Annotated in this window: 105 protein-coding genes and 3 pseudogenes (1 of these 108 running past the window's edge); 40 read left to right on the top strand and 68 right to left on the bottom strand. The window is 71.7% G+C overall.

Annotation, left to right across the window (positions count from 1 at the left end):
* The 4 genes from BLS95_RS35540 to BLS95_RS35525 form a co-directional block, all read right to left on the bottom strand.
* On the bottom strand, window positions 1-1,638 hold the 5' portion of the coding sequence (locus BLS95_RS35540) for a glycoside hydrolase family 3 protein (RefSeq protein ID WP_245765485.1). 153 nt of this gene lie to the left of the window's left edge; the window shows 1,638 of its 1,791 coding nt (coding positions 1-1,638); it begins with the start codon at window positions 1,636-1,638; its stop codon lies beyond the left edge, outside the window.
* A 162-nt stretch (window positions 1,639-1,800) separates the two neighbouring features.
* Window positions 1,801-2,670, bottom strand: coding sequence for an LLM class F420-dependent oxidoreductase (locus BLS95_RS35535; RefSeq protein ID WP_090941791.1), 870 nt, complete (start codon window positions 2,668-2,670; stop codon window positions 1,801-1,803).
* 109 nt (window positions 2,671-2,779) lie between these two features.
* Window positions 2,780-3,931, bottom strand: coding sequence for an AI-2E family transporter (locus BLS95_RS35530; RefSeq protein ID WP_090941789.1), 1,152 nt, complete (start codon window positions 3,929-3,931; stop codon window positions 2,780-2,782).
* Between the two features lie 24 nt (window positions 3,932-3,955).
* On the bottom strand, window positions 3,956-4,846 hold the full coding sequence (locus BLS95_RS35525; RefSeq protein WP_090942026.1) for a diacylglycerol/lipid kinase family protein: 891 nt from the start codon (window positions 4,844-4,846) through the stop codon (window positions 3,956-3,958).
* Window positions 4,847-4,918: 72 nt separating this feature from the next.
* Here BLS95_RS35525 and BLS95_RS35520 point away from each other — a divergent pair, with 72 nt between their 5' ends.
* Complete coding sequence (locus BLS95_RS35520; RefSeq protein ID WP_176993560.1) at window positions 4,919-5,578, top strand: phosphatase PAP2 family protein; 660 nt, start codon at window positions 4,919-4,921, stop codon at window positions 5,576-5,578.
* A 56-nt stretch (window positions 5,579-5,634) separates the two neighbouring features.
* On the opposite strand, the gene BLS95_RS35515 is transcribed toward BLS95_RS35520, so the two are convergent.
* Together BLS95_RS35515 and BLS95_RS35510 are read right to left on the bottom strand one after the other, a co-directional pair.
* On the bottom strand, window positions 5,635-7,227 hold the full coding sequence (locus BLS95_RS35515) for a phospholipase D family protein (protein ID WP_090941784.1): 1,593 nt from the start codon (window positions 7,225-7,227) through the stop codon (window positions 5,635-5,637).
* Window positions 7,224-8,015, bottom strand: a complete 792-nt coding sequence (locus BLS95_RS35510; protein WP_090941781.1) for a DUF1206 domain-containing protein — start codon at window positions 8,013-8,015, stop codon at window positions 7,224-7,226. Before BLS95_RS35510 ends, BLS95_RS35515 begins: the two co-directional genes overlap by 4 nt.
* Before the next feature lie 157 nt (window positions 8,016-8,172).
* Between BLS95_RS35510 and BLS95_RS35505 the strand changes: the two genes are divergently transcribed.
* Window positions 8,173-8,493, top strand: a complete 321-nt coding sequence (locus tag BLS95_RS35505; protein WP_090941777.1) for a plasmid stabilization protein — start codon at window positions 8,173-8,175, stop codon at window positions 8,491-8,493.
* Window positions 8,494-8,693: 200 nt separating this feature from the next.
* Here the strand turns inward: BLS95_RS35505 and BLS95_RS56080 are convergent, their stop codons facing one another.
* Together BLS95_RS56080 and BLS95_RS35500 are read right to left on the bottom strand one after the other, a co-directional pair.
* Window positions 8,694-8,840: a hypothetical protein gene (locus tag BLS95_RS56080; RefSeq protein WP_176993559.1), complete on the bottom strand. Its 147-nt coding sequence runs from the start codon at window positions 8,838-8,840 to the stop codon at window positions 8,694-8,696.
* Between the two features lie 53 nt (window positions 8,841-8,893).
* Window positions 8,894-9,772, bottom strand: a complete 879-nt coding sequence (locus BLS95_RS35500) for a helix-turn-helix domain-containing protein (RefSeq protein WP_218136140.1) — start codon at window positions 9,770-9,772, stop codon at window positions 8,894-8,896.
* A 295-nt stretch (window positions 9,773-10,067) separates the two neighbouring features.
* Between BLS95_RS35500 and BLS95_RS35495 the strand changes: the two genes are divergently transcribed.
* The gene (locus BLS95_RS35495; protein WP_218136139.1) at window positions 10,068-10,892 is read left to right on the top strand and encodes an SAM-dependent methyltransferase; all 825 of its coding nucleotides are present in this window, start codon (window positions 10,068-10,070) and stop codon (window positions 10,890-10,892) included.
* Window positions 10,893-11,093: 201 nt separating this feature from the next.
* Window positions 11,094-11,537, top strand: coding sequence for an ester cyclase (locus tag BLS95_RS35490; protein ID WP_176993558.1), 444 nt, complete (start codon window positions 11,094-11,096; stop codon window positions 11,535-11,537).
* A 7-nt stretch (window positions 11,538-11,544) separates the two neighbouring features.
* On the opposite strand, the gene BLS95_RS35485 is transcribed toward BLS95_RS35490, so the two are convergent.
* From BLS95_RS35485 to BLS95_RS35470, 4 genes are all read right to left on the bottom strand, one after another.
* The gene (locus BLS95_RS35485; RefSeq protein ID WP_143043991.1) at window positions 11,545-12,414 is read right to left on the bottom strand and encodes a hypothetical protein; all 870 of its coding nucleotides are present in this window, start codon (window positions 12,412-12,414) and stop codon (window positions 11,545-11,547) included.
* 137 nt (window positions 12,415-12,551) lie between these two features.
* Window positions 12,552-13,343: a sulfotransferase family protein gene (locus tag BLS95_RS35480; protein WP_218136138.1), complete on the bottom strand. Its 792-nt coding sequence runs from the start codon at window positions 13,341-13,343 to the stop codon at window positions 12,552-12,554.
* 238 nt (window positions 13,344-13,581) lie between these two features.
* The gene (locus BLS95_RS35475) at window positions 13,582-14,709 is read right to left on the bottom strand and encodes a DUF2235 domain-containing protein (protein ID WP_218136137.1); all 1,128 of its coding nucleotides are present in this window, start codon (window positions 14,707-14,709) and stop codon (window positions 13,582-13,584) included.
* Window positions 14,710-14,795: 86 nt separating this feature from the next.
* Entirely contained in the window at window positions 14,796-15,806 is a 1,011-nt protein-coding gene (locus BLS95_RS35470; RefSeq protein ID WP_245765478.1) for an aldo/keto reductase, read from the bottom strand.
* A gap of 170 nt (window positions 15,807-15,976) precedes the next feature.
* Here BLS95_RS35470 and BLS95_RS35465 point away from each other — a divergent pair, with 170 nt between their 5' ends.
* Window positions 15,977-16,876, top strand: coding sequence for a helix-turn-helix transcriptional regulator (locus BLS95_RS35465; RefSeq protein WP_090941758.1), 900 nt, complete (start codon window positions 15,977-15,979; stop codon window positions 16,874-16,876).
* On the opposite strand, the gene BLS95_RS35460 is transcribed toward BLS95_RS35465, so the two are convergent.
* Window positions 16,873-17,550: a type 1 periplasmic-binding domain-containing protein gene (locus tag BLS95_RS35460; RefSeq protein ID WP_090941755.1), complete on the bottom strand. Its 678-nt coding sequence runs from the start codon at window positions 17,548-17,550 to the stop codon at window positions 16,873-16,875. The genes BLS95_RS35465 and BLS95_RS35460 overlap by 4 nt on opposite strands.
* A 168-nt stretch (window positions 17,551-17,718) precedes the next feature.
* Here BLS95_RS35460 and BLS95_RS35455 point away from each other — a divergent pair, with 168 nt between their 5' ends.
* From BLS95_RS35455 to BLS95_RS35420, 8 genes are all read left to right on the top strand, one after another.
* The gene (locus BLS95_RS35455) at window positions 17,719-18,927 is read left to right on the top strand and encodes a HupE/UreJ family protein (RefSeq protein ID WP_090941752.1); all 1,209 of its coding nucleotides are present in this window, start codon (window positions 17,719-17,721) and stop codon (window positions 18,925-18,927) included.
* 162 nt (window positions 18,928-19,089) lie between these two features.
* Entirely contained in the window at window positions 19,090-20,688 is a 1,599-nt protein-coding gene (locus tag BLS95_RS35450; RefSeq protein ID WP_090941749.1) for a purple acid phosphatase family protein, read from the top strand.
* 131 nt (window positions 20,689-20,819) lie between these two features.
* Complete coding sequence (locus tag BLS95_RS35445) at window positions 20,820-21,800, top strand: WxL protein peptidoglycan domain-containing protein (protein WP_090941747.1); 981 nt, start codon at window positions 20,820-20,822, stop codon at window positions 21,798-21,800.
* A gap of 105 nt (window positions 21,801-21,905) precedes the next feature.
* Entirely contained in the window at window positions 21,906-22,793 is an 888-nt protein-coding gene (locus tag BLS95_RS35440; RefSeq protein ID WP_090941745.1) for an ABC transporter ATP-binding protein, read from the top strand.
* Window positions 22,790-23,503, top strand: coding sequence for an ABC transporter permease (locus BLS95_RS35435; RefSeq protein ID WP_090941744.1), 714 nt, complete (start codon window positions 22,790-22,792; stop codon window positions 23,501-23,503). The genes BLS95_RS35440 and BLS95_RS35435 overlap by 4 nt, the downstream gene beginning before the upstream one ends.
* A gap of 18 nt (window positions 23,504-23,521) precedes the next feature.
* Window positions 23,522-24,604 (top strand): sensor histidine kinase, encoded by a 1,083-nt coding sequence (locus tag BLS95_RS59220; RefSeq protein ID WP_090941742.1) that lies wholly within the window; start codon window positions 23,522-23,524, stop codon window positions 24,602-24,604.
* The gene (locus BLS95_RS35425; RefSeq protein WP_090941740.1) at window positions 24,601-25,206 is read left to right on the top strand and encodes a response regulator transcription factor; all 606 of its coding nucleotides are present in this window, start codon (window positions 24,601-24,603) and stop codon (window positions 25,204-25,206) included. The genes BLS95_RS59220 and BLS95_RS35425 overlap by 4 nt, the downstream gene beginning before the upstream one ends.
* An 85-nt stretch (window positions 25,207-25,291) precedes the next feature.
* Window positions 25,292-26,089 (top strand): Fpg/Nei family DNA glycosylase, encoded by a 798-nt coding sequence (locus BLS95_RS35420; RefSeq protein ID WP_090942018.1) that lies wholly within the window; start codon window positions 25,292-25,294, stop codon window positions 26,087-26,089.
* Between the two features lie 145 nt (window positions 26,090-26,234).
* Here BLS95_RS35420 and BLS95_RS35415 read toward each other — a convergent pair whose 3' ends face one another.
* Both BLS95_RS35415 and BLS95_RS35410 read right to left on the bottom strand, forming a co-directional pair.
* Window positions 26,235-26,672 carry a VOC family protein gene (locus BLS95_RS35415; RefSeq protein WP_090941738.1) on the bottom strand — a complete coding sequence of 146 codons (438 nt, stop codon included), beginning with the start codon at window positions 26,670-26,672 and terminating at the stop codon, window positions 26,235-26,237.
* Between the two features lies 1 nt (window position 26,673).
* Window positions 26,674-27,258: a DinB family protein gene (locus BLS95_RS35410; protein ID WP_090941736.1), complete on the bottom strand. Its 585-nt coding sequence runs from the start codon at window positions 27,256-27,258 to the stop codon at window positions 26,674-26,676.
* 61 nt (window positions 27,259-27,319) lie between these two features.
* On the opposite strand from BLS95_RS35410, the gene BLS95_RS35405 reads away from it, so the two are divergent.
* Window positions 27,320-28,360 carry a helix-turn-helix transcriptional regulator gene (locus tag BLS95_RS35405; RefSeq protein WP_090941734.1) on the top strand — a complete coding sequence of 347 codons (1,041 nt, stop codon included), beginning with the start codon at window positions 27,320-27,322 and terminating at the stop codon, window positions 28,358-28,360.
* On the opposite strand, the gene BLS95_RS35400 is transcribed toward BLS95_RS35405, so the two are convergent.
* From BLS95_RS35400 to BLS95_RS35385, 4 genes are all read right to left on the bottom strand, one after another.
* Complete coding sequence (locus tag BLS95_RS35400; protein WP_176993557.1) at window positions 28,339-29,400, bottom strand: serine/threonine protein kinase; 1,062 nt, start codon at window positions 29,398-29,400, stop codon at window positions 28,339-28,341. The genes BLS95_RS35405 and BLS95_RS35400 overlap by 22 nt on opposite strands.
* Window positions 29,401-29,405: 5 nt before the next feature.
* Window positions 29,406-31,046 (bottom strand): hypothetical protein, encoded by a 1,641-nt coding sequence (locus BLS95_RS35395; protein ID WP_143043990.1) that lies wholly within the window; start codon window positions 31,044-31,046, stop codon window positions 29,406-29,408.
* 233 nt (window positions 31,047-31,279) lie between these two features.
* Complete coding sequence (locus tag BLS95_RS35390) at window positions 31,280-31,513, bottom strand: hypothetical protein (RefSeq protein WP_090941728.1); 234 nt, start codon at window positions 31,511-31,513, stop codon at window positions 31,280-31,282.
* A 158-nt stretch (window positions 31,514-31,671) separates the two neighbouring features.
* The gene (locus BLS95_RS35385) at window positions 31,672-33,792 is read right to left on the bottom strand and encodes a prolyl oligopeptidase family serine peptidase (RefSeq protein WP_090941726.1); all 2,121 of its coding nucleotides are present in this window, start codon (window positions 33,790-33,792) and stop codon (window positions 31,672-31,674) included.
* An 867-nt stretch (window positions 33,793-34,659) separates the two neighbouring features.
* On the opposite strand from BLS95_RS35385, the gene BLS95_RS35380 reads away from it, so the two are divergent.
* The gene (locus BLS95_RS35380) at window positions 34,660-35,232 is read left to right on the top strand and encodes a dienelactone hydrolase family protein (RefSeq protein WP_090941723.1); all 573 of its coding nucleotides are present in this window, start codon (window positions 34,660-34,662) and stop codon (window positions 35,230-35,232) included.
* A 22-nt stretch (window positions 35,233-35,254) separates the two neighbouring features.
* Here BLS95_RS35380 and BLS95_RS35375 read toward each other — a convergent pair whose 3' ends face one another.
* From BLS95_RS35375 to BLS95_RS35355, 5 genes are read right to left on the bottom strand one after another with little or no spacing between them, the layout of a single operon-like run.
* The gene (locus BLS95_RS35375) at window positions 35,255-36,409 is read right to left on the bottom strand and encodes an alpha/beta hydrolase family protein (RefSeq protein ID WP_090941720.1); all 1,155 of its coding nucleotides are present in this window, start codon (window positions 36,407-36,409) and stop codon (window positions 35,255-35,257) included.
* A gap of 12 nt (window positions 36,410-36,421) precedes the next feature.
* Window positions 36,422-37,840, bottom strand: a complete 1,419-nt coding sequence (locus tag BLS95_RS35370) for a S41 family peptidase (protein ID WP_090941718.1) — start codon at window positions 37,838-37,840, stop codon at window positions 36,422-36,424.
* Window positions 37,837-38,907 (bottom strand): ABC transporter permease, encoded by a 1,071-nt coding sequence (locus tag BLS95_RS35365; RefSeq protein ID WP_090941716.1) that lies wholly within the window; start codon window positions 38,905-38,907, stop codon window positions 37,837-37,839. The genes BLS95_RS35370 and BLS95_RS35365 overlap by 4 nt, the downstream gene beginning before the upstream one ends.
* Complete coding sequence (locus BLS95_RS35360) at window positions 38,904-39,794, bottom strand: ABC transporter ATP-binding protein (protein ID WP_090941714.1); 891 nt, start codon at window positions 39,792-39,794, stop codon at window positions 38,904-38,906. Before BLS95_RS35360 ends, BLS95_RS35365 begins: the two co-directional genes overlap by 4 nt.
* Entirely contained in the window at window positions 39,791-40,183 is a 393-nt protein-coding gene (locus BLS95_RS35355) for a GntR family transcriptional regulator (protein ID WP_090941712.1), read from the bottom strand. Before BLS95_RS35355 ends, BLS95_RS35360 begins: the two co-directional genes overlap by 4 nt.
* A 180-nt stretch (window positions 40,184-40,363) precedes the next feature.
* Here BLS95_RS35355 and BLS95_RS35350 point away from each other — a divergent pair, with 180 nt between their 5' ends.
* Together BLS95_RS35350 and BLS95_RS35345 are read left to right on the top strand one after the other, a co-directional pair.
* A complete protein-coding gene (locus BLS95_RS35350; RefSeq protein WP_090941710.1) occupies window positions 40,364-40,732 on the top strand; it encodes a carboxymuconolactone decarboxylase family protein in 369 nt (122 codons plus the stop codon).
* A 32-nt stretch (window positions 40,733-40,764) separates the two neighbouring features.
* Complete coding sequence (locus tag BLS95_RS35345; RefSeq protein WP_090941708.1) at window positions 40,765-41,295, top strand: hypothetical protein; 531 nt, start codon at window positions 40,765-40,767, stop codon at window positions 41,293-41,295.
* Window positions 41,296-41,332: 37 nt separating this feature from the next.
* Here BLS95_RS35345 and BLS95_RS35340 read toward each other — a convergent pair whose 3' ends face one another.
* Entirely contained in the window at window positions 41,333-42,322 is a 990-nt protein-coding gene (locus tag BLS95_RS35340; protein ID WP_090942015.1) for an EamA family transporter, read from the bottom strand.
* A 137-nt stretch (window positions 42,323-42,459) separates the two neighbouring features.
* On the opposite strand from BLS95_RS35340, the pseudogene BLS95_RS58295 reads away from it, so the two are divergent.
* A pseudogene (locus BLS95_RS58295) lies at window positions 42,460-42,885 on the top strand (ATP-binding protein); the annotation flags it as partial.
* Between the two features lie 302 nt (window positions 42,886-43,187).
* Here the strand turns inward: BLS95_RS58295 and BLS95_RS35330 are convergent.
* Window positions 43,188-44,630: a M81 family metallopeptidase gene (locus BLS95_RS35330; protein ID WP_218136136.1), complete on the bottom strand. Its 1,443-nt coding sequence runs from the start codon at window positions 44,628-44,630 to the stop codon at window positions 43,188-43,190.
* 11 nt (window positions 44,631-44,641) lie between these two features.
* Window positions 44,642-45,778, bottom strand: coding sequence for an ROK family transcriptional regulator (locus tag BLS95_RS35325; RefSeq protein ID WP_090941704.1), 1,137 nt, complete (start codon window positions 45,776-45,778; stop codon window positions 44,642-44,644).
* Between the two features lie 205 nt (window positions 45,779-45,983).
* Here BLS95_RS35325 and BLS95_RS35320 point away from each other — a divergent pair, with 205 nt between their 5' ends.
* The 4 genes and pseudogenes from BLS95_RS35320 to BLS95_RS35305 form a co-directional block, all read left to right on the top strand.
* A complete protein-coding gene (locus BLS95_RS35320) occupies window positions 45,984-47,717 on the top strand; it encodes a peptide ABC transporter substrate-binding protein (RefSeq protein ID WP_090941702.1) in 1,734 nt (577 codons plus the stop codon).
* Between the two features lie 3 nt (window positions 47,718-47,720).
* Window positions 47,721-48,680 carry an ABC transporter permease gene (locus BLS95_RS35315; RefSeq protein WP_090941699.1) on the top strand — a complete coding sequence of 320 codons (960 nt, stop codon included), beginning with the start codon at window positions 47,721-47,723 and terminating at the stop codon, window positions 48,678-48,680.
* On the top strand, window positions 48,677-49,561 hold the full coding sequence (locus BLS95_RS35310) for an ABC transporter permease (RefSeq protein WP_090941697.1): 885 nt from the start codon (window positions 48,677-48,679) through the stop codon (window positions 49,559-49,561). Before BLS95_RS35315 ends, BLS95_RS35310 begins: the two co-directional genes overlap by 4 nt.
* A 14-nt stretch (window positions 49,562-49,575) precedes the next feature.
* A pseudogene (locus BLS95_RS35305) lies at window positions 49,576-51,513 on the top strand (dipeptide ABC transporter ATP-binding protein); the annotation flags it as partial.
* A gap of 156 nt (window positions 51,514-51,669) precedes the next feature.
* Here the strand turns inward: BLS95_RS35305 and BLS95_RS35300 are convergent.
* From BLS95_RS35300 to BLS95_RS35175, 27 genes are all read right to left on the bottom strand, one after another.
* Window positions 51,670-53,091, bottom strand: coding sequence for an alkaline phosphatase PhoX (locus BLS95_RS35300; RefSeq protein WP_090941693.1), 1,422 nt, complete (start codon window positions 53,089-53,091; stop codon window positions 51,670-51,672).
* Between the two features lie 121 nt (window positions 53,092-53,212).
* Window positions 53,213-54,172, bottom strand: coding sequence for a hypothetical protein (locus BLS95_RS35295; protein WP_090941691.1), 960 nt, complete (start codon window positions 54,170-54,172; stop codon window positions 53,213-53,215).
* 11 nt (window positions 54,173-54,183) lie between these two features.
* The gene (locus tag BLS95_RS35290; RefSeq protein WP_090941689.1) at window positions 54,184-54,900 is read right to left on the bottom strand and encodes a hypothetical protein; all 717 of its coding nucleotides are present in this window, start codon (window positions 54,898-54,900) and stop codon (window positions 54,184-54,186) included.
* Complete coding sequence (locus BLS95_RS35285; protein WP_090941687.1) at window positions 54,900-56,741, bottom strand: hypothetical protein; 1,842 nt, start codon at window positions 56,739-56,741, stop codon at window positions 54,900-54,902. The genes BLS95_RS35290 and BLS95_RS35285 overlap by 1 nt, the downstream gene beginning before the upstream one ends.
* Window positions 56,741-57,685, bottom strand: a complete 945-nt coding sequence (locus BLS95_RS35280; protein WP_090941685.1) for a hypothetical protein — start codon at window positions 57,683-57,685, stop codon at window positions 56,741-56,743. Before BLS95_RS35280 ends, BLS95_RS35285 begins: the two co-directional genes overlap by 1 nt.
* A 2-nt stretch (window positions 57,686-57,687) precedes the next feature.
* Entirely contained in the window at window positions 57,688-58,167 is a 480-nt protein-coding gene (locus tag BLS95_RS35275) for a hypothetical protein (RefSeq protein ID WP_090941683.1), read from the bottom strand.
* Entirely contained in the window at window positions 58,158-60,059 is a 1,902-nt protein-coding gene (locus BLS95_RS35270) for a putative baseplate assembly protein (RefSeq protein ID WP_090941681.1), read from the bottom strand. The genes BLS95_RS35275 and BLS95_RS35270 overlap by 10 nt, the downstream gene beginning before the upstream one ends.
* A 3-nt stretch (window positions 60,060-60,062) precedes the next feature.
* Entirely contained in the window at window positions 60,063-63,293 is a 3,231-nt protein-coding gene (locus BLS95_RS35265; protein WP_090941679.1) for a baseplate J/gp47 family protein, read from the bottom strand.
* Entirely contained in the window at window positions 63,290-63,679 is a 390-nt protein-coding gene (locus BLS95_RS35260) for a GPW/gp25 family protein (RefSeq protein WP_090941677.1), read from the bottom strand. Before BLS95_RS35260 ends, BLS95_RS35265 begins: the two co-directional genes overlap by 4 nt.
* A gap of 4 nt (window positions 63,680-63,683) precedes the next feature.
* On the bottom strand, window positions 63,684-63,983 hold the full coding sequence (locus BLS95_RS35255) for a PAAR domain-containing protein (protein WP_090941676.1): 300 nt from the start codon (window positions 63,981-63,983) through the stop codon (window positions 63,684-63,686).
* A gap of 12 nt (window positions 63,984-63,995) precedes the next feature.
* Window positions 63,996-64,616: a phage baseplate assembly protein V gene (locus BLS95_RS35250; protein WP_090941673.1), complete on the bottom strand. Its 621-nt coding sequence runs from the start codon at window positions 64,614-64,616 to the stop codon at window positions 63,996-63,998.
* The gene (locus tag BLS95_RS35245; RefSeq protein ID WP_090941671.1) at window positions 64,613-65,746 is read right to left on the bottom strand and encodes a phage late control D family protein; all 1,134 of its coding nucleotides are present in this window, start codon (window positions 65,744-65,746) and stop codon (window positions 64,613-64,615) included. Before BLS95_RS35245 ends, BLS95_RS35250 begins: the two co-directional genes overlap by 4 nt.
* A complete protein-coding gene (locus BLS95_RS35240) occupies window positions 65,743-66,426 on the bottom strand; it encodes a CIS tube protein (protein ID WP_090941669.1) in 684 nt (227 codons plus the stop codon). The genes BLS95_RS35245 and BLS95_RS35240 overlap by 4 nt, the downstream gene beginning before the upstream one ends.
* A gap of 10 nt (window positions 66,427-66,436) precedes the next feature.
* A complete protein-coding gene (locus tag BLS95_RS35235; RefSeq protein ID WP_090941667.1) occupies window positions 66,437-67,126 on the bottom strand; it encodes a hypothetical protein in 690 nt (229 codons plus the stop codon).
* Window positions 67,123-67,287 carry a DUF6760 family protein gene (locus tag BLS95_RS59930; protein WP_425434770.1) on the bottom strand — a complete coding sequence of 55 codons (165 nt, stop codon included), beginning with the start codon at window positions 67,285-67,287 and terminating at the stop codon, window positions 67,123-67,125. The genes BLS95_RS35235 and BLS95_RS59930 overlap by 4 nt, the downstream gene beginning before the upstream one ends.
* Entirely contained in the window at window positions 67,281-67,640 is a 360-nt protein-coding gene (locus BLS95_RS35230) for a hypothetical protein (RefSeq protein ID WP_090941665.1), read from the bottom strand. Before BLS95_RS35230 ends, BLS95_RS59930 begins: the two co-directional genes overlap by 7 nt.
* Window positions 67,640-68,071 carry a phage tail protein gene (locus BLS95_RS35225; protein WP_090941664.1) on the bottom strand — a complete coding sequence of 144 codons (432 nt, stop codon included), beginning with the start codon at window positions 68,069-68,071 and terminating at the stop codon, window positions 67,640-67,642. Before BLS95_RS35225 ends, BLS95_RS35230 begins: the two co-directional genes overlap by 1 nt.
* Before the next feature lie 18 nt (window positions 68,072-68,089).
* Window positions 68,090-70,045 carry a phage tail sheath family protein gene (locus tag BLS95_RS35220; protein WP_176993556.1) on the bottom strand — a complete coding sequence of 652 codons (1,956 nt, stop codon included), beginning with the start codon at window positions 70,043-70,045 and terminating at the stop codon, window positions 68,090-68,092.
* Between the two features lie 19 nt (window positions 70,046-70,064).
* On the bottom strand, window positions 70,065-70,880 hold the full coding sequence (locus BLS95_RS35215) for a Pvc16 family protein (RefSeq protein WP_090941661.1): 816 nt from the start codon (window positions 70,878-70,880) through the stop codon (window positions 70,065-70,067).
* A 15-nt stretch (window positions 70,881-70,895) separates the two neighbouring features.
* Entirely contained in the window at window positions 70,896-73,067 is a 2,172-nt protein-coding gene (locus BLS95_RS35210) for an eCIS core domain-containing protein (RefSeq protein ID WP_090941659.1), read from the bottom strand.
* Entirely contained in the window at window positions 73,027-73,614 is a 588-nt protein-coding gene (locus BLS95_RS35205) for a hypothetical protein (RefSeq protein WP_090941657.1), read from the bottom strand. The genes BLS95_RS35210 and BLS95_RS35205 overlap by 41 nt, the downstream gene beginning before the upstream one ends.
* The gene (locus BLS95_RS35200) at window positions 73,611-75,362 is read right to left on the bottom strand and encodes an ATP-binding protein (protein ID WP_090941655.1); all 1,752 of its coding nucleotides are present in this window, start codon (window positions 75,360-75,362) and stop codon (window positions 73,611-73,613) included. The genes BLS95_RS35205 and BLS95_RS35200 overlap by 4 nt, the downstream gene beginning before the upstream one ends.
* A 47-nt stretch (window positions 75,363-75,409) precedes the next feature.
* Window positions 75,410-75,565, bottom strand: a complete 156-nt coding sequence (locus tag BLS95_RS35195; RefSeq protein ID WP_176993555.1) for a hypothetical protein — start codon at window positions 75,563-75,565, stop codon at window positions 75,410-75,412.
* 71 nt (window positions 75,566-75,636) lie between these two features.
* Entirely contained in the window at window positions 75,637-76,323 is a 687-nt protein-coding gene (locus BLS95_RS35190) for an AfsR/SARP family transcriptional regulator (protein ID WP_090941653.1), read from the bottom strand.
* 126 nt (window positions 76,324-76,449) lie between these two features.
* Window positions 76,450-77,400, bottom strand: a complete 951-nt coding sequence (locus BLS95_RS35185; protein WP_090941652.1) for an ankyrin repeat domain-containing protein — start codon at window positions 77,398-77,400, stop codon at window positions 76,450-76,452.
* Between the two features lie 98 nt (window positions 77,401-77,498).
* The gene (locus tag BLS95_RS35180) at window positions 77,499-77,969 is read right to left on the bottom strand and encodes a carboxymuconolactone decarboxylase family protein (RefSeq protein WP_218136135.1); all 471 of its coding nucleotides are present in this window, start codon (window positions 77,967-77,969) and stop codon (window positions 77,499-77,501) included.
* Between the two features lie 85 nt (window positions 77,970-78,054).
* Window positions 78,055-78,534 (bottom strand): RrF2 family transcriptional regulator, encoded by a 480-nt coding sequence (locus BLS95_RS35175; protein ID WP_090941651.1) that lies wholly within the window; start codon window positions 78,532-78,534, stop codon window positions 78,055-78,057.
* A 263-nt stretch (window positions 78,535-78,797) separates the two neighbouring features.
* Here BLS95_RS35175 and BLS95_RS35170 point away from each other — a divergent pair, with 263 nt between their 5' ends.
* On the top strand, window positions 78,798-79,838 hold the full coding sequence (locus BLS95_RS35170; protein WP_245765477.1) for a PP2C family protein-serine/threonine phosphatase: 1,041 nt from the start codon (window positions 78,798-78,800) through the stop codon (window positions 79,836-79,838).
* A 57-nt stretch (window positions 79,839-79,895) separates the two neighbouring features.
* Window positions 79,896-80,369 (top strand): carboxymuconolactone decarboxylase family protein, encoded by a 474-nt coding sequence (locus BLS95_RS35165; protein ID WP_090941650.1) that lies wholly within the window; start codon window positions 79,896-79,898, stop codon window positions 80,367-80,369.
* Window positions 80,370-80,421: 52 nt separating this feature from the next.
* Here the strand turns inward: BLS95_RS35165 and BLS95_RS35160 are convergent, their stop codons facing one another.
* Complete coding sequence (locus tag BLS95_RS35160; RefSeq protein WP_176993554.1) at window positions 80,422-81,321, bottom strand: alpha/beta fold hydrolase; 900 nt, start codon at window positions 81,319-81,321, stop codon at window positions 80,422-80,424.
* A 20-nt stretch (window positions 81,322-81,341) separates the two neighbouring features.
* Window positions 81,342-81,791 carry a hypothetical protein gene (locus tag BLS95_RS56075; RefSeq protein ID WP_176993553.1) on the bottom strand — a complete coding sequence of 150 codons (450 nt, stop codon included), beginning with the start codon at window positions 81,789-81,791 and terminating at the stop codon, window positions 81,342-81,344.
* 236 nt (window positions 81,792-82,027) lie between these two features.
* On the opposite strand from BLS95_RS56075, the gene BLS95_RS35155 reads away from it, so the two are divergent.
* Window positions 82,028-83,116 carry a helix-turn-helix domain-containing protein gene (locus BLS95_RS35155; protein ID WP_090941648.1) on the top strand — a complete coding sequence of 363 codons (1,089 nt, stop codon included), beginning with the start codon at window positions 82,028-82,030 and terminating at the stop codon, window positions 83,114-83,116.
* Between the two features lie 54 nt (window positions 83,117-83,170).
* On the opposite strand, the gene BLS95_RS35150 is transcribed toward BLS95_RS35155, so the two are convergent.
* Entirely contained in the window at window positions 83,171-83,833 is a 663-nt protein-coding gene (locus BLS95_RS35150; protein WP_245765476.1) for a TetR/AcrR family transcriptional regulator, read from the bottom strand.
* A 46-nt stretch (window positions 83,834-83,879) separates the two neighbouring features.
* Here BLS95_RS35150 and BLS95_RS35145 point away from each other — a divergent pair, with 46 nt between their 5' ends.
* The 5 genes from BLS95_RS35145 (at window position 83,880) to BLS95_RS35125 (ending at window position 87,697) form a co-directional block, all read left to right on the top strand.
* Window positions 83,880-84,797: an alpha/beta fold hydrolase gene (locus tag BLS95_RS35145; protein ID WP_218136133.1), complete on the top strand. Its 918-nt coding sequence runs from the start codon at window positions 83,880-83,882 to the stop codon at window positions 84,795-84,797.
* A gap of 68 nt (window positions 84,798-84,865) precedes the next feature.
* Window positions 84,866-85,567: a TetR/AcrR family transcriptional regulator gene (locus tag BLS95_RS35140; protein WP_090941646.1), complete on the top strand. Its 702-nt coding sequence runs from the start codon at window positions 84,866-84,868 to the stop codon at window positions 85,565-85,567.
* A 73-nt stretch (window positions 85,568-85,640) separates the two neighbouring features.
* A complete protein-coding gene (locus BLS95_RS35135) occupies window positions 85,641-86,387 on the top strand; it encodes an SDR family oxidoreductase (RefSeq protein ID WP_090941644.1) in 747 nt (248 codons plus the stop codon).
* 56 nt (window positions 86,388-86,443) lie between these two features.
* Window positions 86,444-87,334: an SDR family oxidoreductase gene (locus tag BLS95_RS35130; protein ID WP_090941641.1), complete on the top strand. Its 891-nt coding sequence runs from the start codon at window positions 86,444-86,446 to the stop codon at window positions 87,332-87,334.
* Window positions 87,335-87,367: 33 nt separating this feature from the next.
* Complete coding sequence (locus tag BLS95_RS35125) at window positions 87,368-87,697, top strand: nuclear transport factor 2 family protein (protein WP_090941639.1); 330 nt, start codon at window positions 87,368-87,370, stop codon at window positions 87,695-87,697.
* 21 nt (window positions 87,698-87,718) lie between these two features.
* On the opposite strand, the gene BLS95_RS35120 is transcribed toward BLS95_RS35125, so the two are convergent.
* Entirely contained in the window at window positions 87,719-88,129 is a 411-nt protein-coding gene (locus tag BLS95_RS35120; protein WP_176993552.1) for an ATP-binding protein, read from the bottom strand.
* Window positions 88,130-88,369: 240 nt separating this feature from the next.
* The gene (locus BLS95_RS35115) at window positions 88,370-89,776 is read right to left on the bottom strand and encodes an APC family permease (RefSeq protein WP_090941634.1); all 1,407 of its coding nucleotides are present in this window, start codon (window positions 89,774-89,776) and stop codon (window positions 88,370-88,372) included.
* 381 nt (window positions 89,777-90,157) lie between these two features.
* Here BLS95_RS35115 and BLS95_RS35110 point away from each other — a divergent pair, with 381 nt between their 5' ends.
* Window positions 90,158-90,751 (top strand): DUF1349 domain-containing protein, encoded by a 594-nt coding sequence (locus tag BLS95_RS35110; RefSeq protein WP_090941997.1) that lies wholly within the window; start codon window positions 90,158-90,160, stop codon window positions 90,749-90,751.
* 24 nt (window positions 90,752-90,775) lie between these two features.
* On the opposite strand, the gene BLS95_RS35105 is transcribed toward BLS95_RS35110, so the two are convergent.
* From BLS95_RS35105 to BLS95_RS35095, 3 genes are all read right to left on the bottom strand, one after another.
* On the bottom strand, window positions 90,776-93,259 hold the full coding sequence (locus tag BLS95_RS35105) for a DUF4132 domain-containing protein (RefSeq protein WP_218136132.1): 2,484 nt from the start codon (window positions 93,257-93,259) through the stop codon (window positions 90,776-90,778).
* A 70-nt stretch (window positions 93,260-93,329) separates the two neighbouring features.
* Window positions 93,330-94,010 (bottom strand): GntR family transcriptional regulator, encoded by a 681-nt coding sequence (locus BLS95_RS35100; protein ID WP_176993551.1) that lies wholly within the window; start codon window positions 94,008-94,010, stop codon window positions 93,330-93,332.
* An 81-nt stretch (window positions 94,011-94,091) separates the two neighbouring features.
* Window positions 94,092-95,255: an acyl-CoA dehydrogenase family protein gene (locus BLS95_RS35095; RefSeq protein ID WP_090941628.1), complete on the bottom strand. Its 1,164-nt coding sequence runs from the start codon at window positions 95,253-95,255 to the stop codon at window positions 94,092-94,094.
* 100 nt (window positions 95,256-95,355) lie between these two features.
* Here BLS95_RS35095 and BLS95_RS35090 point away from each other — a divergent pair, with 100 nt between their 5' ends.
* The 3 genes from BLS95_RS35090 (at window position 95,356) to BLS95_RS35080 (ending at window position 98,826) form a co-directional block, all read left to right on the top strand.
* Window positions 95,356-96,516: a CaiB/BaiF CoA transferase family protein gene (locus BLS95_RS35090; RefSeq protein ID WP_090941626.1), complete on the top strand. Its 1,161-nt coding sequence runs from the start codon at window positions 95,356-95,358 to the stop codon at window positions 96,514-96,516.
* Window positions 96,513-97,181, top strand: a complete 669-nt coding sequence (locus tag BLS95_RS35085; protein ID WP_090941624.1) for a GntR family transcriptional regulator — start codon at window positions 96,513-96,515, stop codon at window positions 97,179-97,181. Before BLS95_RS35090 ends, BLS95_RS35085 begins: the two co-directional genes overlap by 4 nt.
* A 148-nt stretch (window positions 97,182-97,329) precedes the next feature.
* Complete coding sequence (locus BLS95_RS35080) at window positions 97,330-98,826, top strand: SDR family oxidoreductase (RefSeq protein WP_090941622.1); 1,497 nt, start codon at window positions 97,330-97,332, stop codon at window positions 98,824-98,826.
* Here the strand turns inward: BLS95_RS35080 and BLS95_RS35075 are convergent.
* Window positions 98,796-100,073: a cryptochrome/photolyase family protein gene (locus BLS95_RS35075; protein WP_090941620.1), complete on the bottom strand. Its 1,278-nt coding sequence runs from the start codon at window positions 100,071-100,073 to the stop codon at window positions 98,796-98,798. The genes BLS95_RS35080 and BLS95_RS35075 overlap by 31 nt on opposite strands.
* A gap of 169 nt (window positions 100,074-100,242) precedes the next feature.
* On the opposite strand from BLS95_RS35075, the gene BLS95_RS35070 reads away from it, so the two are divergent.
* From BLS95_RS35070 to BLS95_RS35055, 5 genes are all read left to right on the top strand, one after another.
* Window positions 100,243-101,715, top strand: coding sequence for a gluzincin family metallopeptidase (locus BLS95_RS35070; protein ID WP_090941618.1), 1,473 nt, complete (start codon window positions 100,243-100,245; stop codon window positions 101,713-101,715).
* Between the two features lie 29 nt (window positions 101,716-101,744).
* Window positions 101,745-102,029: a protealysin inhibitor emfourin gene (locus tag BLS95_RS35065; protein ID WP_090941616.1), complete on the top strand. Its 285-nt coding sequence runs from the start codon at window positions 101,745-101,747 to the stop codon at window positions 102,027-102,029.
* Window positions 102,030-102,159: 130 nt separating this feature from the next.
* The gene (locus tag BLS95_RS59215; protein WP_281250065.1) at window positions 102,160-102,285 is read left to right on the top strand and encodes a hypothetical protein; all 126 of its coding nucleotides are present in this window, start codon (window positions 102,160-102,162) and stop codon (window positions 102,283-102,285) included.
* A 73-nt stretch (window positions 102,286-102,358) separates the two neighbouring features.
* Entirely contained in the window at window positions 102,359-103,606 is a 1,248-nt protein-coding gene (locus BLS95_RS35060; RefSeq protein WP_090941614.1) for a YcaO-like family protein, read from the top strand.
* 96 nt (window positions 103,607-103,702) lie between these two features.
* On the top strand, window positions 103,703-105,880 hold the full coding sequence (locus BLS95_RS35055) for an NACHT domain-containing protein (RefSeq protein ID WP_090941612.1): 2,178 nt from the start codon (window positions 103,703-103,705) through the stop codon (window positions 105,878-105,880).
* A 29-nt stretch (window positions 105,881-105,909) separates the two neighbouring features.
* Here BLS95_RS35055 and BLS95_RS35050 read toward each other — a convergent pair whose 3' ends face one another.
* The 5 genes from BLS95_RS35050 to BLS95_RS35030 form a co-directional block, all read right to left on the bottom strand.
* A complete protein-coding gene (locus tag BLS95_RS35050; protein WP_090941610.1) occupies window positions 105,910-106,521 on the bottom strand; it encodes a hypothetical protein in 612 nt (203 codons plus the stop codon).
* Between the two features lie 31 nt (window positions 106,522-106,552).
* Entirely contained in the window at window positions 106,553-107,476 is a 924-nt protein-coding gene (locus BLS95_RS35045; protein WP_218136131.1) for an aminoglycoside phosphotransferase family protein, read from the bottom strand.
* 55 nt (window positions 107,477-107,531) lie between these two features.
* Window positions 107,532-108,473 (bottom strand): DUF4429 domain-containing protein, encoded by a 942-nt coding sequence (locus tag BLS95_RS35040; RefSeq protein WP_090941603.1) that lies wholly within the window; start codon window positions 108,471-108,473, stop codon window positions 107,532-107,534.
* Window positions 108,474-108,549: 76 nt separating this feature from the next.
* Complete coding sequence (locus BLS95_RS35035; RefSeq protein ID WP_090941991.1) at window positions 108,550-109,272, bottom strand: TetR/AcrR family transcriptional regulator; 723 nt, start codon at window positions 109,270-109,272, stop codon at window positions 108,550-108,552.
* Window positions 109,273-109,313: 41 nt separating this feature from the next.
* Window positions 109,314-110,837, bottom strand: a complete 1,524-nt coding sequence (locus tag BLS95_RS35030; RefSeq protein WP_176993550.1) for an alpha/beta hydrolase — start codon at window positions 110,835-110,837, stop codon at window positions 109,314-109,316.
* 320 nt (window positions 110,838-111,157) lie between these two features.
* Here BLS95_RS35030 and BLS95_RS35025 point away from each other — a divergent pair.
* Window positions 111,158-112,079 (top strand): annotated as a pseudogene (locus BLS95_RS35025) (DNA-directed RNA polymerase subunit beta); the annotation flags it as partial.

The raw sequence follows: 112,079 nt of genomic DNA, 5'->3' as shown, positions 1-112,079 counted from the left end.
GGTCGGAGCGCCGGGGAGGCTCGCGATGTCGTACGGGTTCCGGGCGGCCACGACGACGACGGGCTTGCCGGTGGCGAGCAGGGCGTTGACGAGGTTGCGCTGGGCGGCCGAGCCGGCGGAGTTGACCGTGGTGACCACGACCACGTCGGCGGCGTTCGCCCTGGTCACGGCGGCCTCGATGGTGGCCGCGGCAGGGGCCGTGCCGGTCTCGAACAGCTCGGTGGTGACGCCGAGCTCGCCGATCGCCCGGGCCAGCCGCTCGGCCGGCGGGATCTTCACGGACGGCGGCGTGACGTTGCGGTAGCCGGTCACCAGCACCCGCTGCCTGGAGTTCCTTAGCGGCAGCACGCGGGCGTCGTTCCTGACCAGGGTGACGCTGTGGTCGGCGACCGTGCGGGCGACCGCCTGGTGCGCGCGGGTGCCGAGGCGGTCGGGTACCTTGCGCTCGTCGACCTGCTGGTCACCGTGGAAGAAGCCGCGCCGCTGCTTCAGGCGCAGGATCCGGTGGACGGACTCGTCGATGCGCTCCTCGGTCAGCTCACCCGAACGGACGGCGTCCAGCACGGCGTTGTAGGCGACGTCGAGGGAGATCGTGCTGGTCGTGTCGTCCACGATCATGAGCATGTCCACGCCGGCCTTGAGGGCGAGCACCGGGATGCGTTCGTCGCCGTACTTGTCGCGTACGCCCTGCATGGACAGCGAGTCGGTGACCACGACGCCGTCGTAGCCGAGCTCGTCGCGGAGCAACCCGGTCATGATCTCCGGGTCCAGCGTCGCGGGGTCGCAGCCCTCCTGGGTGGCCACGTCGCAGTCGCTCTGCAGGTACGGCATGACGACGTGCGCCGTCATGACCATGTCGGCGCCCGCGGCGATGCCGGCCCGGAACGGCGGCGCGTCGATCCGCTCCCACTCCTCCCTCGTGTGGAAGATCCACGGCACGCTGTTGTGGCTGTCGTTGACCGTGTCGCCGTGGCCGGGGAAGTGCTTGAGCGAGGCCGAGACGCCGCCCTGCTGCAAACCGCGGACCGCGGCCCGGGTCAGGTCCGACACGAGGCCGGTGTCCTCCCCGAACGAGCGGACGCCGATCACCGGGTTGCCCGGGTCGACGTTGACGTCGGCGACCGGGGCGTAGTTCTGGTTGATGCCGAGCGCCGCCAGCTCCTGGCCGGTGACCTTCCCCGCGGCGAGCGCGTCGCCCGCGCTACGGGTGGCACCGAGCGCCATCTGCCCGGGGAACGCGGTGAACGGCTCGTCGAGCCGGTAGACGGCGCCGTGCTCCTGGTCGGTGGCGATCAGCAGCGGGATCCTCGCCGGCTGGGCCAGTGCCGCCCGCTGTAGGTCGTTGGACAGGCCCGCCGTCCTGACGGGGTCGTTGAGGTTGTTCGACCAGCGGAAGTAGAGGATGGCGCCGAGCTTGTACCGGGCGATGAGGTCGTCGCCGTTCCGGATGTCCGGGCCGTACATCGTCTGGTTGGCCGCGACGTCCGCGGGGGCGGTCGTGTCGCCGCTCTCCCCGTAGACGTTCGCCGCGAACAGTTGCCCGACCTTCTCCTCCAGGCTCATGCCCGCGATCTTCTTGCGGATCCAGCGATCGGTCCCGCCCTCGGCCCGCACAGCCGGTGTCGCCACGAGAACCATGGCCGCTGTCAGCACCAATAACCTTGGATAACGCATCTGTCCTCCAAGTCCTCGCATGTCGGTAAATTTTCATGCAAGGTGGACTGCCACACGAAAGTTACTTTCATCCCTACGGATGGTCAACGCTTTCGCGGCGGAAACCTCTCGCCCTCCCGGTCGTGGCTACCCCTGGCGCAGCCCCAGCGCTTCGGCCGCGCTCTCCAGCGCGGCGAGGTGTTCGTCCACGGAGCCCAGACCCGCCTTCATGGTGTTGAGGGCGAGATGGGTGGCACCGGCCTCCCGCCACTGCCCTGCCAGCTCGCTCACTTCCTCGGCGCTGCCCCGCCAGGAGGCCCGGCCCTCCATACCGAGCGCGGCGGGGTCGCGTCCCGCCCGCGCGGCGGCCTCCTCGACCATCGCCTTGGCCTCGGCCAGCCGCGGGCCCGGGGACATCTGCGGGAACCACCCGTCGGCCAGCCGCCCGGCACGGCGGTAGGCCGCGGGCGACTGCGCGCCGAACCAGACGGGGATCGGCCGCTGCACCGGCAGAGGTGCCAGCCCCGCTCCCGTCACCTGGTCGAAGGCGCCGTCGAAGGTGACCGTCTGCTCGGTCCACAACCGGCGCATCAGCTCGACCTGCTCCTCGACGCGCTTGCCGCGGGTGCCGAAGTCCTGGCCGAGGGCCTCGTACTCGACCTGGTTCCAGCCCAGCCCGACGCCCAGCCGGAAACGGCCGGCGCTGAGCAGGTCCACCTCCGCCGCCTGCTTGGCCACCAGCGCCGTCTGCCGCTGGGGCAGGATGATGACGCTCGTGACGAGTTCCAGCGAGGTCAGCGCGGCGAGGTAGCCGAACAGGACCATCGGCTCGTGGAACGTGGTCCGCACGTCATAGGGGCCCTCCCAGCCCTCGTGGACCGCCGGATCCGCGCCGAGGACGTGGTCGAAGGCCATCACGTGGCGGTAGCCGAGCTCCTCGACCGCCTGTCCGTAGGCGCGTACCGCTCCCACGTCCGGGCCGATCTCGGTCTGCGGAAAGACGACACCGATCTGCATGCGTAGCTCCCGTCGATCATCAGGTGACCCGCACATCATCGCGGAACGGCGGCGGAAGCCCGAGGCGACCCACCCGTCATGGAGCAGACGTGTGCAGTGCCGTGGCGCGTCAGTGCCGCTCCTGGCGTGGCAGCAGCACCTCGCTCAGGATGAGCTGGATGGCGGCGGCCACGGGGATGGCCAGCAGGGCGCCCACCACGCCCAGCAGGGCGCCGCCGATGAGGGCGGCCACGATGGTGGCGGCGGCGGGCACGTCCACGGAGGACTTCATCACCTTGGGGGCGATCACATAGTTCTCGACCTGCTGGTAGACGACGAAGAACACCAGGCAGCCGATCGCGACCGGGAGCGAGACGAACAGCGCGGTGAGGGTGGCGACGGCGGCGCCGATCCCGGCTCCGACGAGCGGGATCAGGTCGGTGACGGCCACGATGATGGCCAGCGCCAGCGCGTACGGCACCCCCAGGATCGACAGCACGAAGAACGTCGTCACCCCGGCGATGAGCGAGATGATCAGGTTGCCGGCCACGTAGCCGCCCACCCGCCGGAGGATCTCGTCACCGAGACTCTGGACGCGCGGCCGGCGGCTGCGCGGCACGAGCAGATATCCGGTGCGGGTGATCGAGCGCAGCGAGGCCAGGAAATACAGGGTGAGGATGAGCACGGTCAGGGCGGAGAAGACGGCGTTGACCACGATGCCGGCCGCGCCGAGCAGCCCGCCGAAGACCTGGCGGCCGAGGTCCCCGCTGAGGAGGTAGGACTGCAGGCGTTCGAGCAGGCCGAAGCGCTGGTCCAGGTCGCGTACCTGGGGGTTGTTCTGCAGCTGGGCGATGTAGCCGGGCAGTCTCTGCACGAAGTCGCCGGCCTGCTGCGACAGCGCCGGGATCACCGCCACGCCGAACGCGGCGAAGAACGCGATCACCGCGACGAACACCAGGGTGATCGCCGCCCAGCGCGGCAGGCCGACCTGGTGCAGCCGGCGCACCGCCGGGTCCAGCCCGACCGCCAGGAACAGCGACACCACGATCAGGATGAGCATGGAGGCGGTGGTCGCCAGCGCCTGCACCAGCAGCCAGGCGGTCAGGACGCCGAGGGCCGCGGTGAAGCCGAAGGTGAACGGCCCGCTGCCGAAGGTGAACGTCGTGCCTTTGGAGGGCCGCCTGAGAGGCGGGTTCTGGGCGCGGTCCGGGCTCTGGGTGCGGTCGCCGTCCGTCGCGGGCGGATCGGGCGCCGGGCGGGGCGGGGGTGCGGTGTCGGGCATGGGGGCTCCTTCGCGTGGCCGGATTCAGGGCCGCTCGTCCGGCGGCAGGCAGATCGTGAGCGCGCCCGGCACGACCGCGGCCTCGATGCGGGTGGTGGCCTCGCGCTCCCCGCCGTCCAGCTCGTACGTCAGCGGCGCGCCGAACCGGGCGGACACCTGCCTCGCCCGGGTGATCCGTACGAAGGGGGAGTCGTCGGAGCGTCCGGTGGCCATCCTGCCGATCACCCGGGCCCACTGGATCGGCCCCTTGGCGGTGGAGACCCCGACCTCCAGCCAGCCGTCGTCCGGCCGGGCGTCGTCGAACGCCTCGACCCCGCCGGCGATCGTGCTGACGTTGCCCAGCAGCAGGCAGCTCGCCTGCCCGTCGAACCAGGGCGCCCCGTCGAGCTCCACCCGCATGGGCACCAGCGGCCCGTCCACGTGCCGAACGGCCGCCCTGACGTAGCTGAGCTTGCCTAACCGCCGCTTGGCCCGCCCGCCGACGTCGGCGATCATCTCGGCCTCGAACCCGGCCCCGGCCATCACCGCGAAATGCTCGCCGTTGAGCACCCCCAGGTCCAGCCGCTCGCGCCGCCCGTGGAAGCCGATCCGTACGGCCTCCTCCAGGTCGGCGGGGATGCCGAGGTTCGCGGCGAACAGGTTGGCGGTGCCCGCGGGGAGCACGGCCATCGGCACCCCGGAGCCGGCCAGCCCGTCGGCGCAGCGTTGCACCGTGCCGTCACCGCCCCACACGAAGACGAGGTCGGCGCCCTGGTCGAGGGCCTTGCGCAGCTTCTTGGGCGCCTTCTTGCTCTTGGCCACCTCGTACCAGAGCAGGTCGCCGACGTCATGCTCGGCGATGAGGGCGCGCAGCCTGTCCAGGCCGGCGCCGAGGGTCTTCTTGCGGTGCGCGACGACCGCCACGGTGGGGGACATGCATTCCGCGCTACCCGTGACGGGGGCATTCAGGCAGGAATCAATTCCGCCTGCCGGGGTAGCGCGGAGCCGGTGAGAGCGCACCTGAGGTACTACGCCTCCACGATCATATTGCCGATGGCCCTGATGGCCGGGGTGACGTACGGCGCGGGCCGGCTGGTCCTCGCCTGGCCGACCGGCGAGGCGGCCATGAGCCGGGCCCTGGCCGCGGACCGTACGTCCCTGTGGAACACGCTCACCGACTTCGGCAGCAGCCTGTCGGACACCCCGTACATCGTGGCGCTCACGGCGGTGGCGGCGATCGCCTTCCGGCTCGTGTTCCGGCGCTGGCGGGAATCGATCTTCCTCGTCGCGGCCGTCTGGAGCCAGTCGCTGGTCTTCCTGGCCACCACCGGGGCCGTCGGACGGCACCGGCCGCCGGTGGGCCACCTCGACCCGGCCCCGCCCACGTCGAGCTTCCCGTCCGGGCACGTCAGCGCCGCCGTCGCGTTCTACTGTGGGATGGCGCTCGTCCTGACCACGCACGTGCGCGGGCGGGCGCTCCAGGTGGCGATCTGGGTGCTCGGTGGCGCCGCGCCGCTCATGGTGGGCTTCTCCCGGCTGTACCGCGGCATGCACTTCCTCACCGACGTCGCCTGGGGCCTGCTGCTCGGCGCCGGCTGCGTCGTGATGGCCGCGCGGGCGATCCTGTACCGGCGGCGCCGGTCCTCAGAAGCCCTTGAACCGGCGTAGGCCGTGCCAGAACTCTTGGACCGGCGTAGGCCGTGTCAGAGCCCTTGGACCGGCGGTCAGAAGCCCTTGGACCGGCGTAGCCGGGGCGGGCGTCCGTCCGGGTCCACGACCGACCGGTACAGCGGCATGGCCAGCGCCCGCCGGACGCGCCCGAGCCGGGGCCGCGGATGCGGGCGCAGCCGGCCCGGCGGGCGGGGACCCCGGCAGCCGCCCTCATGCCAGGACTCCAGCCGGGCGGCCGACTCGGCGAACACGTCGAACGCCTCCGCCGGGTCGCACAGGTCGGCCACGTCGCCCGCGTCGCGGTCAAGGTGCTCGGCCGCCAGCGTGAGCCGGAGGTCCCTGGCGTACCTGCGGGCTCCGGCGGGCGGGCGCGGGTCGGGCTCCGCGTCGATGACGGCGCAGCTCAGTTCCGAGTCGTACGTCCAGGAGCGCAGGTTGACGTTGTCGGACCCGACGGCCGCCCACACGTCGTCGACCACGCAGACCTTGGCGTGCACGTACACCGGCGTGCCCCGGTGGTTCTCCAGGTCGTAGATCGCCACCCGGTCGCCGCCGGCGTCCAGCAGCCGGGAGAGCGCCTCCGCCCGGCCGATGAGGCTGGCCGGGCCCGCCAGCCAGCCGTCCTGGTCCGGATGGCGCGGCACCACGATGATCATGCGGAGGTCCCGCTCCCGCTCCAGCGCCCCGGCGAACGGCTCGATCACGTCCGTCGACCACAGGTACTGGTCCTCCAGGTAGACCAGCGAACGCGCCCGTCCCAGCACCTTGTGATACGCCCTGGCCACACTGCGCTCGCCCTCAGGCGCGAACGGGTAGGCCCGCCGCAGATGCGGATACGTACGCAGCAGTTGCACGGCATGGGTGCCGGCCGGGAGCGGCGGCGGGCCGGGATCGGGCAGCGGCGGCACGTCGGCCATCCGGGTCAGGCGGTCGCGCAGCCGGCGCAGCGGCTGGCGGGTCTCGGGGGCCGGGTCCTCCCAGCGCTCGCAGAAGACCTTCTCCACCTCGGCCACGGCGGGGCCGTGGATCGCCACCTGCACGTCGTGCCACGGCGGGCGCTCACCGTACGGGCCCGACATCGGAGCGGACTGCGGGTCTCCGAGGTGCTCGGCGTCGTCGCGGCGGCTGTGACACAGGTCGATGCCGCCGAGGAACGCCACGTCCCGGCCCGGGTCGCCGTCGTGGCGCAGGACCACGAACTTCTGGTGATGGGAGCCGCCGCGCCGTACCCGGGTGTCGAGCAGCGCCTGCCCGCCGGCCGCCTCGATCTCCTCGCCGAGGTGCCGGTTCTCGGCCGAGCTGAATCGCAGCGCGTCCAGGTGCGAACGCCAGATCAGCCCCCTGACCAGGGCACCCCGCTCGGCCGCCCGCGCCATCGCGGTCGCCACCCCGGGACCGTCCGGGGTGAGCCGCTCGTCGGGGTCGCCGCGCCAGTCGGCGAACAGCAGCAGGTCGTCCTGGCCCAGCCCGGCCAGGCCCGCGTGGAGTTCGGCGAAGTAGGCCGAACCGTGCACGAGCGGCCGGACCAGGTTGCCCTCCGACCAGGCCGCGAGTCGTGTCGCGGGGTTGCCGCGCTCCTCGCCGGTCAGGAACCACTCCACCAGAGCCGTGTCCTGGCGGTCGTCCGTGCGGCAGGTGAGCCTCATGTCCGCCGCCAGCGGGCCTCACCGAGGCAGTAACCGCCGAACAGCACCAGCCCGGCCGCCACCACCACCAGCAGCCAGGGTCCCACCGGGGTGTCGGCGAACGTCCTCAGCGTCGCGTCGATGCCCCCGGCCTTGCCGGGGTCGAAGGTGACGGCCGCCTGGACGACGAAGACCCCGGCCAGCGTCACGATCAGCCCGCGGGCGAGGTAACCGGCCGTCCCGAGCCGGTCCATCACCGTGCGGGCCCGCGGTGGCATCGGCCGGAGGTGCCTGCGGAACTTCTTCTTGACCCCCTCCCACATCCCGTACAGGCCGAACGCGGCGATGGCCACCCCGGCCACGCCCACGATGAGCTGCCCGGCGGGCAGCGCGAGCAGTTCGGCCGTCAGGTCGCGGGACTTCTCGTCATCGGACCCGGACTTGCCGGATAGGAGCAGGGTCAGCAGGGCGAAACATACGATCCCATACATCACGACGCGGCCCGCCGCCTCCACCCTGTCCATGGTCTTGAGATGCCCGAAGATCGCTTCGGACGCCTGCCAGAGGATCAGGGCGGCGAACCCCACCGTCATCACCCATAGGAGCACGGACCCGAAGGGCAGCGCCGAGACCGTACCGATAGCGCCGCTCTTGTCCGCCTCGTGCTCGTTGGTGCCGAACGCGATCTGGACCGCCAGCACTCCGATCAGCCCGTAGAGCACGCCCCGGCACACCAGCCCGACCCGGGCCAGCCGGTCCATGGCCGGGCTCTTCGCCGCCCGGCGAGCCGCAACCTCAACCTCGCTCATGGAGTCTCCCCAATCCAGCAAAGACTCCCGCACTGCCCCGGAAACCGGGCTCTAGGCATTCACCCGGTCTGACCAGCCCACCCCGCCGACGCTGTCCGTTTGGTGGTCACCGTCCGGGTAGTGGTCATCCAGAGTCACAGTTTCATGAGGGGGAAACATGCCTCGCGGATCTAGCTCAAAGCGGGAACGGCAGTACAAGCACATCAAGGACAGCGCCAAGAAGCGGGGACAGAGCACCAAACGCGCGACCGAGATGGCCGCCCGTACGGTGAACAAGGAACGGGCCAGAGCGGGCGAGTCGCGGACCGCGAGCCGGACGTCCACCAAGGACATGTCGTCGAGCCGGCGCGGCGGGCTGCGCTCGCACACCGGTGCGGGCGGCCGTACCAGGGATCAGCTGTACGCCGAGGCCAAGCGCCGCAACATCAAGGGCCGTTCGAGCATGAGCAAGGCGCAGCTGGAGAAGGCCCTCGGCTGACCCGGGCGCGCCCGAACGCTCCTTCGTTCGCGCTGGCGCCGCAGCTCGTAGGTGCCTGGTGCGATGCCGGCGAAGGCGTGTTCGGGGTGCGCCAGATAGGCGGTCGCGTCTACGCCGCCGACGACGTGACCGAAGCGCCGGAGATCGGTGAGCTGTTCAGCAAGGCGTGCTACCTGACCGGCGAGAGCGTGTTCGCGCTGTTACCACCCCAGGTTCGACTTCTTCCGCAACTCCTGGATGGTCGGCCACCGGCAGGCCATCCTACCCATCCCGAGGATCATCGAGCAGGACTGGGCCGACCCGGGGGCGAGCAGTGCCTGGCGGCGTTCGGTGGACGGCTCCCTCATCGACGCCGAGCATCCGCTGCCGGTCGGCCGTAGGGGCGGCGTTCCTGCCGTCTCTACAGCTCGGCGATGAGCTGCCGCAGCATCGCCGAGGTGGCGGGCGGGGAGCTGGCGTGGACTCCGAGGTTGTTCATGAGCCCCAGGTAGGGGCCGACGGCCTCGGCCTTGGACAGGTATTGGGCGCCTGTCAGGTGCTCAAGGTAGACCACGTCGGCCAGCTCGGCCTGCGGGAAGCGCAGCAGGGTGACGGGCCCGATGCCGGCGACGGCGGCATCGGAGCTGAAGGGAATCACCTGTACGGTGACGTGCGGCAGCTCGGCCATCAGGGCGAGGTGTTCGAGCTGGGCCCGCATGACCGCCTGGTTCCCGACCGGCCGGCGCAGCGCCGCTTCGTCCACGATCACCCACAACCGGCACGGCGCGGGCCCGGTCAGGATCTGCTGGCGGTGTATCCGCACCGCCACGCGGCGCTCGATCAGGGCCTCCGGCTCGTTTTCACGTCCGCGGGAGATGACCGCGCGAGCGTAGTCCTCGGTCTGCAGCAACCCGGGAACGAACTGAACCTCATATGTACGGATAAGTGAGGCGTCCTGTTCCAATCCGAGGTAGCCCTCGAACCATTCCGGGATGACATCCCGATAATGCTGCCACCAGCCGGGCGCGTTGGCCTGCTTGACCAATGCCAGGAGAGCCGCTCGTTCGGCCGTGTCCGTCACACCGTACAGGGTGAGCAGGTCTTCCACGTCGCGCGGTTTGAAGCTGGTCCGGCCGGCCTCCAACCGGCTGATCTTGGATTGCGATCCGCGGATGACGTATCCCGCCTGGTCGCGGCTGATTTCCGAGGCTTCGCGCAGCCGCCGTAGCTCCGCGCCCACCAGCATGCGTAACGCCGTCGGTCCGGACTGCCGGATGTCCCCACCGGGAAAATCCGGCATGTTACCCGTATCGTGAGCAGTGGACATCCGTGCTCCTATATCGGCGCCTCACCACGACTGGTTGAAAACTGGCAAGGAAGTCAGCGTACGCACCATGTCATAGAGGTGAAGGGCGGGCAAGCCCAATGCGCACCGCAAGGGGCACGTCACCTACCGCTGGGAAACGCTCAGGCGTGGCGGCGATAAACCCGTGATTGGCGCTCACGCGAAGAAACTGATCACTTTCGCGAAACAACACAGAAGGCTACGTTATGGGGCGAAGCTAATGACCTAGGCGATATCCAGGGAGGTACCCGTGACCGACGTCCCGGGTCAGGACACCCCGCCGGCGATCGACACCACGAAGCCGCACTCGGCCCGGGTGTGGAACTACTTCCTCGGCGGCAAGGACCACTACGACGTCGACCGCGCGATGGGCGAGCAGGCCAAGCAGGTCTTCCCGGGGATCATCGACATCGCCCGCGCGGACCGGGCGTTCCTCGGGCGTGCCGTCCGCTACCTGGCGGGCGAGGCGGGCATGCGCCAGTTCCTGGACATCGGGACCGGGCTGCCGACCATGGACAACACACACGAGGTGGCGCAGCGGGTCGCGCCTGACAGCCGCGTCGTCTACGTGGACAACGACCCGCTGGTGCTGGTCCACGCCCGCGCGCTCCTGGTGGGCACCCCTGAGGGGAAGACCGACTACCTCCAGGCGGACCTGCGCGACCCCGACGTGATCCTGAAGAAGGCGGCGGAGACGCTGGACTTCTCCCAGCCGGTCGCCATCATGCTGCTGGGCATCCTGCACTTCGTCCCGGATCTCGACCACGTGCACGGGATCGTGATGCGCCTGCTCGACGCCGTGCCGTCGGGCAGCCACCTGGCGCTGACGCACGCGACCTCCGACCTCGTGGACGCGGCGGCAGCGCAGGCCAACGAGCAGGCCCAGTCGGAATGGAACAGACGGGCCGCCGACACGATCACGTCCCGCACGCGCGAGGAGATCCTGCGCTTCTTCGACGGTCTGGAACTCGTGGAGCCGGGGCTGGTGTCGATGTCACGCTGGCGCGTCGAGGCCACCCCGTTCGGGGAGCCGGCCGACGTCGCCGGCTACTGCGGGGTCGGACGCAAGCCGTAACACTTGCCATGCTTTGCCCCGGTTTGCCGTGGGTCCGCGGGCGGGACGGCCCTCGGTGCGGCGGCCGGCCGCGGGCGCTGCAGGGCTTCTGTACCGGAGCTTGGCGGAAGCATTGCCAATCTTGCGATTAGCATGGCGAACCATCCAGCTTTGCCCGGTTTCCCCTCGGCTGGGTGTCGTATCTCGAGAAGGGTCATCTCGATGTCTGATCCCCGGCGTCCCTTGGAGCGGCTGCGGAAAACCTTCAACCGCCATGACCTGGACGGCCTCGCGGAGACCTTCAGCCCGGGTGCGGTCCTCGTCGCGCCGGACGGCGTGGGCCAGGACCGGGACGAGATCGCCTCCTACTACGGCGCGTTCCTGGAGGCGTTCCCGGACTCGCGATGCACCCCCCAGTCGGTGACGATCTCGGGTGACACCCTGGTGGCCGAGTACACCCTGAGCGGCACCCACAAAGGCGCCTACCTGATCCCGGGGGGAGGCGTGGCTGAGGCGACCGGCCGCCCGTTCCTCGTCCGCGCGTGCAGTGTCTCGACCGTCGAGAACGATCTCATCGTCAGCCACCGCATCTTCTACGACCAGCTGGAGCTGGGCGCCCAGCTCGGCGCCTCACTCCAGTTCGAGGAGCAGGAGCGGTGGGTCTGACCGGGCGTCAAGGACGTGACGTGCAGATCGGCCCGGTCGTCTCGCAGGTGCGGACACGGACCTGCGAGAGCGCGCCGCGCACGAAGCCGGGATCGCCGGAGGCGGCCAGGTAGAAGCCGTCGCGGCAGGTGCTCCCCGCGATGGTATGGCGCGGGTCGAGGACGACGGACGCCCTGCCCAGCCGCGCGCAGTCGGGGACCGGAGCCAGTACCAGCATGCGGCGGCTCAGCCCGCCGAACCACAGTTGCGGGCCGACGAGCACGCCGTCGCGGAGCTCGCCGGGACGCGAGAGCCGGACAGGACCGTCAGCCGACAGGGTGAGGAAGCCGTCCGGGGTCGGCCTGCCGCGCAGGTGCTTCGCCCAGGCCAGCCGCTGTTCGAAGGTCATCCCGGTGTGCTCGTCCTGCAGCGCGAGCCGCCAGTCGCCGAAGGCGAAGAGCAGGACCGAACCGGCGCCGTCCAGTCCGAGCGGTCCTGGCCACAGCGTGACGTCGTCCACGAGCCGGCGGATCATCGGGCGGCCGGCGGCGGTCTCGGCCTCGCCGTACAGCGGGGCGGTGAGGGAGCGGAACTCCTCCGCCTCGCCGCTGACGGTGACCGTGCCGCTGGTGTACGGGCGAGTGCCCAGCGCGGCCAGGCTCAGGTCGGTCGGGTAGTCGATCTGCGCCCGCGACCCGTCGGGGAAGGTGACCCACAGCGTCCTGGTGCCGCCGGCGCCGCTCTCCCGCGGATAGACGGCGTTGGCTTTCACGTTGATGGCCTCGCGGATCACGGGGGCGGCGGTGACGACCGGGTCGGGAGGGTTTGTCTCCCGGTCGGCGAGACTCGCGACGAGCGGCACGGCCACGAGCGCGACCAGGATCGTCAGGAGTCCCATCCGGCGAGGCCCGCGCGGGCCCTGTTCGACGATATCGACCTGGCCCGCGTCCATCGGCCTTCCCCTGTCGTGCGGCTATCCCCCCAAGTTCAGACGAACCGCCGCCACCGGCGCAAGCCCACGCGACTCCGCCGCGGTCACCTGTAGCCCCAGGCGGTGGCGTATCCGGCGAGCTCGGGGGAGAGCGTGCCGGTGTTCCGGGAGGCGCGGGCGGCCTGGATCCGGCCGGACTTGATGGTGTCGCTGCGGTCGCCCAGGTTGGGAACGAACCGGCCGTGGTCGTGCTCGCCGTACTCGATCATCCCCGGCTCCCACTCCACGCCCAGGTACGCGCAGATCTCCTGGGTGACCCGCTCGGGCTCGGCGGTCAGCTCCTCGTAGCGCAGCGTCAGGCCGTCGAGGGCGCGGCGGGCCGCCTCCAGGGGCTTGAAGTATTTGAGCGCGTTCGCCTCCAGGGCGCTCCGGGTGGCGGTGTTGGTCTCGCGGTTCTCCAGCGAGGAGACCACGCCCTCCGGGTGGCGCAGCAGGAAGAGGAACTTCGCCTTCGGCCAGGCGTAGTGCAGCCGCTCCCAGACGAAGACGTTGCCCGGGGTCTTGTCGACGACGATCTCCTTGCCGCTGCGCAGCAGCTCCAGGTGGAGGATGCGGTCCCACAGCACGTGCTCCAGCTCCACCTCGTCCAGCCCGGACTCCAGCATGGACTCCTCGGAGAAGCCGGCGGCCAGTTTCACGTTGACGGTGCGCAGGTGCAGCTCGTGCGGGGCGCGGATGCGGGAATGGCTGTTGAGCAGCATGCGCAGCAGCGTGGAGCCGGAGCGTACGGAGGCGATCACGAAGACCGGGGACTCCACCTGGCGCGGCATGATGGGGACGTTGTAGTCGACGGTCTGGGTCCGCTTGGGAGGCCGCGGGGCCTGCGCCGCCTCCATGATCTTGGACCTGTCCGGTGCCGACAGCCGCTGCGGGGGGCGTAATGCCTGCCTCAGAAGCCGAGCCCTTCGCCTGATGCCGTTGTTCACGACGCCCATCCGCGACCCTGGTGCCCTTCGTCCCACTCTTTTCGCTTCTCCGAAATGGCGGCCTGGAGCACTGCCGTAACGGCTGCCATGGCCCGACACGTTAACGCAAAATCTTCGGAGACATAGCCCCACGTTCGGGCTCCGGACCTCAGGGTGTGCTGGGAGTTTCCGCGGTTCCGCTCCTGAACGGCCAGCACTCCTCGTCCCACACCACGCCGTCCGGAAGCTCGCGGGCGTACTCCGGCTCGGTCGAGATCCTGGTACGGACGCTCGCGTGGACCCGGCCCCCGGGCGGGATCGGGCGGCGGCGGTGGCCGGTGACCGCCCAGATCCATCCCATCGGGTGGACGACGCCCGACGCGTCGGACTCCGCCAGGGGGTAGCGGTCGCCGATCCGCTGCTCGCGCACCAGCAAACCCTCGGCCACCGCACCCTCCAGCATCCACCGCAGGGATATCCTGCCGAGCTCCGGGTGCTCGTCGAAGCCGCCGCCCACGTCCGAATGCGCGCCGGCGAACCAGGTCTCGGAGACCCGCCGCCGCTCACCGGGCCCTGGCTGGGGGATCAGGTCCTCCCGGTAGGGCCGGCGCCGCTCGTCGATGGCCACCGCGTGCCGGGCGACCCGGACGTTGGGCAGCCGGTTGGTGTAGGGCCAGGTGATGTCCCGGCCCAGGAAGCCGGTGGCCTTGACGGTGTCGAAGAGGCCGAGGAAGTCGATCGGGAAGGCGAGGGACTTCGGCGCCGGCCGGACGGACAGCGCCTCGGCGAACCGGTCGATGCGGGCCCAGCCCTCCGGCAGGCTGAGGTCCGAATCCCGGCCGGGGCGCCTGGCGTAGACGCGCACCGCGTACGGGACCAGGTTCTCGCTGCCCGGGCGGAGCAGGCCCACCCGATAGAGCATCCCGCACAGCGCCCGTGCGGTGTACGCCCCCCGGCTGAAGCCGAAGACGAACACCCTGTCTCCAGGCCGCCAGGAGTTCATCAGGTAGGTGTAGGCCTCCCCGAGGTTCTGCCGGAGGCCATGCCCGAGCGCGAGCCCGCCGAGCCGGGAGAGCCGGCGTGTCACCGCGGTCCACGCGCTCGGCGCGGCGAACGTGCCGACGCCGGGATCGTAGTAGACGACCTGCCTGTCCGGATCCCGGAGGTCGAGCAGCTCGACGAGCTTGAAAATGTTCGACGCGCCCCGCGCCTTGACCTCGTTACCGGTGCCGTCGAGGCAGACGACGATGTTCTTGCCCATGCGCAGCCCGCCGACCGAAGACCACGGCGAGATCACCTGCTGATGTCGCCCCGTATATAACCTGCCACGATCCGCTGTCGTTGAATCAGCTCACCCGCCGGCGCGACCGCCGGGCGGATCCTTCACTGCTCGCTGTCCAGGTGGGCCAGCTGCGAGGCGGCGTAGCGGGTGCCGGCCGCGGCGTCCGCCGGCACCGCCGTCTCGATCTCGGCGAGCGTCTCCTGGTCGAGGACCAGGTCCACGGCGGCGAGGGACTCGGCCAGCCGGTCGCGGCGGCGGGCGCCGACGAGCGGGACGATGTCCTGGCCCTGGGCCGCGACCCAGGCGATGGCGACCTGGCTCGTGGTCGCTCCGACGCGCTCGGCGACCCGGGTGAGGGCGTCGACCAGGCGCAGGTTGGCCTCCAGGTTCCCGTCCTGGAAGCGCGGGCTGTGCGCCCGGAAGTCGCCGGCGGTGAGTTCCCTGTCCGGGGTCCAGTGGCCGCTGAGCAGACCGCGCGAGAGGACTCCGTACGCGGTCAGGCCGATGCCGAGCTCGCGCAGCGTCGGGATGATGGCCTGCTCGGGGCCTCGCGACAGCAGCGAGTACTCGATCTGCAGGTCGCTGATCGGGGCCACGGCGGCGGCGCGGCGGATCGTGTCCGCTCCGACCTCCGACAGGCCGATGTGCCGGAGGTATCCGGCCTGCCGCATCTCCAGCATCGCGCCCACGGTGTCCTCGATCGGGATCTGCGGGGAAAGCCGGGCGGGGCGGTAGATGTCGATGTAGTCGGTGCCCAGCCGGCGCAACGAGAACGCCAGCCGGTCCTTCACCGCGGCGGGCGAGATGTCGTACGGCGCGTTCTGGAAGGCGCCGTCGGGCGTACGCCGCGCGCCGAACTTCACGCTGATCACCACGTCCTCGCGGCGGCGCTCCCGCAGGGCCCGGCCGATCAGCATCTCGTTGTGGCCGGAACCGTAGAAGTCGCCGGTGTCGATGAGCGTGATCCCCGCGTCGATCGCCGCGTGCAGGGTCGCGATGCTCTCCTGCTCGTCGGCCGGTCCATACAGGTCGGACATGCCCATGGCGCCCAGGCCGATGGCCGAGACCCGCGGTCCGTGCGCGCCCAGCGGGCGGATGGCGATGGTAGACACTCTGATTCTCCTTGACCTATGGCTTCGACCGCCTGACCGGCGCGTACGGCACGAACGCCGGCCGGCAGGTCCTCAGCCTGCACCGATGCTCCCAGGACAACCACGGTTGTCCTTACCCTGGGGTCGCCGTCCCCTGGCTCGGCTCTTCCGGCATGCGTCACCATGGAAGGATGAACCACTCCGAACTCGCCGCTTACCTGCGGTCCCGGCGCGACCGGATCCGGCCGGCCGAGGTCGGCCTGCCCACCGGTCCGCGCCGCCGGGTGCCCGGGTTGCGGCGGGAGGAGGTCGCCCAGCTGGCCGGGCTGTCCGCGGACTACTACACCGAGCTGGAGCGCGGGCGTGGCGCCCAGCCCTCGGCCCAGGTGGTGGCCGCCCTCGCCCGGGCGCTGCGGCTGAACGGCGACGAACGCGACCATCTGTTCCACCTGGCCGACCGGCCGGTCCCCCCGTCGGCCCACGGGCCCGTCGCGCACGTCCGGCCGGCGCTGCTCAGCCTGCTGGACCGGCTCACCACCACTCCCGCGCAGGTGATCACCGACCTGCACGAGACCCTCGCGCAAAACCCGCTGGCCGCCGCGCTCGTCGGCCGCCAGCCCGCGACCAGCCTCGTCCACAGCTGGTTCACCGACCCCGGCACCCGCACGCTCTACCCGCCCGAGGACCACGACTACCACTCGCGCGTCTTCGTCGCCGACCTGCGGGCGGTCGCCGCCCGGCGCGGTCAGGACAGCGGGGTGAGCCGGATGGTCGCCGGGCTGCGCCGGCGCAGCCCGGAGTTCGCGAGCCTTTGGGAGACCGGTGACGTCGCCCTGCGGCGGACCGACCACAAACGCATCGTCCACCCCGCGCTGGGCGTCATCGAGGTGGACTGCCACAGCCTGTTCAGCGAGGACGGGGACCAGCGGCTGCTGTGGTTCACCGCGCCGCCCGGCAGCAAGGGCGCCGCCCAGCTGGAGCTGCTGTCCGTCATCGGCACCCAGGACATGACGGCCGGCGCAGGGGAGCTCCCGAGCGGGAGCGCCCGGCCTGACCGGCTGCCGGCCGACCGGCCCGGCTCCCGCCACTAGTCGATCCAGATCACGATTCCGGTCAGGCCCGTGAGCACGGCCGCGACGCCGGCCCGGACGGCGCGGCCGGCCCGGTCGGGGGTGAAACTGGCCGGATCGTACGCCGAGGACATGCCGAGCCCCTCCCCACGGAACGACGCGCCGGTCCAGTCGGCGGCGGTGACGTTCTCCGTGGGCTCGGCCAGCTCGGCGCCCACCACGAGAAAGCGCTGGTCGAGGTGGTTCGCGGTGACCAGGGCCAGCGGGTCCACCAGCTCGTTGCCGGCACTGATGACGAGGTCGGGCGCCAGCTCGATGGCCCTGCTGATGCTCCGCACGAACTCCTCCGGCTTCGCGGCCGTGACGGTCTTGAGGCTGACCTCGTTCTCCTCGGCCCACTTCGTCACGGCGGTCACCAGGATTCTGGTCTGCGGGTCCTGCCCCGTGGTGAGCAGCACCACGCGGTAGCCGGCCGGCGGGCGGACCTCGTCCCAGGAGCCGGGGCTGGGCGTGATCGTGGCCTCGGGGGAGGGCGGCGTGGTGGGGTCGGTGAACCCCGGGCCGAGGGTGCCGACGGCGGTGGGCCGCGCGTGCGGCCGGGACCAGTCGTCGCTCGTGCTGCATCCGCCGGCCACCAGTACGGCGGTCGCGACCGCGGCGGCCAGCGTGCCGGCAGGCAGGCGTCGGGAGCGCATAGGGATCGTCCTTCGAGGTGATGAGGGTGCGCCTATTTCCTACCGCATGGCCGGACACCTTCGTGACGTGGGCTTTTTCCGCCAGATGGGGTTTGCCGCTGATTCGCGTAGGTGCCGCCGTTCGTTCATCCGGGGCAAGCAGATTGCCTACGCAACTAAAGGAGTCACATGTTTCACGCCGCCCGGCGTCGTGCCTGTGCCGTCGTCGCCGCGGTGTTCGTGGTCGTACTGCTCAGCGCCGCGCCAGCTCTCGCCCACGGGTTCACCTCGACCGTGTACGTCGATCTCACCTCGCCCGGTTCCGGGCACGTCCTCTCCCGGCTCGGGCTGGAGTACGACCTGCTCGTGGTCTCGGCCGCCGACGCCGAGAAGGACGATCCGCTCTTCAAGGAGGGCACCGCGGCGTTCGAGTCCCACGACGCGGCGCAGCAGGCCGCGGCCCTGGACGCCCACGCCGCCTCGGTGATGTCGTACGTGACCAGGCGGTTCGCCGTCACCGCCGGGGGCAAGGCGTGCACCCCCGTCCAGGACGGGCACTTCACGATCGAGCAGCGCGACGGCGTCCCGTACGCGACGCTGGTGCTCGACCACCGCTGCCCGGCCGCCGAGGCGCACGAGGTGCGCAGCGGACTGTTCCCGGACTCCGAGACCTACGTGCGCGACACCAAGACCGTGGTGACCTACGACCTCGACCTGACGTCGGGAAGCGCCGCCCTCGACGCCGAGCATCCCTCGTTCTCCACCCAGCAGTCCTTCGCCGAGCGGTTCTGGGAGTTCTTCCGGCTCGGAGCCGAGCACCTGCTCACCGGGATTGACCACATCCTGTTCCTGCTGGCGCTCATCGCGGGGTCACGGCGGCTGCGTGAGATCGTGCTGGCGGCCACGTCCTTCACGCTGGCCCACTCGGTGACCTTCGTCCTGGCCGCCCTCGGCCTCGTGGAGGTGCCCGCGTCCTTCGTCGAGCCCGTCATCGCCCTGTCGATCGCGGTCGTCGCGGGCTGGCACCTGTGGCGGCTGTGGCGACGCCGCTCGCACGCGACGGACCTCGAACAACTCGGCCACGGTCACTTCAGCCTGGACCGCGCGGGCTGGACGCGGCTCGCGGTGGTCTTCTGCTTCGGTCTCGTGCACGGACTCGGCTTCGCCTCGGCCCTGGGCATCGACCAGCCCCTGTCCTGGACGCTGCTGTGGTCGCTGCTCGTCTTCAACGTGGGCATCGAGGCCGTCCAGCTGGCGATCATCATCGTCGTCTTCCCGCTGCTCGCCCTGCTGCGCCACCGCCGACCGGCGGCGGGGCTGTGGACGACGGGCGTGATCGCGGCGGGGGTGTCCGTGATGGGCCTGGTGTGGTTCGTGCAGCGGGTTCTCGGTCTCTAGCACGCGGGTTCTCGGCCTCTGAGCACGCGGGTTCTCGGGCTCCGAGGACGCGTCTTCCGGCAAGTGCAATGTGCTACCTGCACCGAGTTCACCTTTTCGTCACCAATGTCCGAAATCTTAGCCAGGCTCTTTCAGCACCCTGTACTGAACGGACAAAACGTAATGAAGCAGTACAACGGCTCCCAGAAGCCCGGGCAGTTCCTGCGCCGGGCGGCTGTGGGCGCCACCGCCGCGGTCATGAGCCTCTCCGCGGTGCTCAGCGGCGGCCTCGCCGCCGCCGCCCACGCTGAGGCCGCCTCGTCGCCCACCGGGATCGTGCTCGGTGTCGGCGCCAACGAGTCGCAGCGTGTCGTCTCCTGGTACTCCTCGACCGGCACCGCGCAGGTCGTCCAGGTCGTGGAGACCAAGAAGCTCGACCAGGGCAAGTTCTCCAAGCACGTCGTCACCATCCCGGCCACGGTCGCCCCGAACACCGTCAACGGCGGCTACAACGGTCACGCCACGATCGACGGGCTGAAGAAGAACACCTCCTACTCCTACCGGGTCGGCACCGAGGGCAACTGGTCCTCGACCTACGCCTTCGCGACGCAGGACTTCAAGGGTGACTTCGACTTCCTGTTCTTCGGTGACCCGCAGATCGGCTCGTCCGGCGACGTGGCCAGGGACGGCGCCGGCTGGCAGGACACCCTGAACGTCGCGCTGGCCGCCAACCCGCGCGCCGCCCTGCTGGTCTCGGGCGGTGACCAGGTCGAGAGCGCCAACAACGAGACGCACTGGAACGCGTTCCTCGCGCCCGACAAGCTGCGCCAGTACCCGTGGAGCGCCACCATCGGCAACCACGACGTCGGCGGCAAGGCGTACGAGCAGCACTTCTGGACCCCGAACACGGACCGCTCCGCGCCGTTCTACAACGGCGACGCGGCGACCCGGTCGGGCGGTGACTACTGGTACACCTACAACGACGTGCTGTTCATCGACATCAACAGCAACGCCTACAGCACCGCCGACGTCAACAACGCCGACGCGGCGCACATCTCCTACATCACCGACGTCGTCAAGAAGCACGGCGCCGAGGCCAAGTACACCGTGCTGGTCTACCACCACTCGATCTACTCGCCGGCCAGCCACGCGAACGACGGCGACAACCAGCTGCGCCGTAAGGACCTGCCGACCGCCTTCTCGAACCTCGGCGTCGACCTGGTCCTGCAGGGCCACGACCACAGCTACACCCGTAGCTACGTGATCAAGAACGGCAAGAAGGCGAACCCGGCCGAGCAGCCCGGTGCCGCCCAGGTGGAGCAGGGCCCCGGCGGCGTCATCTACGTCACGGGCAACTCCGCGTCGGGCTCGAAGTACTACGACCTGACCGCTCCTGACACGACCAAGGACCCGAACTACGGGCCCGACCCGCTGAACCCCAAGAGTCACTGGGCGAACTCGGTGGAGAACCAGGAGCACGTCCGTACCTACGTCAAGGTCCAGGTGCGTGACGACAAGCTCGTCGTCGAGAACCTCCGCAGTGGCACCTGCGCCGCCCCCAACGCCGCGGTCGAGCTGGGCCAGGAGAAGTGGTGCGGCCCGGACAGCGGCGCCAGCCCCGCCCAGCCGGTCGGCTCCACCGTGGACAAGGTGGTGATCCGCCCGTTCGACGACGGTCACGGCAACGGTCACGGGAACGGCAATGGCAACGGCAACGGCCGTGACGACAAGGTCGCCACGCCGGCCACGCCGGTCGCGGCCCAGTCCGACTGGCTCCAGTAGCCGGCCGAAGGCAGTGCCGGGCTCCGCACGCTCACCTCGCTGAGCCGATCGCGGCCCGGCCCGCCTGACGGGGCGGGCACCGTCCGGGTGCCCGCCCCAGTTCCATCCCGCCGCCCTTCGAGGATCGACAGATGCACCCGCGTACGACCACAGCAGCCGGAACCCTCACCCAGGCCACCGCCGTGATGCTGCTGGCCACGCTCGCCCTCCTCGGCCTGGGGACCCGACCCGCCGCGGCGGCGGACGACCCCTGGAGTGTCGGCACGGCCGCCAACGACTACGGCTCCGACCGGCAGAACTACAGCTACACCCTCGACCCGGGCGGGCGGCTCGACGACGGGCTGGTGGTCGTCAACCACGGCGCCACGCCTCTCCACCTGACCGTGTACGCCGCCGACGCGTTCACCACCGAGGGCGGCCGGCTGGACCTGGTCGCCAGGGACACGAAGTCGACAGGCGTGGGCGCGTGGGTCCGCCCGGCGCGGCCGGACGTGACGGTCCAGCCGGGGCAGTCGGCCGAGGTGCCGTTCACGGTCGCCCTGCCGGACGGCGTCGCACCCGGCGAGTACCTGGGCGGCATCGTCACGAGCGAAGCCGGCGGGACCGGCGCCGAGCAGCGTCGCGGCATCCGGATCCGGCTGCGGGTGGGCGGAGCGCTCAAGCCCGGCCTGTCGGTACGGGACCTGCGGGTGCGCTACTCGGGCACGGCCAATCCGTTCGGGAAGGGCGAGGCCACCGTCACGTACACGATCCGCAACACGGGCAACGCCATCCTCAACGCCCGCCAGGCCGTGTCCCTCTCCGGCCCCTTCGGCAGCATGGAGGTCCGCGCGGCGCAGATCCACGACTCCCCGCAGCTCCTGCCGGGCGAGGACTGGAAGGTCTCCGTGCCGGTCCGCGGAGTGGCGCCCGTGGTGCGGGTGACGGGCACGGTCACCCTGACCCCGCTGATCACCGACGCCTCGAACTCGGTCGCCCCGCTCGCCGCCGTCGAGACCACGACCTCCGCCTGGATCGTGCCCTGGGCCCTGCCGGCCGTCGTCGTCGTGCTCTGCGGGCTGGTCGTCGCGGGCCTGATCCTCCGCCGCCGCCGCCGCGCGCAGACGGCCTGAAGGGCCCGCACGCGACGACGCATCCGGCGGCCGGGGGATCATGCGCTCACGGAAGTCGTGAATTTCTCACTGTCGCCCCGCGAACCTGTGCAAAACAGTAGAGGCATGACAACGATCCAGGTCAACGGGCTGAGAAAGAGCTACCAGGGTTTCGAGGCGGTGAAGGGCATCTCGTTCGAGGTGTCCGAGGGCGAGGTCTTCGCGCTGCTCGGCAGGAACGGCGCGGGCAAGACGACCACGATGGAGGTGCTGGCCGGCTTCCAGCGGGCGGACGCCGGGTCCGTACGGGTGCTCGGCCTCGACCCGGTCGCCGACCGCGCGGCCGTCCGGCAGCGCGTCGGCATCATGTTGCAGGAGGCCGGGTTCTTCCCCGATCTGACGGTCGCCCAGACCGTGGACGCCTGGCGGGACTTCACCGCCGCGCCGCGCCCCCGCGACGAGGCCATCGAACTGGCCGGGCTGGCGGGCAGGCCGGGCACCAAGGTACGGCAGCTCTCCGGCGGCGAGAAGCGACGGCTGGACCTGGCACTGGCCCTGCTGGGCCGTCCTGACGTGCTGTTCCTGGACGAGCCGACCACCGGCATGGACCCCGAGGCCCGCAGGAACACCTGGGCCGTCGTCCGCGACCTCGCCCGCCAGGGCACCACGATCCTGCTGACCACGCACTACCTGGAGGAGGCGCAGCAGCTGGCCGGCGCCATGGCCATCATGGACCAGGGGGAGATCGTGGCCGCCGGCGGGATGGCCGAGACGCTCGCGGCGCGCGGCGGGCGGGTGGCCTTCCGGCTGCCCCCGCGACTGGACCCGGGAGACCTGCCGCTGCCGGTGACGGTGGACGGCGAGCACGCCGTCTGCCACGCCGAACATCCCGACCTGGCCGCGCAGACGCTGCTGAGCTGGGCGGCCGAACGCGGGCTGCGGCTCCCGGGCCTGGAGGTCCGCACGGCCACCCTCGAAGATCTCTTTCTCGACCTGCGGGAGAGTGCCCGATGAGCCTGGCCGCCACCTACCGTCTCGGCACGCGCCTGTTCTGGCGGGACCGAGCCATGCTGTTCGCCTCGGTCATCACGCCGATCGGGCTGGCCGTGGGGTTGCCGGTGCTGATGCGGCACGTCGTCGGCACCGCCACCGCCGTCACGGTCTCCCAGGGCATGATCGCGATGCTGTTGTCGATCACCGCGTTCATGAACGTCGCCGTGGCCCTGACCAACCGGCGCGACCAGCTCGTGCTCAAGCGGCTGCGGGCGAGCCGGCTCACGGACGGGCAGATCCTGCTCGGCCAGATCGCCGGCACCGCCACGCAGACCGTCATCCTGATCGTGGCGTGCGCGCTGGCGGTCCGGTTGCTGGCCGACGTCCCGCTGCCGGCGAACCTCCTGGCCTTCGCCGTCGCCGTGATCGCGGGTTCGGTGGTGCTGAGCCTGCTCGGCGCCGCCTACACGGCCGCGATCCCGCGCGCGGAGCTGGCGGCCGCGTACACGATGCCGGTCTTCCTGGTGTCGCTGGTCTCCACGGGCGCGATGGGTCCCATCCCGCTGCCCTCGTGGCTCCAGTCCGCCCTGGACCTGCTGCCGACCACGGCCGTCGTGACCGCCGTCAGGACCGGAGACCTGGTCCTGCCCGCCGTCGATCTGGCCGTCTGGGCGGCCGTCGGCCTCGTCGCGATCAGGCTGTGGTTCCGCTGGGAACCGCGCCGATCGTAGCCGGTCATAATCGTGGCTGTGGTCTCCTCCTCCGCCAGGCGGCTCGCGAGCGGCCTCATCACGGCTGTCTCCCTCGCCTACTCGGTGGGCGCGCTGCTGTACTTCCTGCAGAGCCCCCTGCTGGGCGCGGTGGCCGGCATCGCCCTGGTCGTCGTGGTGTCCCTGCACTACCTGCACATCCGGGCGGCCCTACGCGGCGGGCGTCCTGCCCTCTTCCCCCTCACGGTCGTGCTCCAGGTGGCCGCCACCTACCTGCCCGACCTGCTGCCCGACGGCATGTCGGGGGTGACCGCCCCGCTGCTGGCCGGCACGCTGCTGGTGCTCCTCCCGCTGCCCTGGGGCGGCGCGCTGGTGGGGCTGATGATGCTGTACGAGGGCGCCGCCCTGTTGTCCTTCCAGTTCCCGCTGATCGTCGTCTTCCTCTACGTCGTCACCGTGCCGACGACGGGCGCGATGACGTACGCGCTGGTCAGGTTCGTCCGCATGGCGGCGGACCTGGAGCAGGCCAGGGCCGAGCTGGCGGAGGCCGCGGTGCTCAAGGAACGGCTGCGGATCTCCCGCGACCTGCACGACGGACTCGGGCGCAGCCTCACCGCGATCGCCCTGAAGGGGGATCTGGCCACCCGCCTGATGGAGCGGGACCCAGGCTCGGCGCGGAACGAGGTGGCCGAGCTGGTACGGGTCGCCAGGGAGGCGGCGCAGGACGTCCGGCAGGTGGCCAGGGGTTACCGCGCGATGTCGCTGACGGGGGAGGTGCACAGGGCGGTGGCCCTGCTGGAGTCGTCGGGGGTGGACGTGCGGACCCACCTGGCCGAGGTGGACTTGCCGGGGCCGGCCGAGGAGGCGCTGGCCTGGGCGGTACGCGAGGGGATCACCAACGTCCTGCGCCACAGCAGGGCCACCACGTGCACGATCACCACGTCGCTGAACGGCGAATCGCTCCGGCTGGAGGTGGCCAACGACGGCGCTCCCGCGAGCTCGGGTCCGGCGGGCGGCGGTCTCACGGGCCTGGCCGAGCGGGCGGCCCAGGCGGGCGGCTCGTGCACCGCCGCCCCGACCGGCACCAGTGGCTTCCTGCTGACCATGGAGGTCGCGGCGTGATCAGGGTCCTGCTGGCGGAGGACATGCACATGATCCGGGCCGCCCTCACCGCTCTGCTGCGGCTGGAGTCCGACATCGAGGTGGTCGCGGAGGTGATCCGCGGCGACGAGATCGTGCCCAGGGCCATGGAGATCCGGCCCGACGTGGCGGTCGTGGACATCGACCTGCCGGTCCTCGACGGCATCACCGCCGCCGCCTCGCTCCGCGAGCGCCTCCCGTCCTGCCGTGTGCTGGTGCTCACCGCCATGGGGCAGCCGGGGCACGTACGCCGGGCGCTGGCGGCGGGCATCGAGGCGTTCCTCGTCAAGGACGCCCCCGGTGACCGGCTGGCGGACGCGATCAGGCGTACCGCGGCCGGGCTGCGCGTCCTGGACGCCGAGCTGGTGTCCGCGGCGATGGAATACGGCGAGAGCCCCCTGACCGGCCGGGAGTCCACCGTGCTCAAGGAGGCCGCGAGGGGCGCGTCGGCCGAGGAGATCGCCGCCCGCCTGCATCTGTCGTCGGGCACGGTGCGCAACTACCTGACGGGGGCCATCGCGAAGACGGGCGCCCGCAACAAGATCGACGCCATCCGGATCGCGGAGGACGCCGGCTGGTTGTGACCGGCCGGGGTGATCGCTCGCCGCCCCCGCCGCTCCCCGCGGCCGGTATAACCGGTGGGAGAGGAAAGCGGCGTTGGGAGAGGCCTTGCCTGAAGGGCACACGATCCACCGGCTGGCGGCCGAGTTTCGGGAGCGGTTCGCGGGCCGGGGAGTGCGGGTCAGCAGCCCGCAGGGCAAGTTCAGCGACGGCGCCGCGCTGCTCGACCGGTCGGTGCTCGCCGCCGCCGACGCGTACGGCAAGCATCTGTTCCTGCGTTTCGGGCCCGGGACGCGGACGGTGCACGTGCACCTGGGGCTGTTCGGCAGGCTCGACTTCGCCAGGACGCCGAACGACGAGACGGTGCGGTTGCGGATCAGCCACCGCGCGCGGATCGCCGACCTGCGGGGTCCGGCGGCCTGCGAGCTGATCGAGGACCCCGAGTCCATCCTGGCCCGGCTGGGCCCCGACCCGCTGCGCGCCGACGCCGACCCCGGCCTCGCCTTCCAGCGGATCCGGCGCAGCCGCCAGCCGATCGCCGCGCTGCTCATGGACCAGAAGGTGATCGCGGGGTTGGGGAACGTGTACCGGGCCGAGGTGCTGTTCCGGCACGGAATAAGTCCCGAAAAATCAGGACAAAGCGTCTCGCAGGCCGAGTGGGAGGCGATCTGGGCCGACCTGGTCGGCCTGATGGCCGACGGCGTGCGTGCCAACCGCATCGACACCGTCAGGCCCGAGCACACTCCCGAGGCCATGGGCCGGCCGCCGCGCGTCGACGACCACGGCGGCGAGGTCTACGTCTACCGGCGCGCCGGGCTGCCGTGCCACGTCTGCGGTACCGAGATCCGGACCGCCGTGCTGGCCGCACGCAATCTGTTCTGGTGTCCCGGCTGCCAGCCTGGATGACCGCCTCGTCCTTTCCTTCATTCGGCGACCAGGCGGCACAGCCGGACCGACCGGCGGCAGGGGACCCGGAGGCCGGCCCGCCGCTCCAGCCCCACGGCCTCAGGCGGCACGCCGGCGTCCCGATCTCGCCCGCGCGAGCCGGTGGTCAGTCCAGGCAGAACTCGTTGCCCTCGGGGTCGGCCATCACGATGTGACCGGCGTCGAGCGGGAGAGCGGGCTCGTGGCGGTGGAGCCGGGTGGCGCCGCGGGCGACGAGGCGCTCGGCCTCCGCCTCCAGGGCCGCCATCCGGGCCTCGCCCATCAGCCCGGGAGCGGCCCGCACGTCGAGGTGCACCCGGTTCTTGGCCTGCTTGCCCTCCGGCACCCGCTGGAAGAACAGCCGCGGCCCGGCGCCCTTGGGATCGACCACCGCCGCGGCGTCGTTGTGCCGCTCGCGCGGCACGCCCATCGCCTCCAGGGCCTGCCCCCACGACTCGAAGCCGTCGGGCGGATCCTGCAACCGGTAGTCGAGGGCCTCGGCCCAGAACCCGGCCAACCGGGCCGGGTCGGCGCAGTCGAAGGTGACCTGGATGTCACGCGCCATCTCAGCTCGCCTCCCGCCGGGCCAGCCGGGCGGTGTGCAGGTAGAGGTCGCGCAGCAGGCACACCTCGCTCAGGTGGTGGATCAGCTCGCGGTTGATGTGCAGCACCAGCGCCGCCATGGGGTAGTCGGCGTAGGGTCCCTCGGCCTCCCCGCACGGCCGGGCGAGGCCGGTCTCACCGAGGGACTCGACCCCGGCCAGCCACGCGGCGTACTCGGTGTCGAGCTGGGCCAGCGCCGCGCTCGCGGTCGTGGCGTACTCGAACGACCGGTAGTCGGTGGGCGGGCGGCCGAAGTGGGCGGCGTTGCGCATCGCGAGCACGCCGACGATCACGTGCCCGAGCCGCCAGGCGATCGTCGTGAACGGCGCCGGCTCGGGTGTCGGGATCGCGAAATCGATGGTCATCGCGCCGGTTCCGGCCTGCGCCGGTGCGGTGCCGGTGCCTCGTTTCCGTACGTTCCAGCTTTCCGGCGCCGGCTCCCAGAAGTATTCGTCGTCGGTGAGCCCGTCGAGGCGGTCACGTAGCTGCATGGTCCAGTGCTCGTCGATCTGCTTTCGGAGCAGGGGGTTCCAGGTCTGGTCTGTCATGGCGCCAGCCTTCCGCGAATAGCGGACAGGATCGGTCCGTGATCTGTGGAACGATGAGCGCGTGACCGTCGAAGCGACGACCGAGCGGGTGCTGCGGCTGCTGGCGCTTTTGCAGCGCCGGCCGTCCTGGACCGCCGCCGAGCTGGCCGCCGAGCTGCGCGTCACCGACCGCTCGGTGCGCCGCGACGTGGAGCGGCTGCGCGCGCTCGGCTACCCCGTGCACGCGACGGCGGGCGTCGGCGGCGGCTACCGGCTCGGCGCCGGCACCCGGCTGCCGCCGCTGCTCCTCGACGACGAGGAGGCGATCGCGACGGCGGTGTCCCTGCGGCTGGCGTCGGGCGGCACGGTCGCCGGGGCGGGCGAGGCGGCCCTGCGGGCGCTCACCAAGCTCGACCAGGTGATGCCGCCCCGGCTGCGTGCCGAGGTGCGGGCGGTGCACGGCGCCACCGACACCCTGCTCGGCCCCGGGGCCGAGGTCGACGCGGAGGTGCTGGTGACGCTCGCGCGGGCCTGCCGCGACTCCGTGAGGGTGCGCTTCCGATACGCCGGCCGCGACGACGCGGAGCGCGAGCGCACGGTCGAGCCGGTGCGGATGGTCGCCACCAACCGCCGCTGGTATCTGATGGCCTGGGACGTCGACCGCGACGACTGGCGTACGTTCCGGCTGGACCGGATGCGCGAGGTGGCGGCGACGACCTGGCGGTTCCGGGCGAGGGAGCATCCGGACCCGGTCGCCTACGTGCAGCGGTCCGTGACCGCGGCGCCTTACCGGTATCTCGCCCGCGTGCGCGTGCGCGCCCGGCCCGACCAGGTGCGGGAGCTGGTGCCGCCCCAGGTGGGGCGCGTCGAGGACGACCGCGACGGTTGGTGCGTGCTGATCGCCGGCGGGCAGGACCTGGAGTGGCTCGCCGTGCACGTGGCCCGGCTGCGCTTCGAGGTGGAGGTGCTGGAGCCCGCGGAGCTGCGCGAGGCCGCGGCCCGGGTCGCCCGCCGCCTCGTGGCGATGGCCGGAGCCGGCGGGTCGCCCGGTCACTCCACCGCCGGCGACGCCTCGGGGACGGGAGGCAGCCGGGGATTCGGTCAGCGGTCCTGGCCGGAGTAGCGGGCGATGATGGTGAACCTGGTCGCGCGGGCCTTCATCGTCAGCTCATGGGCCGGGCCCAACTGCCGGACGCACTCCTTGATGACGCTCTCGCACTCCCGGGCGCCTCCCGGCACGTCCCCGGTCGCGGCGATCAGCTCCGCCCGGCGCAGCCTGTCCTCCAGCGATCCGGGGGCGTCGGCGCCCAGATCCTCGGTCAGCTGCTGGGCGTCGGGAACGTCCACCCTGCGCGCGATCTCCTCGATGATCGAGGTGAGCTCGGTGACCACGACGTCCGCGTTCGCCGGGCGGTCCGCGGGGTGCTTGGCCAGCAGGTTCATCGTGAGATCGTCCAGACGCTGCGGAATGCTGGAGACGCATTTCCGCGGGGCCGGGGGGATCACCCGGAGATGGTGGTGCCGGGCCGTCTCCTCCGAGCCACGGAACGGCGGGTCACCGGTGAGCATCTCGTAGAGGACGCAGCCGAGCGAATAGAGATCGATGCGGTGGTCGCCACGCCGGCTGGTCCAGATCTCCGGCGCCGCGTAATTGGGCGTCCCCGGCGGACCCAGCGTCACGGTCCCGTGCGTGAAACGGGAGATGCTGAAGTCGATCAGCACCACCCGCTGGGGCTGCGTGGTGGTGATCATCAGATTGCCGGGTTTGACATCGCGATGGATGATGTCGTGACGATGGATCCAGGCCAGCGCCGAGGCGATCTGCTGGGCCCAGCCGAGCGCCTGGACGAGGTACGGCTTGGCGTTCCGCTCCAGCACCTGCGCCAGGCTGGCGCCTTCGATCCAGCTCATGACGTGATAGACGCCGCCGTTGTGGGTCCCCGTGCCGAGCAGGCTGACGACGTTCGGGTGGTGATCGCGCAGGGCGGAGAACAGCTCGCGTTCGCGCTCGACGTACCGATCCTGCTCCGGGTAGAACATCTTCGCGGCCACGCGCTGGTTCGTTCTGCGGTCCCGGCCCTCCCACAGCGCCGCCTGGCCGCCTCCGGTCACGGGGCGTATCAGCTCGTACCGGTTGTCGAGCACCCATGCCGTCGAGGGCACCTGCCTCACCTCCGTTCCATCGACAGGTCCGTGAGGGCCTTGTCCAGGGCCTCGATGCCGGCGTTCGCGGTCAAGGTCCATTTCCGCAGCAGCGACCTGCCCTGCCGGTCGCAGTCGTCGATCTGTTTCCTGGCGATCTCCTGCGCGGCGGTGACCCGCTGCTCGCGGACGATCATGAGGTTCTTGGCGTTGAAGTGCTCGATGACCGCCAGGACGGCTCCCAGGGCGAGGACGCCGAGCACGAGACGTACGTCGCCGACCAGGACCAGGGCCAGGACCGCGACGAAGGCGGTGATCGCGGCAAGTCCCAGGCGATAGCGCCGCTGGACCGGGTTCATGCGCGCCACGTGCTCGCAGCGATCCTGGGCGACCAGCTCCCGCCCGCCTGACCGGGGATTCTCGATCTCCAGGGTGTTGTTCCAGTTGCCCAGGCGGAGCGGATGCTGGATGGGACGGATGCGCAACGCCTCGGCGGTCACCTCACGGCCCGCCATGAGGATCCAGTTGCGGGCGCACGCCAGCGCGAACTGCTGGGCCTGCGGGCCGATCCCCGACTCCGCCGGATTGAACGCCGCCAGCGTGAGCAGCGTCGCGAAATCGACCGTCTCGGCGTAGGGGTCCTCGCTTCCGGTGACCTTCCCGTCCTTCCGGCTGATGGCCTGTTCCAGGGCGTAGATCTCGCGCTGTAGCTCCAGCTCGTCGGGTTCGAGGGTCTCGATGAGCGTACGCAGGGCCCGCCGCGCGTGTGACCTGCCGTTCGGCCTGGCCTCCAGCGGCCGGCGGAAGCGCTCCGACAGGTACATGGCGGCCCCCTGGCAGGCGCTGGCACACCGCCAGCCCTCGCGCACGTTGTCCCAGTGCTCGTGCGACATCTCCTGCAGGGTGGCGTAGTCCGATCCCGGGAAAGGGAGCGCGTGCCGTAACAAGTAGTCGCGGGAGATGTGCAACTGCTGCTGGTTGATGGCGGAGGTCGGCTCCCGATCGCGAACCCAGCGCGCCAGCGCCTCACTGGCGTACGAGCGCGCCTCGTCACCGAGCTCCTGTTCCGCCAGCGCGTCGAGAACGCTGAAGAACCCCCTGTCCAGCGCGAACGAATCGACCTTGTCGAGATACAGGTTCATGTGCGTGGCCGCCCTGCTCCAGTAGTCGGCGGCCTTGTCGCTCCCGCTGCCGGCCAGTTGCGAACAGACGAGAGCCATGAACAGGTCGGTCTTCGCGGGATCCTGACCCTGCATTTCCGCGTACGCCTGGGCCAGGCTCAGCGCGCGGTCCCGCAGGCGGTCGGCGCCGGTGTATTCGGCGGCCACCGCTCGGAGGGCGCTGGCAAGCCAGTAGTCCGTATTGACGATCGCCTGCTCACTGGCGAAGCGGTGCAACGTGTCCTCGTCGATCACCTGGGCGCGTATCGAGGCGGCGGTCAGCTCGCCCACCAGGCCGACCGCGATCCGGCGTACGGTCTGGCGCGGGCCGAAGGTCCGCCTCATCCTGGACTCCAGCCGGTCGCGCTCGTATCTCAGATCGGTCAGCCGTGCCCCGGCCCTGAACTCGGCACCCAGCCTGGACACGTCGTCCTTGAGGTCGGTGATCTGCTGGGACACCTCCTGGTACGTGTGCGTCAGCTCTTTGGAGAGATCACGCTTCACCACCGCGAGCTCACTGCTCAGTTCCACTCTCGTCAGCCACGTGGGGCCGCTTAATTCGCCTTCGGACATGCAAGCCTCCCCCCCGCGCAATTCTCCGGGCGATCAACCGCCCGATCACATCGGCACGCGAGTGACTCTTTGTTATCGCCGGCGGGTGAGCCGCCATTTCGGCGGGCGGAGGCGGCCCCGCGGGATGAACGTTCCCGCGGGGCCGCCGTCGTCCGTTGCCGGCGGGGTCAGGATTCGAGGTCGCCGCCGCCGTCGCAGTGCTGGACGTCCCATCTCCCGGTCCGGTAGCTGTAGCAGTAGTAGCAGTCACCCCGCCACATGCACTGCTGCTTGGTCACGGTGGTGCCGTGGGCGAGGCGCTGGGCCGACGCGCAGGCGCCGGGGCCGGCGGCCTGGGCGGCGCCGGTGACGAGGAGCGTGGACGCCGCCAGCGCGGCGGAGATGAGCAGACGTCTGAGCATCAGAGATCACTCCCTGAGGTAGGACCGAATCCCCGATTCCACGGGGACGGCGGGCGTCGGTTCCGAAACTCGGGATTACGCCGATGCGGCGCTGGACACCATTCAGGCTAATCGCGGTACGAAAAGCACGGTCCCAGTCGGCGGCAAAACATAATTTGTCACCCGCCGGGATGGTCCGCCGCCGATTCGCAGGGTGTTCCGAGGGAAAGTCCGGTGTATTTTCCGGCGAAGGTGAGGATGTCGGCGGCCAGGGCGCGTTCCTTGCTCGCGCACGATCCGGCGTGAGCGCTCTCCGGTTCGCGGCGCAGCAGGACGGGACGGTCGCCGCTGGTGGCGTACTGGAGGGCCGCGCACATCTTGGTGACGTGGGCCTCGCCGGTCAGCAGGTCGGTGACCGCGCCGGCCAGCAGGAAGGCGGGGTAGTCGGTCCCCGGGGTGACGTGGTGGTACGGGGAGTAGGCGAGCAGCCACTGGAGCTGCTCCGGCTCCGCGGAGGTGCCGAACTCCTCGGTCCAGGTGCCGCCCAGGCCGAAGCGCTCGTAACGCACCATGTCACACAGCGGGCCGTCGGCGATGACGGCGGCGTACAGGTCCGGGCGCTGCATGGCGGCGGCGGTGACCAGCAGCCCGCCGCCGGACATCCCGTAGCTGGCCAGTTGGCCGGGAGTGGTGAGGCCGGTGCGGACGAGCCAGCTCGCGGCGTCGTTGAAGTCGCTGATCGCCCGCCGCTTGTACGGTCCCCGCCCGGCATCGTGCCAGTCCTGGCCCTCCTCGCCCCCGCCACGTACGCAGGCGACGGCGTGAATCCCGCCGGCCTTGACCCAGGCGGCGGCCATCGGCGAGAACAGCGGGCGCATCGCCATGCCGAAGCTGCCGTAGCCGTGCAGGAGCGCGGGGCGGGGGCCGTCGAACTCCTCGGACGGCATGAAGAGGAACAGGGTGATCTCGGTGCCGTCCCCGGCCGGGTACCGGATGGTCCGGCTGCGGATGGTGGAGTCGGGCCTGATCGCCGCGCACGTGACCTCCGGGGCCACGTCCCCCGTGGCGGCGTCGTAGCGGTAGACGGTCGCCGGTGTGGCGGCGTCGCAGTAGCTGAACCACAGGTGGCGTCCCCGGGGGACCTCGGTCTGCAGGGACGACGCCACGCCCACGCCGGGCAGGGGCACGGTGCCGAGCGGCCGGCCGTCGGCCAGGTCGTGCGCCGTGAACGTGGAGACGCCGTGGCGGGCGCGTGCCACCAGCAGCAACGGCTTCGGCAGCGCCGGATCGTCCAGGACCAGGCAGTCGTCCAGCGGGGCCCGAGGGTCCTCGGGCACCAGCGTGCGCCAGGCCGACGGGTCGGTGTCGTGCCTCGACGCCGTGCAGATTCGGCCGCACGGGGCCTGGTAGTCGGTGACCAGCAGCAGGTCGCCGTCCGGCAGGAACCGCGGCAGGACGCGGGCCTGGGTGGAGCGTCCGTCCACCGTCTTCACGAAACGGGGGGCCGCCGGTTCGGTCAGTTCGGCGATCCACACGTCATTGTGCGGGGCGGGCCCGTCCGACACCGTGATCGCGAGGTGGCGGCCGTCGGCGCCGGCGGTGAGGCCGTAGTAGCAGTCGGGGGCATCGGCGCCGCCGAACACCACGAGGTCGGACTCGGGCGGGAAACCGATCCGGTGCAGCAGCACGCGCCGGTGCAGCCGCTGGTCCTCCGGCTCCAGCTCCTCGTCCGGGACCCGGCTGACGTAGTAGAAGGCGTCCCCGCCGGGCAGCCAGGCGAGCGAGGTGTTGCAGGCGCGCGGCAGCGGGCCGTCCGTCACCTTGCCGGTACGGGTGTCCAGCACCACGATGTCGCTGGCGGGCCGCTCGGCGACCTCCAGCTGAACCGCCACCCGATCGCCCTCCCGCGAGGGCCACCAGGTGTAGAGCCGCGTCCGTCCTGAGGGGTCCAGCTCCACCGGGTCCACCAGCACGCGCCTGTCGCCCATGCCGTCGACCACGACCAGGCGGCGCTGCTCGTCCTCACGCAGCTGCTCGGCGATGAACATGAGCGATCCGCGCACCAGCGGCGGATCGGAAACCCCGAAGGTGGAGAGCTCCTCGATGACGGACCGCCAGCGCTCGGTGTCGGGCCATTCACCGCGATGCGCGGAGAACAGCTCGTCCTGCTGCGCCGCCCAGGCCCGCACCAGCGGGTCGGCACTGGCTTCGAGCCAGCGGTAGGGGTCGGAAACCGGGTAGCCGAACAGGTTCTCCGTAGCGCCGTCGCGCTGAGCCTGCGGATAAAGCGGTCGCGCCATTGAGCCGTCCCTCCCGTCGCATCGGAGTGCCGCGGCCGAATGACGACCGCGGCACCCGTCTTACTCAGGCTCGCTCACCGAGCACGACGGCGTCGTACCAGCGACGAACGCCCGTGCGCGGAGCGGGTCGGTAGGCTGCGTCTGGCAGATATCCGTACATGACTACCCCCAAGATCTGCTCGGGATTTGTCCTGACGGTGGGCCCATGCCCGGGCCATTGCGCTCCGCACCTGTCGCCGGATAAATTCGCCCGCTTTGATGCTTTGCCGTTTTTTGCGGCGAAGGCGCCGCGTCAACCGAAGGAAATGCACAGCTTATGCATCCGCATTTCGCGGGTCATCCGGTGGTTCACCGGCAGGCGCCTTCGGCAGCGCCGGGCCATGCCCGAGAACAGGACGTGCCTCGTATCGGCTCGGGTCGGACCGGCTTGTCTAGACGCGCTCAGAAGCGCCTGCCGATGATGGATGAGAAAGCGCGATCGCCCTGTGCGATTGCGTATCCGAGAGGAGACGGCCTATGTACGCCGGATTCGCAAGTCCCTATCCTCGCGACCGTGAGCGCTATCGTTATCGCGACCGTGAACGCTACCGTTACCGCGACCGCTACCGTCACCGCCGTCGTCACTACGACTGGGACTGACGTCAGCGCAGATCTCCCAAGTCTCGCGATGTGCTGACCCATGGCCGATGGCCACGGAGAAATCCGGGACCATCCCTCAGGTCAGACCTTCCCGGGGCGGTCACCACGGCCGCCCCGGGAAGCGAGTCGCGCATGAATCCACCCATTCCAGTCGGTTCCGATCGACGTTGACGCGCCACGCGCCGGGTGGGCGGTCGCTGCCCGTCCGGCGCTGGCTAAGCTGCGCGCATGGCACGGATTCTCCTCTTGCACTCGATGTACGGCCTGCGCCCGCACGTTCACCAGGCAGCCGACAGGCTGCGGGCGGCCGGGCACGAGGTGCACGTCCCCGACCTGTACGACGGCCGGGTGGTCGACACGCCCGAAGAAGGGCTCGCGATCAAGGAGGAGATCGGCCGGGACGAGCTGCTGAAACGCGCCGTGGCCGCCGCGGCCCCGCTGTCCGCCGGCGGCCTGGTCTACGCGGGCTTCTCGCTCGGCGCGGCGATCGCCCAGAACCTCGCCCTCGGCGACGAGCAATCCCGCGGGCTGCTGCTCATGCACGGCACCTCGGACATGCCTGACGGCGTCGCGGCCGACGACCTGCCGATACAGCTGCACGTGGCCGACCCCGACACCTACGAGCCCGTCGACTGGCTGAACGCCTGGTACCTCGGCCTGCGCCGGGCCCGGGCCGACGTGGAGGTCTTCCGCTACCCGGGCGTGGGCCACCTGTTCACCGATCCCGACCTGCCCGACTACAACGCCGAGGCCGCCGAACGGGCCTGGAGGATCGCCCTGGACTTCCTCGCCGGCCTCTGACCGGGCGCCGGCCGTGCCGGGCTCAGGACTCGTCGCAGGCCGCAGGGCAGAACCTGACCTCGGGGTAGCGCGATGACGGCTCCTCCAGCAGGGGTTGTCGTTCGGATTTCAGGTGCTGGTCGAGGAAGGCCGCCACATACGTGCGGGTGAGCTCGGCGGCGCGGGCCGCGGGCAGCACGCCCGGCAGGGGCTTGATGCCGAGGGCGTCCGACAGCAGCCGCGTGTCGGTGAAGGACTGGTGCTCGGCGCCCGACAGCACGAGCCAGCGCTTCCACCCGGTCAGCAGCTTCCAGTCGCGGTCCCAGGAGTTGTCGTTGCCCCCGGGAACGTGCTCCCGCGAACCGATGAACATGAACGGCCGGGAGAGGCCGCTCTTGGGGATGCGGGCGTAGGTGGTGCCGTCCATGTCGATGCCGGCGCGTATGCGTGGGTCTTTGACCATGGCCGCCATGGTGCTGGCCCCGCCGATCGACTGGCCCACCATCGCGATCCGTTCGCGGTCGATCAGGCCGGCGTGCTTCCCCGTGGAGGTCAGCTGGTCCAGGACGAAGGAGACGTCGGCGGCCCGGCCCTGGACCAGCCCCGCGCCGAAGCCCGGGTCGGTGTCGCTGTCGCAGGCCAGGCATTCGGCGATCCGGCCGTCGGACAGGGTGGTCGCGTAGCTTTCGTAGGTGTGGTCGATGCCGGCCACGACGTACCCGCGGCTGGCCAGGTCCTCGGCCAGGGACGTGAGGGTGCTCAGCGGCTTGGTGAAGCCGGGGGAGAGCACCACCAGCGGACGCCTGCGCCCGACGGGGTCGGCGTCCTGGACGGCGTTGGTTCGCGTCTTGCTCAGCGTGTCGAACGGCGCGCTCGCGATTCCCGAGCCTTTCAGGAGCAGCTCCGACTCCTTGGCCGTCATGTACGGGGCCCGCTGTCCGTCGCGCTGTTCGGTGGGATACCACAGGGTGACCTTGAGTTCGCGGGCGTCGGCGTCGAGGTCCCAGGGGTCGGGGCGGCTGGTGTCCGTCAGATGCAGGACGGTGGTGCCGACCGGATGGTCACCGGTCGGGGCGGGGAGGGTGGCGGGGCCGGCGGGCGTGGCCGGTGGGGCGTCGGCTCGGGGTGGTGAGGGGGCGGAGCAGCCGGACGCGGCCAGGACGGCCAGCCCCGCGGCGACGGCCAGGATCTGTCTCATGGGGAGGTCCGTTCACGTGTGCAGCAAGGTCAGGGCCTTGGCCAGTACGGGGTCGCGCCCGGCGGCCGCGTCCCCGGGGGTGAGGGGTACGTGGTGGTCGGGCGGCACGCCGATCCGGTCGATGACCTCGCGATCGGGTCCCAGGTGGTGCCTGGCGGGGAAGCTCAGGAGGGTGTTGTTGGCGAGCAGGTAGGGCTGGGCCGGGCCGGAGATGACGCCGGCGGTTCTGGTGCCGACCAGCCGGCCGAGGCGCAGGTCCTTGACCGCGGAGCTGAAGTGCTCGCACGCCGAGGCGCAGTCGCGGTCGATGAGCACGACCAGCGGCAGGTTGAGCAGCTCGACGGTGTCGTCGGTCGGCGTGGCCTGGCAGGTGCCGTTCACGGTGCACTGGTAGGCGGTGTTCTTGCCGTGAGTGAACGCGCTGAGCAGCCGGGTGGCCTCCGCGGGGCTGCCGCCGCCGTTGCCGCGCAGGTCGAGCACGACACCGGACAGCGTCCGGCCGGTACGCAGCCTGGTGACCGCGCGTAGCACCCGGTTCGCGGAGTCGGGAGTGAATCCGGTCATCCGTACGTAGGCGACGTCGTCGTCCGCCAGTTTCGACCGCACCACCTGCAGACCGGCCAGGTCCCGTGGGTAGAGGCCGGGCTTGAGCGAGACCGTCCACCGGCGGCCGGTGTCCTGTCGTAGCAGCCGCAGACGTACCGGGCGAGTGTCGGGGTATTCGGGGTAGAGGGCGGCGATCGCGGGGGTGGTCCTGCCGTCGAGGAAGGGTGCCATTCCGTTGATCGATTCGACGATGTCGCCGGGGCGTAGTCCGGCGGCTTGGGCCGCGCCGCCCTCCACGGTGGTGACGAACAGCGGTGGGAGGGTGACGCGGGGGTCGTCGTTCCTTGGGGGAGCGCTGACGTTCGCCCTGAGCCCCAGGCCGTAGCCGTCGCCGTCGTAGTAGTCGGGCGGCCGTTCGGGTTGGCCTGCCCAACGGGCGTGGTTGTCGCCGAGAGCGGCCACCATGGCCTCCAGCGTGACGATGGCCAGGTTGTCGCGCAGGTCGGGAACCTGGTCGGTGATCTTCCGGTAGGCGGCCTCGAAGGCGGTCCAGTCGGCTTTGCGGTCGCCGGTCAGCGCCGGCATGGTCGCCTCCGGCAGGTCACGGCCGTCGCGGTTGATCTCCTGGGTCAGGGCGAGGAATCCGGCGGTCAACAGGGAGCGGGCATCCAGCGTCGGGCCGCTGTAGTAGTTGCCGAGGATGCAGAAGTACGCCTGTTCGATGACGTCGATCGTGGTGGGCGTCTCCGCTTCGGGGCGACCCTGGGGCGGCGCGCAGACCGTACCGCCTGTCGTGGCGGCCTGGCCGCGTGGTGGTGCCGGCGGGCTGCAGGCCGCCGCCAGCAGGAGGGCGAGTCCGGCGACGGCGATCCTGACGACGGTCATGACAGGCGTCTCCGGATCCACCAGAAGGAGAACCAGGTGAGGCCGAGGGTGAGCAGGGCGTAGATCCCGGTCTCGAGCCACTGGAAGGGCCAGAAGCGTTCAAGGGGATGGAAGGTGGCCTGCTGCCGGTAGCCGAGCCGGTTGATCTCGGCCATGCACCCGTTCATCCCCGGGGGGCCCGCCTGCGGTGCGCAGGGTCCCGACGTGGTGGAGACCGGGACGGCTCCCACGATCGTCGAGGACGGCCCGTCGTCGCTGCTTCCGGCGCTCCTGCGGCCGGACGGCTCGACGAACTCGCTGGACAGGACCCAGGCGCCCGGGTGGCCCGGCACGGCCGAGGTTCTCAGGAAGATTTGCAGGGATCCGCCTTTCGGCGCGCCCATGCCGTCGACGTTCTCCCGGCCGAGCTCGAAGGTGCCGCTGACCGGGGGCATCAGGTGGGGACGGACCAGCAGAGGCATGGCGAGCTGGATCGCGGCGAAGGCGGCCAGGGTGAGGGCCATGGCGGGCAGCGTGCGGCGTACCAGCATGCCGACGGTCACCCCGAGCACGAAGGCGAAGGCCGCGTACCCCATCGGGGCGATGCCGCGTGCGCCGAACACCACGGGGGCCATCTGCGCCAGTTCCGGTACGGCCGACCTGTCCAGGGGGTCGGACCACCAGGTCACCAGGAGGCCGCACAGCCCGGCGGCGGCCATGGCCGCCAGCCCGGTGAGCGCCAGCTTGACCGCCAGCCAGCGGCCACGGGTGATGCTCTGGCTCCACACCAGCAGATGCGTGCCCGCGTCCAGCTCCCGGGTGATGAGCGGCGCTCCCCAGAAGAGCCCGACCAGTCCCGGCAGGAGCAGCACGACGAGGCTGACGGCCAGGAACGGGGTCTGGTACTCGTCGAAGAAGCGGTCGAAGAATTCGAAGCAGGTGCCGTCCGGGGTGCAGTCGGCGATCCCGGCGGCGTAGCGCGAGGCCAGGCCCGGACCGGTGAGGGCCAGGGTGGCGGCGAGCACCACGAGTACGGCGGCCATCATCGTGACCGAACCGCGGAACTGGCGCCAGGCCAGCCAGATCATCGCTGTACCTCCAGGTCGGCCCGCCGGGCGCGGGCGGGACGCTTGTCCATGTGGGCCAGGACGAGGTCCTCCAGGCTGAGCCGGGTGACCGTCCAGGCGGGATCGAGGATCGGGCCGTCGGTACGGACGACGTACGTGCTCTGCCGGTCGGTGTGCCGGGCGGAGACCACGTGCTGGCCGGCGGGCAGCGTGCCGGGGTCGCGGCGCGGGCCGGTGAGCCGGTGATGGGTGGCCAGCAACTCGTCGGTCTCGCCGATGACCTGCACGCGCGAGTCGACGAGCACGATCAGGTAGTCGCAGATCCGTTCCAGGTCGGACACCAGGTGGGAGGAGAGCACGACGCTCAGCTCGTGCTCGACGGTGGCCTCCATCAGGCCCTGGAGGAACTCGCGGCGGGCCAGCGGGTCGAGCGAGGCGACCGGCTCGTCCAGGATGAGCAGTTCGGGGCGTTTGGCCAGGCCCAGGGTGAGGGCGAGCTGGGCGCGCTGGCCGCCGGACAGCTTGCCCGCCCGCTGGGCGGGATCGAGGTCGAGCGAGGCGATGCGTTCGCGGGCCATCGTGTCGTCCCAGCGGGGGTTGAGCCGGGCTCCGAGCCGCAGGTGGTCGGCGATGCTGAGCCCGGTGTAGACGGGGGTGTTCTGAGCCACGAACCCGACCCTGGCCAGCTGCTCGGGACCGGCCGCTGGGCGCTCGCCGAGCACGGTGATGCGGCCCGTCGTGGGCTCCAGCTGGCCGCCGGCCAGTTTCAGCAGCGTCGTCTTGCCCGCGCCGTTGGGGCCCACCAACCCCACGACGTGGCCCTTCGGGATGTCGATGGTGCAGTCGCGCAGCGCCCAGCGCTTGCCGTATCTCTTGCCCAGTGCCTGGGCTTCTAAGGCGGAAGTCACGCTATGTCCTCCTGAGCGGTGGTCCGAAAGGTCGTCATGAAGAGGGCCTCGATGCTCTCGTCGTCGAGGCCCGCCCGGCGGGCCTTGGCCAGCCAGCGCCGCAGCTCCAGCCGTAGCGGGCCGTGCGCGGCCAGCGAGGTGTCAGTGAGCGTCCTCGTCACGAACGTCCCCACCCCCGGCCGGGCGGCGGCCAGGCCCTCGTGTTCGAGCTCCCGGTAGGCCTTCAGGACGGTGTTGGCGTTGATCGCCAGTTGCGCCACGACCTCCTTGACGGTCGGCAGCTGGTCACCTTCGCGGAGCAGGCCGAGCCGGAGCGCGTGTCGTACTTGCTGGACCAGCTGCAGGTACGGCGAGACACCGGACTTCGCATCCAGAAAGAACTCGATCACCGGTTACTCCATTTATCTAGATTGCTAGCACTTTAGATAGTCCCATGTATGGAACGGATAAGGAACGGGATCACCGGGGCCGCGGTCGTCACGGTGACGTACGTCACCTTCGGCGCCGTCACAGATCGCCCGGCTGCCAGGTCCGGATGGGTGTAACCACCGACTACGGCAAGGAGCCCCATGGAACCCCGCCTGAACCTCTCCGGCAGTCCGGTCGCGGTCAAGGTCATGAAGCACCTCATCTCGGCGAGCAGGGTGATCGCGGACTCGACGGTGCCGCTGACGACGCGGGTGGTCACCGCCTGGCGGGAGGCGACGGTCTTCACCGAGGCGGAGCGGGCCGCCCTGGAGCTGGCCGAGCAGGGCACCCGGATCGCCGACGCGGCCGGTGGGGTGCCCGACGAGGTCTGGGCGAACGCGGCCAAGCACTACGACGAGGACCAGCTCGCCGCCCTGGTGTCGCTCGTCGCCGTGATCAACGCCTTCAACCGCGTGAACGTCGTCGTCCAGCAGCCCGCCGGCGACTACCAGCCGGGCCAGTTCGGCTGACGGGCCTGGCCGGTGGCAACCGAGGGTGTCTGATGCACGCCGTCCTCCACGTGGTGGCGGCGTCGGTCGGCTGCGTCCTGGCCCTTGCCCCGGCCCTGCTGCCCGCCCTCCTGCCCGCCACGAGGCCGGCCAGGAGATGGCCGCACGTCGTCATGGCGCTCGGCATGGCGGTCGGGCACCTGGGCGGCGTGTTCTGCTCCGTCGCGGTGCCGGCGCTGCTGACCGCCGGCTGGCTCTGCGGCTCCCCCTCTCGCCGCGCGGAGACCGGCCATCACATCCAGGACTTCGTGCTCACGTCCCTCCTCCTGACGCTGACGACGCTGAGCGGCCCCACTCTCCCCGGCGCCGCCCCCGGTGCCGCGTACGGCGGCGGTGGGTCAGGGCACGCGCACGGCGGTGGGTCGTTGGCCACGGTGGCCCTGGTCATCGGGCTGGCCTGGACCTGTGCCGGGCTCATCCGCATGCTGCCCGAGCGGGGCGCGGATCGAGCGACGCTCGTTCAGGAGATGTGCTCGGCCGGCATGGCGGCCAGCATGACCTTCATGGCCGCGCCGGCCTTCTGAACACCGTCCCGTTCGCGGCCTACTCATCGGATTCCCTTCACGGAGGCCGGCCAACCCGACCGGCGCCCTCGGATCCGCGCGGCCGGAGCCGGAGTCCGGCCGTGGCGGTGGGGCGGAGGCTGGCCGTGGCGGTGGTGGCGGTCTGGGCCAGGAGCGCGCCGGACAGCACGATCAGCCCGCCCACGATCTGGAACGCGCCCAGCGCCTCGCCGACCAGCGCCCAGGCGATGATCGCGCCCGCGATGACCTCCAGCGACGCCATGGTGACCGCCACGGCGGCCGACAGCCGCCGCACCGCGTGGACCCCCAGGATGTATCCCGCCACGGTCGCGACCAGCACCATCCACAGGTACGCCACCAGCACAGGCAACGGCCGAGCACCCCCGACCGGCATGGCGGACCCGGTGAACGCCTCCCACGGGATGCCCCACGGCCGCGCGAACGGGACCAGCACCACGGTCGCCCCCAGCAACCCCCAGGCGATCAGCCCGAGCGGGTCCACGTCGTCGCCGAAGCTCTCGTTCATCAGGAAATATCCGGCGGAGCACGCCCCGGCCAGCAACCCGAGCAGCAGGCCCAGCGCGTCCAGCCGTACCTCCTGCCAGACCTCGATGACGATCCCGAGGCCCACGACGGCGACGACCGCGCCACCGTAGGCCGCCCGCGCCAGCCGGGTCCCGCGGACCAGCCGTACCCAGGCCACCACCATCACCGGCGCCATGGAGACCAGCAGCAACGCGATCCCCACCGGCAGGCGGGTGATCGCGACGAAGTAGAGCGCCTGGACCCCGGCCACCGCCACGGCCGCGTACAGGCCGACGAACGGCAGCCTGGAACGGCGGATCCGCAACGCCCGCGGCCTGGCCACGGCCAGCACCGCCACCAGCAGCAGCCCGGCGCCCGCCATCCGGACCCAGACGGCCTGGATCGGGGTCAGCCCGGCCGCCATGAGGTATTTGGCCATCGGCCCGGAGAAGCCGAAACAGCACGCGGACGTGAACGCGAGCGCCGCCCCCGCGTACCTCATCACCCACCCCACCTGCGCCGTAACCACCGTTGAGTGGGTTCGACAGTGGCATGCCCGTTGTCCGGGACGCAACGGAATAACGCCGGCGGGAACAAGGGGACGGGCGCAAAGATCGCCGCAGGTCTACGATCGGGATCGTGGAGCTGTGGGAGCGTTCAGCGACACTGGAACTCCTCGAGGGCCTGCTGGTCGAGTCCACCCGGAGCGGGCGGGTGGCGGTGGTGGCCGGCGAGGCGGGCATCGGCAAGTCCGTGCTGGTCACGGAGTTCGCCCGGCGGTGCGGGGCGAAGGCGCGGGTGCTCTGGGGCGGCTGCGACCGGCTGGTCACCCCGCGGGCGCTGGGGCCGCTCCACGACATCGGCCGCCAGAGCGGGGGAGTCCTGGCCGAACGGCTGCGCGCCGGTGCGGCCCAGGAGGAGATCTTCGCCGCCTCCCTGGAGGAACTGTCGGGCACGCGAGGGCGATCCCATCCCGTGGTCGTGGTGGAGGACGCGCACTGGGCCGACGAGGCCACCCTGGACTGGCTGGTCTGGCTGGGACGGCGGATCGGCCGGTTACCCGCGCTGCTGGTGGTGACCTACCGCGACGACGAGGTGGGGGCCGAGCACCCGATCAGGGGCGCGCTGGCCGCCCTGCCGAGCGCCCTCGTCCGGCGCGTACGGCTGCGCCCGCTGTCGCACGGCTGCGTGGCGGAGCAGGCGGGCCGGGCGGGGCGGGACCCGGCGATGGTCTACCGGCTGACCGGCGGTAACCCGCTGCTGGTGACCGAGCTGCTCGGGGGCGAGGGCCCGGCGGTGCCGAGCACCGTACAGGATCTGATGCTCGACCGGCCGCCCGCGCGACGGACCCGGCGGCCTAGGACGCGTCAGGCGAGCGTGGCGTCGCGGTCCAGCGGGAAGATCGGCCGCCGCAGGTTCCGGTACGGCAGCCGGTGCAGGTCCTGGTCCACGCCCCCCGGCGTGAGCGCCAGCATCCAGTCGGCCGCCGCCTCGTACAGCTCGGGCTCCAGGTAACCGATCTTGACCGTGACCACGTCGGCCCCGGCGACGTCCACCCCCAACCGCCGGTACGACTCCAGCAGCCGGTACTGCATCCGCCGCGAGGTCAGGAACACGCTCAGCCCGCCGACGCGCACACTGGCCACCCGCCCGCCGTCGGGGTCGTCGGCCAGCGCCTCCAGCGTGCCCTCCAGCAGCAGCGGCCCCGGCGGCCGGCCGTCGACGCGGCCACCGGCACGCACGCTGACCGGCGACCCGATCGGCAGGTGCCCGATGCGCGCCACGGCCTCGGGGTCGAACAGGGAGGCGTAGACGGCGCGGGCCGAGCCGTCGCGGATCTCGGGCCTGGCCAGCATCCGCTCCAGGGCGTAGGTGACGTCGTCGGCCCCGCCCGCGCCCGGGTTGTCGCCCGAGTCGCTGATGAAGTACGGCCGGGCCGAGCCCTGCTTCAGCGCCGCGTCCAGGCACTCGTCCATGGACCCCGTGGGCGCGACGAAGGTGAACTCGTCGCGCGCGTCCCAGAACGCCCGCGCCAGCTCGCGGGCCGCCTGGTCGGTGGCCTCGGCGTCGGTGCCGGTGGCCACGACCGCTCCCATGCAGCGCGGCTCGTCGGCCCAGGCGAAGCCGATCCAGACGGCCGCGTCGATCACGCCGGGCCTGGCCTCGATCTCGGGGATGCGGGCGTAGAGGCCGCGGGCGGGTTCGAGACGGGTGCTGGTCATCTCGCCGGGCAGCAGGATCGGCACGTGGACCAGCGCCTTGTGCGGCCGGTCGGCGCCCTCCGCCCGCGAGCGCGCGAGGGCGTCCACGAGGTTGTGCGCGGCGCGCTCGCGGGTCTCCCAGACGTCCACGTGGGGTGCCGTGCGGTAGCAGGTCAGCAGGTCGCAGCCGTCGAACAGGGTGGGGGAGACGTTGCCGTGCAGGTCCATCGCCGCCGAGACCAGCGGCTCCGCGCCGATCACCGAGCGGATGGCGGTGATGAGGTCGCCCTCGGCGTCCTGGCGGCCCACGACGCTCATCGCGCCGTGGAAGTCCAGCAGCACGCCGTCGAACAGGCCCTCACCCAGGCCCTGGACGATCTCGGCCCGCCAGGCGTCGTACGCGGCGGGCTCGACCGCTCCCCCCGGCAGGGCACGGGCGTGCACGAGCGGCACCCACTCCACCTCGGCCGCCCACGGCTCGCCGAGCCAGCCGTACCTGTCGAGCAGGGCCTGGCCGCGGGTGACCTCGAAGTCGGCGGTGCCGCTCAGATGCGGTGAGAAGGTGCTGGACTCGATGTGGATGCCGCAGATGGCGATACGCAGGGACACTGTGGTGCTTTCTAGGAAGGACGGATGTCGGCTGTTTCGCGGAGCAGGTGGCCCAGCCCGATCAGGGCCGCGTCCGGGCCGGCGATGCTCGCCTCGATGGACAACGACTGGGTCAGCGGCGGCAGGCAGCGCTCGTAGAGCATGCCTCTGACGGCCGCCACGTAGACGTCCAGGCTCGACAGCGCGCCGCCGATGACGACGCTGTCCGGGTTGAGGAAGTTGACCAGGCCCGACAGGGCCACGCCCAGCTGGCGGCCGGCCTGGCGTACCAGGGTGACCACGACCGGGTCGGCGTCGAGGGTGGCGGCGACGACCTCGCGTGTGCCGGACACGGGAAGGCCGCGCCCGGCCAGCTCGCGGGCGAGCGCGGAGCCGCTGGCGACGGTCTCCACGCAGCCGCGGCTGCCGCAGGAGCATTCGCGCTCGCCGCTGTCGGCCACCCGTACGTGGGTGACGTCGCCGCTCAGCCCGCGCCCGCCGCGGTGGACCTGGGCGCCGGTGATCAGGCAGCCGCCGATGCCGGTGCCGGCCTTGACGTAGATCATGTCGCCGGCCTCGCGGCGGGTGGCGTGCTCGCCGATCGCGGCGGCCTTGGCGTCGTTGTCCACGACCGCGGTCACCTGGAAGCGCTCACTCAGGTCGCTCTGGACGTCGTATCCGCTCCAGCCCGGCATCCTGGCCGGGCCGACGAGCCGGCCGTTCGGGAAATCCACCGGCCCAGGCAGGGCCATGCCGACGGCCAGCAGCCGCTGGCCGGGCGCGTGGGCGGCCCGGACGTCCCTGAAGGCCCCGGTGATCTCGTCGAAGATGGCCTCGGGCCCTGCTCCTATATCGACGGCGATCTCCTCGGCCGCCAGCAGCACTCCGGAGGGTACGCAGAGCCCCACGCGGGCATGCCGGGCCCCCAGCTCGGCCACGGCGAACACACCGCCGTCCTCGCGCAGCCGCAGGATCCTGGGCCGGCGCCCCCCGGTGGAGGCGCCCGTGCCCTCCTCCAGGATCGCGCCCTCCTCCAGCAGGCGGCGCACCACGCTGGAGACCGTCGACGGAGCCACCTGCAGGGCCTCCACCAAATCCGCGCGGGAGGTGGCCTTGCCGCTGGCCAGCAGGCTCAGCACCTGCTCGCGCAGACTAGCGGGGTCCGACATGCCTCTCCTCCCTGACGGACACGGCAGAAGCCCATCATCGAGTACGAAGTCGATCACCGAAAGATGGCCTCAGCGGCGGACTCTATCCCGAAATAAGTAGGCTGACAAAAGTAGATTTTTCGTATTGACTTAACACTTAATCCTCTATACATTCACCGGCTGAACGGCCCCGGAGGGGCACATCCACGTCTCGACGAGGAGAATCATGGGGACGAGAATCCGCATCCTGAGCGGCGTGGTGGCCCTCGGGCTCGGCCTGACCGCCTGCAGCGCGGGTGCCGGAAGCAGCTCGCAGCAGCAGCAGAGCGGCTCACAGGGTCAGGACACCGTGACCGTGGCTCTGCGCACGCCCAACTGGATCCTGCCGATCTCGGCCCCCGGCTTCACCCAGGGCGAGAACGACATCTTCGCCACCGCCTTGTACCGGAAGCTGTACTCCTTCAAGCTCGACGGCTCCAGCCCCGACAACGTCGACCCCGACCGCTCCCTGGCGGCACCGCCCGAGGTCAGCGACGGCGGCAAGACGCTGACCATCACGCTCAAGGACAACACCTGGAACGACGGCAAGCCGATCACCACGAAGGACGTCAAGTTCTGGTGGGACCTCGTCTCCGCCAACAAGGACCAGTGGGCCTCGTACAAGCCCGGCGGCTTCCCGGACAACATCGCCAGCTTCAAGGTCAAGGACGACAAGACCTTCTCCATCACCACCAAGCAGGCCTACAACGCGGCCTGGTTCGTGGCCAACCAGCTCAACCGCATCGTGCCGCTGCCCCAGCACGCCTGGGACAAGGGCGATCCGAAGACGACCTTCGAAGAGCTCACCGCCGCCTCCAAGGACCCCAAGTCCTACGCGACCAACCCGCTGTGGAAGACCAACAGCGGCCCGTGGAAGCTGCAGAGCTACGTGCCCAGCGGCGAGGTGGTCCTGGCCAAGCAGGACACCTACTCGGGCACCGACAAGCCCAAGCTGAACAAGGTCGTGCTGCGCCCGTTCACCGGTGACGACGCCGAGTTCAACGTGCTGCGCGCCGGCCAGATCGACTACGGCTACATCCCGCCGGCCAACCTGTCGCAGCAGTCCTACCTGGAGTCCAAGGGCTACGACGTCTCCCCCTGGTACGGATGGTCGATCACGTACCTGCAGCTCAACTTCAACAACCCCAAGACCGGCGTGCTGTTCAAGCAGCCGTACCTGCGCCAGGCGCTGCAGATGCTCATCGACCAGCCCACCATCAGCAAGGTCATCTGGTCCGGCATGGCCCAGCCCACCTGCGGCCCGGTGCCGCCCAAGCCGGGCTCGCCCGGCGGCCAGGGCTGCGTCTACCCCTTCGACCCGGCCAAGGCCCAGCAGCTGCTGGAGAGCAACGGCTGGAAGGTGACCCCGGACGGGCAGACCACCTGCGAGGACCCCGCCCGCTGCGGTGAGGGCATCGCCAAGGGCACCCCGCTGAACTTCACCGTGACCAGCCAGTCGGGCTTCGCGGCCACCACCAAGATGTTCGCCGAGATCAAGTCGCAGATGGCCAAGCTCGGCGTGCAGCTGACCATCAAGGAAGTGCCCGACTCCGTCGCGGTCACCCCGGCCTGCAAGCCGGACGAGTCCAAGTGCGACTGGGACATGTCCTTCTTCGGCTCCCAGGGCAGCTGGTACTACCCGGCCTTCGCCTCCGGCGAGCGCCTGTTCCAGACCGACGCCCCCGTCAACCTCGGCAGCTACAGCAACCCCGAGGCCGACAAGCTCATCGAGAAGGCGCAGTTCTCCGCGGACGCCAGCGCCCTCCAGGAGTACAACGACTTCCTGGCCAAGGACCTGCCGGTGCTCTGGATGCCGAACCCGGTCTACCAGATCTCGGCCTACAAGGCGGGTCTGCAGGGCGTCGAGCCGCAGGACCCGATGAACCTGATGTACTTCCAAGACTGGTCCTGGAAGAGCTGACCCTTGACCCGGTACCTCCTCACGCGCCTGGGTCAGGCCCTGGTCATCGTGATCCTGGTGACGCTGATCACGTTCGTGATCCTGCACCTGCTACCGGGAGGCGCGGCGCGGGCCATCCTGGGCAAGGAGGCGACGATGCAGCAGATCGCCGCCTTCGACCACCAGATGGGGTACGACCGGCCGCTGTGGGAACAGTACGCGCTGTACCTGCGGCGGCTGGTCGGGGGCGACCTGGGTTACTCCTTCCAGCTCAACCAGTCGGTCACCGAGGCCATCAGCCAGCGGCTGCCCAAGACCATGCTGTTGTCGGTGGCCTCGACCGTGCTCGCGGTCGTGGTGGCCGTCCCGCTGGGCGTCGTGCAGGCCGTACGCCGTAACCGCTGGCCCGACTACACCATCAACGGGCTGTCGTTGCTGGCGTACGCCACGCCGATCTTCTTCATGGGTCTCATGATGATCATTCTGTTCTCCCAGGTGTGGCCGGTGCTGCCGCCCGAGGCCCCGCAGGGCTTCACCCTGGCGGAGGTGCTGGCCGATCCGGCCGGGCTGGTGCTGCCCGTGGTCACGCTGGCCATCCTCACCGTCGCGGTCTACTCCCGCTACATCCGCTCCTCCATGGTCGACAACCTGAACGAGAACTACGTCCGCACGGCCCGCAGCAAGGGCCTGTCGGAGAGCCGGGTGATCGTCGGGCACACGCTGCGCAACGGGCTGTTCCCGGTCATCACCCTGCTCGGCATGTACCTGCCCGCGCTGTTCAGCGGCGCCCTCGTGGTCGAGCGGCTGTTCAACTACCCGGGCATGGGGCTGCTGTTCTGGCAGGCGGCGCTCAAGCGGGACTATCCGATCCTGCTCGGCGTCACGCTGCTGATCTCGGTGGCCACCGTGGTCGGGGCGCTGATCGCCGACGTCCTCTACGCCGCGGTGGACCCGCGGGTGCGGCTCAGGGCAGGTCGCGCATGACCGCCGTTCCGCACGAGGAGGAGGCGCCCGTCCGCGGGATGTGGCGCCAGGGGCTGGAGGTCTTCGTCGAGAACCGGCTCGCCCTGGTGGGCGTGGGCCTGTTCGTCGTACTGGCGATCTTCTCCTTCCTCGGGCCGCTCGTCTACCGGACCGACCAGGTGCACACCGACCTGGCCAAGGTCTTCCTGCTCCCCGGCACGGAGGGGCATCCGCTCGGCACCGACGGCGTGGGCTACGACCAGCTCGGCCGCCTGATGCTGGGCGGCCAGACCTCCATCGTGGTCGGCCTGGCCGCGGGCCTGCTGGCCACGGTCGTGGGCACCGTCTGGGGCGCCATCGCCGGGTTCGCCGGGGGCTGGCTCGACGCGGTCATGATGCGGGTGGTCGACGCGATGATGTCGATCCCCGCCCTGTTCCTGTTCATGCTCATGGCCTCGATCGTCACGCCCACGGTGCCGATGCTCATCCTGATCATCGGCGCCTTCGCCTGGCTCGGCCCCGCGCGCCTGGTCCGCGGCGAGGCGCTCACGCTGCGCACCCGCGAGTACGTCATGGCGATGCGCGGCATGGGCGGCACCGGCGGGCGCGCGGTGCGCCGGCACATCATCCCGAACGCCATCGGCACGGTGATCGTCAACGCCACCTTCCAGGTCGCCGACGCGATCCTCTACGTGGCCTACCTGTCCTTCCTCGGCCTGGGAGTGCCGCCACCCGCGGCCAACTGGGGCGGCATGCTGTCCGACGGCCTGTCCGACACCTTCAGCGGCCACTGGTGGCTGCTGTATCCGCCGGGAATCGCCATCATCCTCATCGTCCTCGCCTTCAACTTCATCGGCGACGGGCTGAGGGACGTCTTCGAGGTCCGCCTCCGGCGGCGTTAGCGGGAGTTTCGTACATGGAGGCAGCCAACCAGCCGCTGTTGCGGCTGCGTGACCTCAGCACCGACATCGCGCTGCGGCGCGGCACCGTCCACGCGCTCGACCAGGTCAACCTGCAGGTCGGCCAGGGCGAGACGCTCGGCATCGTGGGCGAGTCGGGCAGCGGCAAGACCATGACCGTACTGTCGATCATGGGACTGCTGCCGACCGGCGGCCACGTCGTCGGCGGGGAGATCCTCTTCGACGGCCGCGACCTGCGCGGGCTGGAGGACAAGGAGCTGCGCAGGGTGCGCGGCGTCGAGATGGGCATGGTCTTCCAGGACCCGCTCACCTCGCTGAACCCCACCCTGCGCATCGGCGCCCAGGTCGCCGAGCCCCTGCGCGTCCACCAGGGCGTCAGCAAGGCCGAGGCGCGCGAGCGGGCCATCGAGATCCTGCGCCGGGTCGGCATGCCCCGGCCGGACAAGATCGTCGACGACTACCCGCACCAGCTGTCCGGCGGCATGCGCCAGCGTGTGGTCATCGCCATGGCGCTCATCCGCTCCCCGCGCCTGCTCATCGCCGACGAGCCGACCACGGCGCTGGACGTCACCACCCAGCGCCAGATCCTTGAGCTCATCGACGACCTGCGCGAGGAGTTCAGGATGGCGGTCATCCTGGTCACCCACGACCTCGGGGTGATCGCCGGCCGCGCCGACCGGGTCGCCGTCATGTACGCCGGGCGCGTGGTGGAGACCGCCACCACCGCCGAGCTGTTCCGCTCGCCGCGTCACCGCTACACCGAGGCGCTCATGCGCGCCCTGCCCGAGTCGGCCCAGCCCGACTCCGACGGGGCCGGCCGCCTCTACAGCATCCCCGGCCTGCCGCCGGACCTGTCCCGGCCGCTGACCGGCTGCCGCTTCGCGCCCCGCTGCCAGTTCGCCACCGACGAGTGCCGTACCACCGACGTCGGCCTCACCCCGGACGGGTCGGGCACCGGGCACGAGTTCGCCTGCCTGCACCCGGTCACCGGACCGGTCACGATCGCGGCGGCCTCGCCGTCGGTCAGGACCGCGTCCGAGGTCTCCGACCCGCTCCTGACCGTGCGGGACCTGGTCAAGGAGTACGACGCCGGCGGCACGGGGGTCCGCCGGACCGCCGGCCGGGTCAGTGCGGTAGCCGGTGTGTCCTTCGAGGTCGGGCCCGGCGAGACGCTCGGGATCGTGGGCGAGTCCGGCTGCGGCAAGTCCACCGTCGGCCGCATCGTGGCCGGCCTCGAAGCCCCCACCGGCGGCCGGATCGTGCTGGACGGCGCCGACCTCGCCACCCTGGACCGGGGCGCCCGCCACCGCATGCACCGGCAGGTGCAGCTGATGTTCCAGGACAGCTACGCGGCCATGAACCCGCGCATGCGCATCGACTCCATCCTCACCGAGCCGCTGGAGATCCAGCAGGTGGGCGACGCCGGCGCCCGCCGTGCCCGGGTGAGCGAGCTGCTCGACCAGGTCGGCCTGCCGCGCCGGGCGCTGGAGCGCTACCCGCACGAGTTCTCCGGCGGGCAGCTGCAGCGCATCGGGCTGGCCCGTTCGCTGGCGCTGTCGCCGCGGCTGATCGTGGCCGACGAGCCGGTCAGCGCGCTGGACGTGTCGGTCCAGGCGCAGGTGCTCAACCTCATGCGCGACCTGCAGCGCGACCTCGGCCTGTCGTACGTGTTCATCAGCCACGACCTGTCCGTGGTCGACTACATGGCCGACCGCATCGGCGTGATGTACCTCGGCAAGCTGGTGGAGGTGGGCCCCGCTCACCAGGTGGTCCGCGCCCCGCGCCACCCCTACACCCAGGCGCTGCTCGACGCCGTGCCCACGCCCGACCCCGGCCACGCGCCCAGCCCGGACACGACCATCCGCGGCGAGCTGCCGAGCGCGCTCAACCCGCCGACCGGCTGCCGTTTCCGCACCCGCTGCCCGCTGGCACAGGACATCTGCGCCACCGAGCCGCTGCTGCAGGGCGCGACGCACCAGGTCGCCTGCCACTTCCCGCTGCGCGAGGAGCCCCCCGCGAGCTGACCGCCCACCGTCCCCGTCATCCGTCCGGGCGGCGGGCCAGGACCCGGCCCGCCGCCCGGCGCGTTCTCACAGAGAGCCGTTACGCCACGGACCGGTGATGGCGAACGTGATGCCGGGGGTCTGGATGTTGGCGAAGAGCCACTGGCCGCGCTCGGGTTCGAACGTCGAGCCGGCCCACTCCCGCGTCGAGTAGTCGCCGGGCGGGATCCCCGGCTTGCCCTGCACCCCGTCGGGGATGACGACGTTGTTGGCGGCGAACGGGAAGACCTGGCCGCGGGTGGTCAGGCCGTGCATGTACTGCACGCCGCTGCCGTCCTCGCACACGACGATTCCGCCGCGCGGGCTGACACCGATGTTGTCGGGGTTGCTCAGCACGTCCTGGCCGGGCGAGGCGAACAGGATGCGCAGCCTGCCCCGGCGCGGGTCGTACTCCATGATCTGGCCCAAACGGCTCGGCCCGCCGCTGGTCGACACGATGTAGATCAGGCCGTTGCCGTACCAGGCGCCTTCGAGGCGGGAGAAGGTCGCTCCGCCCTTGGCGACGCCCTGCTGGGTGGGGGTCGGGGCGCCGGGCGCCGGGTCGGGCTCGTCGATGGTCACCCATGAGGTGTCCCGGTAGACCGTACCGGCGGGATCGGCCGAGGTGTCGTACGTGGCGTCGCCGATCTTGAGCATCTGCAGCACGCCGCCCCTGCTCAGGTCGCCCCGGCGGCGCGGCAGGAACCGGAACAGGCCGGCGGCCCCGGCGTCCTCGGTCTCGTACACGTAGCCGGTCGCCGGGTCGACGGCGATGGCCTCGTGCTCGAAGCGCCCCATCGCCTTGAGCGGGCGGGGATCGCCCTCGCCGTCGTTCGGGACCTCGAAGATGTAGCCGTGCCGCGTGCCGCTGACGGGATTGACGTCCAGCGTCTCCTCGCACGTCAGCCAGCTGCCCCAAGGGGTGGGCCCGCCGGCGCAGTTGCGTACGGTGCCGGACAGGCTGGCGTGGCTCTCCACGAACTTCCCGTCGTCCAGGTCGAACGTGATCGTGGTGGTGCCGCCGCCGGCGTCCGGGTCGTACGCCGGGTCGGTGAACCTGCCGGAGAAGCCCCCCACTTCGTGGTTGCGTACGAGCCGGACCAGGTCACGCCGGCGGCCGCGATGCCGGTCGTCCTTGACGCGGAAGGCGGCCATGCCGTCGTGCAGAGCCGGGGTGGCCACGCCGTCGCTCATCGGGTCGCCGGTCCAGCCGTGGCTGATGTACTCGAACCCGCGCGGGAGCAGGAGCAGGGGCAGGCCGGTCGTGTGGTCGCGCACCGGTAAGAGCGGGCCGTAATCGGGGCTGAACGGCCGTCGGGCCTGCCGTTCGTCCGAGTCGGCCCGCGCCGAGCGGGCCGCGAGTGCGTCGAGGGGCGCGAGCGCCGCGGCTCCGGCCAGGGCGGCCGTCCCCGCCAGCATGGCACGCCGGCCGACGGCTGATGTGGTTTCGGTGGGCTGGATGTCGTCCATGAATCCTCCCAACACGCTGCGTACGGTTCGACCGTGAAGTCGTACGCGGCCCGCGGGGTGTATTCCGCGAGGCCGCTACCCAACAGTGCGATGAACGGATCAGTACGACAAGACGGAAGATTCACGCGATCGTGATGACCTCCGGGCGGGTGCTGGTCGAGCCGTCCGGATTGGTGATCGTGAGCGTCCGGTCCCCGGGAGCGGCGCTGTGCAGAACGTGCGCCGTCACCAGCAGGGTCGTGCCACCCGTGGTCACCTCCACCCGCGTGACCCGCACACCCAGCCCGAGATCGACCCGGGCCGCCGGGTCGAAGCCGGTCCCCTCGACGACCAGCTTCACCCCGGTGGCCCCCGGCGGGATCGGCTCGGCGGGGTTGACGGACACCTGGCCGATGGCGGCGGGCTGCGGCGTGCACCGCTGCCAGAACGGCGCCAGCGTGGTCACGATCCGGCGGCAGGAGCAGTTGTCGATGGTGACGATCTCGCCCTTGGCGTCCACCTCGACCATCGCCAGCACCACCCACGGGTCGGTCACCGGCGGCGGGCAGGGCGCGGGCACGCCGTTCAGGAACTGGTCGGGCGTGGGCGGCGAGCCGGCGTGCGAGGGCGGGCACTCGGGGAGGAAGGCCACTGCGTAGCCGTCGCCCACGCGCGAGTACTCGCAGGCCGCCTCGTCGCAGCCGCATCCGGAGGTGGGCGTGCGGACCGGCCGGCGCGGCTCCTCCACGTAGCGCAGCGCCACCCACACCTTGCCCGGCTGCCCGCGGCCCACCGGCTCGCCGCACGGCCCGAACGGGTCGTCGGCCATGACCGTCACCCCGTCGGATCGCAGGTCCACCACCTGCTCCTTGGGCACGCACAGCTCGTTGCCCGCCGGATCGAGCAGGTAACCGGGGGTGATCCGGAGCCGCCACGGCTCGTCGGCGGCGCACACGAGAGCCCCGTACACCACCCCCCAGCCGTGCATCATGCGGTTGTGCCGGCGCAGCCTGGCCAGGGCGTAGTCGCCCGCCTGGTTGAGCTCGGTGTGGGTGACGAGCTGGCGGGGGAAGAACCGCGGCCGTTCGTACGTGTCGTGCATGGTCGCCCTCATCAGTCGTGGGTGGATTCGAGCAGCGCCAGGAGCAGCCGCATGAGCACCTGGTTCGTCGGAGAGACCGGCCGTACCGTGATGTCCGGATCGCCCTCGGCGTGCGGCGGGCAGTCCTCGATCTGGAGCGCGGCCAGCACGATGCGCGGGTCCGCGGCCGGGGCGGGACAGTCGCGGGTCACCAGCCGGGCCAGCTCCGCGTAGTCGACCCTGCCGCCGCGGACGAGCCGCCCGCCGGGCGAGGGACGCCTGGTGGGCGGGCACTCGGCGCGGAAGGAGACGGCGTAGCCCTCCCGCAGGGTGCCCGGCATGCAGGGCGGCGGGTCGTCGCAGTCGCCCGCGTGCACCGGCATCGGGTCGGCGACGCATTCCTGGTAGTCGAGCAGCACCTGGACGCACGCGTCCTGGCGGCAGTCCCGGCCGTGCTCCACGGCCTCCTCGAGCACGTCGTCCGGGATGGGGATCCTGGCGGACGCGCGGGGCACCACGACCCGCCGGCCCCACCGGTCCACGGCCAGGCCGGGGGTCACGACGACCGCCCGCCCCGCGTCGGCCAGGTGCACGTCCAGCCCGCACACCACGCCGTGGCCCAGGGCCAGCCGGTTGAAGGTGCGCTCCTGCCGCAGGAAGTAGTCGGTCTCCGTGGTGAAGGTCTCCACGGTCATCAGCTGGCCGTAGAAGTAGTTGTTCCTGGTCGGGGCCCGCAGGTGGTCTGACATCACGCTTCCTTTCCGATCGGTCCGAGTACGGTGGTGGCGCCCAGCCGCGGCACCGGCGGGCCGGCCAGCGCCAGCACGCCGGACCCCGAGGGGGCGGGCTCGGCCACGACGCTGTCCACGCCGAGCACGGACTGCACGCCGAGCCGCATGCGCGGTTCGATGACGCAGACGTGGAAGGCGGTGTGCGCGGGGCTCTCGCGCTCCACCACCTGCCGGACCGCCGCCGGCCGCGCGTCGCCCCGGTAGATCCGCACGGCGAAGCGGTGCGCGACGCTCTCGAACAGGGCGGTGCCGGGTGAGGGGTCGAGGAAGGAGGCGTCCAGCGTGACGCCCGCGCCGAGCACCGCGCCGCCCGGCTCGCCGACCGGCACCATCGTCCCCAGCCCGAGCGGCTGCTCGCCGAGCATCCACACGTGCGTGTGCTGGAGCGGCTCGGCGATGACGGCCCGCGCCCCGGTCTCCGCATGAATGGCCGCACGAAGGCCGGCGGCGGTGCCGCGGCGGGCGTGGGTGGCCAGGGCGCCGGCGAGCGCGTGCCGACCGTGCCGCGGCGGAAGGCGCAGGCCGAGCCGGGCGGCCAGCTCGCCCGGTTCGGCGGTCCGCGGGTCCAGCCGGTCGGGCAGGTCGGTGATCCGGTCGCGCAGCTCGTCGAAGCCGCTCTGGAACAGCGCCAGGAACCGGCGGAGGAACTCGCGCGAGGCCGGGTCGCGCTGGTAGACCCGGGGCAGCCGCTCCAGGTACGTACGGTGATCGAAGTCCACCCTGAGCTGGGAGAGCACGGGAGTGCTCAATCCGTCACCGGTGAGGCGCACGCCGATCCAGAGCCGGTCGAGCGGCCTGCCGGCGATCGTGGTGTGCGGGGCGTCGGGCGCCGCCGGTCGCCAGGCCGGGTCGTCGGGCGGAGCACCGGCGGGTTCCGCCGAACTGAGGTAGAGGCGGAAGTGGGAGCCGGAGATCCGGGCCCGCACCAGGTGCAGCGGATCGCGGTGCGGGCTGGGGTTGGCGATCGGCCCGCCCCACACCACGCCGTGCTCGCCGTACGCGCCCTCGGCCGCGAGCCGTACCGGGACCTGTGTGCCTCCCCGGTGAACCAGCAGCTCGTCCCCGTCGATTCCGACGGCCGCGACCGGCCCGGCGAAGCCGCGTGCCCGCCCGGCCCGCTCGCCGTCCGCGAGGAACACGGCCAGCTCGCGGCGGTCGTTGTCGCCCAGGTAGACGTAGTCGCCGCGGACGGCCAGCCCCCCCGGCCGGGCCAGCCCGGTCGGCCAGGCCCGCCCCTCGGGAAGGACGGTCACCGTCCCGCCGGCCAGCAGGAAGACGCGCCCGCCGGCGGCGGCCACCTCCTCGGCGTACGGCAGGCCGGGAGCCCGGTTGCCCCACCGGTCGATGACGTGGACCGCGTCACGACAGGCGACGTACACCGTGCCCGTGTCGTCGACGGCCAGCGAACGCGGCTCGGGCAACCCGGTCCAGCTCTGCTGCGGGCGCAGCGTCCTGGCGTCGAGGACGAGCACCCGGTCGTCCCCGGTGTCGGCGACCAGCAGCGCCCGGCGGGCAGGATGATAGGCGAGCCCGCGGGGTTCGCACAGGCCGCCGAAGCAGGCGGCGGCGTCGCGCCGGCAGTCCGGGACGACGTACAGGCGGTGCCCGTCGGTGAAGTAGACGGCGCCGCCCGGCACCGCGACGACCCCCAGGACGCCGGTCGGCGCCGCGCGGCCGTCGTCGGCGACGGCGCCGAGGGGCAGGGGGTGCAGCCGCAACGAGCCGTCCGCGCCGAGCCGCAGGCCGGACCGCTGGAAGCCGAGCCAGCGGCCTTCGCCGTTCAGGTAGCGATGGGTCATCAGCTCTCGATCCCGAACCAGGTGACCGCCCACTCGGCGCGTACGGCGGTCAGGATCGCCGCGAGGGCCGCGCCGCCGACCTCGTGGCCGGGGCTGAGCAGCGGCACCCGGCACCGGAACGAGGTGCTCGACGGCTCCTCGACGTGGGCAGGACCGTCGAACACGGTCACCGTGCCGTCGCCTTCGTACGGGACGGTCAGGGGCCGCTTTCCCGCCACCCTGGCCGAGTAGCAGGGCACCTGGGCGAAGCCGGCCGCCTCGGTGTCGATGGTCGCCTCCACCCCCTGGACCGGCGGCTGGTCCCCGACGGGGACGCTCCACCACGTCCACTCGGCGTAGGAGGTGTCACAGCGGATGCGCGGCCGGTCGGCGACCCTGGAGGTCCTGCGCTGGGCGAGCGAGACGTCCGCCGCGAGCACGCACTCACGCACCTGCGAGCGGGCCAGGATGATCATCAGGCCCGCCTCGATGTCCACCCGGTGACGCGGGTCGACCGGCCGCAACGTGCCCGAGACGTCGTGCTTTAGCCGCACCCAGGTGAACGCCGGCCGCTCCCGCAGCCGTACGATCCCGCGGGGCGCGCACGCTCCCTGCCGTGTCTCCGCCTCCTCCAGCTCCTCATCGGCCGGGTACGACACCGTGAGGTCGAAGAACGCGGGCCCGCCGCAACCCTCGCCCGCCACCGGCGGCACCGGCAGTCGCTCGGTCTCGGTCAGCACGATCTCGCGGCCGTTCGCGTCCAGCGCGTACCCGGCCTGCACCAGGACCGCGCTCGCACCGGCCGGCCCGTGCACGGCCAGCCCGGCGCCGATGCCCGGCTGGTGCAGGCTCCGGTTGTGCAGCCAGCGCAGCTCGCGGTTGACCGCCTCCAGGCCGTCCAGGTCCTCGGCGTACAGTTGCTGGCCGTCGAAGAAGCGCAGCCGTTCGGTGTAACGGGTGTCCATGCTCATTCCCCTTCCAGGAGGTCGACCGGCCGGCTGACGGCGATCCAGCAGACCGACCACCGCTCCGCCAGCGCGATGCCCACGAGCTCCACCGGCCCGGTGTCGCCGCCCAGGCCCCGCATGGCCAGCCGGAACACGAACCCGGCCGCGCTGACGTCCTCGACGTACGGCACCAGGACCGGCACCCGCGACCGCCCACCGGTGGCGAGCCAGCCGAAGTAGCAGGGCGTGTCGGTGAAACCGTGCGCGCCGGCGTCGATCGCCACCTCGACGCCGTACGCGGCCCGTGGGCCCGCCCAGGGCCGCCACGGGGTGCCGTCACCCGGGGTGCTGCCACTGGCGACGTGGGGGTTGTCCACGGCGGCCGGGTGGGGGATCCGCTCGTGCAGGGCGCGCAGCCGTTCCTGGTAGGCCAGTTGGTCACGCAGGTCACGGGCGCGCAGGAGTTGCCCGGACCGGTGACGCAGTCGTTCTAGTCGCATGCCCGCTCCACCTCGATCGTGTGCTCGCCCGCGGTGACCAGCCCGAGCGGGCCGACGCGGAGGTCGCCGCACGCCGGTTCGCCGCCGGCCAGCAGTTCGACGCCGGACACCCGGTCCACCCCCGGCACCTGGTCCAGCACGGCCAGCGCCTCGGTCCGGTGGACGTCCCGGCCCAGCGGCCAGGTGAGCGGGTCGAGCCAGGCGTCCAGCGCGCGCAGCACGTCCTGCCGTACGGCGGCGGGGTCTGCCGCGGGGATGACGCGCAGCCGCGCGCGTACCGACACCTCCGTGTAGACGGGACCGGTGAGCTCGAACCGCGAGCCGAGCGGCCGGTGCCGGCACAGGTGACGTGCCACCGCGCGCAACAGCCTGGGGCTCGGCACCGGACGGCCCGCGGGCAGGTACGGCACCAGCACGACGGTGATCACCCCGGGCGCGGGCACGCCGGGGAGCGCGGGATGCACTCCGGCCAGTGCCGTCACCCTGGCCAGCCGCACTCCGGGGGTGGCGGCGGCGAGCTCCTCGCAGTCCGCGAGGGTGATCGCCCGGGTCGCCCGATCGAGCAGCCCTTCCGCCCGGCCCCACGTGTCGGCCACACTCTCCGCATCCGCGCCCCCGGCGGCGGGCGACACGTGAGCGACCCGCACGCCGGTCACGCCCAGCGCCCGGTTGTGCGGCGTGTCCGCCAGGGCGAACTCCTCGGCCCGGTTGCCGGCGGCACCGCCGGTGCGGCGGGCCAGGGCGACGATCGGCGCTCCCCTGGGCGGCACCCGGCCGCGCTCGCCGTCGCCGAAGCTCAGCAGGCCGGTCAGCGGGTCGAGGACGGCATGCGCGTCGGCGGGCCCCGAGCCTCCGAGGTCGTCGCGCAGCCGCCAGCGCCGCCAGCCCGGCTCCAGCGTCCAGATCTCGGCGGCCACCGGGGCGGCGGGCAGCCGGTGCCGCTGCCCCGGAGCGTCGTCTCCCCTCCCGAGCAGGCACGCCTCGACGGTGAGGTGGGCGGGGGAGCGGTCCAGGACGAACAGCCCAGGGGTGCCCGGCCGGCCGGTCTCCAGGTGAGTGATCGCGCCGGAGCCGTCCAGCCGGATCTCCGCGTGGATGGTCGTGCCGGGCCGCACGGTGCCCGTGATCACCGCGCCGGGGGCGATCGGCCAGGTCAGCGTGCCGATCGGGGTGGCCTGCTCGGCGCGTACGCCGTTGACGGCCAGCTCACGCACGACCGGCGGCGCGTCGAGATCGCCGCCGACATAGGCGCACCTGATGAGCGCGGCGCCGGGGGTGCGAAAACGCACCGAGCCGCTCCTGCTGAGCCCGAGGGTGCCGTCCTCGACCTCCAGCGACCGCCAGCGGCCCCGCAGGTGTCCCTCCCACCGGGTGACGACCTCGGTGCCCTCGGCCGTGATCGCGAGAGCCGTACCGGGTGGCAACGGCTCGCTGAAGCCCAGCACCAGGGCCTCGCCCGGCCGGGTGAACGGGGTGAACGGGGAGCCCGTGGTCACCTTCCCGCCGGCCGCCTCGACCGAGGTGAGCCGCACCCCGGTCGCCAGGACCGGTTCGAGCGTGCGGAAGAGCAGCCCGTGCGGCCCTGCCAGCTCGGTGGTGGCCGGGACCACGACCCCGTCCCCCGACAGCGCGAGGGTGACCGTGGCGGGTACCGCGGGCCGGCGCCGCAGGCCGACCAGGGAGAGCATGGTCTGCCGCAGCCGGTCGGAGATCTGGTCGAGCTGGAACAGGTCCATCTCGGCCACCCAGGCGAACAGCTCGGCCAGCGTGATTCCCGGATCGGACACGTTGTGGTCGGTCCACCCGGGCGCCCGGTACGGGATGAGCGAGCGTGCCTCGTCGACCAGGTCACGCCAGCGCCGATCGTCCAGACGGGGCAGCGGGAAGGGCACGGGTCAGCCTCCGATCACGTTCAGGCGGACGTCGCCGGCGGTGGCTAGCCGGCCGTCCGGCACCGGCACGTTGTCGGCGTGGCTCACGCCGCGTGCCGTCAGGACCAGTTCCTCCAGGTGGTCGACCCCGTCCAGCCCTTCCAGCAGGGCGGCCAGCCGGGCCACCGGGACGTCCCCGCTGCCGTCGCGTGGCTGGAAGAAGCCGTTGATCGCCTGGCGGGCGGCCTGCTCCACCGCCCCGGCCGCGGACCGCGAGCGCGGTACGAGCGTCACCGTGACGTCCACCGGCAGGTAGTCGGGCCCGGTCACGTTGAGCCTGGCCGTGGCGGGGGCGCGGGCCGCGAGCGTGCGCGCCACCTCCTCGCGCAACGCCGGCGACGGGTACGGCCGCGGCTCGGTGCTGTGCGGGATGACCACGACGGTCACCCACCCGGCGGCGGCCCGTCCGGACACGTCCAGGCACGGGTACGCCCACGCGCCGGCGACGGCCGGCAGGGACAGGGCGAGCGCCGCGTAATCCGAGGCGGTGGTGGCCCGCCCCCGGGCGTGGATGAGGCCGGGGCCCCGGCGGAGCAGGGCCGCCACCGGCTCTGGCGAGGACCCGCCGTCGGCCGCGCCCGGATTGTCCACCGTCTCGATGGCCACCGCCGCGCCAAGGACCTGGGTGATGCTGTGCGGCGGCAGATTGCCCTCGGGCCCGCCACCCGCGTGGTAGGCGGTCGCGACGACGGCCGCGCCGTCCGGCGGCACCATGCCGTGCCGGCCGTCACCGAACAGCACCAGCCCCCGGTGGTGGTCGACGGCGAAGTGCCGGTCGGCGGGCCCGGACGCCCGCAGGTCCGGCCGGTCCTGCCAGGTCATCCAGACCTCCGTCACCCGCCCGAGCCGGTCGTGGACCAGCCGCGGCGAGCCGGTGCCCTGTGGGGGTGGAGAGGTCGTGGCCGCGAGGGCGCGCCACTCGACCTCCGCCCGCCTGCCGGACAGTTCCCGCACCTCGATCCCCGGGCCGGGCAGCAGCGGCAGCACCCGGAAGGGGAAGGACTGGCCGGGCGTACCGGTGCTGACGCCGAGCGGCTCGCCGGTCACGGTCTGCCGCTGCGCCACCGGCACCGCGTTGAGGTGGATGGCGTGGACCTCGGGCTGCCCCGGCGGGCCGTCCTGGGCGAGGCGGGCACGCAGCCAGTGGCGGGACTCGCCGAAGCGGGGGTGCGCCCGGCTGCCTTCCGGGCCGATGAGCCGGACCGTGCCGGGCACCGACAGGTTGAGGGTGCCGTCCGCCACGGCGAGCTCGTTCCAGTTGAGGCCGTCGAAGTATTCCCAGGCCAGTAGCGGGGCGTCGGGCTCGTCGGCCAGGTCGAGGAGCAGCCCGACGTCATCGACCGGCAGCTTGCGGTCGAAGCCCAGGTAGAGCGCGGGCGTCTCGTCCGACACCGGGGAGAACGGGGTCGCGGCCCGGCCGTAGGCGAAGTCGTTGTAGGTACGGAAGGTCTCGGGGGCGACCGGCCCGTCCTGCCAGGTGTAGCCGAACCGGAGATCGGCCAGCACCGGCGGCTGGCCCACGACGAACTCCAGCCCGCCCTCCAGCGTGCGGACCACGCCGTACCCGCCGCTGAGCAGCCTGGCCCGCAGCCACCTGCCGCGCTGCCCGTTCACCTCGGTCTCCGACAGGTCGCGCGGCACGGTCAGCTCGAAGAACCCGTGTCCCCTGAACGCGCCCGGCGCGTCGCCCGTGCCGTCCACCGGCAGCGCCCGCCAGCCGTTGCCGTCGAAGTACTCCCAGCTCACCAGGTGGGGCAGCGGCTTCGCGCCGGTCGGCGGGGTCAGCTCGTCCTCCGGCGTACGGGCCGGCCGCAGGTAGACCCGCACCCGCGCGCCCGGCCGGCCGAGCGCCTCCTCGCTGCGCATGTAGAGGGCCGCACCCGGCTGCGGCTGCACGCCCAGCGGATGGAACGGCCTGGACAGGTCCACCTCGACCCCGTCCGCGACGGCCTGCTCCGGGGCCGCCAGGTCGAGGCCGAAGGTCACGGTCACGTCGCCGCGGTCGAGCCGGTGCTCCTGCGGGAAGCCGCCCAGCCGCACCACGACGGTGTCCCCCGCCTCCGCGTCCAGGACCACCTCGCCGTTGACGTCGGTCGCGCCGTCGACGAGGTCGCCGGTCGGACCGCCGATGAGGTCGCCGATCGGACCGCAGGTCGACCCGCCGATCAGGTTTCCCGTCGGACCGCTGATCGACCCGCCTATGAGGTCTCCCGTCGGATCGCTGGGCGGGCCGTCGGCGGAGTCGGTCGGGTCCGTGGCCGGGTCCTCGGTCGAGGGCCGCTCCAGCAGCGACACCGGCACCCCGGCCAGCGGCACGCCGCCCCCGTCCCGGAGCCGGACCAGGACCTTGCCGTCACGGCCCCCCACCCGCTCACCCACCCGCCAGATGGACGCGTACGAACGGGTGAGCGTGGTGGACAGGGTCACCGCCGACACCTCGGGCAGCACCCTCGCCGGGTCCGCCGGGAGGGTCTCCTCCAGCCGCGCCCGGATCCACCGGGACCGCACGCCGTCCACCTCGCCCGGCTTGGACTTCGCGCACTCGGCCCGCAGGACGTAGCTGCCGTCGCGGGTCAGCCCGGCGCAGGAGTCGCTCGCGTCCAGGAACGGCCGCCAGTCCGCCCCGTCCCAGTATTCCCAGGCCAGGTCGAGCGGCCGGTCGGAAGGGGTGCTCAGATCGAAGCCGACGGTGACCTCGGCCCGCCCGCCGAGGTCGAGCAGCCGGTCGTGGGCGAGGTAGAGCAGGTGCGGGGTGTTCCGCAGCAGCCGGGGGTCGAACGGCCGCAGCGGCCCCGCGGGATCGTGCGCGACGTACTGGTCGCGCCCCGGCCACAGGCTGACCACCTCGGCCAGCCGGGCGCCCGCCAGCCCCACCGCCTGCTCCGTCTCGAAACTGATCTGCGCCTGCCCGCCCGGTGGCGGCGGCGCGGCGAGCCGGGTGCCGGCGGGCAACCGGGCGTCCGGCGCGCCCTCGGCCAGGGTGACCACCACGGTGGCCGAGGCGGGCCTGGCGGGGCACGGCCGGACGCCGAGCAGGTCGAGCAGGACGGCGTAGTGCTTGTCCGGCGCCAGGCCGAGCCGCTCCTCGATGATCGCCAGATAGCGGGCCGCGATGTCGAGCAGCGCCGCGCCGGGGTCGTGCTCGCCCGGCGTCCACTCGGGGACGTAGCCGGGCCGCAGGTCGCCGAGGTTCACCGCCCCGCACCTTCCTCCAGGTAGAAGGGGTAGACGAGGTTGTGCAGGGTGTTGGTGGCCCGCACCCGGTAGCGGATCTCCACGTCCACCCTGGAACGTTCCGGCAGGCACGCCACCGACTCCACGTCGATGCGCGGCTCCCAGGTGATCAGGGACTCGCGTACCCGGTCCTCGATCCCGGCCAGGGTGACCGGGGTGACCGGCTCGAAGACGAAGGCGGACAGCCCGGCGCCGAAGTCCGGGCGCATCACCCGCTCCCCGGGATCGGTGCCCAGGATGATGAGGATCGCCTGCCGTACGTCCTCCTCATGGGAGGCGGTCGCGGTCTGGCCCGCCGGAGTCACGCCGGGCGGGAAGGCCCAGCCCACGCCCAGGAAGTCCGGCATCGGCTCACCCGCCGATCAGCACGGTCGGGCACCCGGCGGCGATCGGGTTGGGCGGGCCGCTCTCCACCAGCTGGTCCCCGGCCCGTACGGCGGGCCGCCCGTTGATCAGCACGGTACGGCTGCCCATGACCACCGCGCCCCCGACGTGCGGGACCAGGACGGTGACCAGCGGGCATACGTGCACGTCGCCCACCCGCCAGGCGGGCAGGCCGCCGATGAGCACGTCGGGGCTGCAGCCCGGCGGGCCGGGCGTCAGCGGGGTGCCGTGGCCGGTCGGGTCGCCGAGACGGGCGGCTGGAAACATCCGGGTCCTCCCCTAATTGATCTTGATGGGCTTGCCCTGCTGGACGAGCGGGCCCTTCGCGGTGATGTCGATCAGGCCGGCGCTCAGCGTGAGCTTGGCCGTGGCGCTGAGCTCGATGTTGACCCCGCTGATCACGACGGTCTGGTCGCCGTCCCGCAGGGTGATCTTCAGTGAGCCCGCCGGGTTGGTCAGCTCGATCTCGGCCGGCCCCACCGTGATCTCGTGCCCGGTGGCGCAGCTGATGGAGATGCTCTGCCGGGCGTCGTCCAGCTCGATGCGGTGCCCCCCGATCCCGCCGGTCAGGCCGCTCTTGATGACCCGCTTGGTCCTGGCGTCGAGAGGATTGCCCACCGGTGGGCTGTTGACCAGGCTGTACATCCCGCCCAGCACGAACGCCTCGGCACCGGTCACGCCGATCAGCACCTCGTCGCCGATCCTGGGCTGGAAGAACAAGCCCGATCCCGGGCCGCCGCCCGCCGCCACCAGGCGGGCCCAGATCTCCTGGTCGAGTGCGGGCACCCGGACCAGGACGTTGCCCTGGGGCAGCGCCTCGCAGTCGTTGACCACCACACCGCTGAGCAGCCGCGTCGAGGTGGGCTCGGCGCTCTTCTCGCCCGAGTCGTACAGCCTCATCGGAACCAGACCTCCTTGCGCACCTCGAACGCGGTGCGATAGCCACTGGCGTCGACGGTGTGGGTGGCCTGGGTGACCCGGTAGAGACCGCCGAACCGGGCGCCGAGGCCGTCCAGCGAGATCAGCCGGCCCGCCTTGATCCGGGTGTCGCCGATGGCCGTGCCGCTCCCGGTGAGCCGGTTGTTCAGCCGGGGGATCAGCTCGCCCAGGATCTTGCGGGGCGCGGTGGCAGGGCCGTCCGCATCGACGGTCAGCGACCCGGTCCGCGCGGCCTCCGGATAGCGGAGCCCCGGATAGACCTGCAGGTCGAAGCGGCCTCGGTCGTAGTCCCAGCCGAGCGACACCACGAACTCGGCGTTGATCGCCGACACCCAGATCCGGCTGGACACCGTGGCCACCTGGCCGACCGTGGTGATGCGCGGGCTGAAGTCCACGATGGACTCGCCCCAGCGCAGCGTGGCCGCGGGGGCGGCGTCCTGCCCGGTGAACTGGAAGCGCAGCACGTGGCCGCGCGGGGCGGCGGTGTGGTCGATGAACATGTCCCAGCCGTTCTCCCGCGCGATCCCGGACAGGAACTCGAAGTCGCTCTGCCCCTGCTGGATGCGGATCGACCGGGCCGCGTCGGCGGGGTTGATCGCGTACATGGCCAGCAGCGTCAGGAACGACAGCGCCGCGCCCACCGGATCGACAACCGGGACCAGCAGGTCGGTCGCCGAGACCGCCGCGGCGATCACCGGGTCGGGCAGCGGGAACTTCCCGATGCACGGCAGGCTGATGGCGAATGCCCGGTCCCTGGCCCCGATCGTCATCCGCTGCATGAAGTCGTGGGCGACGACCGTGAGGGTCGGCGGCCCCGAGGAGGGGAAGGCCGCGTCCACGCCGGTGATCTCGCCGGTGAAGACGATCTCCAGCGGGTCGGCGGCATAACCCAGGCTCAGCTCGACCGGCGCGTCCACGGCGAGCAGCGGATCGTCCAGCCAGCGCAGTCGCTCGTCGGCGATGCTCACCTCCAGCCGGTTCGCCCCTTCCAGCCCGTCCTGATAGCGGATGGCGGTGACGCTCGCGCGCATCGCCGGCGGCAGGGGCCGGCCGCCGACGGTGACGGTGAAGGCGGGCGCGTACTGCTTCACTCCTCCACCTCCCAGGTCACCGGGTTGACGTAGGGCAGGGCGGGCACGTGCAGCGCGTCGCCCGGCGCGATCTCGCGGGGGTCGGCCAGGCCGTTGGCCAGCGCGATCGGCCGCCACTTGGCCGCGTCGCCGTAGAGCCGGGCGGCGATCGAGGAGAGCGTCTCGTCACCGGCGACGACGTGCTGCTTGCTGTAGTCGGCGGTCTGCAGGTTGGCCGCCCTGGCCGCCTGCTCCTGGTCCACGTACTCGATGAACGTGCAGGACATCCGGGCCCGCACCGGGGTGCCGTCGGGCATGAACAGGATGTAGCGCTGGCTGGCCCTGGTCAGCACGCCGCGGAAACTCCAGGCCGCCATCGCCACCTCGACCACCGGCGGCGCGTGCAGATCGGAGTCCAGCTCCATGAACGCGGCGACCTGCCCGGTCTCCGTCCTGACGTCGGTCTTGGGCAGCTGTTCGTTGTCGTAGGTGTCGAAGAAGAGCTCGATCTCCAGCGTGCGCTGGTTGCCGCTGACGAACTGCACGATCGGCGAGCCCAGGCCGGGCACGCCCTGCACGGCGAAGGCGTTGTCCTTGCTGACCGTGAACTCCTCCGGGTTGTAGCGGACCTTGACCCGGCGGCCGGCCTGCGGGCGTCCCGTCGCGTCCAGCGGGGTGATCGTCAACCTCTCCAGCGGCATCGTGGCTCCCTCAGATCCGTCCCAGCCGTTCCCGGTGCGCGACGATCCGCCGGTCGATGCGGCGCAGCACGTCGTCGGCGATCCGCTCCAGATCCAGCGCGGGCGCTCGCGCCTCCGTCACCCGTGGCTCCGCCTCCGGTACGGCCTGCCGCAACGCCCCCGTGACCATCGGCCCGGGCACAGCCTGCTGCGGCCGCCCCGAGGGAACGGCCTGCCTCACCGCCACCACGGGACCGGCCGGGACCGGCGCGTGCGTGCCCGGCGAGCCGACCTGGCCGCGCCACTCGCGCGCGGGCCGTTCGACGCGGGTGTGGCGGCGCTGCGGCGCCGTGGACCGGGTGCTGTCGTGGCGGAGCGGCGCCGTGAACCGGACACCGTCACGGCGCGTCAGCGGGGAGCCCGCGTGCCGCTCGCGAGCGGTCCGGTGCGGGGTGAGGACGGTGGTCGTCCGCGTGCCCCGAACGGTCAGCCCGACCGGCCGGATGCGCACCGCGCGGAGCGGGACCACCGCCGACCGCGCGGGGCCGGTGAGGAGGACCGCACGGGTGACGACGCGGATGTTCGCGGAGAACGTATGGCGCCTGCCGCCCGGCACCGGACGCCACAGGCGGAGCAGGACCAGCGGCGCGACCGGGCGGCGCACCGGCCGGCGCCCCCGGCGGGCCGCCAGCCGGGCGGCCCAGGCGACCCAGCGGTTCACCCGTCCGTCTCCACCATGCGCCGGTTGATGGCCGACACCTCGGCCACCCACCGCCGCCGGTCCGCGTGCTCCAGGTCGAGCAGGTCGGGGAGCGGCCAGTGGAAGTGGTAGGCGAGGAAGGCTACCTCCCCGTAGAGGGAGTCGAGGGGGTAGCCTACGATCCCCCCGCACCGCTCACCTCCAGTTCAGCCCGGTGCTCGCAGGAGGGGCACGCGGCCCGCGCCTCGCCGGTCAGGTTGACCTCGTTGTAGAAGTCCTGCAGGTAGGCGAGGTCGGCGGCGAAGACGCTCTCGATGACCTTGGGCGTGACCGCCTCCAGGGTGCCGAGCCGGGTGATCACCCGGGAGAGCAGGATGACGATGAGGTAGGCCTCGTTGCCCTGCACCCGCGGGTCGCGCAGCGGCAGGATCTCGTCCGCCGCCGTCGCCATGCGCATGACGCCGTCGCGGTGGAAGGTGCCCTCCTCGTCGAGATAGCCGACGGGCAGCCGGAAGGGGCGTTCGGTGGCGATCACTACTCTCTCCTCAGCCGCTCGTAGGCGATTTCGAGCGTGTCGATGGCGACGGCGGTGCCCGTGGCGTTGAAGTCGGGGCCGTCCCACTTGGTGGGCCAGGCCTCGAAGAAGTTCCAGCGGACCTTCTCGGTCATGCCGTCGAGGTCGTAGACGATGATCGAGCCGTTCCGGCGGCTGATCTTGCCGATGGTCACGTCGACGAACCAGTCGAACAGGTCCCGCGAGTCGGTCAGCCCCCATTTGAGCGTGAGGTTGGAGTATTTGGCGAGGTTCGGGAGTTTCCTGATGGCAGGGCCGTCCTTACCCTCGCGATAGTCGGCCGGGTCGACGGACGCGGAGAACCCGGTGCACTCGGTGAACCCCGCCTGCGTGATGCCGTCGATCTCGACGTGGAAGTTGAAGCTCCGGTACGGATCCACTGGCCTGGGCATGGCCTGCTCTCCTCTCTCTCAGCCTTCGCTGATCTCGGCGCCGCCGTCCCAGATCCCGATGTGGACCACGACGAACTCGGCGGGGTAGGTGGGGCGCAGCGCGATCCTGATGTGCAGCCGGCCCAGCCGCTGCTCGTCCGGCGGGTTGAGCGCCTCGTCGATCCGCACCTCGAAGGCGTCGTCCGCGGTGGCGCCGAACAGCGCGCCGTCCTGCCACTGCCGGTGCAGGAAGGCGTTGAGCGCGCGCTTGAGCTTCTGCCACAGCTCCAGGTTGTTCGGCTCGAAGACCGCCCAGCCGATGCCCTGCTGGATCGACTCCTCCAGGAACAGGAACAGGCGGCGGACGCTGACGTACTGCCAGTTGAGGTCGTCGGCGATGGTCCTGGCGCCCATGAGCAGGGGCCGGCCGCCCTGCTGCACCCGGATGACGTTGATGCCCATCAGGTTGAGCTCGCCGTGCTCGGCGTCGATGAGGTTGCCGTTGGCCTGGATGTCGAGGGCGCCGTTGAGGTAGACGTTGGCGGGGGCCTTGAAGACCCCGGCGGTGTTGTCCACCCTGGCGATCGCGCCGCAGACGTGACCCGACGGCGGGACGAGCACCGGCGGACCGCCGTCGGCCGCCAGGACCTTGATCCACGGGTAGTACAGCGCCGCGTACCCCCGGGCCGAGCTCAGCGTGCGCCGCTGGGTGTCGATGCCCGCGGCCGATCCCGCGCCGAACGGCGGCAGGTCGCGGGCCTGCGGATCCAGCACGCCGAACCGGTCCATCAGCAGCTCGCAGTCCTCCACGATCCGGCGTTGCACCGCCAGCGTGTCGGCGTCCGGCAGGTCCGCCGCGTCGGGTACGGCCAGCAGGTTGACGTCGTCGATCGGCCGCAGGGCCGTCAGCGCGCGGAGGTAGTCGCCCGCGTCCAGGGTGCTCAGGTCCTCGTCCACGCCGTCCGCCAGATTCGTGCTCCCGGCCGCCGGGAAACCGTCCGCCGGAGCCGGATCGGCCGGCCGTACGACGACCGGGCCGCCGTTCACCAGCGGCAGGTAGTAGCGGGGGTGGGCCGGATCGAGCGCCAGGTCCCGGTAGACGGCCGAGCCGACGGTCATGGTGAACTCGCGGGAGCTCACCCCCGGCGCCGCCGCGGCCGGATCGAGGGTCAGCCCGTGCGCGACCCCCTGCCTGAGCGTGACGCCGTAGACCCAGGCCCCGGACTGCACCCGGCCTTCCTGCCGCACCTCCTGCGCGATCACCGTCTCGGTGACCGTGCCCTGGGTCACCGTCAGCGTGCTGCCGGGCACGAGCGCGCCCTCGGCGAGCTGCCCGGCGGCCTTGATCCGGATCGCCGTCGTGCCCGGTACGACGTCCGCCAGGGTGAGCGTGCCCGCGTCGTTCACCGCCGAGACCAGGTCCCGGTCCACGCGGAGCACGCCGCCGCCGATGCCGACCACCTGGACGCGCGGGTCCGTCTTCGGCCCGGTGAAGCGCACGTAGTCACCCACGCGGAAGCGCGCCGACTCCGCCGCCGTGTTGAGCGTGATCTGCCTGACCCCGGTGACTTTGCCCTGGGCCGACGGGCGGTACAGCTCCGCCCCTGACACCAGCGACGTGTGCTGCACCCGTACGGCGATGGCGTCGCCCGCCGTGCCCGGGGCCGCCGCCCTGACCTGGAACACCGGCTCACCGGCCGCGTTGTCGATCCCGGCGGAGGCGCAGGCGCCGTTGCTGACCCGGGTGACGTAGCAGACCTGCCCGCCGTTGTCGAAGAAGCCGCGTACGGCGTACCAGAGGTAGCGGCCGGGCAGCGGCAGGTCGCCGAACAGCCGCTGGAAGGTCTCCCAGCGGGTCACCTTCACCGGGACGTCGATCTCCCCGCGCGCGGCGGGACCCGCGAACGCCGCGGTCGAGGTGCCCACCCCCTGGATGGGCGGGGCCGGGGCGAACTCGTCGATGTAGACCCCGGGGTAGGAGGTGCGTACGGCCATCCGCTCGCCTTTCTCGCTCTTACTGGAATCGCAGGTCGTAGTGGCCATTCGGATCGGGTACGACGATCGGCCGGTCCACCGGGGGGTGGCCCGTCGCCGCCGCGTGCAGCCGGTAGCCGTCGCCCGGTGACACCCGGTCGAAGGCGAAGCGCCCGGCGGCGTCGGTGTGCGCCGTCCGGCCGGTGGGTTCGAGCTCCACCCGCGCGCCCGGCACCGGCGCCCCCGCCGCGTCGGTGACCTGGCCGCCGAACGCGACGTACGGCTCGCCGGCATGCCCGACCTCCACGCTCGCGACCGGATGCTCGGCCAGGGGAAAGCCCAGGTCCAGCTCGATCGTGACGGTGAGCTGGAAGGCCGGCCGGGGAGGGACGCCCATGGCGGCCCAGAAGTCCCCGTTGTGGTCGGCCGGGTCGAGCTGCGCCACCGCCGTGGGCAGCGGGTAGATCCGCTCCGGATCGGCCAGGGACCCCCGCAGGAAGCGCTCAGGCAGGGTCGGGAACCTGCCCAGCCAGGCCAGCGCCTGCCCCAGCAGCCGGTGCTCGGTGATCACCCGCTGCGCGCCCACCGGCCCCGGCACCCAGGTGGTCACCAGGTACGAGCAGTCCGCGCGCAACGGCGGCCGGCGCCGCACGTTGTCCCGCAGGATCGGCGCCGGATGCCGGAGCACCCGGTTCTCCTTGACCTCGTGCAGGAACAGGTTGACCGTCGCGGCCGGCGGGTGGAAGCCCCGGTCAGGCGCCTCGAAGCTCACGTCCGCGCCGTTCAGCTCCGGCAGCTCGGCCGCCGGCGCGTCGCTCAGCAGCACGGCCAGGGTCAGGTCGAGGTCATGGAACACGGCGTCCTCCCGGGCTCATGGCCGGCCGACCACGGTGGCCGTCGCGTGGATCGTGCCGGAGAGCTCGTGATGCAGGCCCTCCGGGATCGCGGCCACGAGCTGGCCGTTCTCCACGTGGTGATGGACGAGCTTGTCGCCCACGTACTTGGGGTCCCAGCCGTATTTCGCGGCGAGCTCCTTGGTGACGCGCCGGCCCTTCCCGATGAGCTTGAAATCCTCAGAAAAGAGCTCCTCGAACTTCCGCCAGAAGCGGCTCTCGCTGCGGAGGAAACCCATGCTGGTGGAGATCGGTCGGGTCTTCCCCGCCTTGTTGCGGAGGCGGCCGATCCAGGGCGCGTCGAGGAGCCGGTCGGCCGGGATGGCGATGCCGAGTTGCTTGCTGAGGTTCTTGGCCTGGGCGAGCGCCTTCGGCCGGAGACCCGGGTGCACCGGCTCGAACTCCGGATATTTGTTGCGCCGGGAGCCGGGCAACGCGCACGTCAGCTTGCTCTCGTGGCAGCCGCCGAGCAGCCGGGCGAAGAAGTCCTTCAGCTTCTCGACCAGGGCGCCGAGCCGCTCGCCGAACTCGCCCAGTTTGCCCTTGGCCGCGCCGGCCGTGCTCCTGATCCACTTGACCGCTGGTTCCAGGAGGCCGTGGACCTGCCGGAAGAGCGCCATGAAACCGCTGGCGATCTTGCCGCCGAGCCGCTGGAAGAAGGCGATGACCGGCTTGAGCGCGGCCTTCACCCCGGTCACCGCCGCGCCGCCGCCCGCGGTCAGCACGTCGAAGAGGACCTCCCAGAGCCCCTGTCCGAGCACGCTGCCGGTGGTCTCGCCCAGGGTCACCTCGCTGCCCGGCCGGTTGACCGCCTGGACGAGCTCCTCCGCGAGGTCGCCGGCCTTGCTCCTGACCAGGTCCTTGACCTTCGACCAGGCCGAGGAGAGCTCCTCCAGCACCCTGCCGGGGTGCTTCGCGTGCTCCCACGCCTGCGCGGCGATCGAGCCGGACTCGCTGACCAGGGTCTCCCAGGTCCCGCGCAGCTCCCGGAGGAGGTCCGCGACGGCGTCGGGGAACCCGCCGATGGTCCGGCCCACGTTCTCGACGAACGCCCAGATCCGCGGCATCGCCAGGACGACGTCGCGGATCATGACGAAGATGCCGAGCATGCCCTCGACGAAGAAGCCCTTGGCCACCCCCGTCAGGAAGGCCTTGTTGAACTCCGGGTTCCTGCCGGCCACGATCCCGGCGATCTTGTCCATCGCCCGGACCTTCTCCTCGGCCTTGACCCGCGGCGAGCGCAGCCGGGCGATGAACCCTTCGAGCCCCGTCCTGAACAGCGGCCACAGCACGCCCAGCATCGGATCGCTCGGCAGCTTGGCGACCACCATCGCGGCGCCTTCCAGCGCCCTGTCGACATAGGACGTCTTCTGCTCCGGCGACAGCCTCAGCCACAGCTCGCCCGCCAGCGCGGCCGGGCCACCCGTCAGCAGCGCCTGGCCCGCGTCGAACAGCGACAGCCCCTGCTCCGGAGCGCGCCGCACAGTGCCGCCCACAGTGCCGCGCACGGTGCCGCCCTGCTGGGCGACGTGCGCCAGCTCGTGGGCGAGCAGGAGGCGTCCCTGAACGGTCTCCGGGGCGTAGCGGCCGGTGCCGAAGACCACGTCGTGGCCCACGGTGTACGCCTTGGCCCGCAGCGACCTGGCCGCCGCGCCCGCCGCCGTCCCGGTGTGCACGCGCACACCCGCCAGGTCCACGCCCAGCCGCGGCTCGAAAAAGGCCCGGTCCACCGCCCGCAGCGGCTGCCCGCCCACCGGGATCACCACACTCGCGGTGCCGCCGCCGGGATCTCCTTCCACCGGGCGCCCGCCGGTGCCCCCTTCCGCCGATCGCCTCGCCTGGCAGCCCGAACACGGCCGGCCGTCGTCCGCGCAGCGGGAGCAGGAGCCCGCCACACGCATCGGCGGCCGGGACAACTCGGCCGAGCGCATCACCTCGGCCGCCACCCGGTCGGCGTCGCGCTCGGCCGGGTCGCCGGGCCGGCTGACGGCGAGCTTGGCCTGGACGAACCCGGCCATCGCCCGGTTGCTCAGCCCGGCCACGACCGCCGGCTCGGCCGGGCGCCCATGCGTCGGCTCGGCCGAGCGCCTGGCCACGGTGCGGGCGCGGTCACGCGTGCGGGTTCGCCTCGCGATCCGGCTTGTCGTCATCGTGGAACGCTCCAATGGCTCCGGGGGGTTTCCTGGCAGGGATGAGCAGTGCGGCCCACGCGCCCGCGACCGCGGCGAACGTGCCGAGTAGGACGGATGAACTCCCTAACGTCATGGCGAGGCCGAACCCGGCCCCGGCGGCCAGCAGATGCGCACCGACCAGCCGGGTGACGCGGATCCGGGGCCGGGCGGCGGACACGGTGAGCTGTCGCGCCCGGGCGGGGGTGGCGGCCTGGCCGGGCCGGAGCGGCAGCGGGGGAGCAGGGCCGGGGCGTACCAGGGTGCCGGCCTCGGCGGGCGCGGGCACCGGCCGATGGTCGAGCTCGGACAGCGCGGTCAGGACCCGCAGCGCCCACGGCGCGGGCGCTGCGGGACCGAGCCCGGCCAGCAGGTCACCGGGCGTGCCGGCCTCCGGAAGATCGCGTACGGCACCGCCGTAGGCCAGCTCCAGCACCTCCGTGACCCGGCAGGTGATCGCGAACGGGCGGTCCCGGCCGGACTGCGCCTCCCACTCCCGCTCCAGCAGGCCGAGCACGACGGCGTTCACGGCTGGAATCCGTTCACCGGCCGGCCGAGCTTCTGGTGCTCGCGGTGGGTGGCGTGCAGCAGGTGCCGGTCGCCGATCGGGCATCCTTCGGCGGCGGCCTGGTAGGCGGCCGACAGCACGATGTTCCTGATGTTGCCGCCGGTGAGCTTGAACTGCTCGGCGTAGGACTCCAGGTCGAGCCCGGGCTCGACCTCGGCTTGCGCCGGCAGGTGGCGGCGCCAGATCCGCAGCCGCTGGGCCCGGGTGGGCACGGGGAACTCGATGACGAAGCGCAGCCGGCGGGTGAAGGCGTCGTCCATGTTCTGTCGCAGGTTGCTGGCCAGGATCGCGACTCCGTCGTAGTCGTCCATCCGCTGCAGGAGGAAGGCGGTCTCGATGTTGGCGTAACGGTCGTGGGAGTCGCGGACCTCGGAGCGCTTGCCGTAGAGGGCGTCGCATTCGTCGAAGAAGAGGATGGCGCCGGATTCCTCGGCGGCGTCGAAGATGCGGCTGAGGTTCTTCTCGGTCTCGCCGACGTATTTGCTGACCACCGCGGACAGGTCGATCCGGTAGAGGTCGAGTCCGAGGTCGCCGGCGACGATCTCGGCCGCGCTGGTCTTGCCGGTGCCGGAGGGGCCGCTGAACAGGGCGGTCACGCCGCGTCCCGGGTTGGGTGCGCTGCCGAAGCCCCAGGTGCCGAGCACCTGGTCGCGGTGGCGTACGTGGGTGCACAGCTCGTGGAGTTGCTCGACCGTGTCGGCCGGCAGGACGAGGTCGTCCCAGCCGTGCCGGGGGAGGACCCGCTGGGCGAGCCGGGCCAGCAGGCGGCGGGCGGCCCGGCGGCCGGGGACCGTACGCTCGGTGAAGCCGTCCGGCGCGGCCCCCGTCCCCGCGACGAGCGTGGTGGCGCCACGTCCGGCGAGCGCGCGCAGGAACGCGCGCCGTGCGCCGGGGTCGTCGAGTTCGTCCACGTCGTCGACCAGGAACACGGCCTCGCGGAGCGCGGCTTCCAGCAGCGCGGCCTCCAGCGCCTGCGGCCAGCCGGCCTCCACGGCAGTGGCGACGTCCAGGATGAGCAGCGGTGCGCGTTCTGCGGCGGCGATGCCCAGCGCGACCTCACGTTTGGCCGGGCCGTCGGCGCCGGACAGGTAGACGTGCCGGCCCGGGGCGGGCTCCGCGGGCCGGTCGCCCGGATCGGCGAGCTCGCACCACGGAGGCAGCCCGCCCAGCCCGAGCAGGTGCCTGACGACGGGCTCGGCGACCTGGATCGGCTCGGCGAGCCGGCAGCGGGCCACCCTGAGCAGCCCATGGCGGACGAGGGGCGCGTCCGGGGCGAAGTGCTGCAGCCGGGCGAGCTTCTCCCCGGGGGAGGCCGACAGCAGCGTGAGCGCGAGGTCCACGGTCGGCCGCTGCCGGGAGACGTCGTCGTTCAGGAAGGCGTAGAGGCGCTCGTAGCGCAGATCCAGCTCGGGGGCCAGCGCGATGACCAGCACGCCCAGGTCGAAACCGGTGAGCTGGAACCTGGCGGCGAGCTCGGCGGGCCGGGAGCCGGGATCGAGCAGGTCCAGCAGCGAGCGCTCGTCCGGGGCGCGGAAGGGCAGCCGCGGCTGCAGCCGGACCAGCCGGGCGATCTCCTCGGGATCCAGGTAGAGGCCGCGGCGGGGATCGTGGTCGGTGCCATAGACCGCCATGACCGCCTCGACCGCGCGCCCGAGCAACCTGTCGAGCAGCCCCAACGCCGGCTCGAGCCCCTCGTGCAGACCCGTCATGCTTCAGGATGCTAGACAGGCCACGTCAGCCATATGTCACACCTGCGTCACCGTTCGTAGTCGTCGAGCCAGTCCTGCACGGCGGCGATCACCTGCTCCCGGCTGATCAGGTGGTAGACGTGACCGGGGTGCCGCGGATCGAGGGTCTCCATGACGCGATAGCCGTACGCGCCGGTCTCGGGGTCCGCGGAAAGGCTGATCATCAGGATGGCGCTGGGCGGGGGGTCCGATGGGTCCACCCGCCCAGCTCAAGCCGTAGCGCGTCACCGAAGTGTCAGCGGCGCATCAACGGCCTGACCATCGCGGTGAACGCGTCCGACGGTTCGATGGCCAGCTCGTCCCTGACAAGTGCCTGGAACGTTCCATAATGCCGGAGTGCCTCGTGGACGTTGTGCTCGGCCAGGTGCACCGCGACGATCGCCCGGTGCGCGCTCTCCCGCAGCGGCTCCAGGCGGGTGCAGTGCAGGGCGGCCTCCAGCGCGAGGGCGAACTGCCGCCGCTCCAGCAGGTGGGCGGCCATGGCATCCAGCGCGTGCAGGCGCAACTGCCGCAGCCGCTCGCGCTCGAACACCACCCACTCCTCCCCCCAGCCGGGCAGCAGCTCGCCGCCTTCGAGCATCGTGGCCAGGCAGTGGTCATCCGGGCTGTCGAGCGAGCGCAGCGCCCGCTCGGCGTAGGAGCGCACGTCCACGTGTACGGCGGAGGTCAGGGTGAGCACGCCCATGTTGCTGCCCACGATGCCCTCGTCGGCCTGGTGCAGCCGCCACAGGGTGGTGCGCAGGCTCCCGTGCGCGCGGTTTTCGGTGACATCGGGCCACAGGGTTCCGGCCACGACGCTACGGCTGACCGAACCACGCAACGCGAGCAGCGCTATCAGCCGCTGCCCGGTGGCCGACACGGCGATCGGACCGTCACCGCCACGGATGTGGAACCGATCCAGGAGCTGCAGATAGACGGGCACGTAGGGAGGATCGCCTGGTCACCGTGGTTTGGCAATAGCTTTAACCTCCCGGGTGACGGCGCGTCGCCGCGGCCCGCCCCGGCCCGCGGCGCCGACGCCCGGCGCACCCGCCCCGCGCGGCACCGGTCAGTCCCAGTAGTCCCCCTCGGGCAGCCGCACGTATGTGTCCGGTTCGGCGAGCGCGCGGGCGTTGACCGGGTGCAGGCCGGCGCCCGCGAAGCAGTAGGCCTCGGCGTGGCCGTCGTACAGGAATTTGAGCAGGATCTCCGCGGCCGAGTCGGTGGCGGACACCTCGCCGCCGCCCGCGGGCGTGTCCCAGTCGACGACCTCGCCGTCGCGGTAGAAGCAGCCCTGGTCACCGCTCTTGGCGTTGGCGTAGGTGCCGTAGGCGACCGTGCCCGCCGACAGCGCCGTCATGACGGCGGGAGCGGAGGCCATGTAGCCGAACTCCTGGCTGACGACGCAGCCGCCCGGCACGTCGGTCAAGCCGACGAACCGCATGGCCTCCTCGTCGAAGGGATCCTCCATGGCCTCTTCCAGCTCCTCCTCGTCGGCGGGTTCGGCGCCCAGGCGCCGGGCCGCCTCGGCGGCGCTGATGCCGTGGACGCAGGCGAGGCTGAAACCGTCGCCCTGGATGTCGCTCAGCACGCCGATCAGGCGTCCGGCTTCGGCCACGGCGGCGGCCTCTGCCTCGGTCAGGCTCGCGTGACCCGGCGGGAGCGGGAAGAACAGGCCGGGCGTGCGGCCCGCCAGGCTGAGCCGGCCGGGCGACCAGCCGTCCATCATGGGCCGCCACGGGTCCGCTCCGGCGGCGACCAGGGCGCGGGCGTTTTCCGGCCGGTCGTTGAACACCGCCACCCAGAGCGCCGTACGGCCTTCGTGCTCCGCGTCGACGTCGTCGACCCGGCGGGCCAGCTCGGCGACCACCTCCGGCGAGCCGCGCTCAGCCGCGGCGTGTAACGGGCGCTCATCGGGGAACTCCCCCTCGTTCGGGTCGGCGCCCGCGTCGAGCTTGGCCCGGACGAGAGCGAGGTCCTCCCACGAACGCCACGTGAAACCGGACCAGTCTGCGGTCATGACGACTCCTTCGAGATCATCTGCGGATCGAATGGGGGCCATCATGCCGGAGGCGAAGGACAATTTCCGGTTCGCCTGGGAGAGGAGCGGGCGCCGGGCTATGCGGTGGCGGCCGGAGTCTCGTCGGCCCGCAGCGCGGGAGCGTTGCGGAGGGTGACGTTGATGCGGTTCCAGGCGTTGATCGCCACGATCGTCATGAGGATCGCGGCCAGCGACTCCTCGTCGTAGTGGTCCGCCGCCGCGTTCCACACGGCGTCCGGGACGCCGTCGGGGTTGTCGGACAGGCGGGTGGCGGCCTCGGCGAGCGCCAGGGCGGCACGCTCCTCGTCGGAGAAGAACGCGGTGTCCCGCCAGGCCGCGACCGCGTGCACGCGCTGACCGGACACGCCGGCCGCCAGCGCCTCGCGGGCGTGCATGTCCACGCAGAAGCCGCACCCGTTGATCTGGCTGACCCGCAGCCGCAGCAGTTCGAGCGTGGCGCGCGGGACGGGGGCGGTGTCGAGGTACGCCTCCAGCGCGTGCATGGCCTTCAGGCCCTCGGCGGCGGGTGTGCGGAGGTTCATGCGCATCGGTGTTTCTCCATTCTGGTTGATCTGGACGATGGATATCCAGAATTCGGGCGAGCGGCAGGGCCGGCCGGGCCGGCGGTGTCGCTCAGGGGCGGCGACCGGCGAGCCAGTCGCGCGTGGACGCGGGTGTGCGGGGGGCGCGGCGCTCCACCGTCTCCTTGATGTCGGCGAGCGTCTGACCGGCCAGCTCCTTGCGCCAGGCCAGCTCCGCCTGGCGCATGGCCTGCGAGACGACGCACGCCTTGCGGTAGTCGACGCCGGCCCGGCCGCCGGGCCCCTTGCGCAGGACCTCCTCGCAGCGGAACGCCTCGCCCGGCCCCTCGATCGCCGTCACCACGTCGAGCAGCGTGATGTGCTCCGGCCGGCGGGCCAGCCGGAACCCGCCGCGCGGACCGGGGGTGGAGGTGAGGATGCCGGCCCGGGCGAGTGCCTGGAGCTGCTTGTTCAGGTAGGCCGTGGGCAGCTCGTAGAACGCCGCCAGCCGCGCGGCGGTCATCGCCTCGTCCGTCTCGACCCAGGTCAGGTTGAGGCAGGTGTGCAGGGCCCATTCCACGCCCTCGCTCATCCGCATGATCCTGGATACTAGCCATCCAGAATCAGGCCGCGCAACCGTGCTCGAAGCCGCCCACCGCTGCCCACAGTTGCGTACTTTCACGGCATCTTTCGCATATCCGCAAAAGGCTCACAAAGGCGAGTTGCGCTTGAGGAAAGACGCGTGCTGAGTAATGCTTGTGCATCGACGCCATCCACGTTGTCGCTCGCCTGGGGAGGCGGCTCGGCGAGCGCGAAGGGCATGGGGCACACGCCTACGGTGATGCGGGGGTCGGAGTGAGATCAGAGCATGCCCTGCGCTGGCTGCCTTTCACCGTCATGCTGGGTGTCGCCCTGATCGACCTGCTGGCCGAGCCCGAGCTGGCCTTCCTGCCGCTCCTCACCCTGGGCCCCACCTTCGCGTCGGTGTCCGGCAGTGTCCGCAGGACGGCCCTGGTGGGCGCGGTCGCGCTGGCCATCTGCGTGCCGCTCGCGTACAACAACGGGTCGCTGCTCAAATGGCAGAACAACCTCACCATCGTGACCATCATCGGGATCACCGTGGCCAGCATGATGGCCAGCCATCTGCGGTTGCGACGGGAGCGGGAGCTGGCCAGCGTGCGACTGGTCGCCGAGGCCGCCCAGCGCGTGCTGCTGCGGCCGGTTCCCCGGCGGGCGGGCGACTTACGGGTGGCGCTGTCCTACACCTCGGCGGCGGCCGAGGCCCAGATCGGCGGTGACCTGTACGAGGTCGTCACGACCCCGCACGGCGTACGGCTGCTGATCGGGGACGTCCAGGGCAACGGGCTGGCGGCGGTCGAGACGGCGGCCTGGGTGCTGGGCGCCTTCCGCGAGGCCGCCTACGACGAGCCCGACCTGGCCGACATCGGCGAGCGGCTGGAGGTGAGCCTGGCCAGGCACCTGGACGGGGAGCAGTTCGTCACCGCGATCGTCGCCGAGGTGCACGACGGCGAGATCTCACTCGTGAACTTCGGCCATCCGGCGCCGCTGCTGATCCGCCCGGACGGCGAGATCACCACCGTGGACCTGCCCGAGCACGGCCTGCCGCTCGGCCTGGGCGCGCTCGGCACGGGGGCGGTGAAGGCGCACCGGACCCCGTTCGGCAGCGGGGATCGCCTGCTGTTCTTCACCGACGGGGTCATCGAGGCGAGGAACTCCGTCGGCGCCTTCTACCCGCTGGCCGACCGCGCCCGCCTTCTCGGCCGGGAAGAACCCCAGGCCGCCCTGGACGCGCTGCGCGCCGACCTCGTCGCGCACGTCGGCGGTCCGCTGCTCGACGACGCGGCGATGCTCCTGCTGCACCGGCAGGACGCCTGACATCTCGCCGGGCTGTGTCGTCGGTTGAGTGACCACCGACACAGCAAGGAGATCAGCATGGAAGCCCGTCTGGACCATCGCAACATCCCGGTCTCGGGGAAGGTCGTGAAGCAGATCGTCGCCGCGTCCAGGACCGTGCACGATTCGACGCTGCCCGCCGCGATCCAGGAGCTGCTCGCACTCCGCATCAGCCAGATCAACGGCTGCGGCTTCTGCATCGACATGCACACCAAGGACGCGGCGCGGGCGGGGGAGTCTGCGCAGCGTCTTCATCTGGTCGCCGCCTGGCGGGAGGCGACGGTCTTCACCGAGGCGGAGCGGGCCGCCCTGGAGCTGGCCGAGCAGGGCACCCGGATCGCCGACGCGGCCGGGGGCGTGTCCGACGAGGTCTGGGCGAACGCGGCCAAGCACTACGACGAGGACCAGCTCGCCGCCCTGGTGTCGCTCGTCGCCGTGGTCAACGCCTTCAACCGCCTGAACGTCATTGTCCAGCAGCCCGCCGGCGACTACCGGCCCGGCCAGTGGGGATGAGGGACACCGATGCGCGGTCGGAGCCGGCGGCGCGGGTTCCGTACAAGGCCGATCAGCGCTCGGGGGCGCCGGGCGCAGGCGGATCCGAAAGGGCCTTCAGGACCTTCCGGATTTCGTCGACGACGAGCCCGGGCGTCTCCATCGGCACCATATGGCCACTGCCGTCGGCCCACACGTGCCTGCCCCGCGGAAGGGCTCCCGCCAACCGCTGGTGGCTTGCCGCGAGTTGCGCCCACATCCCCCGGGTGCGGTGTTTCCCGGTGGCGCCGGAGATGAGGGTGACGGGTACGTCCGGGAGCGCCTGCGCCGCGCTCACCAGCCGCAGCGCGCGGAAGCCGTCCGCGAGGTGCCGCGTTTCCGACTCGTGGGCCCGGAACGCGGCCGAGGAGAACTCCTCCCTGCGGATCTCACGGACCATGGCCGCCGGAAACTCCCGGTACAGGCGGCGGGTGGTCAGCAGCCCCAGCATTCCGGTCCTCGCCAGCGGAACGGTGAAGACCTTGTTGAGCAGCGCGCCGAGCCTGCTGAAAGCCCTGGCGTAGTAGAAGCCGCAGTCTTCGGACGCCTGGTCCACCAGCACCAGCCCGGCCACCAGGTCGGGCCTGCGGTAGGCGAGGGAGCGGCAGATCGGCCCGCCCAGACTGTGCCCGACCAGCACGCAGGGCCGCGCGCCGACGTACTCGACGAGATCCTCCAGGTCGTCGACGATCCGGTCCATGGCACGGGGCGCCGCGTCCGGCTCGCTGCGGCCGAATCCCGCGCGGTCGTAGGCGAGCGTGCCTGTGGTCTCCGCCACCTGCCCCTGCACCAGGCCCCAGGTGGTCCGCGAGCCGTTGCCCCCGGCCTCGAACAGGACGAGCGGCTCGCCGACCCCCGAAGTGACGTAGTGCAGCCGGCGGCCGTCGCGCGTGAGCGCGTGCGCTGACGTGCCGAAAGCGCTGCTGTCTGTCATGCTCGGCCTTCTTTCGGCCATTATGCCGCCCCCGGGTGGTTTCCTGCCGTGGCGAGGTCGTCGAAGTACCAGGCGATCGAGCACCCGGCGGCGGGGTCCGTACTCGGAGTCGGAGGCTGCCGCGGGGTGTCCGCGGGGCAGCCCCACTGGACCATGACCGCGCGGCTGCCGCAGTCGCGCGTGTACGCGTCGCCGCCCGGCCGGTGGGCCCTCATCCGCTGGGTCCGGTCGCACATGTCCTGCCCGGTGTAGACCACGCAGGCGGAGACGATGCCGCACGGCTCGAACAACCATCGGTCCGGCGGTTCGGGTGAGACCTCGCATCCCGCCAGGGCACCCCCTTCCGCGGACGCCGGGCATTCGACGGCGGTGCGGTGGTGCTGCGCTACGGAGGCCGCCTCGGCGGCTGGGACTGCGACGATCCCGGTCACCGAGACGAGCGCGGTCACGAAGATGGCGAGTCGTCTCACGACCCGTCAGCTCCTTTCCGTGTCCGAGGGAACCTGTGGTGCCATGGGGCACCGACTTGCAGTGTCATGGCCGGGGTGTTTCCGGGGCTAGATGAAGCGCGTTCATCCAGTCGGGCCTTCACGGACCGCTACGCGGGCCCCAGGGCTGCGGTTTCTGGTGCTCGTGGCCGGGCGTGGAGTCCGCCGGGCGGGCGGGCGCGAATAGGAAGGCACAGTTCACGTCAGGGGGCACGATCATGCAGGACAACACGTTACGGGGGCGGAGGGAGCGGCCGGTGCCGCCCGGTCCGCTTCAGGAGTTCGCTCAGGGGCTACGCGAGCTCCGGGCGGATGCCGGCAATCCGAGCTATCGGGCGATGGAGCGCAAGGCAGGATATTCCGCTTCCGCGCTCTCCGCCGCCGCGGCGGGGGACCGGCTGCCGAGCCTGGGGGTCACGCAGGCGTACGCGGGCGCGTGCGGTGGCGATCAGGACGAGTGGAGCAGGAGGTGGCACGAGGCCAAGGCGGAGCTGGACGTCGCCTGTGCCGTCACCATGGGTGGCGAGACCGATCGCGGGATCGGGGCGCCTCCGTCCACCGGCGCCGCTCAGCGGCTCCCGCGCCGCCGCGTGGTGCGGCTCTCGGTGAGCATCGCCGTGCTGGGGCTGGTCGGGCTGGTCACGGCCGGCGCGTTCGGTACGGACCTGCCGTCCTGGCCGGTCTCGGCGACGAAGGGCGCGGACACGAGTGCGGGCGGGACGCGGCAGGAGGTCCCGGCGGCGGGGTTGGGCTCGGCGGTGCAGAGTGCCCAGGCGGCCGAGGCCCGTACGAGCCCGGTCGAACCCGTGTTCACGGCGGTCGCCGGACCCTACTGCCCGCGTGACACCAGCCGTACCGTCCGGATGAGTGGCGTGCCGGGTCAGGACGGCTGGCGGGAGGACGAGGCGCCCGGCTGGACGGGCGACGGGTGCGGGAACGGCTTCCTGTTCTCCAACCTGACCTACGACCCGCAGTCCGCCGAACGCCCGCAGAACACGTTCCAGTGGCGGTTCACCACCGGGTTGCGCGGCCGGCACCAGTGCTTCGTCGAGGCGTACGTGGTCAAGGCCCGGCACGCCGCCCAGCGCGTCTGGTACACCGTCCGCGATGGCTTCGACGACGACGCCCGTACCGTCGCGGAGTTCACCCTCGACCAGGGCGCGCGGCAGGGCGCCTGGATCCCGACGCCGTTCCCCGTCGCGGTCACCAGCGGCATGGTCATGGTGGAGATCCGGGACAACGGCCTGGGGAACACCACGGGCGACCGGTCGATGGCGGCCGGCCCGGTCCGGCTCTCCTGCCTGTGACGAAGTGACCTGTCGCGGCTTTTCGCGCGGCACGGGCGGCGCCACCCATGACCGTCAACCGCGGACGCCCTCAGGCTCAGGGACGATGCGGCCGAGGTGGTAGCGCAGGATCGCCAGCGCGTCGCCGGCGGTGACCTGTCCGAGGAGCACGCTGGTGCCGAGGCCCGCCGACATGGCGAGCAGTCCCGTGGCCTCGGCCTGCGCGTCCAGGTCGGCGGGGGCTTCCCCGGCGCTCTGCGCGGCGCGGATCTGGTCGGTGAGGAAGGCCCGCATCTCGTCGGGAGCGCTCATGAACGGCTGCGCGGCGAGCGCGGGATCGGTCACCGACAGCACCGCGTACGCGGTGTAGACGAGGTGGAAGGTGCGGCTCTCCGCATCGGTGGGGAGCGCCTGCGTGAGGACGGCCTCGACGACGCGCCGCGCGGTGGGCGGGGATCCCGCCGCGCGCACCCGGGCCTCGACCCGCTCGCTCACCCGCCGCGCCAGGTACTGCAGCGCGAAGAGCAGCAGCTTCTCCTTGGACTCGAAGTAGTACTGCACCACGGACACGGAGAAACCGGCCTCGGCGGCGACGGAGCGCATGGTGACGGCATGCAACCCGCTGCTCCCGGCGATGCGCAGCAGCGCCTCGGCGATCTGGGCGCGCCGCTGTCCGTGGTCCGCCAGCTTCGGCACCAGCCCCACCTCCTCGCCTGGCACCCTAACGAACTGCTCCAACGCTTTTGATAGTACAGTCGTACTACCAAAAGAAAGGACCCTCAAGGTGACAAGGACCGCTGTCGGACGGTTCACCAGCGACAAGGCCCGCGCACGGTTCCTGCGGGCGTACGACGAGGCCATGCGGCTGTGGCCGGAACCGCGTACGGAAGTCGACGTCGAGACCCGCTTCGGCACCGTGCACGTACACCGGTTCGGGCCCGGCCACGGGGAGCCCATCGTGCTCCTGCACGGCCACGGCGCGAACGCGTCCACCTGGTATCCCCAGATCGCCGCCCTGGGCGAGAACCACCCGGTGTACGCGATCGACACCCTCGACGACCCGGGCCGCAGCGTTCAGCGCGTGGTCGCGAAGGACTCCCGCGACAACGCCGCCTGGCTGGACGAGGTGCTCGCCGGTCTCGGGCTCGACGGTGTCCATCTCGTCGGCCTGTCCTATGGCGGTTGGCTCACCCTCAATCAGGCCATCTACGCGCCCGGGCGCCTGGCCTCGATCTCGCCGCTGGACCCCGCCGGACTGGAGAAGGTGCCCGCCCGCTTCCTGGTCAGCACCCTTGGCGGGCTGGTCGCGATGCTCGCCCCGCGCCGGTTCCGTCCGTGGTTCGGCCGGGTGCTGGCCAACCACGCGCTGGTCGCCCCGCGGCGGTTGATGGCCCCGATCATGCTGAGCGCCAGGACCTTCCGCCCTTCCTCGCGCCCGCCGGGCAGGCCGTTCACGGACGAGGAGCTGCGGTCGGTGAACCTCCCGGCCCTCGTCCTGCTGGCGCAGCGCAGCATCCTGGTCAGTGCCCGCCGCGCACAGGTCCGGGCCCGGAACCTCATCCCCGGCGTACGCGCGGAGATGGTGCCGGGCATCGGCCACGGGCTCCCCGCGGAGGCGCCCGACCTGGTCAACGCCCGCCTCCTCAAGTTCATCGAGACCGAGGTCCCCACCCGGCCCGCCTCCGAGGCCGAGCCGGCGTGAACGCCTCTGGATCACTGATAACAAAAATCTGTTTGCGCCGATCGTCATGACCTGTTATCGTCGCTAACATGGATCACAGATCGCGGATAGTGCTGGCCGCTACCGAGCTGCTGGAGGCCTCGCCGAACGGCGACATCTCCACCAGGGGCGTCGGGGAGAAGGCCGGCGTCCAGCAGCCGGTGATCTACCGGCTCTTCGGCGACAAGGACGGTCTGCTGTCCGCGGTCGTCGACCACGGGTTCGGGGAATACCTGGCCGCCAAGCGTGCCGCGGTGCCCACCTCGGATCCGGTGGCGGACCTGCGGCGCGGCTGGGAGGAGCACACGCGCTTCGCCCTGGAGCACCCCAACCTCTATCGGCTGATGTACACCCCGGGTCTGGCCTCCGCGCCGCGCTCTGTCGGCGAGGCCCACGAGCTGCTGCGATCGGTGCTCGAACGGGTCGCCCGGGCCGGCCGCCTGGCGATCGAGCCCGACCGTGCCGCCGAGATCGTGATCTCGGCCAACAGCGGGGTCGCGCTCGCCCTGCTCACCCGGCCGGAGCTGCACCGCAGCGTGGAGCTCTCGACGCACGTCAGGGAGATCGTGCTGGCCGGCATCCTGACGCCCGAGCCGGACGGCGGCACCCCGCCCGAACCACCGGCCGTGCCGCAGGCGGCCAACACCCTCGCGGCGCTCCTGCGTTCCGCCCCGCCGGAGTCGTTCAGCCCCGCGGAGCGGGAGCTGCTGGCCGAATGGCTGACCCGGCTGGCGCACGGCCCGAAGCCGTGACACCGGGCCCCCGCCCGCTTTCTGGAGATCCGCTCAAGCCGCAGCACCCCTGAAACACGAGAAGGAAACCCTCATGACCGAGAACACCACAGCAAACGTCCGTGTCGCGCTGGTCACCGGCGGCACGGGAGGCATCGGCCACGTCGTCGTCGAGCGCCTCGTCGCCGACGGTTTCGCCGTGGCCGTGCACTACTCCGGTAACAAGGACCGGGCCGAGGCGATGGTCGCCGACCTCGTCTCCCGTGGCGGACAGGCCATCGCCATCGGCGGCGACGTCGGGGACGAGGACGAGATGACCGCCGCGTTCGACGCCGTGGAGTCCGCCTTCGGCGGCATCGACGTGGTGGTGAACACCGCGGGCATCATGATCCTGACCCCCATCGTCGAGCTCGACCTGGACGACCTGGACCGGATGCACCGCACCAACATCCGCGGCGCCTTCGTCGTCTCGAAGCTGGCCGCCCGCCGCCTGCGCCCGGGTGGCGCCATCATCAACTTCTCGACCTCCGTCACCCGCACCCAACTGCCCACCTACGGCCCGTACGTCGCCAGCAAGGCCGCCGTCGAGGGCATCACCCTGATCCTGGCCCGCGAGCTGCGCGGCAGGGACATCACCGTCAACGCGGTCGCCCCCGGCCCCACCGCGAGCCCGCTGTTCTTCAACGGCAAGGACGAGGCCGCGGTCGCCAGGTTCGCCAAGGCCACCCCGCTTGAGCGCCTCGGACAGCCCGAGGACATCAGCGAGACCGTCGCCTTCCTCGCCGGGCCCGCCCGCTGGGTCAACGGCCAGGTCATCTACACCAACGGCGGCCTCGCCTGAGGGTGGGCCACCTACCGGCCGCTCCCGCACCGCACTTCACCCGGAAGAAGAACCACATGAGCAACGTCATCGTCATCACCGGCGCCTCCAGCGGCTTCGGCGCCCTGACCGCCCGTGCCCTCGCCGACGCCGGCGACACGGTGTACGCGGGCATGCGCGAGACCGCCGGCCGCAACGCGCCCCAGGTCCAGGCCGCGGCCGACTACGCGAAGGAGCACGGCGTCGATCTGCGCTCGATCGAGCTGGACGTCAACGCGCAGGACTCCGTCGACGCGGCCGTCGCGCGGATCGAGGCCGAGCACGGCCGCATCGACGTCCTGATCCACAACGCCGGCCACATGGTCACCGGCCCCGCCGAGGCTTTCACCCCCGAGCAGCTCGCCGAGCTCTACGACGTCAACGTGCTGAGCACCCAGCGGGTCAACCGCGCCGTGCTGCCCGGCATGCGCCACCGCGGGCAGGGCCTGGTGATCTGGGTGTCCAGCTCCAGCGTCAAGGGCGGCACGCCGCCCTACCTCGCCCCGTACTTCGCGGCGAAGGCGGGCATGGACTCCCTCGCCGTCAGCTACGCCGGCGAGCTGGCCCGCTGGGGCGTCGAGACCTCCATCGTCGTGCCGGGCTCGTTCACCTCGGGCACCAACCACTTCGCCCACTCCGGCCACCCCGCCGACACCGCCGTGGAGGCCGAGTACGAGACGAGGTACGCCGGGCTGATGGAGCAGATCGCGGGAAAGCTGGCCGCGCTCGCGCCCGAGGGCGCCGACGCCTCGCTCGTCGCCGACGAGATCGCCCGGATCGTCGCCCTGCCACGCGGGCAGCGCCCCTACCGGGTGCACATCGACCCGGCGAACGACGGCTCCGAGGAGGTCTCGGAGGTCGCCGACCGCGTCCGCCGCGACTTCCTCACCCGCATCGACCTGGCCGACCTGCTCGCCGCCCAGCGGTAGTCGGCCACCGTACGACCCCGCAAGGAAGAGATCATGACAGTCACCGGCACACCCGCCGCCATCCGGACCTTCATCGACGCCACCAACAGTGCCGACTCGGCGGCCTTCGCCGCCGCGTTCACCGACGACGCCTACCTCAACGACTGGGGGCGCGAGTTCCACGGTCGTGACGGCGTGCGCGACTGGGACCGTACCGACAACATCGGCGTGCAGTCGAAGTTCGAGCTCGTCGCGATCGAGCCGGGCCCGGACCCCGACAGTTTCGTCGTCACCCTCAAGGTGAGCGGAAACGGCTACAACGGCACCGGCCCGATGACCTTCCACCTGCGTGACGGTCTGATCGCGAGCCTGCGGATCAGCTGACGGCCGCGCAGCGGACCCCCTTCAGGCGGCGGCCCTGCCGAGGGCCGGTGACTCCGTGCAGGAGCAGCCGATCTCGCACCAGACGCCGGTGTGATCCGGCTGGTGGGTGATGCCCCAGTCGCGGGAGAGGTGGTCCACGAGGAAGAGCCCGCGCCCCCGGGTCGCCTCCGCGCCGGCCACGCCGAGCCGCGGCCTGCCCGCACCCCCGTGGTCGTGCACCTCGACGCGGACGGCGCCGGCCAGATGGGTGATCCGTACCTCGAAGTCACGGCTGGCGGCGGAGTGCTCGACGGCGTTGGCGGCCAGTTCGGAGACGGCCAGGACCACGTCGTCCGCGGCGGGATGGCCGGCCACGACGCCGCCCGCGAAATGACGCACATGCCCGAGCTCTTCGAGCAGGGCGGGGAACTCTCGCATGTTCGTGCCGGTCATCCGAATCGCCTCCGCGGGGGCATCGGCTCGTACCGCCTGACACCTCCAAGGATGCGAATCCCGCTTGCCGGTTCCCTGCCATCGGCTTACGGCCCGCTGACGGCGGAGCCGAGGTCCCGCGCGAGCCGGATTCCTCGCTGACAGCGGGACCGCGCACATCCCTCCGCGCCCGGCCATCTCGCCGGGCGCGGAAGGGTGAGTTCCCGCGGTCCACCGGGCCGACTGCCCCGGTCGGTGCGGTCAGCCCTGCGGAGTCGTCGCGTTCTCCCTGCGCCGGGCCAACCAGGTGACCACCCACAGGAGGACGCCGATCGCCAGCAGCACGCCGGCGATCTGGTACTGGCCGGCCGGGCGCCCGGACGACCAGGGCAGGACCAGGTACAGGGATGTGATCGCGCCTATCACGGGCAGGACGGGACCCGCCCTGAAGTGCTTGCCCGGGACCTTGTCCTTGCGCAGCACGAGTACGGCCACGTTGACGCCCGCGAAGACCGCGAGCAGGAGCAGCGACGTCGTCCCGCCGAGCAGCGCCACGACCGGGCTCTCCGGGTCCAGCGAGACGTAGGTGATGAGCGCGAGGGCGATGACGGTGGTGAACACGATCGCCGCGTGCGGGGTGCGCCGGGTGGGGTTCACCTTCGCCAGGAAGGCCGGCAGTACGCCCTGCTTGCCCATCCCGTACAGGAGCCGGCTGGCCATCAGCATGTTGATCAGCGCGGAGTTGGCCACGGCGAACATCGAGATGAACGGCAGCAGGTCCGACATCGGGAAGCCGGGGGCCGCGGTCTGCACCACGAGGGTCAGGGGTGTTTCGCTCTCGGCCAGCTGGCCCACGGGGACGACGGCCACGGCGCAGATGGAGATGAGGATGTAGATCAGGCCGGTGACGCCGAGCCCGGTGAGCATGATGCGGGGGAAGATCCGGCTCGGCTCCTTGGTCTCCTCCGCCATGTTGACCGAGTCCTCGAACCCGACCATGGCGAAGAAGGCCAGCGACGTCGCGGTGCTGACCGCCAGGAAGACGCTCTTGTCCGCGGCGGTCTCGAAGGCGACGACCCGCGAGAAGTCGGCGTTGCCGCCGGCGATGAAGTACAGGCTGATGAAGATGACGAGCAGCAGCCCCGAGAGCTCGACCGCGGTGAGCACGATGTTGGCCTTGACGCTCTCGCCGACGCCACGCAGGTTGACGGCCAGGACCAGGAGCATGAAGGCCAGCGCGATCAGCAGGATGACGCCGTTGCCGACGTCCAGCCCGAATCCGGTGGTGAGGTTGGCCGCGAAGGCCCGCGACGCGGCCGAGGCCGAGGTGATGCCCGAGCACATCACGGTGAAGCACACCAGGAACGTCAGCACGTGCTTGCCGAAGGCCTTATGCACGTACAGGGCGGCTCCCGCGGCCTGCGGGTATTTCGTGACCAGTTCCAGATAGGAACAGGCCGTGATCAGGGCGACCACGAAGGCGATGGCGAAGGGCAGCCACGCGGCGCCCCCCACCTCCCCGGCGACCTGTCCGGTCAGGGCGTAGACGCCGGTGCCGAGAATGTCGCCGATGATGAACAGGAGCAGCAGGCCCGGACCCATGACCTGTTTCAGGTCGGAATGGGTGCTGCTCTCCTCGGTAGGACTGGGGTGGCTGGTCTGGGCCATGGGGGTCCTTCTCGTGGATTCCTCGTTGGGGACTACTTGCGGAACCGGCCGTGAATCCGCGGTGCGCGACACGGGTCCCGGACGGTGGTGACGAGACCGCGTCGTCACCCCTTGGCGTCACGTTTCACCTGGACGCGGCGACGACGGGGCGGGCCGGGGTGGATGGTGCTCCCGGTGACGGGGCCGACCTCCCGCGGGGCCGTCTTGATCGTCCGGAGCCGTCATTCTGACACTTTACGACTCGGCATAGCGATCTGTAAGCCCCGAGACGCGGATCGTGACCCGGGGTGGCCCGGTACCCCTGCCCACCTGGGTACGGCCGGCAGTAACATGATCGATCGTTCACGTGGTGACCAGCTCATGCCGAAGGAGCGAGACCTGATGGACGCTCAGCGCGCGGTGTCATGGGACGAGCCGGCCTGGCTCAATCCGCCACTTTCCACCGAGATCGACGGTGACTCGTTGATCGTCACCACCCGGCACCACAGCGACTTCTGGCGGCACACCGGCTACGGCGTCGTGCACGACAACGGTCACGCGCTGCTCACCGGGTTCGAGACGGGGCAGGCCGTCGAGGTGACGTTCGTGTGCGAGTTCGACACGCTGTACGACCAGGCCGGGCTGATGGTCCGGGTGGACGACGAGACCTGGATCAAGGCGGGGGTCGAGCTGAGCGACGGGGTCCCGCAGCTGGGCGCGGTCGTCACGCACGGCAGGTCCGACTGGTCGGTGGCGCCGGTCGCCGGGTGGGCCGGGTGCCGGGTCACGATCCGAGCCAGCCGCATGGCGGACGCCGTCGTCGTCCGGGCCCGCCGCGAGGACGACCCCTGGCGGCTCGTACGCCTGGCGCCGCTGGCTCCCGTCGCGGTCGCGAAGGCGGGCCCGTACTGCTGTTCGCCCGAACGCGAGGGGCTGCGGGTGCGGTTCACCCGGTTCACGACCGGGCCGGCCGACCGCGCCGTACATGAGGGATGAACACACCGTCGCAGCCCGGCCGGGTCACCGGATCTGGCGGGTGATGGTGGGGTCGGTGATCTCGGTGTCCCTGGCCAGCATGAGTGCCTTGCTGAGGATGACCGCGAGCATCCCGTCGCCTTCGAAGGGCAGGTGGACCTCGCCGGTGGCCGCCGCCGCGCTCCGCTGGGGCACGATGCACAGGTACTGGTCGTTCGGCGTCATCAGGATGTTGCCGGAGCCCAGATGGATCTTGTAAGTGCGCAGCTCCCCGCGTACGTGGAGGAAGCGGCCGTCCAGGGTGCAGCGGCCTGCGATGGCCAGCCGGGGGATCAGGCGGTCCAGCAGGTCGCGGCGGGTCCGCGCGGTGCCCGACAGCTCGCCGAAGCTGTAGGAGGTCCAGTAATCCCTGAACCGGCCCTCGGGCCCGCCGTCGTTCCAGGTGGGGTCGTTGCCGACGCTGGCCACCCCGACGAACAGGTCCACGTCGCGCATGATCTCGCTGAACACCAGCGGCGGGATCTGCTCCAGCGGCAGCGGCAGGACCGGGGCGGCGCCGCCGGGGACCCACTGCTCGTAGCCGCCGCCGTAGGCATGGCCGGAGTTCGCCGGCGCCTCCGCCGGGTAGAACCGCACCTGATCGGTCGCCAGGCGCAGGTAGGCACCCGAGTCGAGGGTGTCGCCGCCGTGGTCGTCGCCGATCCCCTCGACCCAGAACTCGGCCCGCAGCCCCCAGCGCGGCAGCTCCCGGGTCGCCGGCGGGTAGGTGTCGTCCACCATCAGCCGCAGCCTGTTGTGCCATCCGCGCTGCGCGGCCAGCGCGTGGAACTGGTGCTGGCGCAGAATGTGCGCGGCATACCGGTTGGAGTAGACGCGGGTGTCCTTCTCGGCCGCGGTGAGCACGTAGACCTCACGGTGGGCCTGCTTGAACGGCTGGGTGATCTGGAGATGCTCCAGCCGGTCGCGCCAGGCCACCACCTCCTCCACGTCCCGGCCGATCGGATGCCACAGCCGTACGGCTGCCTCCTCGGCCGGGTCGAGCGGCACGCCGTCCAGCCCGCGCAGCCGCCCGTCGGCGTAGCAGCAGGCCCGATCGCCGACCAGCCAGATCAGCCGTCTGCCCAGGGTGCCGAGCAGCGGGTGGTCGAGGTAGCGCTCCCGCCAGGTCCGGTACGGCCACTCGCGCCGGGTGAGGAACTGCTGGTCCAGCCGCTCGACCTGGGCGGCGAGCATCTTGTCGATGTCCTTGGCCGCGGACTTCAGCTCGGCCGGCCCTTCGGGGTGATCCTGCCGGACGCTCGCGGGCGGTGACTTGACCGTCCGCCCGGCGGCGGTGCGCCAGGTGATGCCCGTCCGGGTGCCGGTGACGGTCAGCTCGGCCGTGACCTCGCCGAACGTGGCGGTGCGCCGGCCGACCTCGGTGAGCCCGTACGTGGGCACGGCCAGCTCCTCGACCTCCTCGCGCGTCAGCCCCAGCGCGGCCGCCCGCGCGTCGAGCACGCTCCCCAGCACCTTGGCCGTGCCCTTGTACGTGACACGCGCCGACAGGCGGGCCAGCTGCGCCGGCGCCGCCTCGCCCTCCATCCGCGCCAGCGCGTGCACCGCGGCGTTGGCCAGCATGGGGCTGCGCGGGCCGAGGCCCTGCACCTTCTTCAGCGCGGTTTCGACCAGATGCCCGAGCACCCGTGGGCTGTCCGCGCCCGGGGGCAGGAAGGCCAGCATCCAGATCAGCCCCCGGACCCCGAGGGCGTTGTACGGATCGAACGCCTCGTCATCAAGGTGCCGGACGGACATGGTGCGCGGCCGTCCGACCAGGGCCAGCCACCGGCTGATCGTCGTCCGCGCGGCCTCGGGGCCCACCGCGTCCAGCAGCCGGCGCGCCCGCTGCTCCCACGCGGCGGTGGGCTGGGCGGTCGTCGCGGTCACCGCGTGCGCGGCGAGAGCCCGCCAGGGCTCGCCCAGGCCGTCCAGATCGGCGAGCGCCTGGTCGGCCCAGGCCTCGCCGGGGCTGAACGGCGGATGGCCGGGGAAGCCGGCCATCCGCTCAAGCTTGTGGATGCCGTACGTGGCCTGGACCGCCCGCCTGACCGCGCCCACCACCGGTCCCGGGACCTCCCGGCCGGCCCGCGGCCACGCCTGGGTGAGGTCGGTCAGCAGATCGTGGACGTGCTGGGTCCCTTTGCCACCCATCCCCACCACAACGCTCTCCACCAGCTCCAGGTGCTCCTCGAAGGAGACCTTCCGGAGGACGACCTCCACGAACCGGTCCTGGACGTGGTCGGAGAGCTCCGTGATCGCCAGGGCCGCCCTCAGCCGGAACTCGTCCGGGCAGACGTCGAGGACGTCGGTCAGCCAGGTCCAGTCCGGCCCGCCGAAGCCCGGCACCCCCACGGTGCGCAACAGCTCGGTGGCCAGTCCGGTGGCGTCTCCGGCCTCGGCGAGCCGGCGGATCCGGTTTTCGTCGCCCGCCGCCCCGAGGCCGTCCCGTCGACGGTGATCCTTGTCGTCATGCCGGCGCAGTGTAGGCACCACACCCGACGTTTCCCGGCAGAACACCGGAAATAGGCCCGGTCACCTCGGGGACGGGTGGAGCGGCCGGTTACAGGTCGAGGTCTCCCGCCTCGGAGAGCCGGGGGAGTGCCGCTTCGGCGGCCTGCTCGACGTGCAGCCGGCACAACTCCTCGGCACGGGCGGCGTCACCGGCCACCGCCGCCTCGCAGATCGCCCGCACCTCCGCCAGCGACTCCTGGGGACGGCCCGGCTTGGAGAGCGAGACCGCGCGGACCAGCGTCACCCGGCGGTTGATGGAGTCGAGGATGTGCTTCAGCTCGGTGTTCTTCGCCCCGCTCACGAGGACGTCGTAGAACTCGGTCTTCGCGATGGCGAGCTGGCGGGTGTCCTCCGCGACCTCCTCCAGCCGGATGAGCGCCGCCCGCAGCGCGTGCCGATCGGCCTCGGTGGCCCGGATGGCGAACAGCCGGCCCGCGACGCCCTCCAGGGCGGAGCGCACCTCGTAGATCTGGCGGGCGTCCTCGACCGAGAGCGTGGCCACCACGGTCCCGCGTCCGTTGGTCGAGTGGACGAGACCTTCCGACTCGAGCTGGCGGAGCGCTTCCCGCACGGTCGCGCGACTCGCCGTGGTGGCCTCGCACAGCTCCCGCTCCACGAGCACCTGGCCGGGCATGAGCCGAAGCTCGGTGATCGCCTCACGGATCTGTGCGGCGACCTGGTCGCGAATCAAGGCGGGTGGGCGGGCGACAGCCGTACCGGAGAAACGCACAGCGCAATCATGACACACGTCCGACAGGCAGGGGAGGATGCTTCTTCTGTCTGCTGTACGACAGGTTGTATAATGCGGCGCTCATTGGAAGGCGCTGATCCCGGTCAGCGCCCGGCCGAGGACCAGGGTGTGGATCTCCGAGGTCCCCTCGTAGGTCAGCACCGACTCCAGGTTCACCGCGTGCCGGATCACGGGATATTCGAGGGTGACGCCGTTCGCGCCGAGCAGGGTGCGGCACTTCCTGGCGATCTCCAGGGCCTCGCGCACGTTGTTCAGTTTGCCGGCGCTCACCTGCTCGGGGGTGAGCGTGCCGGCCTCCTTCAACCGGCCGACGTGCACCGCCAGCAGCAGGCCCTTGCCCAGCTCCAGCGCCATGTCGGCGAGCTTCTCCTGGGTGAGCTGGTAGGAGGCGAGCGGCCGGGCGAACACCTCGCGGTCGGCCACGTACGCGATGGTCGTCTCCAGGCAGTCGAGGGCCGCGCCCATCGAGCCGAACACGATGCCGAACCTGGCCTCGTTCAGGCAGCCCAGCGGGCCGGACAGGCCCCTGGCGCCGGGCAGCATCGCGTCCTCGGGCAGCCGGACGCCGTCCAGCACCAGCTCGCTCGTCACGCTCGCGCGCAGCGAGATCTTGTGCTTGACGTCGTTGGCGGTGAAGCCCGGGGTGCCCGCCGGGACCAGGAAGCCCCTGATCCCCTCGTCCGTACGGGCCCAGACCACCGCCACGTCCGCCACCGAGCCGTTGGTGATCCACATCTTGGTGCCGTTCAGCACCCAGTCGCCGCCCTCGCGCTTGGCCGTCGTGCGCATGCCCGCCGGGTCGGAGCCGAAGTCCGGCTCGGTCAGGCCGAAGCAGCCGATGCGCTCGCCGGCCGCCATCGCGGGCAGCCACTCGTTCTTCTGCTCCTCGCTGCCGTACTTCCAGATCGCGTACATGGCCAGCGAGCCCTGCACCGACACCAGGCTGCGCAGGCCGGAGTCGGCGGCCTCCAGCTCCAGGCAGGCCAGCCCGTACGCGACCGCGCCCATGCCCGCGCACCCGTATCCGTCGAGGTGCATGCCGAGCACGCCGACCGAGCCGAGCTCGCGGGCCAGCTCGCGGGCGGGCAGCTCGCCGGCCTCGAACCAGCCCGCGACGTGCGGCCGGATCTCGCGGTCGCACATCTTCCTGACCGTGTTCCTGATCTCGCGTTCCTCGTCGGTCAGCAGCGTGTCCAGGGCGAACAGCGCGGTCGGGGCGATCATGCGCGATCCTCCGTATTTTGGATCCAATATTGAAAATCCAATATAGGCACAGTTAGGCTGCGCTGACCATGAATGTTGTGAATCCGCTCGGGCGGCCCGCATGACGGGCGCGCTGTCGGGGGTGCTGGTCGCCGACTTCAGCCGGGTGCTGGCCGGTCCCTACGCCACGATGCTGCTGGCCGACCTGGGGGCCGAGGTGGTCAAGGTGGAGCAGCCCGGCCTCGGGGACGAGACCCGCGCCTGGGGGCCGCCGTACGCCGGGGGCGAGGCCACGTACTTCCTCGGCGTCAACCGCAACAAGCGCTCGATCGCGCTGGACCTGCGGGCGGACGTCGAGGTGGCGCGTGCCCTCGCGGCGCGGGCGGACGTGCTCGTGGAGAACTTCCGGCCGGGCACGATGGACCGGTTCGGCCTCGGCTACGAGGCGCTGCGGGAGCTCAACCCGGGACTGGTGTACTGCTCGATCACGGGGTTCGGGTCGGGGGCGGGGGCCGGGCTGCCCGGCTACGACCTGATCGCGCAGGCCGTGGGCGGGCTGATGAGCGTCACCGGCGAGCCGGACGGGCCGGGGACGAAGGCGGGCGTGGCGGTGGTGGACGTGATCACCGGCCTGCACGCCGCCGTCGGCATCCTGGCCGCGCTCCACCACCGCGACCACACCGGCAGCGGCGGGCGCGTCTTCGGCGGCGACCCCGAGCCGGGCGCCGGCCAGCGCGTCGAGGTCTCCCTGCTGACCTCCCTCCTGTCGGCGCTGACCAACCACTCCTCCGCCTACGCCGCCGCCGGGGTCGTGCCGCGCGCCATGGGCAACCGGCATCCGAGCATCGTGCCGTACGAGGTCTTCCAGGCCGCCGACCGCGCCATTGTGATCGCGGCGGGAAACGACCGCCAGTTCCGCGCCCTCTGCGCGGTGCTGGACCGCGCCGACCTCGCCGAGGACCCCCGGTACGCCACCAACGCGGGCCGGGTGGCCGCCCGGGTCCCGCTGGTCGCCGAGCTGAACGCCACGCTGGCCGGCCGGCCGGCGGACGAGTGGTTCGCGGCGCTCACCGAGGCCGGGGTGCCGTGCGGCCCGATCAACGACCTGGCCGCCGCCTTCGCCCTGGCCGAGGAGCTCGGCCTGGAGCCGTCCGTACGGATCGAGGGGACCGGCCAGGTCGCGAACCCGCTGCGCCTCAGCGCCACCCCGCCCTCCTACCGGCGCCCGCCTCCCCGGCTCGGAGCGGATGACGCATGGCTTCGTGAGATATTGGGGCGATGAGTCCGGACCAGGCACGACGCAGGCCGCCCACGGCCCAGCAGTTCGTGCTGGCCGAGCTGCGCCGCGCCATCACCAGCGGCCGGCTGCGGCCCGGCGCCCCGATCCGGCAGGACGCGCTGGCCGAGGAGCTCCAGGTCAGCCGCGTCCCCCTGCGTGAGGCGCTCAAGATGTTGCAGGGCGAGGGCCTGGTGGCATACGAGGCCCACCGGGGCTACTTCGTCGAGACGCTCTCGCTCGACGACCTGCGCGAGGTCTACCGCATCCGGGAGCTGCTGGAGGAGGAGGCCGTGCGCCGGGCGGTCGCCCGCCTCACCGACGCCGACCTCGACCGGCTGGAGTCGGCCCAGGAGGAGGTCGAGCGGGCCGCCGCGGCCGGCGACGTGCCGGCCATGGCCGCCGCCAACCGGCTGTTCCACATGACGTTGTTCGACCGCGCGGGCATGCCCCGGCTGGCCCGCCTGATCAGGACCCTGTGGGACGCGACCGACGCCTACCGCTCGATGTACTACGGCGATCCGGGCAACCGCGAGCGGGTGGTCAAGGAGCACCGGGCCACGCTCGACGCGCTGCGGCGGCGCAGTGCCGACGAGGCCGTCACCACCCTCGACCTGCACCGCGCGCACGCGGTCGCCGACCTCGCGCCCCTGCTGGACCCGGCTCCCTGAGAGCCCGGGCGGCGCTCCTCCCCGATAGGCCGCCGACCGGACCGCGCTGGGCCGTGCCGGCAAAGAGAGCTTTGCCCGGCATTCCGATATCCCGCGATCCCTGATGGAACCGGAGAAAAGAGGTCTCAGGAGCGGGGAGGGCGAGAAGATGGCGCGTTGTCTGGTGACCGGGGCGACCGGTTACATCGGCGGCCGGCTGGTGCCCGAGCTGCTCGCGGCCGGCCACGAGGTCCGCTGCATGGCCCGCTCGCCGGAGCGGTTGCGGGACCTGCCCTGGGCGGAGCGGGTACGGGTCGTCGAGGCGGACGCCACCGATCCCGCCCGGACACGGGCGGCGCTCGACGGCATCGAGGTGGCCTACTACCTGATCCACACCATGGGCGGCACCGGGCAGTTCGCCGAGAACGACCGCAGGGCGGCCGGGACCTTCGCGGCGGCGGCCGAGCGGGCCGGGGTGCGGCGCATCGTCTACCTCGGCGGCCTCGACCCGGGCGGGCCGCTCTCCCCGCACCTGCGGTCCAGGGCCGAGGTGGCCGGGATCTTCCTGCGCTCGGGCGTGCCGGCCGTGGTGCTGCGGGCCGCGGTGATCATCGGTTCCGGCTCGGCGTCCTTCGAGATGTTGCGCCACCTGACCGAGCGGCTGCCGGTCATGACGACGCCGCGCTGGGTGCAGAGCCGTACGCAGCCCATCGCCGTACGCGACGTGCTGCGCTATCTCACCGCCTGGGCGAGCGTGCCAGGGGAGGTCAACCGCGGGTTCGACCTCGGCGGCCCGGACGTGCTCACCTACGCCGAGATGATCCAGGGGTACGCGGCCGTGGCCGGGCTGCCCCGGCGCGTGATCATCCCGGTGAAGGTGCTCACCCCGAGGTTGTCGAGCCTGTGGGTGGGCCTGGTCACGCCGGTTCCGGCGGGCATCGCGCGCCCGCTGGTCGAGTCGCTGCGCAACGAGGCGGTCTGCGGCGAGCACGACATCGCCCGTTACGTACCCGATCCCGAGGAAGGCCTGATCGGCTTTCCCGCGGCCGTCTCGCTGGCGCTCAAGAAGATCAAGGAGGCCAAGGTCGCCACCCGCTGGTCCTCGGCCTCCACACCCGGCACCCCGAGCGATCCGCTGCCGACCGACCCTGACTGGGCCGGCGGCAGCCTCTACGTCGACTGCCGGGACACCCGGGTGGACGCGGAGCCGGAGGCGTTGTGGCAGGTCATCGAGGGGATCGGCGGCCGTAACGGCTGGTACTCCCTGCCGGGCGCCTGGCGTCTGCGCGGCCTGCTGGACGGACTGTTCGGCGGGGTCGGGCTGCGCCGCGGGCGACGGGACGCCGACCGGTTGCGCGTGGGCGAGACCGTCGACTTCTGGCGGGTGGAGGAGGTGCTGCCCGGCCGGCTGCTCCGGCTCCGGGCCGAGATGCGGCTGCCGGGGCTGGCCTGGCTGGAGCTGAGCGTCTCCCGCCGCGCCGGCCGTACGTACTACCGGCAGCGGGCGATCTTCTACCCGCACGGCCTGCTCGGGCACCTCTACTGGTGGGCGATCTTCCCGTTCCACGGCCTGATCTTCGGGCGCATGCCCGTCAACGTGGCCAAGGCCGCGGTCCGTCGGCAGGCCGCCGGAGATCAGTCGGTGCCGTCCAGCCGGGCGGGATAGCCGGCGGGCGGGTTCGGCAGCCGCCACGGCTCGTGGACGTGGGCGGCGGGCAGGCCGGCGAGCTCGGGCACGTAGCGGCGCACGTAGTCGCCCGCCGGGTCGTAGCGCCTGGCCTGGCGCAGCGGGTTGAAGCCGCGGTTGGGCCGGGTGTCGTTGCCGGTGCCCGCGACCCACTGCCAGTTGCCGAAGTTGTTGGCCACGTCGCCGTCCAGCAGGTGCCGCCAGAAATGCCAGGCGCCGTCCCGCCAGTCGACGCCGAGATGCCTGATGAGGTAGGCGGCCACGATCAGGCGGGCCCGGTTGTGCATCCAGCCCTCGGCGAGCAGCTGGCGCATGCCCGCGTCCACGATGGGCAAGCCCGTCATGCCGGCCTGCCACGCCTGCAGCGCCTCCTGGTCGTGCCGCCAGCGTCGTTCGGGGTGGCGGTAGTTCTCCCGGTTGATCCGCGGGAACGCGTACGTCACCTGGTGGTGGAAGTCCCGCCAGCAGAGCTGGCGGACGAAGTCCACGCTGTGCCCGGCCCGGCAGGCCAGCTCCAGCGGCGACAGGCACCCGAAGCGCAGATACGGGCTGAGCCGGGACGTACGGTCGCCCGCCAGGTCGTCGTGCCCGTCGGCGTAGCCGCTCAGGCCCTGCCGCAACCACCGCGCGGCACGGTCGCGGGCCTGCGACTCGCCGCCGGGCATGCCCGGGTGCGGCCGGCCGGCGGGCAGAGGGCCGGCGTCCAGGCCCGGTGGCGTGCGTATCTTGCGGGGAGGCGCTAGCTGCCAGCGCCTGTTACGGCGGGTCCACTCGCGCCAGTAGGGGGTGAAGACCCGGTAGTGGTCGCCGCCGCCCGAGGGCCGCAGCTCGTCAGGGGGCACGACGGTGACGCCGGGGAAGCACAGGAACTCGATCCGCTCGGCGGCCAGGCGCTCCTCCCGCCGCCTGGCGAACGAGCTGACGTCGGCACTGGCGTAGACGGTCTCCGTGCCCAGCTCGGCGGCCAGCCTCATGGTCTCGCGGACGGTGTCGCCGTGCCGTACGAACAGCTCACCGCCGCGCTCCCGCAGCGAGGCCCGCAGGTCGGCCAGGCACTCCAGCAGGAAGCCGGTCCGCTGACCCGCCGGCACGGCCGGGTCCAGCACGAACAGCGGCACCACCCGCTCGGCCCGCTCGCAGGCGGCGGCGAGGGCCGGGTGGTCGTGCACCCGCAGGTCCCGGTTGAAGAGCACGATCGCCGTGCTTCCGTACTGGTCAGACGGCATGCGAACAGTCTGGGGCAGGCACGGCCTCGGCCGGCAAGTCTGGCCGAACCTTGGAAATCCCGTGTGCGAGTGCTGATCCGGCGCGGGGGAGGCTCCGAGAAGCGCGTCCCCATTGACGGGATTCGCCGGAATGATCCGCGAGCCGGACCGCAGGGGAAGAGACGAGCGAATGATCAATCACGACACCGGGGACAAGGTCATCACCCCGGAACGCCGCGAAATCATGGGAGTGGCCGTGGCCGAATCGACCACGCGCACGCTCCAGCCTCCCTTCACGATGGACGTGGTGCCCGCCCCGCGCCCGCTGCCGACCTCGACCCCGATCCCGCTCGCGCCGATCGTCGGGCCCCGGATCCTCGTCTACAAGCAGGATCCCAGCGTCGCCGAGCTGGGCGTCAGGGCGATCTTCATTCCCAGCGCCGTGCTCAACGGGCCCACCGACGCCCGGCTCACCACCGAACTGGCCGGCACCACCCCGGTGAAGCGCGGGGTCAACGGGGACTTCGTCTTCACCCCGAACTCGCCGGAGTTCGACTGCGCGCACACGTACGCGGTCGTCCGCGAGACGCTGACGATGTACCAGCGCCACAACGGCGGCGACCCGCTCCCGTTCGCCTGGAACACCGGCGGGAACATCGACCGGCTCACGATCTTCCCGCATGGCGGGGTCGGTGCCAACGCCTTCTACACCAGGACGTCCAAGGCCCTGAAGTTCCTCCACTTCACCCCGAAGGGCGCCGAGCAGGAGGTCTTCACCTGCCGCTCGCTGGACATCGTGGCCCACGAGACCGGTCACGCGGTCCTCGACGGGCTCAAGCCGGGCTGGCTGGGCGCGGACAACCCGCCGCAGACCGGGGGGCTGCACGAGTCCTTCGGCGACCTGACCGCCATCTTCCTGGCGCTGTCGGAGCCGGACCAGGCCGAGGCGCTCGTCGCGCTCACCAAGGCCAACCTGCACGCCAAGTCGTTTCTGTCGTGCCTGGCCGAGCAGTTCGGCGCGTCGCTCGGCCTGCCGTTCGGCCTGCGCAACGCCGACAACGACCTCAAGCTGAGCGAGGTCGGCAACGAGGTGCACGCGATCTCGCAGGTGTTCACCGGCGGCATCTACGACGTGCTGGCCGACATCTACGCGCACGAAAGCATCAAGCAGGGCATGGTCAAGAGCCCCACCATGATCCTCATGGAGGTCGCGGACCGGCTGTGCAAGCTGCTGTTCAAGGCCATCGTCAAGGCGCCTGACACCGGGGCCACCTACACCGACGTGGTCAACCAGATGCTGCAGGTCTCGGCCGCGCAGCAGGATCCCAACATCTACCGGACCTTCATCCGCAACCGGTTCGCCGTACGCGAGGTGGTGACCTCGCCCACGCCGTTCACCAAGGTGCTGTCCGGTGAGATGGAGCTCATGAACGCCGACTACACCGGCGACGGCAAGGCCGCCAAGGACGTGACCACGGTGAAGGCGGCCGACACGGCGTCCGCGAGCCTGCGTGCCGTACAGGATCGGTCGACCTGCTGCGGCACCATGCAGATGCCCGAGTTCCAGGTCATCGGCACGGACAGGCTGATGGCCCGGGGGGAACTGTCCGACGACGACATCCTGGCCGCGGAGCTGAAGGCGCTGAAGAAGGCGTTCAAGTGACCCCCGCCGCGTGAGCCGGGGAGTCCGACATGAAAGTACGGATCGAGCGGGCCGGCGGCTTCGCCGGCCTGCAGGAGACCGTCGCCGGTTACGACACCGACGAGCTGCCCGCGCCGGCGGCCGCCAGGGTGTACGGCGCGCTGGCCGCCATCGAGGCCGCCGTGGCCCGGGAGGGAGGCGGGGAAGTGGGCGCGGACCTGATCACCTACCGGATCACCGTGGGCGACGGCGGCGGGCGGGTCTTCACGGTGCCCGACGAGCCCCCGCCCAGGCTGGCCGATCCGCTGGCCGTGCTGCTGCACCCGGTCGGGTGACCGCTCGCCGCCCTGCCGCTTGCAAGCCCTTTAAAGGGCAAACGTATTATCAAATGATGATTTTTCTGATTTTCCAGTGCTTTATCGAGCTGGAGCTACCATTGGAGGAAGAAACGTGAGGGGAGGCCTCATGGGAAACGTCGTGGACTACGTGAAGGTGGAATCGCTCGACACCCGGGAACAGCGGTTGACCGGGGCCGAACTCGACCGGCTCGAAGAACTGCTGTCCACGATGACGGGCGATAGTGAGGACTAGAGCGCATCCGGCCGGCGTCGCTCTCGGTAACGCCCCTCCCGGTGACGCCTGTCCCGGTGAGGTGGAGCGGGAAGTGCCGGTGGGCGAGGCCGACCGGCGGGCGGCGGCGGCGCTGGCCGCGCTGGGCCTGCGGGCGGAGCTCGCGGACGTCGGCGCGGGGCGCGACCCGACCGCCTGGTGGTGCGAGCTGCTCGACGGGGACGCCGGGCCGGCCGCGTGCGGGATGGGGAAGGGCCGCCCGGCGGAGGCCCGGGTGGGCGCGCTGTTCGAGGCGGTCGAGCACTATCTCACCGGTCCGGCCCGCTTCGACCCCGCGGCCGTGGAGCCGGCCCCGCCCGCCGCGATCGCCGCGGGTCCCCTGCGTACGGACGCCACGGCCCTGCTGCTGGCCAGGATGCCCGGCCGGCGGATGGCCTGCCTGCGTTACCGCCCGCTCGGCGGGGGACGGGAGGCGCTGGTGCCGCTGTTCCTGTTCGCTCCCTGGTACGTCGAGGCCGGGGCCGCCCGGCTGCGCGAGCGGGCCGGAGACGACTGCGACTACACCCATCTGATGCGCTACAGCTGCAACAGCGGCTCGGCCGCCGGCGTCACCGCCGCCGAGGCGCTGCTGCACGCCCTCAACGAGGTGATCGAACGCGACGCCCTGTCCCTGCTCCTGGTACGGGCCTTTCTGGGCGCGGAGGGCTTCCGGCCCACGCTGATCGACCCGGCGACGCTGCCACCCGGCCCGGCGCGGGCGTACGCGACGGCCGGTGAGCTCACCGGAGCGCCGGTGCACCTCCTGGACATCACCAGTGACGTCGGGGTGCCGACGATGCTGGCGTACACGGCGCCCACCGCCGGCCGCCCGCACCGGCGCGGCACCGGGACCTCGCTCGACCCCTCCTACGCCGCCTGGCGGGCCCTCACCGAGCTGGTCCAGGCCACGCTCGGCGAGAGCGGGAGCATGCCCCGCCCGGCGGCTCCCGCGCACGCTGACCTGGCCGGGCTCGCGGCGCATCCCGCCCTGCACGCCTGCGGGCGGTTCGACCTCACCGGCCCGCTGCGCACGGCGCGCGTGGCGCCCTTCCCGCGCGCCGCCGCGACCGCCGGGCCGCCCGGCGGGCAGGTGCGGAAGGTGACCGCGATGCTGGCCGCGCGGGGCTGCACCGCCTACCACCGCACGGCCGGCGTCCTTCCCCGCGGGGTCACCGCCGTGCACGTGGTCGTGCCGGAGCTGGAGCGGTTCATGCTGGTGACCGACGGTAATCTCGTTCTCCCCGGCCGTAGGGGGCTGGCCGCCGCGGCCGGGAAAATCTCCGCAACAATGCCGTCGAATTGACGGCCCTTTCGATAGGGCGACCGATTTTTCCGGTTAATCGACCGCGCCAGGGCGGCCTTTAGTCCATTTTACGATGAATGTGGACATAATTGCTTTATGTCTCGACAGAGTCCGCAGCAGAATCGCAAGGCCAGGATGTGGGTGGCAGTGGGAGTTCTGCTGCTGATCCTTTCCTCGGCATTCCTTCTCTGGGCCCCGCAACTGCCCGGCATTCCCGGGAAGGGCGTGGGAGCAGTCTCGGTCTTCTCAGCCGTGCTGAGCGCGATGGCGCTGGGCAACAGCCTGGTGCAGTTCCTGAACTGGTGGCGCGGGCGGGGCGCGCCCGCGCCCGCGCCGACATCCACCGACATCGGCACCGCCAAGGACATCCTCGCCGGGCTGGTGACAGAGCAGTGGCGCCACGAGACGGCCCTGCGCTCGCTCGGCGATCCCGAGCCGATGCCGCTGCCCTGGCGCTCGACCGGGCGCCGTGAGCTGGTCGACCGGCCCGAGATCATCGCCAGGGGCACGGTGGCCTTCCCCGGCCTGGAGGTGCACATCGCCGACATGGCTCGCAACTTCCGCGCGCTGCGCTGCCGGCGGCTGGTCATCCTGGGCGGTCCTGGCACCGGGAAGACGACCCTGGCCGTGCAGCTGCTGCTCGAACTGCTGGATACCCGGCAGCCGGAGGAGCCCGTCCCGGTGCTCCTGTCGGCCTCGCGCTGGGACGACCGCGTACACCCGCGGCTTCAGGACTGGCTCGCCGAGAGCCTCGCGATGGACTATCCCGCGCTGCGGGCGGAGGGCCTCGGCCCCGGCATCCCGGAGGCGCTGGTGGCCCGCGGCGAGGTGCTGCCCGTCATCGACGGGGTGGACGAACTGCACGACTCCGCCCGCGCGGACCTGCTCGGCGCGCTGAACCGGTCGATGTGCGAGACCGACCAGCTGATCATCACCTGCCGTACCGAGCAGTTCGCCGAGTCGGTCGAGCGGCTCGGCGACGTTCTCACGGCGGCCGCGGTCATCGAGCCGCAGCCCATGGCCCCCGCCGCGGCGGCCGACTACCTGGAGGCGTGCCTGCCGCCCGTGATCCATCCCGGCTGGCCCAGGGTCCTGGAGGCGCTGCGCACGGGCGCCGCCCCCGGCCTGGCCGGGGTCGTCTCGACCTCGCTGGGGTTGTGGCTGGTCCGCGCCACCTACATCGCGCCGCGGGTGGATCCGGCACCGCTGCTGGAGCTCGGCCGCCGCACCCCGGCCGAACTGCACGACCATCTGTGCGACCGGCTCATTCCCGCCCTGGTGGACGCCGTGCCGCCGGTCGACGGCCCGGCCCAGCCCTTCCGGCCGCAGCACGCCTGGCGGCCGGAGGAGGTCGGCCGCTGGCTCACGTACCTGTCCCACCAGCTCTCGCGCGGGACGGGGGAGCCGCGTGACATGGCGTGGTGGCACCTGGCCCGGTACACGCCCAGCCGCCCGATACGGCTGTGGGCAGGGATCGCCATCGGGATCGTGGTCGGGGTGGTGTTCACGGTGCTCACGGGCATGCCGGTGCCGAGCGCGGTGATCGGGCTGCTGTCGGCGGCGGTGGTCGTGATCATGAGCGGGTCGTGGTTCACCGAGGCGCCGGGCCACGCCGACTTCCACCTTCGCGGCCGGCTCCCGCAACTGCTGGGCGTGCTGCGGGACGGGCTGCTGGTCGGAGTGCTGGGGGCGCTCGTCGGCTGGCTCATGGGCAGCTCGGTGGGAGGGGTGAAGGGCGGCATAGTGGGCGCGCGGGACATCGGCCTGCTGTCCGGCATCGGGTTCGTGGTCGTGCTCAGCCTGATCCGCTGGGTCGAGAACCCCACCACCGTGTCGAGCGCGAGGTCCCCGCGCTCGACCTGGCGGGCCGACAGGAACCTGACCGTCATCCGGATCATCAGCGGGCTCGTGGTCGGGCTCATGGCCGGGGCCATCGGGCTCAGGGCGCAGCTGAACCCGAGCGTGGCGATCGGCGGCGGGTTGCTGCTGGGGCTGCTGTTCGGGCTCGTACTGGGCAGTCACCACGCCTGGCTGGCCTACAAGCTGACGGTGCCGCGGCTGGCCACCAGGGGGAGGTTGCCGCTGCGGGCCATGGACTTCCTGGAAGACGCCCACCGCCTGGGCCTGCTGCGGACGGAGGGGCCGTACTACCAGTTCCGGCACGTCGAGCTGCAGCAGCATCTCGCACGCGGGCATCCCGACGGGGAGGACGGGGAGGCCGGGAAGACGGCGCGAAGGGGATCGGGGGACGACGCCGCGTCCGGGTTGAGGTGACCCGGCGGCCACTCGGCAGGCCCGGCAGGTCAGCGCGCCCTGGCCCTCCTGCGTGCCCAGACGATGCCCCCTACCGCGCCCGCCACCGCGACCACCGCCGCGGCCGGCAGCACCGGATCGGTACGGCCGGGGCCGGACGGCTGTTCTTGGGCGGTGTGCCGGACCTTGGTGGGCTCTCCCAGTACGGTGATCAGCTCGGGTGTGAGCGGTCGCATGCCCTGGGTGCGATCGGAGAGCCGCAACGGCTGGTCCCCGGCCGGGAGGATCCTGTTGCCCGCGCACAGCCCCGTGGTCAGCCCCGAGTCCCCCACGCCGGCGAACACCAGGTAACGGCGGCCCTTGGTGAACTCATATCCGCAGGCCGCCTCCTGCGCCTTGGCGGACACCCGGAACTCGGTGCTGACCGCACCCTTGTAGACGTGGTCGGCGCGGAGCGTGGCGGTGAGGCTGCCGCCGTTCAGCATCGGCTCGTCCACCCGGACGTCCGTGGCGGTCGCGGAGAAGACGGCGGCCGCCGCGGCCAGCTGCCGGCGCGGCTCCAGTCCTGCGCAGGAGCAGCCCGAGGACGCGCCCGCCGGGCCGCCCGAGATCAGTAACAGGGCCGCCATCGTGCCGAGCGACGAAAGTATGCGCACCATCATGCCCGCTCAACGTGGGGGAGGCGTGATCGGTTCAACGCCCGCCCGCCCGCGAACGGCCCTCCGCTAGCACGGCGTTCAGGGTTCGACGGCCTATGTCCGCTATCAGCGGGTGGTCGGCCGAGTTGGCCAGGAACGCGAGCGACAGCGCGAGGGCCCAGGCGCGGGCGCGCAGCCAGAGGTGGTCGTCCGGCGGGTGCCCGGCCGCCGTCCCGTAGGCGTGCTGGAAGGCGTCGTGGCATCCGGCGGGCAGGAGCATCCAGGCCACGGACAGGTCGGTGGCGGGATCACCGGAGGTGATGTCGCCGAAGTCGATCACGCCGCTGATCCGGCCGTGATGGACCAGGATGTTGCCGGGGTGGAGATCGCCGTGCAGCCACACCGGGGGGCCGGGCCACGCCGGCGCCGCGACCGCGGGCTCCCACACCCGCGTCACGGCCCGGTGGTCGACCAGGTCGCCCAGGACACTCAGGTTCGCGGTGACCGTCGCGGTGCGGTCCGCGAGCGGGATGCCGCGGTGGGGGTTGGCCGGGGCGTCCGGCGGGGCGGGAGTGTGCAGGGCGGCGAGAAACCTGCCCAGGCCGGCCGCGGCCTCCTCCGGGTCGGCCGGCGGGTTGTGGGCGGCTGTCCGCCCGGGCAGGAACGGGACGACGCTCCACGGCCACGGGTAGCCGGCGTCCGGCCGTCCCATCCGTACGGGGGCGGGAACAGGCAGCGGCAGCCGGGGCCCGAGGACCGGGAGCCAGCGCTGTTCGTGGACGAGCAGGGTGGTGGCCACCTCGCGCCGGGGCAGCCGGGCCACCAGCGTGTCGCCGATCCGGCACATGACGTTGTCCCATCCGTTGGCCATCACTTCGAGGGGGAGGTGGGCCAGGTCGGGGTGCTGGATAGTCAGAAGCCGCCGTACGAGCTCCGGGGAGACGTCCACCTCGGCGACCGGCATGCGATGAGGGACCATCCGGCGACCCTAACCCCGACAGAGGACGCGCGCCTTGGTTCTGGCGGTCGCCGGCTCACAACCGGGCCAGCAGTTCGGCCTTCTTCGCCGTGAACTCCTCATCGGTGAGCAACCCCTCCGCGTGCAGGCGCCCGAGCTCGCGGATCAGGTCGTAGACGGTCGCGGAGTCCTGCGCCGGTACGGTCCGGCCCGGTGACCCGTCCTGCCCGGGTACGGTCTGACCCGGCGATGCGTCCTGCGGGGCGGCGGTGAGCTGGGGCCGCTCCACCGGCTGGTCCGGCGCCACCCACAGATGCGCCGTCACGGTCGCGGCCATGACCAGCGCCCAGGCCTCCTCCTTCCCGCTCTCGGTGGTCAAGCAGGCGAAGTCCTTGGTCGGCTTGAACGGCTTGGCGCCGGCCTCCACCTCCCGCGTCACGATCCGCAGGTAGCCGTTGTCGGCGCCCGGCCCCTCGGGGACCCAGTCCACCCGCCGGATGTCGGCCAGCCCGTACTCCATCCGGCGTTGCTTGATCTTGCGGACGCTCGCGTCGTCGGACCACCCCAGCCGGACGGTCCGGCCGTCGAACACGGCCGTGCCCTCCTCCGTCTGGAGGTGCAGCGGCAGCGACGGGACGAGCCCGAGGGCGAACGTCTCGGCCGGGGGAAGCGGGCCGCTACCGTGGGCGGCCTCGACCGCGAGCCTGAGCTGGTCGGCCTGGTACTCGGCGACGAGCTCCGTGTCGGGCCTGCCGGTCAGCAGGAACGGCTGTCCCTTCTCGGGCAGCAGCGCCCCGACGGCGGCGTACGGGTCGGCGCGCTCGCGCAGCCGCAACCGGAGCCGCCAGCCCTTCTTCTGACCGGCGACGAAGTCCACCGACGCGATGGCGGCCACGGGGATCTCGCAATGGGCGAGGATCTTCAGCAGCGGGTGCGTACGCCATCGGGAGTCGTAGTGAATGACCACCTTCTCGCTGTCGAACCGCCATGTCGCCGCATGTCCCCGTAACTCGTCCATGCGTCCGAGTTTAGAAGGGGCGGGCCTCACCGAAGATCGGTGCTGAGGCAGGGGTGGTGCGGCGTGTCCGTTGCGGCTATGGCGTGGGTGTGGGGTGGCCGGTGTTCTGGCCGGACGGCGGATGGGGGGCCATCAGCTGGGCCTCCATGCCGTCGAGGATGGCTCGCAGGCCGAACTCGAAGCTGTTGTCGGGCGCCGCGGCGTAGTCGGTGGCGGCGGTGGTGCCGAGGCGGGCGCGCAGGCGCGGGAACCGCTCCGCGATCTCCATGGCCTGCGCCATGCCGTCACGCATCCGCTCCTCCGCGTCGCCGCCCTCGCGGCTGAGCTTCCTGGTGAGCGCGGCCTCCGCGGCCGGGCCCAGGGCGCTGCCGAGCACGAACGTGAAGACGGCCCCCGCCGCCTGGTCGGCCCGCGCCCCGGTGAATCCGGCCGCCTCGTAGACACCGAGGTGGTGATCGTCATAGCGGGCCTTGCCGGGGCCGAACATCACGAAGGATCCGAGTGACTGCACCAGCCAGGGGTGGCGGTTGAGCATCGCGTGCAGGTCGGTGGCCATGGACGTGGCGGAGGCCCGCCAGCCGACCGTGGCCGGGTCGGGCAGCGCGATCTCGTGCCACAACTCGTCGCCGGCCAGGGAGATGAGATTGTCCTTGCTGCCCACGTGCCAGTAGACCGCGGTGGCCGCGGAGCCCAGCCGCTTGCCCAGCGCGCGCATGTTGAGACCGTCCAGACCCTCGGCGTCCAGCAGTTCGATGGCGGCGCGGACGATCTGTTCGCGGGTCAGCGTGTCGCGGGGCATGCGCCCACGATAGGACACCCCGGATGGCACTTACACATCGTTCAAGTCCTCGCCCGCGACGCCGGCGGGCCGGGCGGGGTGGCGGGGCAGGTCGTGCCGGTGGGCGGCAACGTGCCGGTGACCAGGTAGGTGTCGATGTGCTCCGTGGCGCAGGCCGACCTCAGGTAGGCGGTGTGGCCGTCGCCGTCGTTGGTCAGCAGTCCCGCGCCCTCGATGCGGGCCGAGAGGCTGCGCGCCCAGGCGAGCGGGGTGGCGGGGTCGTGGGTGTTGCCGACCACCAGGATCGCCGGCACGTCCCGGACCGGGGTCCGGGGTTGCGTGCGGGTTGGGGGGATCGGCCAGCCCAGGCACCCTGTGGTCATGTCCCAGAACTCCGACGTGCCGCGCATGTGCGGGGCCGCCGCACGGACCCGCCGCATCCGCACGCGTACGTCGCCGTAGCCGCGGATCTCCGGATCGACGTCCGTGCAGAGGATCGACCGGTACGCGGCGGTGCTCACCGGATCGTCGAGCGCCTGGGCCCGCATGGTCGCGAAGAGCTGGGCGTCGCCCCGCTCGGCCTGGCTGATCGCGGTGGCGAGGCCGCCGGCGTACTCCGGGGTCGCGGTGAGGAAGGCGTAGGCGGAGTAACGCAGCTCCTCGGCGGTCAGCGGCCGGCCGTCGCGTACCTTGATGGGCGCGCGCCCGGCCGCCGCGACGAGGCGGTCCCACACTTGGCCGACGTCGCGGCCGTGCAGGGCGCACGTCGCGGTGCGGTCGCACCACGCGGCGAACCGGTCGAAGGAGTCCTCCACCGCCCTGGCGGCATCGGTGACCAGCCGGGAAGTGGGAATCGCCTGATCGACGGCGCCGTCCAGCGCCATCGTGCGCACGCGCCCGGGAAACAGCCGGGCGTACCGAGTCCCCAGCATGCTGCCGTACGACTTGCCGAAGAAGCTGATCTTCGCCTCGCCGAGGGCGGCCCGTACCGCGTCGAAGTCGCGGGCGACGGTCGCCGTGTCGAGCTGCCCGAGCAGGGGGCCGGTGGCCCGCAGGCAGCTGCGGCCGACGGCCGCGTTCGAGGTGACGAGCCGGTCGTATGCGGCCCTGCTCTCCGGGAACCGGCTGATCGCGGGGTCGTGGACGGGCAGCGTGCACCTCAGCGCGGGAGTGCTCTCGCCCACGCCGCGCGGGTCGATGCCCACGATGTCGAAGCGGCGGCGCAGCTCCGCCGAGAAGGTGTCGGCGGCGTAGTCGCGGACCAGCAGGGCGGCCGGTACGCCGGGGCCGCCCGGGTTGTAGAGCAGGGTGCCGACCCGGGCGGCGGGATCGGTGGCCCGCCTCCGCACGACGGACAGCTCGATCTTGGCGCCCGCCGGGGCGTTCCAGTCGAGCGGCACCGAGACCACGCCGCACTCGGCCCCCGGCCGGTCCGCGCAGGCGTGCCAGGACATACCGGCGGTGGACGGGGCGGTTCTCGCGGGGGCCCGGACCGTGGCCGACCCGCCCCCGGCCGGTGCGGGGGTCGCCGCCGACGCCAGGGTCACGGCGAACGCCACGGTGACGATCGTCAGGTGTCGCATCATGGGAGGCATGATTCACCGCCCTCGACCCGCTGATCATCGGCCGAAGGGATGATCGGCTCGGCCGAACGGCTGATCCTCCGGATAGGTCCGGTATTCGCCGGAATTGTCACGTCGGGATTGACGAAGCCGGGTGAGGCATGCGATCCTGGTCCCGGGATCGAGGTTGACATTTAGTGTAGACGTGGACATTCGTTTGCCGCATGAGTTATGCTGCCCTCTCACGCCTGGTCCGCGACGTCCCGCTTCCCGAGTTCTTCGACTTCCGGGGTGTCCGGCGTGCGTGCAGTCCCGTCCGCCGCGATCCCTCGGAAGGACATCCGTTGGCAGCCTCGCGCAACGCCTCAGCAGTACCAGCCGGTCCCCGTCGTGTGTCTTTCTCGCGCATCCAGGAGCCCCTCGAAGTTCCTGACCTTCTCGCCCTGCAGACCGAGTCGTTCGACTGGTTGCTCGGCAACGAGAAGTGGAAGGGCCGGGTAGAGGCGGCTCGCCAGGCCGGGCGCAAGGACGTCCCGACCCAGTCGGGCCTCGAAGAGATCTTCGAAGAGATCAGTCCGATCGAGGACTTCTCGGGGACCATGTCCTTGTCGTTCCGCGACCACCGGTTCGAGCCGCCGAAATACTCAGTCGATGAGTGCAAAGACAAGGACATGACCTTCTCCGCCCCGATGTTCGTGACGGCGGAGTTCATCAATAACGCCACGGGTGAGATCAAGAGCCAGACGGTGTTCATGGGGGACTTCCCGCTCATGACGCCGAAGGGCACGTTCATCGTCAACGGCACCGAGCGTGTCGTGGTCTCGCAGTTGGTCCGTTCGCCGGGTGTGTACTTCGAGCGCACGGTCGACAAGACCTCCGACAAGGACCTGTACGGGTGCAAGGTCATCCCGTCGCGGGGGGCCTGGCTGGAGTTCGAGATCGACAAGCGTGACAGCGTCGGTGTGCGTATCGACCGTAAGCGCAAGCAGGCCGTCACGGTGCTGCTGAAGGCGCTGGGCTGGACGAGCGAGCAGATTCTCGAGCGGTTCGGCCAGTACGAGTCGATGCGGGCGACCCTGGAGAAGGATCACACGGCCGGCCAGGATGACGCGCTGCTGGACATCTACCGCAAGTTGCGGCCCGGTGAGCCGCCGACCAAGGAGTCGGCGCAGACGCTGCTGGAGAATCTGTACTTCAACGCCAAGCGGTACGACCTGGCCAAGGTGGGCCGCTACAAGATCAACAAGAAGCTCGGGGTCGACGCCG

This window comes from Nonomuraea jiangxiensis, from assembly GCF_900099965.1.
GTDB classification, from domain to species: Bacteria; Actinomycetota; Actinomycetes; order Streptosporangiales; family Streptosporangiaceae; genus Nonomuraea; species Nonomuraea jiangxiensis.
Note: the sequence above shows the minus strand (reverse complement) of the source record. Positions and strands in the feature narration are given on the sequence as shown.

What these genes read in the sequence shown, in the direction of transcription:
- BLS95_RS35075 (WP_090941620.1), bottom strand. Translation starts at nt 100,073, where the DNA reads ATGCCGTCTGACCAGTACGGAAGCACGGCGATCGTGCTCTTCAACCGG.
- BLS95_RS35480 (WP_218136138.1), bottom strand. Translation starts at nt 13,343, where the DNA reads ATGGAGGCGGCGCAGGCCCCGCGGCCTCCCAAGCGGACCCAGACCGTC.
- BLS95_RS35165 (WP_090941650.1), top strand. Translation starts at nt 79,896, where the DNA reads ATGGAAGCCCGTCTGGACCATCGCAACATCCCGGTCTCGGGGAAGGTC.
- BLS95_RS35350 (WP_090941710.1), top strand. Translation starts at nt 40,364, where the DNA reads ATGGAACCCCGCCTGAACCTCTCCGGCAGTCCGGTCGCGGTCAAGGTC.
- BLS95_RS35160 (WP_176993554.1), bottom strand. Translation starts at nt 81,321, where the DNA reads ATGACAGACAGCAGCGCTTTCGGCACGTCAGCGCACGCGCTCACGCGC.
- BLS95_RS35375 (WP_090941720.1), bottom strand. Translation starts at nt 36,409, where the DNA reads ATGAGACAGATCCTGGCCGTCGCCGCGGGGCTGGCCGTCCTGGCCGCG.
- BLS95_RS35180 (WP_218136135.1), bottom strand. Translation starts at nt 77,969, where the DNA reads ATGCGCATGAACCTCCGCACACCCGCCGCCGAGGGCCTGAAGGCCATG.
- BLS95_RS35300 (WP_090941693.1), bottom strand. Translation starts at nt 53,091, where the DNA reads ATGGACGACATCCAGCCCACCGAAACCACATCAGCCGTCGGCCGGCGT.
- BLS95_RS35110 (WP_090941997.1), top strand. Translation starts at nt 90,158, where the DNA reads ATGGACGCTCAGCGCGCGGTGTCATGGGACGAGCCGGCCTGGCTCAAT.
- BLS95_RS35460 (WP_090941755.1), bottom strand. Translation starts at nt 17,550, where the DNA reads ATGCGCTCCCGACGCCTGCCTGCCGGCACGCTGGCCGCCGCGGTCGCG.
- BLS95_RS35485 (WP_143043991.1), bottom strand. Translation starts at nt 12,414, where the DNA reads ATGGGACTCCTGACGATCCTGGTCGCGCTCGTGGCCGTGCCGCTCGTC.
- BLS95_RS35500 (WP_218136140.1), bottom strand. Translation starts at nt 9,772, where the DNA reads ATGCCGGATTTTCCCGGTGGGGACATCCGGCAGTCCGGACCGACGGCG.
- BLS95_RS35090 (WP_090941626.1), top strand. Translation starts at nt 95,356, where the DNA reads ATGACGGGCGCGCTGTCGGGGGTGCTGGTCGCCGACTTCAGCCGGGTG.
- BLS95_RS35080 (WP_090941622.1), top strand. Translation starts at nt 97,330, where the DNA reads ATGGCGCGTTGTCTGGTGACCGGGGCGACCGGTTACATCGGCGGCCGG.
- BLS95_RS35440 (WP_090941745.1), top strand. Translation starts at nt 21,906, where the DNA reads ATGACAACGATCCAGGTCAACGGGCTGAGAAAGAGCTACCAGGGTTTC.
- BLS95_RS35140 (WP_090941646.1), top strand. Translation starts at nt 84,866, where the DNA reads ATGGATCACAGATCGCGGATAGTGCTGGCCGCTACCGAGCTGCTGGAG.
- BLS95_RS35525 (WP_090942026.1), bottom strand. Translation starts at nt 4,846, where the DNA reads ATGTCCCCCACCGTGGCGGTCGTCGCGCACCGCAAGAAGACCCTCGGC.
- BLS95_RS35260 (WP_090941677.1), bottom strand. Translation starts at nt 63,679, where the DNA reads ATGCCGGACTTCCTGGGCGTGGGCTGGGCCTTCCCGCCCGGCGTGACT.
- BLS95_RS35070 (WP_090941618.1), top strand. Translation starts at nt 100,243, where the DNA reads ATGATCAATCACGACACCGGGGACAAGGTCATCACCCCGGAACGCCGC.
- BLS95_RS35200 (WP_090941655.1), bottom strand. Translation starts at nt 75,362, where the DNA reads ATGACGGGTCTGCACGAGGGGCTCGAGCCGGCGTTGGGGCTGCTCGAC.
- BLS95_RS35370 (WP_090941718.1), bottom strand. Translation starts at nt 37,840, where the DNA reads ATGACCGTCGTCAGGATCGCCGTCGCCGGACTCGCCCTCCTGCTGGCG.
- BLS95_RS35285 (WP_090941687.1), bottom strand. Translation starts at nt 56,741, where the DNA reads ATGACCCATCGCTACCTGAACGGCGAAGGCCGCTGGCTCGGCTTCCAG.
- BLS95_RS35380 (WP_090941723.1), top strand. Translation starts at nt 34,660, where the DNA reads ATGGCACGGATTCTCCTCTTGCACTCGATGTACGGCCTGCGCCCGCAC.
- BLS95_RS35310 (WP_090941697.1), top strand. Translation starts at nt 48,677, where the DNA reads ATGACCGCCGTTCCGCACGAGGAGGAGGCGCCCGTCCGCGGGATGTGG.
- BLS95_RS35465 (WP_090941758.1), top strand. Translation starts at nt 15,977, where the DNA reads ATGAACCACTCCGAACTCGCCGCTTACCTGCGGTCCCGGCGCGACCGG.
- BLS95_RS35115 (WP_090941634.1), bottom strand. Translation starts at nt 89,776, where the DNA reads ATGGCCCAGACCAGCCACCCCAGTCCTACCGAGGAGAGCAGCACCCAT.
- BLS95_RS35065 (WP_090941616.1), top strand. Translation starts at nt 101,745, where the DNA reads ATGAAAGTACGGATCGAGCGGGCCGGCGGCTTCGCCGGCCTGCAGGAG.
- BLS95_RS35455 (WP_090941752.1), top strand. Translation starts at nt 17,719, where the DNA reads ATGTTTCACGCCGCCCGGCGTCGTGCCTGTGCCGTCGTCGCCGCGGTG.
- BLS95_RS35195 (WP_176993555.1), bottom strand. Translation starts at nt 75,565, where the DNA reads ATGATCAGCCTTTCCGCGGACCCCGAGACCGGCGCGTACGGCTATCGC.
- BLS95_RS35275 (WP_090941683.1), bottom strand. Translation starts at nt 58,167, where the DNA reads ATGCGACTAGAACGACTGCGTCACCGGTCCGGGCAACTCCTGCGCGCC.
- BLS95_RS35510 (WP_090941781.1), bottom strand. Translation starts at nt 8,015, where the DNA reads ATGAGCGAGGTTGAGGTTGCGGCTCGCCGGGCGGCGAAGAGCCCGGCC.
- BLS95_RS35125 (WP_090941639.1), top strand. Translation starts at nt 87,368, where the DNA reads ATGACAGTCACCGGCACACCCGCCGCCATCCGGACCTTCATCGACGCC.
- BLS95_RS35095 (WP_090941628.1), bottom strand. Translation starts at nt 95,255, where the DNA reads ATGATCGCCCCGACCGCGCTGTTCGCCCTGGACACGCTGCTGACCGAC.
- BLS95_RS35035 (WP_090941991.1), bottom strand. Translation starts at nt 109,272, where the DNA reads ATGCCCCGCGACACGCTGACCCGCGAACAGATCGTCCGCGCCGCCATC.
- BLS95_RS35045 (WP_218136131.1), bottom strand. Translation starts at nt 107,476, where the DNA reads ATGGTCCCTCATCGCATGCCGGTCGCCGAGGTGGACGTCTCCCCGGAG.
- BLS95_RS35130 (WP_090941641.1), top strand. Translation starts at nt 86,444, where the DNA reads ATGAGCAACGTCATCGTCATCACCGGCGCCTCCAGCGGCTTCGGCGCC.
- BLS95_RS35085 (WP_090941624.1), top strand. Translation starts at nt 96,513, where the DNA reads ATGAGTCCGGACCAGGCACGACGCAGGCCGCCCACGGCCCAGCAGTTC.
- BLS95_RS35445 (WP_090941747.1), top strand. Translation starts at nt 20,820, where the DNA reads ATGCACCCGCGTACGACCACAGCAGCCGGAACCCTCACCCAGGCCACC.
- BLS95_RS35250 (WP_090941673.1), bottom strand. Translation starts at nt 64,616, where the DNA reads ATGAGGCTGTACGACTCGGGCGAGAAGAGCGCCGAGCCCACCTCGACG.
- BLS95_RS59215 (WP_281250065.1), top strand. Translation starts at nt 102,160, where the DNA reads ATGGGAAACGTCGTGGACTACGTGAAGGTGGAATCGCTCGACACCCGG.
- BLS95_RS35280 (WP_090941685.1), bottom strand. Translation starts at nt 57,685, where the DNA reads ATGGACACCCGTTACACCGAACGGCTGCGCTTCTTCGACGGCCAGCAA.
- BLS95_RS35225 (WP_090941664.1), bottom strand. Translation starts at nt 68,071, where the DNA reads ATGCCCAGGCCAGTGGATCCGTACCGGAGCTTCAACTTCCACGTCGAG.
- BLS95_RS35435 (WP_090941744.1), top strand. Translation starts at nt 22,790, where the DNA reads ATGAGCCTGGCCGCCACCTACCGTCTCGGCACGCGCCTGTTCTGGCGG.
- BLS95_RS35320 (WP_090941702.1), top strand. Translation starts at nt 45,984, where the DNA reads ATGGGGACGAGAATCCGCATCCTGAGCGGCGTGGTGGCCCTCGGGCTC.
- BLS95_RS35415 (WP_090941738.1), bottom strand. Translation starts at nt 26,672, where the DNA reads ATGGCGCGTGACATCCAGGTCACCTTCGACTGCGCCGACCCGGCCCGG.
- BLS95_RS35505 (WP_090941777.1), top strand. Translation starts at nt 8,173, where the DNA reads ATGCCTCGCGGATCTAGCTCAAAGCGGGAACGGCAGTACAAGCACATC.
- BLS95_RS35050 (WP_090941610.1), bottom strand. Translation starts at nt 106,521, where the DNA reads ATGATGGTGCGCATACTTTCGTCGCTCGGCACGATGGCGGCCCTGTTA.
- BLS95_RS35290 (WP_090941689.1), bottom strand. Translation starts at nt 54,900, where the DNA reads ATGTCAGACCACCTGCGGGCCCCGACCAGGAACAACTACTTCTACGGC.
- BLS95_RS35295 (WP_090941691.1), bottom strand. Translation starts at nt 54,172, where the DNA reads ATGCACGACACGTACGAACGGCCGCGGTTCTTCCCCCGCCAGCTCGTC.
- BLS95_RS35385 (WP_090941726.1), bottom strand. Translation starts at nt 33,792, where the DNA reads ATGGCGCGACCGCTTTATCCGCAGGCTCAGCGCGACGGCGCTACGGAG.
- BLS95_RS35155 (WP_090941648.1), top strand. Translation starts at nt 82,028, where the DNA reads ATGCAGGACAACACGTTACGGGGGCGGAGGGAGCGGCCGGTGCCGCCC.
- BLS95_RS35515 (WP_090941784.1), bottom strand. Translation starts at nt 7,227, where the DNA reads ATGAGGCTCACCTGCCGCACGGACGACCGCCAGGACACGGCTCTGGTG.
- BLS95_RS35175 (WP_090941651.1), bottom strand. Translation starts at nt 78,534, where the DNA reads ATGAGCGAGGGCGTGGAATGGGCCCTGCACACCTGCCTCAACCTGACC.
- BLS95_RS35040 (WP_090941603.1), bottom strand. Translation starts at nt 108,473, where the DNA reads ATGGACGAGTTACGGGGACATGCGGCGACATGGCGGTTCGACAGCGAG.
- BLS95_RS35185 (WP_090941652.1), bottom strand. Translation starts at nt 77,400, where the DNA reads ATGACCGCAGACTGGTCCGGTTTCACGTGGCGTTCGTGGGAGGACCTC.
- BLS95_RS35210 (WP_090941659.1), bottom strand. Translation starts at nt 73,067, where the DNA reads ATGACGACAAGCCGGATCGCGAGGCGAACCCGCACGCGTGACCGCGCC.
- BLS95_RS35240 (WP_090941669.1), bottom strand. Translation starts at nt 66,426, where the DNA reads ATGCCGCTGGAGAGGTTGACGATCACCCCGCTGGACGCGACGGGACGC.
- BLS95_RS35220 (WP_176993556.1), bottom strand. Translation starts at nt 70,045, where the DNA reads ATGGCCGTACGCACCTCCTACCCCGGGGTCTACATCGACGAGTTCGCC.
- BLS95_RS35450 (WP_090941749.1), top strand. Translation starts at nt 19,090, where the DNA reads ATGAAGCAGTACAACGGCTCCCAGAAGCCCGGGCAGTTCCTGCGCCGG.
- BLS95_RS35030 (WP_176993550.1), bottom strand. Translation starts at nt 110,837, where the DNA reads ATGATGCGACACCTGACGATCGTCACCGTGGCGTTCGCCGTGACCCTG.
- BLS95_RS35365 (WP_090941716.1), bottom strand. Translation starts at nt 38,907, where the DNA reads ATGATCTGGCTGGCCTGGCGCCAGTTCCGCGGTTCGGTCACGATGATG.
- BLS95_RS35535 (WP_090941791.1), bottom strand. Translation starts at nt 2,670, where the DNA reads ATGCAGATCGGTGTCGTCTTTCCGCAGACCGAGATCGGCCCGGACGTG.
- BLS95_RS35055 (WP_090941612.1), top strand. Translation starts at nt 103,703, where the DNA reads ATGTCTCGACAGAGTCCGCAGCAGAATCGCAAGGCCAGGATGTGGGTG.
- BLS95_RS35345 (WP_090941708.1), top strand. Translation starts at nt 40,765, where the DNA reads ATGCACGCCGTCCTCCACGTGGTGGCGGCGTCGGTCGGCTGCGTCCTG.
- BLS95_RS35120 (WP_176993552.1), bottom strand. Translation starts at nt 88,129, where the DNA reads ATGACCGGCACGAACATGCGAGAGTTCCCCGCCCTGCTCGAAGAGCTC.
- BLS95_RS35390 (WP_090941728.1), bottom strand. Translation starts at nt 31,513, where the DNA reads ATGCTCAGACGTCTGCTCATCTCCGCCGCGCTGGCGGCGTCCACGCTC.
- BLS95_RS35530 (WP_090941789.1), bottom strand. Translation starts at nt 3,931, where the DNA reads ATGCCCGACACCGCACCCCCGCCCCGCCCGGCGCCCGATCCGCCCGCG.
- BLS95_RS35490 (WP_176993558.1), top strand. Translation starts at nt 11,094, where the DNA reads ATGTCTGATCCCCGGCGTCCCTTGGAGCGGCTGCGGAAAACCTTCAAC.
- BLS95_RS35135 (WP_090941644.1), top strand. Translation starts at nt 85,641, where the DNA reads ATGACCGAGAACACCACAGCAAACGTCCGTGTCGCGCTGGTCACCGGC.
- BLS95_RS35410 (WP_090941736.1), bottom strand. Translation starts at nt 27,258, where the DNA reads ATGACAGACCAGACCTGGAACCCCCTGCTCCGAAAGCAGATCGACGAG.
- BLS95_RS35340 (WP_090942015.1), bottom strand. Translation starts at nt 42,322, where the DNA reads ATGAGGTACGCGGGGGCGGCGCTCGCGTTCACGTCCGCGTGCTGTTTC.
- BLS95_RS56080 (WP_176993559.1), bottom strand. Translation starts at nt 8,840, where the DNA reads ATGAGGGAGCCGTCCACCGAACGCCGCCAGGCACTGCTCGCCCCCGGG.
- BLS95_RS35255 (WP_090941676.1), bottom strand. Translation starts at nt 63,983, where the DNA reads ATGTTTCCAGCCGCCCGTCTCGGCGACCCGACCGGCCACGGCACCCCG.
- BLS95_RS35325 (WP_090941704.1), bottom strand. Translation starts at nt 45,778, where the DNA reads ATGTCGGACCCCGCTAGTCTGCGCGAGCAGGTGCTGAGCCTGCTGGCC.